Below are 110,727 nucleotides of genomic sequence, written 5' to 3' on the forward strand. Positions count from 1 at the left end.
CTTCTACAATCCGCGCCGAAGACACTCGGCCTTAGGCTGGAAAAGCCCCGTCGCTTTCGAAAGGAAAGTGGCTTAAACGAGCACTTGGAGCGGCACGAATACGTGACAGGTCCAGATGGCCCCACAAGCCTTCCGGATCGATACACCCCAATCGACGCACATCCCGGTGACAATCTCGCGCAAACGGCCAGGCTTCAGAGCTTTCGCCGAATGACATCCTGAAGCATCTCCCGGTCCAGCGTCAGGTCCGCCACAATCTTCTTCAGCCGGATGTTCTCGTCCTCAAGCCCTTTCAGCCGGCGCATCTCGTCCGGCAGAAGGCCCCCGTATTTTTTCTTCCAGTTGAAGTATGTCGCCTGGCTGATCCCGGCCTTGCGGCAGATCTCCGCGACCGGCGTTCCTTGCTCGCCCTGCTTCAGGATGAAGGCCTTCTGTGCCTCTGTGAACTTCGATGCTTTCATGCGATTCCGCTCCTCTCCCAGCCAGGGAAATTTAGCGGAAAACTCCAGCTCCGAACGATCCAGTTTTCAGGGGGCAGAGCAACGGCAGATAATGCCCAAGTTGAGGATGGTCTGAGTCCAAATTCAACCATCCCCTGAGGTATCAAAAGAACCAGTCTGCTTGAAAAGATACATCGGGCTGGACCAGGCCAGATGTCCATCTTCAGTTGTAACCCGAACCCAGATGGGGGTATCTCCCTCTGAATTCAGGGTGACCGCGCGTTCGATTGACATGCCGAAATCAGTCAAATGCTCGGGCAACCGTGTCACGGAAACTTTGCGATCCAGACCTCCGGCATCCAGGATCACTGAATCCGTTTCAAGTTCGTTCAGACCGACTTTTCCAGAAATCAGAGAGGTCACGATATTCAGACTTTCAGCGTCATCATCCAACCATATGTCAAAACCAACAAAGTTCCCGGTTGTCAGTAAATCAAACTCTACCAAGCCTTTGCCGGACCATTCCAGTTTCCTGTCATGGTTCCATGCGTTTATTGTCTTGAACTGATTGATGTTGGCGCCTGTTACCTCAACCTGACCAGTCCAAGTCGTTTGACGTCCACGGCCTCGATATTCTGCGCCATGGAAACAGATACGGTAGCGCCGTCCAAGATCACTTAGGCCATATGGCAAACAGCGTTCAAGAGTTTCAGTCCCGCGTAAGATGTCGACGGACAGTATGGGCGATTGGGTTTGAACCTGTACTGAAACCTGAGCCTGATCATCCTGCACTGCAGCAATATCACCCATCATGAGAGTGTTTGACCGGGTAAATTCAGCCCCCCCAACTCTGGGGTCACGCTCAAAAACACGGGCTGGATTGTCAAGTTCTGCCGCGACATCCAGATGCAGGCGGCCTCCGGTGGTTCCATAGTGGTGGCGGCGACGCATCGCATCAAAGATACCATCGCGGGTCAGTTCCGGCGCCAGGAAGCACGTCAAACCACCCAGGGCCCCGAAACTGGAAGCACCGGGATGGCTGGCGCCGGGGCGACCCTTGTGGCCGTCGGAATTGCATACAAGGCCATGACGGTAGCCCAGCTCAAAGCTGTCCTTCATCACCCATTCAAATGTGCCCCAGTCGGAATGTGCCTCTAGCGACGTGCGCAACCATCCGCCATCGGCCTGAGCGATATTCGCGGGCCGCCCGCCGATATGGGCATAGAGAACGCAATCCTCGTCCTTTAAGGCTTCAAACAGCGCTTTGGTCGTCGTTGCGTCCTGGTCTATATCCTCGCGGTCAATCAGCAACGCGTGGGAGGATCGGATCATTCTGCGCCCCTCGTGGCGGAAAAACACGTTGTGATCCCCGCCGGTGGGCGAATTCCCGGACCATTCGTATCCGGGGAAGGCAACGAAACTGCCGGGCTGATCAAAATCGGCTGTAACCTGGTTGATTTCGTCCCAGAACGCATTTTTGATCTGAAAGTCATTCGCTTGATGTGACATCACGTCCAGCGCGGCCAGATCCCTGCCAAACTCGAAATATTCTCGGATCGGGTTGATGCCGACAGTTTCGCCGCTTTGCCCGTGCAGATCACCCCAGTATGCCTGCAACACGCTGTTGCGCACGACCAGTGGATTGGACCGCACCAGAGCATTGCCGTCTTCATCACTGAGGGAGATGTTGATGATGCCCGGACCTGTGGCAGTCAAACCTGCTACTTTTCTGGCGCGTTGCCCGTGAGTGAACTTGACGGCCGAAGGAAGGCCGTCAACAGGTCCTTCTGCAGTCAGCCGATATGTGCCTTCCACCAGGTCAGACGGGTTGCCCCAAATATCATCTGCGCGCAGCAGCAATGAAAACTCTGTTCCCGGTGCCCGCAAGCTGGGCAGGATTGCACGCCACGTATGCGGCGCTTCAGGCAACACCATGACGGCGGGGCGCTCTGGCAGCGGTGCATAGTGGCGTGTGGCGCAGGCATCCACAAGAACGCGGAATTCATGCGCACTTTCGCAGAAGGTCTGCATCCTGAGGCCGGGCCCGCCCCCGGAGGTATCTCCGAAGGTGATTGTTATCGTCTCTCCCTCGCTCATGTGACCTTTGACAAGGGTAATACACAGTGATCGGTCCCAGGGGCGTTGGTGCCCAAGCCGTTCGACATCAAGGTCAAGGGCCGTGCCATTCGACGCCTGTGCCGTGACATAGTTCATCGCCGTCGGATCATTTGTCTGCAGCCGTCCACCATCATTGGTAAAGCGCTGGACAACTTTCAGGCCACCGGTGTCATCCAGTCCGAATTTGCCGACAGTATAGATCAGGCGAAAGGTCTGAAAGCTTCGGATACGAACAGCGTCATTGCCTTCCAGCCGCACGGAGCCATAGTCGGAGTGGTCTTGCCCCGGATGCGCATTGGGCCATACGTCCCCCATTACGCGATCAGGTATGACATGTTGATTTTGGATCATCTTATGTTTCATCTTTTTCAGCTTGTTTGGTCTACGTCTTCTGCGCGTTCTTTTCTGCGCTTGGCGGGGTAGTAGATGCCAAAGCGCCAGACAAAGAACAGGGTGAGCAGCGTGAAGGGCAGCGCGAAGGGCCGCGTGAAGAGGACGCAGATGCTGTCGTAGAGGATGATCGTCTGACGCAACGAATGCTCCAGCAGCGGACCAAGAAGGAAGCCTATGAACAGACAGACCAGCGAGTATCCTGTCTTTCTCATGAAGAAGCCGAGCAATGCGAAGGCAAACATCAGGCCAACTTTGAAAAACGAGGATGAAGGCACATAGACACCGATCACGCAAAGCACGACCACACAGGACAGAATGATTGGCTTGGGAACTCGCAGCGACAGAACCCAGATAGGGATGCCAGCGCGGCCAACAACAAGGTGAACGGCATTGGCCATCAGCATTGAAGCAAAGATACCGTAGATCAATGCACCATGCTGTTGCATCATGAACGGCCCAGGCGTTGCGCCATGGATCAGAAAAGCCCCCATGAGCAATGCCGCTGCAATGTTGCCGGGAATGCCCAATGCAATTGTAGGGATCAGGTTTGCACCCGACACAGCACTGTTTGCAGCCTCGGTCGCGGCAATGCCTTCGAGTTTGCCCTTGCCAAATTCTTCCGGGTTTTTGGAGGCGCGTTTTGCGGCGCCGTACCCAAGGAATGCCGCCAATGTGACACCAAGTCCCGGCAACATGCCCACGAAGGTCCCGATATAGGCGGACCGGAAGAGCGTCGGAATGCAGGCCTTGTATTCAGCCCAGGTCAGGTTTTGGTCAGCACGGTTGTAGGGTTTCGGTTTTATTAATTGATCCGCGGGCGTGCGCCGGCTGTCAAATAACTGGCTGAGAACAGAGCTGAGCGCCAACAGGCCGATGGCCAGAGCGTTCAGGGAAATGCCATCATAGAGGTCGATGATGCCAAAGGTCAGGCGCGGTGTCCCCTCGGCACGGTCCAGGCCGACTGTGGACAGAAACACGCCCAAAGCGGCGGCAAGCAGGCCTTTTGCAAGTGTATCGGATGACAGGCCCGCAATCAGCGTGAAGGCGAGGAACCCAACGGCCGTGATCTCTGCCGGGCCAAATCTAAGGGCGATTGCCGCAAAAGGCGCGGCCAACAGGATCAGAACCACATCTGACGCGAAATCACCGGTCACGGAGGAATATAGCGCCATCCGCATCGCCTTTTCGGGCTTTCCCTGCTGCGCCATCGGGTATCCGTCACGAGCGGTCGCAACGTTTTCAGAGCTGCCTGGCGCATTCAGCAGGATCGCCGGAATTGCGCCGCCGGACGTGCTTCCTTTCATGATCCCGATCAGGAAGGCGATTGCTGTCATCGGCTCCATGTAGAAGGTAACCGGAATCAGGAGCGTGAGGGCCGTGATCCCGCCGACACCGGGCATCACACCAAACAGAATCCCGATGGCGACGCCCAGAAAGATGAAAAGCAGGTTCCACAAGGTGAAGGCCGCGATGAAACCTTCGATCAGTTGCTCAATCATGAAACTCTCCCGCGGCTGCCTTAGAAGTTGATCAGGGGAAACTGCGGCAGGGGCACTTTCAGAACCTGCCAAAGCAGGAACTCGAGCAATGCCGGGAACGCCAAAGCGGTCACAAGAAGTGGAATGATCTTGCGGTATCCTGTGCAATACATGATCACGGCAAGGAGTATCACAGACGGAACCAGGAAACCGAGCGTCACCAGGCCGAAAACATAGATCGCTGACAGCACGACAACGACAAGCGAATCCACTACCTCGTTGCGACCAAAGGCCAGTGTTTCGTTTTCTTCGCTGTCTTCTGCGACCGCCGGAACCTGACCCAACATCACCCGAAAGGCATTCAGGGCTACAATTGTGCCCAGGGCGACCATGCTCCAGGCTGCCACCCTTGGCATGAAGCCAGGCGTTATGCCGCCATTGCTGCTGTTTGCACCAACGACAAATTCAGGAATGAGCCAGAAAACCGCCACAAGCCCCAAAAGTGCCAAGACGACACCTGACGCCAGGGTCGATTTTGTTACTGTATCAGTTGCCATGATATCCCCCCGTTTGTCGCAGCTTCTCATGAGGCTGCGACGCTGGTTTGCTGTCTTACTTGGAAGCGATATCCTGGTATTTCTCGGCCAGTTCACCGATTGTCGCAGTGACATCCGCACCGGATACGACCTCGACTTTCGATTTCAGGCGCTCTTCGACGATAGTGAGGAAGTCGGCGTCGTTCGCGGCGGCTTGCAGCGCATTCTCAAGGGCTTGAGCGACATCATCCGGAACCCCCGCCGGGGCCATCACACCAACCAGGCTGGGCATTGCCAAACCATAACCGCTTTCCTTGTAGGTCGGCGCATCGGGCGCACCGGACAGGCGTGTGTCATTCAAGGACGCCAGCACTTTGACCTGGCCATCGAAATTCGCGTGAACACCACCGCTATAGGACATGACGGCATTTCCCGCGATCAAAAGCTGCATGGCTTCCGCCCCGCTGTTCGCATTCACAATGCGCAGGTCCAGCCCCTCTTTTTCGGCAACGATATCAAGGAATGTTGCACTCATTCCACCTTGTGAAACGACTGGCAGTCCAGGATTGGCCTTGGCGTGTTCAACAAACTCGTTGAAACTTGCAAACGGCTGATCAGTTGGTGCAACAAATGCGTTCTGATAGTTGGCTAGAGCTCCAATGAAGCGAAAATCCGAGGCCTCAAAGTCTACTTCGCTTGCAATGGGATTCCATGCCGCGATCTCATCCACGCCGCCCAACAGAATGGTGTAACCATCTGGTGCGGAGTTTTTCAGAAAGCTTGCGCCAACAGAGCCGCCGCCGCCTTTGCGGTTTACAACAACGACGGGTTGGCCGAGTTCATTGCCCAAAGCATTAGCAAACACACGGCCCATCGTGTCAGTACTTCCGCCTGCGCCGTAAGGGATGATCATCGTAACGGCTTTGGATGGATAATCGGCAGCAACAGCTGGCAATGACACACTTGCTAGCCCAGCCGCTGTGGCAATCATGCCAAGCACCGAGCGGCGACCGATAGTTTTGTATGGGTTCATATTATGTTCCTCCTCTGATCCGGGAGAGATGTGCGCATCCCGAGTTTTCTCAGTGTGATTCACAATAACTACGTAGTTAAAAAAATCATTGCCAAATACAGAAGTTTAAAAATGCTGACAAAACAGTATATTATAGACTGCCTTTGGCGTATCTGGCAGAAAATTTGAAAATTAGAATTTGATATCATAGTTATTCTTGACTGGCAGGCACCCCGCAGTAGATCACGCACTGATGGCAAAGGACGACGATATGGTCATTTCTACGGGCAGATTTGGGGCAGAAAACCTCAGACGGTCTGTTCTCCTCGAGTACTATTCAAGGCTGCCGGAGAAAAAACCCAAAGCTGTTAAGACATATGAAGCATTTCTCAAGATGATTGAGGCTGGCTATTGGACGCCTGGTGATCAAATTCCTTCGGAGAAGGAACTGGTGAGGATACTACCTGTCGGATTGGCGACTGTGCAAACTGCACTCGGTCGCTTGGTTCAGGCGGGATTGCTGGAAAGGCGGCGCAAAGCCGGCAGCTTTGTAACTGAACCCGCTGCGGCAGGAAGAGAACTCACCTACTACAAATTCTTGGGCGACGATGGTTTGTTGTCGGTGAACGACGTTGAATTACGGATTTTCGATAGCCGCGAGCAAGGGCGGTGGAGTGAATTCCTCGGCTTCTCCAGCAAATACGTTTGCGTAGAACGCTTAATCGATGTTGGTGGTGAGTTTCGTATCTTCAGCCGCTTCTACCTTTCAAATCCAAAGTTCGGTTCTCTCTTGAGCATGGAAATTTCCGAACTGAAAGACATAACGTTCCGCATCATGTTCAGAGACCGTTTTGGAACACCGCCTCATGGTTTTGAGCGGAATATCTCGTTTACAAGGCTGAGTTTGGATATCGCAGAAAAACTCGAACGTTCTGCGGGCAGCACTGCAATACTGTATGAAATCTTCCAGTACACTTTGCGTGATGAAGCACTCTTTTTCATGGAAACAATCATTCCAGAAAACAACCGCACATTAGATCTCGGGTTGAGCGGTGCTTCTTTTGTTTGACAGGCACAGGGTTTGTATTTTCGACTTAGCCTGGTTTCTTCTACAAATGATGAAGCCGATGGCAGCACGAGCCATGGCGTCGGGGCAGCTAAAGTTTTAAGTAGACCATCGGACTAAACACCTAGGTATCGGACGGTGGGGCGAACAAGATGAATCCGCCTGTTTGTTCGCATTGTGGTAACTGTCGCGGTCAATTGCGATCGTCAGGTTCCTTCTAAAATCGAATATTACTATTCGGTTCGCCAATGGCGCTAAGCAGGAAGAAAACGACAGCTGTCAAATCAAGACCGCCAACCGCTGAAGCCGAGTTCCGCAAAACATGGAAAGCAACGCGGCAACACCTTATTGCCCAAGGCCAAAATTAGATTACCAGGTCCATTTGAGTGATGGATATTTGAAACCCTCATTCCTCGGACCCGGACAATCGGCCGGAAAATCATCAGACCTAAGCCCGATGTAGCGAAGCCGGGCCCGGGATATTCTGCCTCCAATACAGGATAACGCCTCGAACAGGATTGGAGACGAGAATGAATAACCGGAAAAGAACTGGTCAGCTTCTCAGCACGGTAGCGCTGGCGTCGCTGATTGTGATGACACCCTATGTGCCGGCTTTTGACGCAGACGGTCATCTGCGGTTGGAACCTGCTTACGCGTTTGCAAAGAGCGGGAAAGGGAGTGACGGCAACGGCGGGGATGATGACCATGACAGCAATTCCGGGTCGGGCAGCGGCGGTGATCGTGACGACAATTCCGGATCGGGTAAAGGTGGTCACGATGATGATGACGACGACGATGATGATGATGCCGATGGTTCGTCACGCTCGGGCCGGGGCGATAAGAAGGACCGGTCCCAGTCTGGGGGGCAGTCATCGGGGTCGGCTGGAATAACAAAGGTCGAAACAAGCGCGAGCGGCATTGAAGTACGCTATGCCGACGGTACCAAGGAAGAGATCGAAAACGGTCGATACGAAAGAAAGAATGCGCAGAACCGAACCGTCGAAGAACGACCTGCAACCGGTGCCGACGTTTCGCGCCTTCGGTCGATGGCAAACGGCATCTCAATCGATAGCGTGCGTTCGCAAGGGCAGAGCGGTGGCGCCGGAAGTCGTCCTGCAAAAATCGAGATTCAGGGCAACAATATCGAAGTCAGCTACACGAACGGCTGGAAGGAAGAGATCGAGGGCGGACGATACGAGTTGAAAGACCCGTTCAACCGGACCGTTGTTGAAAGAAACGCAACTGCAGCGGACCGCCAAAGGCTTCAGTCGGTCGCCAACTGAGCAACGAACTTTGACGAATGTGCGGGGCGGTTTCTTTTCTTGAGAGACCGCCCCGGTCATTGAGCGCCTGACCCTTAGTCGTTCTTGTTCCAGGCCTCATGCGCGATAAGAGCGGCCTCCACCCGGTTTCGCGCATGGAGCTTGGACAGGATCGCCGTCATGTAATGCTTGACGGTTTTCTCCTGTATTCCCAACTCATCGGCTATTTCCCGATTGCTCAGCCCTTTGGCGACGCGCCGAAGAATCTCCTCTTCGCGATGGGTAAGATCATCTATGGCGTCAGCTTCTTGCTGCGACCCGTTTCTGCGATTGATCTGAAGCAGCATACGCGAAGCAAGACCCGGCGAGACGAACCCTTCGCCCGAGGCGATACTGCGCAGCGAAGCTGTCAGTTCGCGCGCGGTCACACCTTTGACGATATAGCCAATGGCACCAGCCTCCAAAGCGTCTGCGACGTCACTGCTGTTTTCAGAGACCGTCAATATCGCGATGAAAGGCGGGTTCGCCATTTCAGCAATTCGACGGGTCGCGCTTATGCCGCCACCGGGCATCGACAGGTCGAGGATGGCGATGTCAGGTTGATGGGTTCGGACAAGGGAAACGGCCTCATCCGCGTTTGATCCGGCGGCAAGAACCTTGAAGCCGTCGGCCTCCTCCAATGTGCGGTGTAAACCGTCCCTGAAAATCGGGTGATCATCTGCGATAACGACTGAAGTTGTCATGATGCACTCATCTTTCTGGGAAGCAACGTCATAGCAACAGTGGTGCCCTTGCCTGGGGTTGACGTCACTTCGAACCGACCGCCAATGCTTTCGACCCGGTCACGCAAGCCGACAAGGCCCTGGCCCCCGTCCTCACGCAGAACCGTCTCGCCGGAGGGGGCGAACCCGGGGCCGTCGTCGCTGACCTGAACGGTAATGCGATCATCTTGTACGTCGCAGGTGACAGTGCACTGGGACGCGGGTGCATATCTTGCGGCATTGGAAAGCGTTTCCTGCAGGAACCGGAAAACGCACAACTTGCCCGAGATTGACAAATCAGGCGACGGATTGCCCTGAAAGGAAATACCGGGGCGAAAAGGGCTGTGCTCGGAATGGTCCTCGACAGCTCTTTTCACGACATCAACGAGCGCCAGGTTTTCGATGTCCGGCGCGAACAATCCCCGAGAAAGAGCGCGAATTTCTGCCAAAGACTTCTGCAACGACTGTTGAATTTCTTCGGCCTCGGTGGGCATCTCCGGCCTGTCGCCGAATGCGGCCTCCAGTCGAAGGGCGGCGAGCGACAGGTATTGGGCGGGGCCGTCGTGCAGCTCCGCGCCGAGTTTCCTGAGGAACCTGTCGGTTTGCGCGGCGTATCTTTCCGATGCATCAATGACACGCGACCGCAGCATGGCATTTTGCGCGGCCATCTTTTCACTTTCGGCAAGACGATCGTTCAGAAGGCGTCCTTGCCGTCGAATAGTGTTGTCGCCGATTGCGACAATGGAAAACAGAACAACCGTGCTTGCCGCAAAGGCCGAGCCAACGATCAACCAGCTTGTTCTTCGGGCTCTGGCCATGTCCAGTTCCAGCTGATCTGCCTTTTCATAAAACTCGGCGACGGCGATGATTTTCCCCGACCAGATTTCGCGAATGGGGCTGTAGACTTCCAGCAATGGAATGCCAAGCGCAGCCTCTGCCGCGCTTTCTTCGTCGTCCAACTCTTCAAATGAGCCCGAGATTTCTCCGTCCCACGCACGTTTCAGGTCATCTGTCGGCTCGAACCGGCGACCGATGATGGCGGGATCCGATGCGTAGGCAATCTCGCCCTCCTGCTTCCAGAACTTGTACGAGGCAATGCGTTCGCGCATCGGCTGGGTCATGAAGATCTCGTCCAGCGCCCGGCTGGCCTGTTCGGACAGTCGATCTCCATGCGCCAGCTCCTGGCTGAGTGGGGACAAAATGCTTTCCATGTACAATGCCGCAGAGTTGGCGGAATTTTGTACAACCGCGTTTTCGATCCGGTTCGATACCCAGTGACCTACAAACACCGTTGCAGTCCCCATGACCGCAACACTCGCCGCGAGAAAAACGCGCGACAAAGACCAGTTGCCAATTGTCAGGTCAGTAATTTTGGGTCTCATTTCGCAATTGACTATGAACGACAATTGCTTGACGCGCTACAGACCATGGTCTGATGCGCTTTTCAAATGTTCCAAACCTGATGCTTAGATCGGGACTTGGTCCTTTTGGGTGCACCCCGGCAGGTTCCCGCGTCCCGATCCCAGACCCGGTTCAACGGGTTTTCAAACACTCCGACAGGGTTTGCGCCATGTTACGAATGACTTGCGGGTACAGAGACGGCCCGGGTTCCAGTGCCGAGCCCAGTGGATCGATCACACCGGATTGCGCCGATGTTCCATCCAACACGGTTTCGACGATGCCCGGATTGAACTGTGGTTCAGACAATACGCAGTTGATGCCTTCGGCGTGAATGCGACCTTGGATAGCGGCAATACGCGCGGGGCTTGGGTCGGACGCGTCGCTCAGGGAAATCGCGCCCGATGCGGGGAAATCGAACGCGACCTCGAAATACTGGTAGGCATCGTGAAACACGACGAAGCTGCCGCCGCGAACCGGTTCAAGCAACTCTGCCACTTCTGCGGAAAGCGCGGTCATTTCTTCGCGCGCCGCTTTGGCATTTGCCAAATACGCAGCGGCGTTGTCGGGATCCGCTGACGACAGTTGATCCGCGATCAGGGTCAGCCAGGCTTTGGCATTCGTTGGCGACAGCCAGGCATGTGAGTCATGATCGTCATGATCGTCATGATCGTCATGACCTTCGTGATCGTCATGGTCTTCGTGACCCGCATCGTCCGCGTGATCATGCGCCTCAAACAATGCGTCTTCCCGGAACTCAAGAAGCGCCGTACCCTTTGCGTCCAATAGGGCAGTGGCGGTCGCGCCTTGGGCAAGAGTTTCTATCGCGCTGTCCAGCCATGGCGTCAGGTCTTCTCCTACCCAGAACACCAGATCGGCGTTTTGCAACGCGGCCGCCTCGGACGGGCGCAGATTGTATTCATGCGGTGAGGCACCCGGTGCGACGATCAGGGCAGGTGTTCCCACACCCTCCATTACACGGGCCACCAGCGAATGAACCGGGGCAATGTCCGCGGCAACGTTTGGCGCATCTGCGCGGGCCGGTCCACCCAGCAATGCAACTGTGATCGACAATGGAAGAAGAAGCGTTCTGGACATAGAGCTCTCTGTGTGATTTTATAACATTTCAAGTGGCAATACATGATATGAAATAACATGACAAGTGATGTGCACCCAGTACCTGGCAAAGACACCGCCCCGGTCGGGTTTCAGGAACATGACCACCAGAGCTGTGTCGCAACGGCCCTGGCATCTGCCGAAGCCCGGTGCAAAGAGGAAGGGCTGCGTCTGACGCCGGTTCGCCGCAAGGTTCTTGAGATGTTATTGCAAGAACATCGCGCCCTTGGTGCCTATGCAATCCTTGACCGGTTGCGCGACGAAGGGTTCGGGTCCCAGCCTCCGGTCGCTTATCGGGCGCTGGAGTTTCTTGTACAAAACGGCTTTGTCCACAAGATCGAGCGGCTGAACGCGTTTGTCGCCTGCTCTCATCCCGGCGCGGCGCATTCACCTGCTTTCATGATCTGCCGAAAATGCGACGCCGTAGCCGAGGCGCAGTCTGCCCCGTCCAAAGGTGTTCTTGGCGCTGCCGCGCGCGCGGCGGGTTTCGAGATCGAGCGAACGGTTGTAGAGGCTGAAGGTCTCTGCCCCGACTGCACCGAAAAGGCATAAAGATGGCCCTGATCACTGTCGAGAAACTCAGCGTCCGCTATGGCGCGCATACCGTGCTGCATCATGTGGATATGGTCATTGAACCGGGTGAAATCGTGACCATCGTTGGCCCGAACGGATCAGGCAAGACCAGCCTGCTGCGCGCCATTATCGGTGCGACACGGCCTTGTGCCGGTCAAGTGTCACTGAAGCCCGGATTGAAAATCGGGTATGTGCCGCAGAAGCTGCATGTCGATCCGACTTTGCCGATTTCCGTTGAACGGTTCATGCGTCTGACCGATCCTGTGTCGCGCAGGCAATGTGTCGAGGCGCTTGAATCGGCGGGTGTGCCGGATCTGTTGAAACGCCAGATGTCGCAGCTTTCCGGCGGACAGTTCCAGCGGGTGCTGCTGGCCAGAGCTTTGATCAACCGCCCGGACATATTGTTGCTGGACGAAGCGACACAGGGTTTGGACCAACGGGGATCGGCCAGCTTTTACCAGCAGATCGAGGCTGTCCGGCGCGAGACCGGATGCGCCATTCTGATGATCAGCCACGAACTGCACGTGGTCATGAGTGCGTCGGACCGGGTGATATGCCTCAATGGGCATGTCTGTTGCGAAGGATCGCCGGCTGTGGTCGCCTCGGCGCCCGAATATCGGGCCTTGTTCGGAACCGGAACAGGCGGTGCGCTTGCCCTTTATCGTCATGAACATGATCACCATCATGATCATGACCATGATGCGAGTACACAGGAAGCGGCGGAATAATGCTGGATGATTTCATGATGCGGGCAACGCTCGCCGGTATTGGCGTGGCGGTTGCCGCGGCCCCCCTTGGGTGTTTTGTCGTATGGCGTCGCATGGCGTATTTCGGCGATGCAACCGCACATGCCGCAATTTTGGGCGTGGCCCTGTCCCTGACGTTTCAGATGTCGATCTTCACGGGCGCGTTGGCTGTCGCTTTGGTCATGGCGCTGACCGTTTCGCTTTTGGCCGGTCGCGGATATGCGATGGACACGCTGCTGGGCGTTCTGGCACATTCTGCGTTGGCCTTCGGGCTGGTTGCAGTTTCATTCCTGTCCGGTGTCCGGATTGACCTTATGGCGTATCTGTTTGGGGATATTCTGGCGGTCTCCCGTTCTGATCTGATCGTGATCTGGGGCGGTGCGGCGCTTGTCGTGGCGCTGATTGTCTGGCGTTGGGCGCAACTTCTGACCGCGACATTGAACGAAGAACTGGCTTACGCCAGCGGATTCGATCCAAGACGAGAGCAACTGATCCTGACCCTGTCTCTTGCCGTGACCGTGGCGGTGGCGATCAAGGTTGTGGGTGTTTTGCTGATCGCCGCAATGCTGATCATTCCGGCGGCAGCGGCGCGTAACCTTGCGCGGTCACCAGAAACGATGGCCTTGATCGCAGCGGGAATAGGCGCGCTTTCAGCCATCACGGGGTTAAGGGCTGCGTATGTTTTCGACACTCCGGCAGGGCCTTCGATCGTCTGCGTTGCCGCGATCGTGTTTGCGTGCCTTAGCCTGATTGGATGGCGAACACAGGACAGGGCTTAATGGTTCCGTAGGTCTTCGCGGCCGTAGCATCCCGGTCATCCGGTAATGTGACCAAAGCGAAAACGCCACGAAAAAAGGCCCGCAAACCTGCGGGCCTTGATGCATTTCTACCCGCGTCGTTTACTGCGGGATATCGCCTTCCAGCCCTTCGACATAGAAGTTCATGCCAGCCAGCGTACCGTCGTCGGCCACTTCGCCCTCGGCCAGCCAGTCGCTGCCGTCCTGCTTCTTCAGCGGTCCGGTAAAGGCATGATAGCTGCCATCGGCCAGCGCCGCCTTCAGGGCCAGTGCCTCTTCTTTGATGTCCGCAGGAACTGCATCCGAAATCTCACCGATTTCTACCATGCCCGGCCCGATACCGTCCCAGGTATTGGACGAGGTCCAGGTGCCGTCCATCACAGCTCGCGTGCGCGCAATGTAATAGGGTCCCCAGTTGTCGATGATCGAGGAAACACGCGGTTTGGGGGCGTATTCGCTCATATCCGAAGCCTGACCGAAGGTGATCACGTTGCCCGCCTCTTGTGCGGCGGCCTGCGGTGCGGTCGAGTCAGTGTGCTGCAGGATCACGTCGGCGCCCTGTTCGATCAGAACCGATGCAGCGTCAGCCTCTTTCGCCGGGTCGAACCATGTATAGGCCCAGACGATCTTGAACTGTACATCCGGGTTCGCTTTCTTGGCGTGGATATAGGCCGAGTTGATACCGCGGATCACTTCGGGGATCGGGTAGGACCCGATATAGCCGATGATGTTCGATTCGGTCATTCTACCCGCGATATGCCCCTGAACCGCGCGGCCTTCGTAGAAACGCGCTGAATAGACCGAGACGTTGTCGGCGGTCTTGTAGCCGGTCGCGTGCTCGAACTTCACGTTCGGGAATTTCTTGGCCACATTGATGGTTGGATCCATATAGCCGAACGAGGTGGTAAAGATCAGATCCGCGCCTTCCAGCGCCATCTGGGTCATCACGCGCTCGGCGTCGGGGCCTTCGGGTACTGATTCAACGAATACAGTCTCGACCTTGTCGCCGAACTCTTCTTCGATCGCCAAACGGCCTTTGTTGTGTTCATAGGTCCAGCCGCCGTCGCCGACAGGGCCGACATAAACAAAACCGACCTTGGTTTTGTCTTGTGCCACTGCACCGGTCGCAAGACCAAGCGCTATCGCGGCAGTTGTCAGAAGTGATTTGAATTTCATGTAGTTACTCCCCAAGTTGGTTCAGTTGGCCCCTAGTGTGAGGCGTGGAAGGTCCGGCCCAGTGAGGCAGGTGCGCTGCTCTTGTCGGCCGAAAGGATCACAAGCACAAGGATCGTGATGAGATAGGGTGACATTGCCAGATACTCGACGGGAATGGCAACGCCCGCTGCCTGCAAATTAAGCTGTAAGACGGTAATGCCGCCGAACAAATATGCACCCAGCAGGACCCGCCATGGTTTCCAGCTGGCAAACACCACCAGCGCCAGCGCGATCCAGCCGACACCTGCGGTCATGCCCTCGGTCCATTGCGGCACACGGATCAGGCTGATGTAAGCCCCACCCAGGCCCGCGCAGGCCCCGCCGAACAGGATCGCCATGATGCGGATCTTGATGACCTTGTAGCCAAGCGCATGGGCGGCATCATGGTTTTCACCAACCGCCCGCAGGATCAACCCGACGCGGGTGTACTTCAGGACGGCCCAGACCACAGCGGTCAGCGCAATGCCCAGATAAAGGATGGGGTCGTGCCGAAACAGGATAGGGCCGATGACCGGAATATCGCTGATCAAAGGGATGTGGATATCGCCCATGCTGGGGGGTTTGACGCCCACATAGCTTTGCCCCATCAAGGCGCTGAACCCCAGTCCAAACAGGGTCAGCGCAAGGCCGCTGGCAACCTGGTTGGCCAACGCAAACTGTGTCAGCAGGACGAACAGCAGCGACAGCACGGCCCCGCCAATGGCGGCAGCAACAAAGCCCAGCCAGGGCGAGCCGGTTTCGACCGAGATCGCAAAACCGCTGATCGCTCCAACGATCATCATGCCCTCGACACCAAGGTTCAGAACGCCTGCCTTTTCCACGACAAGCTCTCCGATCGCGGCCAGCAGAAGGGGGGTTGCCGCCACCATAAGCGAGGCAACCAGAAGAACGGGATTGATTTGACCAAGGTCCATGATCACGCCACCTCGCTACGCGCCGCACGGATGCGGAAGTTTGTCAAAAGATCGAAGGCCAGCAGGAAAAACAGCAGCATTCCCTGAAACACCTGAATGGCTGCGGCAGGCAGGCCCAGCTGCGATTGTGCGATTTCGCCGCCAATATAGGTCAGCGCCATCAGGCCCCCGGCCAACAGGATACCCACCGGATGCAGGCGGCCCAGAAAGGCGACGATGATCGCGGTAAAGCCATAGCCCACATTGAAATCGATGCTGATCTGACCGGACGGGCCGGACACCTCGAACATCCCGGCCAGCCCGGCCAAGGCGCCCGAAATCCCAAGGCAGAACAGGATCAGCCGCGCCGGGTTCACACCTGCAAACTTCGCGGCGCGGGGGGCCTCACCCGTCAGACGGATATGGAAGCCCAGCATGTGACGGTTCAGCAATACATAGGCAAAGATCACCGCGATGAAGGCCGCGACAACACCCCAATGCATCCCGGAACCGGCAATCAGCTCGGCATTATGCGCGCTTTCATAGGATTGCAGGTTGCGCGATCCGGGAAAGCCGAACCCTTCGGGGTTTTTGAGAAGACCCAGCGAGACCGAGGCCAGCATCTGCTCGGCCACGTAGACCAGCATTAGCGACACAAGGATTTCGTTGGTGCCGAAACGCACCTTCAGCAAGGCCGGGATCGTTGCCCACAGCCACCCGCCAAATGCGCCTGCGACCACCATGATCGGGAAGATGTACCAGGCGTCGAGCGGATAGAAGGCCAGACCTGCGCCCGCGCCGAATATGGCGCCCATGATGTATTGTCCTTCGGCCCCGATATTCCAGATACCGGCCCGAAAACCCAGCGACAATCCGATTGCGATCAGCACTAGGGGCGCGCCTTTGACCAGCAATTGAGGGCGGTAATAGAATGCGAACTCGCCAAACAGCGGCTCCCAGAAGATGGTACCGATGGCTTCGACCGGATTTTTTCCCAAGATGGCAAACAGCAACCCGCCAAACACCATTGTCGCCAGCACCGCCACAAGGGGGGTCGCGTAAGACCAGGCCCTGGACGGCTGTGGCCGTTTCTCCAACACAATCATCTGCTCATCCCCCCAGATGTTTCATCTTTTCGCAAATACTCTCGCCGAAGGCGGCCTAGCAGATCACACATGTGCCACCTCCATGCCATGGGCGCCGCCCATCATCAGGCCAATCTCATCCACGGTCAGGCCGGTTGTCGGGCGCGGTGCGCTTAGTCTGCCTTCGTTCAAGGCTGCAAAACTGTCCGAGATTTCCATCAGCTCATCCAGATCCTGCGAGATGCAGATCACCGCTGTGCCTTTCGCCGCAAGATCGAGTATGGCTTGCCGGATCGACGCGGCCGCCGCGGCATCCACCCCCCAGGTCGGCTGGTTTACCACCAACACATCAGGGTTTTGCAGCACTTCGCGTCCAATCACGAATTTCTGCAGATTGCCGCCGGACAAGGACCGCGCTGCGTTTTCGGGCCCGGGCGTGCGAACGTCGAAGGCTTCGATGATCTTTTCGGCAAAACTCCGAGTTTCGGTCCATTTCAAGAAGCCATTTTTCTCAAGCCCTTCCCGCACAGATCCGGTCAGCAAAGCGTTTTCGGTCAGGCTCATGTCGGGTGCCGCTGCGTGGCCTAACCGTTCCTCGGGCGCGGTCAGAACGCCCAGCTTACGGCGCGCTGTCGGGCCGAGCTTGCCGATCGCCTGACCGTTGAACTTGATTGCATCCGCCGATGTCAGGATTTCCCCGGACAGCACGCCCAGCAATTCATCCTGCCCGTTTCCGGCAACACCGCCGACGCCCAGAACCTCGCCCTTGCGGACCGTCATGTGCACATTGCGCAATGCGGTGCCGAATTCCGAAGGCGAGGGGACTGACAGCCCGCTGACATCCAGCGCGACCTCGCCCAGTTCCCGGCCCGAGCGTTCGGGCGTCTGCAAGGTTGACCCGACCATCATCTCGGCCATGTCACGCGCCGAGGTTTCAGCGGGGACACATTCGCCCACGTTCTTGCCCAGACGCAGGATCGTAGCATGGTCGCATAGCGTTCGGATTTCCTCCAGTTTATGCGAGATATACAGGATCGAGGTTCCCTCGGAGCGTAGCTTGTTCAGCGTCTCAAACAGGATATCGACCTCCTGCGGGGTCAGAACCGAGGTCGGTTCGTCCATGATCAGCAGCTTGGGGTCCTGCAACAGGCAGCGGATGATCTCGACCCGCTGGCGTTCGCCTGCGGACAGGTCGCCAACCGTGCGAAACGGGTCCAGCGGAAGGCCATATGTTTCCGAAACTTCGCGAATGCGCGATGCCAGATCCCCCATCGGGGGCGGATTCTCCATCCCCAGTGCGATATTCTCGGCCACGTTCAGCGCGTCAAACAGCGAAAAATGCTGGAACACCATCGCGATCCCATCCGCACGGGCCGCGCGGGGTTCGGGCGGCGCAAACGGATTGCCGCGCAGTTTCATGGTGCCGCTGTCCGGCTTCACAAGCCCATAGATCATTTTTACCAGCGTGGATTTCCCCGCGCCGTTTTCACCCAGCAGCGCGTGTACTTCGCCTTCGCCGATGTCAAAGGACACCTGATCATTGGCCACAACACCGGGGTAGGCTTTGGTCAGCCCTTGCAAGCTCAAAAGTGGAATGGTCACGCGCTCAGGTCCTTCTTCAACTTGTTTTGCAGGGCCGGGCGCAGCAATTGTGCAGCGACGCCCACGGCGATCATATGTGGATGCTTCCCTATCGACGGGTCACCGATCGGGCAGGTGATCCGGCTTATCCGTTCAGGCGGATGTCCAAGGGCGGCCAGCCGCGACCGGAATCGCGCCCATTTCGTAGCCGAGCCAATCAGCCCCGCAAAGCCAAAATCGTGCAAAAGCAGTCTGTTGCACAGTTCAAAGTCAAGGCTATGCGAGTATGTAAGCACAAGATGTTCAGCGTCACATGGGGCATGGCGGACCAGCTCGGCCGGTTTTGCCGTCGGAACAATTGTCACGCCCGCTGGCACAGCGGCCGGAAAGCGCTGACGGCTGGTATCCACCCAGGTTATTGCAAGATCAGGAAGCGGGGACAGCACATCCACCAGCGCCCGGCCGACATGGCCCGCGCCCCAGATCCACAGATTGCGCGTGGGCTTGTGAACGGGTTCAACCATCCAGCCGTCAATCAGCTGCGGTTCGGGCGCAATCCCCTGTCCGCGCGCCGTCGCCAGCATTCGCTTGACCGACAGGGGCATCGCGCCATCCTTGGTCGGGCGCGCGATGACCGCATCGTCCAGATCATTGACGGTCTTTGCGTCGTAAACCTCGCTCAGCAACGACACGGCACCGCCGCAGCATTGCCCCAACTCGGGTCCAAGCGCATGATGCGTCAGGCGGGTTGGCGTGGTTTGCAACCGCGCGGCATTTGCTGCCTGGTATTCCAGAGTTCCGCCGCCGATTGTGCCGCTTTGCCCGCCGTCCCAGACCAGCATGGCGGCACCAACTTCGCGTGGAGACGACCCTTTGATCCCGGCGATGACCACCCGGACCACTTTGTCGTGGGTTTTGACCGCCTCCCTCAAAGCCTCAAGGTCAAATCCCATCAGATGCCTCCCTTCATCCTCTGGACGCCGCGCCAGACCTCTTCGGCGGTGGCGGGCGCGTTGAGTGCCGGATAAGTGTCCCCGCAGGCCGCCACCGCATTCGAAAGCGCCAGCCAGGCCGATATTCCCAGCATGAATGGGGGTTCCCCCACGGCTTTCGAGCGATAGATGGTGTCCTCTCGGTTCTCGCCATCCCAAAGTGCGACGTTGAATATGTCGGGCCGGTCGGAACAGGCCGGGATCTTGTAGGTTGAGGGCGCATGCGTGCGCAGGTTGCCGTTTTCGTCCCAGACCAGTTCCTCGGTCGTCAGCCAGCCCGCACCTTGCACGTAACCGCCTTCGACCTGTCCGACATCCAGCGCCGGGTTCAGCGAAGCGCCCGCGTCATGCAGGATATCTGTGCGCAGAATGCGGTTCTCGCCCGTCAATGTGTCCACAGCCACCTCGGTGACCGAAGCACCATAGGCGAAATAGTAAAACGGGCGACCGCGCCCCGCGATCCGGTCCCATTCGATCTTGGGCGTTTTATAAAAGCCGGTGGCCGACAGGCTTATGCGACCCTGATAGGCCAGTGCGGCAGCTTCGGCGAACGTGTACCGTTCTTCACCAACCGAAACGTGGCCATCCGTGAAAGTGACCGCAGAAGGGTCGGCCTGATGCCGTTCAGCCAGATAATCGGCCATCCGGTCGCGGATCGTATCGCAGGCCGCTTTCACTGCCATGCCGTTCAGATCGCTGCCCGAAGACGCCGCCGTGGCTGACGTATTCGGCACTTTGGCTGTATCCGTGGCGGTGATCTTGACCATCTCAAGCGGGATGCCAAAACGCGACGCGGCCACTTGTGCGACCTTCTGGAACAGGCCCTGACCCATCTCGGTGCCACCATGATTCAGGTGCACCGAACCATCCTGATACACATGCACCAGCGCACCGGCCTGGTTCAGATGGGTCAGTGTGAAGGAAATGCCGAACTTGACCGGAGAAAAGGCGATGCCCTTCTTGATCACGCTGTTTTCGGCATTCCATTTCTCGATGGCCGCTTTGCGCGCGGCATAGTTGCTGGACTTCATCAGCGCTTCGGTCATGCCATGCAGTTCGAAATCGCTGACCTCCATGCCGTAGGGCGTCGTGTTGCCACCAGCGGGCAGGGGGCGGACCGGGGCCGTCCCTGTTTCCACCGCGCCACGGCTGGTCAGGTCTTCGTGCGGGTCGGGATGACCCAGCGGTTTTTCGTGAGGTTGGACTTCGGCAACCTTATGCGCGGGCTCGTAATAGTTGCGACGGCGCAATTCCACCGGGTCCAGCCCAAGTTCATGCGCGGCGTGGTCCATCACACGTTCGATGGCAACCATCCCCTGCGGGCCACCAAACCCGCGATAGGCGGTGGCTGACTGCGTGTTGGTCTTCAACCGATGGCTTTCAATCCGGGCATTGGGCAACAGGTATGCATTGTCAGAATGCAGCATCGCACGGTCGGCGACGGGCAGGGACAGGTCCTGCGCCCAGCCGCAGATTGCGTATTGCAGAAAGGACACGCCCTGAATGTGACCCTGTTCGTCAAATCCCGCGCGATAGGAAATCCGGAAGGCGTGGCGTTTGCCGGTGATGATCATGTCATCATCGCGGTCATAGCGCATTTTGCAGGCTTTGCCGGTCGCCCGTGCAGCCACTGCGCAGGCAACGGCCAGCGCATTCCCCTGGCTTTCCTTGCCGCCGAACCCGCCACCCATGCGCCGGGTTTCGACGCGGATCGCATGCATGGGCAGGCCCAGAGCGTCCGCCACCTTGTGCTGTATCTCGGTCGGGTGCTGGGTCGAGCTGTGGACCAGCATGTCGCCGCCTTCATTCGGCACGGCAAGCGCAGCCTGACCTTCCAGATAGAAATGCTCCTGACCGCCGATCTCGAACGTCCCGTCGATGACGTGGGCGGCGCTTTCAATCGCGGCGTCCGCATCGCCCTTGGCATAGATGCGGGGCCCGTCTTCAAATCGGCTGTCTGCGGCCAGAGCTTCTTCAACCGTCAGGATCGGTGTTTCCTCGGCATAGTCGATCTTGCCCAACCGAACCGCCTTGCGGGCGGCCAGATGGCTGGTGGCAACCACCAGGAAAACAGGCTGGCCGATATAGTGAACCGTCCCGTCGGATAGCAAAGGCTCGTCATGGATCGAGGGCGAAACATCGTTGGCAAAGGGCAGGTCCTGTGCCGTCATGACCCTGACGACCCCGGGTGCCGCTTTCACGGCAGACAGGTCCATCGCGGTAATCGTGCCCTTGGCGATCGGGCTCAGGCCAAAGGCCAGATGCAATGTGCCCTTTGGCGTCGGGATGTCGTCCACATATCGGGCGGAACCGGATACGTGTAGCGGTGCCGCGTCATGGGGAAGGGGTTTGGTTACGCTCATGCCGATACCTCCAGCACGTTGGTCACTTGGCCCTGATCCTCAAGGAAGTACCGTTCCAGCATCGCTTTGGCGGTCTCAAGCCTGTACGTGGCCGAGGCGCGCATATCCGTAAGCGGTGAATAATCGTCGGCAAAAGCGGGTAGAGCGGCGTCAATCGCCTCGCGCGCCCACGGTTTGCCGATCAACGCGGCCTCGACATGGGTTGCCCGTTTCGGAATGCCAGCCATACCGCCAAACGCGATGCGCGCAGCCGCCACCCGTCCGTCTGAAATGGTAATGTTGAAACATCCGCACACGGCCGAGATATCCTGATCGAACCGTTTGCTCAGCTTGTAGCATTTCAACCGGTCCGCCTGACGCGGGAAGCTGACGGCTTCGACAAACTCACCCGGCGCGCGGTCCTGTTTGCCGTAATCGATGAAGAAGTCTTCCAGCAGGACTGACCGGCGTTCATCACCTTTGCGCAGGTGCAGCGTCGCACCCAATGCGATGAGCGCGGGCGGGTTGTCTCCGATTGGTGAGCCATTGGCGATGTTGCCACCCACAGTGGCCGCGTGACGGACCTGAACACTGGCATAGCGCCGGATCATTTCGGCATACGATGGGTGAATGTCCGCCAAGGCTTCGCCCATGCGGTTCATATCGACCATGGCACCGAAACGAATATCTTCGTCGGTGATCGTGATCTCTTTCAGATCGTCACAGCGGTTCAGGAAGATCACCGGATCAAGATCGCGCAGTTGCTTGGTCACCCAAAGCCCAACATCAGTTGCGCCCGCGACCAAAGTGGCATTCGGGTTCTCGGCATACACAGCAGCCAGCGCGTCGGACGAGCCCGGCAGCATGGGTGAGGCAGCGGGCGTTGCGACAGGCTTGTCTTTGACCCAGATAGGCACGGGCTGCTTCTCAGCCGCTTCAGCTGCGCGAATAATGGGAGCGTAACCCGTGCAACGGCACAGATTACCGGCAAGCTGTGTATCGTGATCCGTCGCGCCATTGGTGTGGCCGGCCACCATCGACATGACAAAACCGGGTGTGCAAAAGCCGCATTGCGACCCGTGTAAGTCAACCATGGCCTGCTGAACCGGATGGACCTCGCCATCGGGGCTGCTGGCGCCTTCGACGGTTCGAACCGCCTTGCCATGCAACTGCGGCAAGAACAGGATGCACGAGTTCAGGGCCTTTGCGCCACCCGCATCCGTCACCATGACAGTGCAGGCACCGCAATCGCCTTCGTTGCAGCCTTCCTTGGTGCCGGTCAGGCCACGATCTTCACGCAGCCAATCCAGCAGAGTGGCCGTCGGATTGATATCCGTCAGCTCCACTGTCTCTCCGTTCAGAAGAAACGTGATGTCCATTCGAGAAACCCGTCGCCTTACCCGGTTGCGCCCTGGTGGTGCCCTCCTTCGATGCGACGTAGAAAGAGTGGCGGGCGGATAGCTTGCCAATGGATGTTAGAAACAGCATGCGTGATCTGGCAAGAAAAACTGCCTGTATGATGCATCATTACAGCCAAATGGCGTGGATTTGCGCACCCTGTGTAAATATCAGTTGCTTGAAACTAAAGCGTTTTTTTGTCAGTGAAGATACCGCTTTCCGAAGCACCTTCTGGAAAATCCGAATAATCGAAAACGATTATTTTGCCAAACAACGGCGCAGGTTCCGGCTTTTGCATGCCTCGCGGCTAGGGTAGCCTGCCGTTCATGAGCAGTACCCCCCGATTCATTCACCTTCGTGTTCACACCGAATATTCCCTTCTGGAAGGGGCTGTGCGGCTGAAAAAACTGCCTGCCCTGTGCGAGAAGATGGGGATGCCTGCCGTTGCGGTGACTGACACGAATTCCATGTTTTCAGCGCTGGAATTTTCGGTGACAGCCAGTCAGGCCGGTGTCCAGCCGATCATGGGATGTCAGGTTGATCTGACTTATGTGCAGTCGCAACCGGGGGAAAAACAAAAATCGCCCGCGCCGCTTGTTCTGCTGGCACAGTCCGAGGCGGGGTACGAGAACCTGATGAAGCTGAGCACGTGCCTTTACGTGGACAAGGGCGGGCAGTTGCCGCAGGTCACGCTGGACGAGCTTGCGGACCGCGCCGACGGGCTGATCTGCCTGTCCGGAGGGCCTGACGGGCCGGTGGGCCGCCTGTTGCAACAGGGGCAACGTCCGGCGGCCGAGGCACTGGTGGATCGGCTGGCCGCGATCTTTCCGGATCGTCTGTATATCGAACTCCAGCGTCATCCGGGCGAGGACGGCCAACCAGAGGCCGAACGCCAGACCGAGCGCGGCCATATCGAGATGGCCTATGCCAAGAACCTGCCGCTGGTTGCCACCAATGACGTCTATTTCCCGACCTCGGATATGTACGAGGCCCATGATGCGCTGATCTGTATCGCCGAAGGGGCTTATGTCGACCAGCAGGAAGGTCGCCGCCGCCTGACCGCGCAGCATTATTTCAAGTCGCAGCAGGAAATGGTGACGCTGTTCGCTGATCTGCCCGAGGCCATTGAGAACACGGTCGAGATCGCGCGGCGTTGCGCCTTTATGGCTTATCGCCGCGATCCCATCCTGCCGAAATTCGCCGATGACGAGGTCGCTGAACTGCGCCGCATCGCGAATGAAGGCTTGCAGAAACGTTTGGCGGTAATCCCCCATGCGGTGACGCCCGAGGAGTATCAGGAGCGGTTGGATTTCGAACTTGGCATCATCGAAGGCATGGGCTTTCCTGGTTACTTCCTGATCGTTGCCGACTTTATCCAATGGGCCAAGGATCACGATATTCCGGTTGGACCGGGGCGGGGATCGGGTGCGGGCTCGCTGGTGGCTTATGCGCTGACAATTACCGACCTCGACCCGCTGCGTTATAGCCTGCTGTTTGAACGGTTCCTGAATCCCGAACGGGTTTCGATGCCCGACTTCGATATCGACTTCTGCATGGATCGCCGAGAAGAGGTGATCCGTTACGTGCAGCAGAAATACGGGCGCGACAAGGTGGGGCAGATCATCACTTTTGGTGCCTTGCTGTCCAAGGCCGCCGTACGCGATATCGGGCGGGTGCTGCAAATGCCTTACGGGCAGGTGGACCGTCTGTCCAAGATGATCCCTGTGGAAGGGGTAAAACCGGTTTCCATCGAAAAAGCCCTGAAGGACGAGCCGCGCCTGCGGGAAGAAGCGCGCAACGAAGAGGTGGTGGATCGTCTGCTGACATACGGCCAGCAGGTCGAAGGGCTGCTGCGCAACGCCTCGACCCACGCGGCTGGGGTTGTGATTGGCGACCGGCCTCTGGACGCGCTGGTGCCGATCTATCAGGACCCGCGATCCGACATGCCTGCGACCCAATTCAACATGAAATGGGTGGAACAGGCCGGGCTGGTAAAGTTCGACTTTCTGGGTCTGAAAACCCTGACCGTGATCCAGAACGCGATGGACCTGATCTTCAAGTCCGGACGGAAGCTGCATATCGCCGCCGATGGCACCGAGCTTTACGAACCTGCCGAGGGGGCCGAGAACCAGATCAACGCCATCCCGCTGGATGACGAGGCGACGTATAAGCTCTATTCAGCGGCCAAGACGGTCGCGGTGTTCCAGGTGGAAAGCTCGGGCATGATGGACGCGCTCAAGCGCATGAAACCCACCTGCATCGAGGATATCGTGGCCCTTGTGGCGCTCTACCGCCCCGGCCCGATGGAAAACATCCCGACCTATTGCGAGGTCAAGAACGGGCTGCGCGAGATCACATCTGTTCATCCGCTGATCGACCACATTCTTGAGGAAACTCAAGGCATTATCGTCTATCAGGAACAGGTGATGCAGATTGCGCAGGTCATGGCCGGGTATTCCCTTGGCGGCGCGGACCTGCTGCGCCGCGCGATGGGTAAAAAGATCAAAGAGGCGATGGATGCCGAACGCCCCAAGTTCGAAAAAGGCGCGGCAGAAAACGGGGTGGATGCCAAGAAAGCCAGCGAAGTCTTCGACCTGCTGGAAAAATTCGCCAATTACGGCTTTAACAAATCCCACGCCGCCGCCTATGCGGTGGTCAGCTATCAAACCGGTTGGTTGAAGGCGAACCATCCGGTCGAATTCATGGCGGGTGTCATGAATTGCGATATTCATCTGACCGACAAGCTGGCGATTTATTTCGAAGAGGTCCGAAAAGGGCTGGAACTGCCGTATATTCCACCTTGTGTGAACCGCTCTCAGGCCACGTTCGATGTTGATAACGGACATCTGGTCTATGCGCTGGGCGCGCTCAAGAATGTGGGTGTCGAGGCGATGAATCTGATCGTTGCGGGTCGCGCGGACAAGCCATTTGTCAACCTGTTCGATTTCGCCCGCCGCGTGGATTTGAAGAAAGTGGGCAAACGCCCGCTTGAGATGCTGGCCCGCGCCGGAGCCTTTGATGAGCTGGACCGGAACCGCCGCCGCGTTTTCGAAAGCCTTGATGCACTGGTGCAGTATTCGGCCGCGATCCATGAACAGAAGAATTCGAACCAGGTGTCGCTGTTTGGCGAGGCCGGAGATGACCTGCCCGAACCACGCCTGTCGCCGACCCCCGACTGGCTGCCGGCTGAACGTCTGAGCGAAGAGTTCAAGGCCATCGGCTTCTACCTCTCTGGTCATCCGCTGGATGACTATATGCCGGCCTTGAAGCGTAAACAGGTTCTGACGCTGGACGAGGTGACCGAGAAAGCCCGTTCTGGCCCGCTGATTGCCAAGATGGCCGGAGTGGTTGCCGGGCGGCAGGAACGGAAATCGGCCAAGGGCAACCGGTTCGCCTTTGCCCAGCTTTCGGACCCGACCGGCGCTTATGAGGTCACGCTGTTTTCCGACACGCTGGAGAAATGCCGCGAGTTTCTGGAAACCGGCGCTCAGGTGGTTCTGACCGTCGAGGCGACGATGGAGTCCGATCAGCTCAAGCTGCTGGGTCGTTCGGTTGGTCCAGCGGATTCTGTGGTGGCCGAAGCCGGGGCGACGGGACTGCGCATCTTTGTCGACGAAGCGCGGGCGGTGCCAACGATTGCAACGGTTCTTGAAGAAGCCGCAACCGCCGCCAAGGGTGCGGCCCGCGGCCCTATCCAACTGCTGTTGCTGGACCCAGGCCTGCCCGGCGACGTCGAAATCGACTTGGGGTGTGTGTTCCCGATCAATCCCCAGATCAAGGGCGCGATCAAATCGCTGGAAGGCGTGATGACTGTCGAAGAGATCTGACACCGCTTTGTTGCCAGACAGTTAGCGCACCGCTAGGCTGACCTTGCAAATATGTCTTCTGATCATGCCACGGGAGGGCGTTGATATGACGATTGCAGGTCTCAATTTCAGAACGATTGCATTGGGGGCGGCGGCATCGCTGGCTTTGGTTTCGGCGACAGCCACGCTTGCGGACGACAAGAAGAAAGAGAACACGATCAAAGGTGCTGTGATCGGGGCCGGGGTCGGGGCCTTGATCGGCGACGGCAAAGGCGCTGCCGCTGGGGCAATTGTTGGGGCGCTGATTGGCGCGAACTCGAAATAAGCGAGGGCGGGATGATGCGTTTGAACGCGATGAAAGTGATCACAACCGCCGCGCTGCTTACAGGGCCCGGTTTTGCCCTTGCGGACGAGGACGCCGAACAGATGGTGCAAGCGGCGCTGCCGCTCATGTATCACACATGCGCGTCGGTCATCGAAGAGGCTGACGGGAATGAAGAATACATTGTGGACGTGGTCGGCAAGATGACGGCGTTGTCACTTTATAACCGTCAGATCGACCTCGAAGCTCATGCCAGTTCGGACGAGGAAAAGGCCACGCTGCGCGAAACATTTGTGGCGGCTCTGAAAGACGGCTGCGCCGGGGATGAAAACGCCCTGCTGGGTGGCGTCGTCGACGATGCGGTGAAATCAACGCTGGGGCTGTAAGCTTTCAGTAATGTGGCGGGCGTTCGTCACCAAGGACAACGCCGCCTGACCCTTCCTGTGCGCGCTCGGCCTCGCGGTGCAGCAGCATCTCGACACGGCGGGTCAGCCGGTCAATCTCGGCCTGTTGCCGGGTGACAATCGCGTTCAGATCGTCAACCGTGCGGGTCAGATGGGCAATCTGTTCTTCCAGTTGCTGCATGGGATGCTCCTGTCTTTCAGGCTGCACATAGCGACCCTGTGACGCCTTGGCCAGAGAAAGCGCGCCTTGCCCAGATGCGGGCCATGGGATAGACCGCGCGCGGAACAGGTACACTCCCAAGGACGCCCCACATGGCCAAGCCCAAGAAACAGCCCCGCCCCAAGGCCGAAACGCCGAAAGGGTTCCGTGACTATTTCGGCGAGGAAGTCACGCAGCGCACCGAGATGCTGAGGACGATTGCGGGTGTCTATCATCGGTACGGTTTTGACGCGCTGGAAAGCAGCGCGGTGGAAACCGTCGAGGCGCTGGGCAAGTTCCTGCCCGACGTGGACCGCCCGAACGAAGGCGTCTTTGCGTGGCAGGAGTTTGACGAGGGCGGAAATGGCGACTGGATGGCCCTGCGCTATGACCTGACCGCGCCACTGGCCCGGGTTTACGCCCAGCACCGCAACGACCTGCCGACGCCTTACCGCCGCTATGCAATGGGTCCGGTCTGGCGCAACGAAAAGCCGGGGCCGGGGCGCTTTCGGCAGTTCTATCAGTGCGATGCGGATACGGTCGGAACCGCCTCGATGGCTGCTGATGCCGAGATCTGTGCAATGCTGGCTGACACGCTGGAAGAGGTTGGCATCCCGCGCGGCGACTACATCATCCGGGTGAATAACCGGAAGGTTTTGAACGGTGTGCTGGAAAGTGTGTTCGGCGAAGCAGATTTTGTTGCGGATACACTTCTACGAAGAGCAGTGAGTGGCTCGGAAAAGAAGGACGCCGTACTTCGTACGATTGATAAATTTGACAAAGTCGGCGAGGCGGGTGTTCGCGAGCTTCTGACTACTGGGCGCGAGGATGCTTCCGGCGCTTATATTAACGGTGTTGGCTTGACTGAAATGCAAGCTGAGCCCGTCATTGCCTTTCTTACCTCTAGAAGCGACGACACAGCAAAAACTCTACAAAATCTGCGATCAGCGGTAGGAGCCTCTATTGTTGGAAACCAAGGTATTAGAGAGTTGGAACAAATCGCTGAGTTGCTCGATGCAGGTCGATACGAAGCGGATCGGATCGAGATCGACCCCTCCGTCGTCCGTGGCCTGGGCTATTACACCGGTCCGGTCTACGAGGCCGAACTGACGTTCGAAATTTTCGACGAGAAAGGCCGCAAGCGGCAGTTCGGCTCGGTCGCGGGGGGCGGGCGTTATGACGATCTGGTCAAGCGGTTCACCGGGCAGGAAGTGCCCGCGACCGGCGTGTCCATCGGCGTCGATCGGTTGCTGGCCGCGCTGCGCGAAAAGGGCCGGATCAGCGCCCAGGCCAAAGGCCCCGTGGTCGTCACCGTCATGGATCGCGACCGGATGGCCGATTATCAGGCGATGGTGGCCGAGCTGCGCAACGCGGGCATCCGGGCCGAAGTGTATCTGGGCAATCCCAAGAACTTTGGCAATCAGTTGAAATACGCGGACAAGCGCAACTCTCCGGTTGCGGTGATCGAAGGCGGGGACGAAAAGGCAAAAGGCATCGTGCAGATCAAGGACCTGATCCTTGGGGCCAAGATCGCCGAAAGCGCCACGCTGGAGGAATGGAAAGAACGCCCCAGCCAGTTCGAAGTATCGCGCGCTGATCTGGTCGCGAAAGTGCGTGAAATTCTGGACAGTCAGGACTGACCCATGCCCAACCGTTCCCAGATACAGGCCCGTGCCGCGATGATGCGTGTCCGGTTCGAGGCTGCGGGCGCGCAGGTGGTGGATACGCCTCTGTTGCAACCCGCTGAAATGTTGCTGGACCTCTATGGCGAGGATATCCGCGCCCGTGCCTACGTCACCTCGGACGCGCTGCGGGGCGAGCAGATGCTGCGCCCGGATTTCACCCTGCCTGTTGTTCAGATGCACATGCGGGACGGGGCCGAGCCAGCGCGCTATACCTATTCAGGTGAGGTGTTCCGCCGTCAGGAACACGACCCGGACCGTTCGAACGAATATATTCAGGTGGGGTACGAGGTTTTTGACCGCGATGATCCCGCTGGTGCCGATGCCGAAGTGTTTTCGCTGATGGCAATGCAACTGCGCGGGCTGCCTCTGCGCGCAGCGACCGGGGATATCGGTATCCTAACCGCGGCTGTCGAAGGGCTTCGGACCACAGACCGCCGCAAGGCCGCGCTGATGCGGCACCTGTGGCGGCCGCGCCGGTTTCGTGCGCTGCTGGACCGGTTTGCAGGGCGTAAACCGGGGCCCGAAGGCCGTGACGCGCTTTTGGACGCGGACGACCCGATGGCGGTTAATGTTCCGATGATCGGCAAGCGTCGCGCGCCCGAGATTGCCGACCGGATCAAAGCCCTGCGCGAAGATCGCGCTGCGCCGCCGATCTCTGACAATGAGCTGGCCGGGTTGGAAACGCTGCTGAATGTGCGTGAAACCATGCCCTTCGCGTTGGAACAGCTGAGGGATGTGGCAGTGGATCTGCCGCAGATCACCCCGGCGCTGGACCGATTGGAGGCGCGGATCGCAGCCCTGCAAGCGCGTGGCGTCGACGTCGCCCGGCTGGATTTCGAAGCGTCTTATGGCCGGACATCGATGGAATATTACGACGGGTTTGTCTTTGGGTTCTACGCCGAAGGCCGTCCCGACCTGCCGCCTGTCGCCACCGGTGGGCGCTATGATGCGCTGACGCGCCGTTTGGGGGATGGGGCCGAAATCCCCGCGATCGGCGGAGTGATCCGCCCGGACCTGATGCTTGAAATCGAGGAGGCCGTGCTATGAGTGTGAAACTGGGCGTGCCCTCGAAGGGCCGGTTGATGGAAAAGACCGTTTCATGGTTCGAAAAACATGGCATCGTGCTGTCCCGCAACGGCTCGGACCGGGAATATGCGGGTAGGGTCGACGGGATTGACGGCGTCTCGCTGGTTCTGTTGTCGGCGGGTGAGATTCCGCGCGAACTTGCGTCGGGCCGTATTCATCTGGGCGTCACCGGCATCGATCTGGTGCAAGAAAAACTTCCGCGCTGGGAACAGCAGGTCGAAGAGATTGCGCAGCTGGGCTTTGGCAAAGCCGATCTGATCATTGCCACACCCGCCTGCTGGGTCGATGTGGACACGCTGGACGATCTCGATGCGGCGGCAGCAGCATTTCGCAACACTCACGGCCACCGGCTGCGGATCGCCACCAAATATCACCGACTGGTGCGGGAGTTCCTGACCGACGCGGGCGTGGCCGACTACACTCTGGTCGACAGCCAGGGGGCGACCGAAGGTACGGTCATGAACGAAACAGCCGAGGCAATTGCTGATATCACCTCCTCCGGTGAAACCCTGCGGGCAAACCACCTCAAGATCCTGTCGGACGGTCTGATCCTGCAATCGCAGGCCACATTGTGGCGCAGCCGGGTTGCAAAGGTCGACGCGGCGGATAAGGCGGTTCTGACGGAATTGCTGGATCGGCTGCGGTAATTACAGCACACCGATATCCGCTAGGGCGCGGTTGAGGTCATCGGGCAGGGCGTCGTCCTGCGCGCGCCCTTTCGGCAAGTCGGCTGGTGTATCTTCGGGCTTCAGGTATCGCCACCCCTGAAACGGGCGTTTCAAGGCGTTCTGGGTCCGATGTACGTTAGGGTCGAGAACGATGGCGCAGCGGCGGATACCGTCCTCGCCGGTCACCTCGTCCAGGCGCAGAATACGCTGACGGCACTGTACGACACCCTTGATGACCCAATAGATTGATCCGCCATTCAGAATCTCGGCATCACGTTTGGGCCACATGCGGGTTACGTGGCGCGGATATCCGTCCTCATAAAGCGGCATTCGGCTGTCCTGCCACGCGATCAGAGAGTCCACGCTTTCCGAACCAACCGAAAGTTTGATGAGGTTCACGTACTTATCCACAACTTTCCCACAGAGTCGTCCATTGGCTATCTATCCATTGTAGCTCAGGATTGGCTTTCATCAAGGTGTAGTGGGTGTTAGTCTGGATACCTCTTTCAGCACAGGGAATCACAGAGCGGTATGCAGTATACTGAGTCGATAACTCAAAATGATGATTTCGATAAATTGTAAAGATTGGCTCCCCGACCGGGTCGAGGAGCCAATGCAGGGGATGGCATGGTGCGGGGTGCGGCTTCCTATCCAACGCCCCGAGGGTTCGAGTCCCTCCATCTCCACCGTTTCTTGAGAGCTACGAGAGCCCTCAAGAAATTACCAATCAATTTGCCTATTGTGTGGTCTATGGTCAATTGGAATACAGCAGTTTTTTTGCTGGAATGAAGCCCTGAATATCATATATAGAGGATTTCTTACTAACTCACACTATAGATAGAGTTTCGATATGAGCCGCTTTGCCGCCCCCATCGCCGAGCAGATCTGGGACATGAAATACCGCTTCAAACAGGCGGATGGCACGCCCATCGATCAGACGGTTGAAGACAGCTGGCGACGCATCGCCCGTGACCTCGCGCGGGTCGAGGACGACCCGGATCATTGGGAAGACAGGTTCTACGAGGCACTGGAAGATTTCAAATATCTGCCCGCCGGGCGCATCACTGCTGGCGCAGGCACCGCGCGGCAGGTGACACTGTTCAACTGCTTCGTTATGGGCACCATCCCCGACAGCATGGGCGGTATCTTTGACATGCTGAAAGAGGCCGCGCTGACCATGCAGCAGGGGGGCGGGATCGGCTATGATTTCTCGACCATTCGCCCGCGCGGCGCGGATGTGAAAGGTGTGGCGGCAGATGCCTCTGGCCCGCTCAGCTTCATGGATGTGTGGGACGCAATGTGCCGCACAATCATGTCCGCGGGCTCGCGCCGGGGGGCGATGATGGCCACCATGCGCTGTGATCACCCTGATATCGAACAGTTCATCACCGCCAAATCCGACCCGGCCCGCCTGCGCATGTTCAACATGTCGGTGCTGGTGACCGATCCCTTCATGGAGGCGGTCAAGGCCGACGGCCCGTGGGAGTTGCAGTTTGACGGCAAGATCTATCATACCGTTCAGGCGCGCGATCTGTGGAACAAGATCATGCAGGCCACGTATGATTATGCCGAACCGGGCGTGATCTTCATCGACCGCATCAATCAGGCCAACAACCTGAGCTATGTTGAAACCATCGCCGCGACGAACCCCTGTGGCGAGCAACCTCTGCCGCCTTACGGGGCTTGCCTGCTGGGCTCGATCAATCTGGCGCGGCTGGTTGCCGAACCGTTCGGGGATGCCGCGCATCTGGATGAACCGGCGTTGCAGGAACTGGTCGCGACAGCCGTGCGCATGATGGATAACGTCGTGGACGCCTCGAAATTCCCGCTGGCCGAGCAAGAGGCGGAAGCGCAGGACAAGCGCCGCATCGGGCTGGGCGTGACGGGTCTTGCGGATGCGTTGCTGATGCTGGGCCTGCGCTATGGGTCCGACGAGGCGGCGCGCCAGACGGAACGCTGGTTGCACGCAATCGCCCGCGCCGCATATCTGGCCTCGGTCGATCTGGCTAAGGAAAAAGGCGCGTTCCCCCTGTTCGACGCCGAGAAATACCTGGCCAGCGGCACAATGCAGCAAATGGATGACGACGTCCGCGATGCGATCCGCGAACATGGTATCCGCAACGCTCTGCTGACCTCGATCGCACCCACGGGCACGATTTCGCTTTATGCCGGGAACGTGTCGTCGGGGATTGAACCGGTCTTTGCCTATGCCTACACCCGCAAGGTTCTGCAAAAAGACGGCTCGCGCACCGAAGAAGAGGTCGTGGATTACGCCGTTCAGATGTGGCGCGACAAGTTTGGCGACGCAGCGCTGCCGGACTATTTCGTCAATGCCCAGACTCTGACACCGTCGGATCACGTCAAGATGCAGGCGGCAGCGCAGAAATGGATCGACAGCTCGATCTCCAAGACCATCAACTGCCCCGAGGATATCAGCTTTGACGCCTTCAAGGATGTCTACATGCAGGCCTGGGATCAGGGCTGCAAAGGGTGCACGACCTATCGCCCCAATGATGTGACCGGCTCGGTTCTGACCGTTTCGGAAAGCGACGATAAGGCGCCGGGGGAAAGCGCGAATGCGCCTCATGAAATTGAAGGCGGCGACGTCATTTACATGTCCGAACCGCTGGATCGCCCGCAATCGCTGGAGGGGTCGACTTATAAGTTGAAATGGCCCGATAGCGAGCACGCGATTTATCTGACCATCAACGACATCATCATCTCGGGTCGCCGCCGCCCGTTCGAAGTGTTCATCAACTCCAAGAACATGGAACATTACGCCTGGACACTGGCGCTGACGCGGATGATCTCGGCCGTGTTCCGCCGGGGCGGAGACGTGTCCTTTGTGGTCGAAGAGCTGAAAGCCGTTTTCGACCCGCGCGGCGGGGCGTGGGTGAAAGGCAAGTATATCCCATCGATCCTGGCCGCGATCGGGGGCGTGATCGAACAGCACATGGTCGCCATCGGCTTTCTGGAAGGCGAGGGGATGGGGCTGAAATCCGACCCCCAGGCGCAGGTGGTGAACTTAGACGCGCCACGCGGCAAAGCCTGCCCGTCCTGCGGTCAGTACGACATGGTCATGATCGAAGGCTGCATGACCTGCCGCAGCTGCGGTCATTCCAAATGCGGATAGGTATGAAGCGCTGAACGAAATATATGTGGCGTGTCACGCGACATGACCTAAACGTTTCAATAGGTCATTTTGGCTGGAGATATGAGAAAACGGCCACGGATTTCTTCCGGGGTTGTCCTGTGTCGAAACGCTTCTTCAGGATAGAGGGTATGCTAACAGATGCGCAAATCCTGATCATGCGATTGCAACAGCGCCACAAGACTGCCAGACCGCGCAGCTTTCTCGGCTGTCGACCACCTGTTCCTAAAGTGTTCATACGGGCTGAACAGCGTCAACTCAGGCATTAGCATTCAACCCGAGCTGCCCACTGGGGTCTGCTCTCTAGGCGCCGCCCCGAAACAGCGAGAACCCCCATGGGGTGAATTTGAATGGCAAATGGAAGTGTTCCTCAACACGTTCGATGCCAAAGCGAAAGACCGCGGTCTCGAGGAACGAGAGATCCGGCAGCAAGCGACCAGCTTGCCGATAGTAGTCCCCGACCTCGAACTCGACCTCATAGAGGCCTGGCTGCACATCTTGGCCCGTGCTGACCGGATGGAGCAGCAGCCCGTCCGCGCCACAGACTCCGGATGCGATCTCCGTTCTCGCAGGACGCACGTGCCATAGCCGAACAGCCAGGCCGGCAGCGGGTATGCCTTCGGCAACATCCACCGCATGAATTGAAATTCCTCCAGCATCCGGACCGGTTGGATTGGTCTGAGGTGTCACGGCGCAATTCTCCTCCTTTGCGGAGCTCCATGCAGATCGCAAGCTCCATCGATATGGTTCTGTCATTTCATTATCTGCCACAGAGAAGGAAGCGCCATTTCAAAATACAGAATAGGCTGTTAGCCTAGTCGAGACTACGCCGACCGGCTTTGGCGCAAAGCGTCGTCACGTTTTCCCATGCCTCGGAGGGGGTCTCAAGAAATGGCACTTCATCTGGTTCCGCGCGCACTTCAATATCTAGAGCAGGTCGCGCAATCTGGATCAATCCAGGCGGCGTCACGGGAACTCGGTATCTCTGCATCTGCCGTCCACCGGCAGATCGTGGCGATAGAGGAGGACTTGGGAGAGGCTCTGTTTGACAGAGATCCCAAGGGCCTGACCTTGACACCCACAGGCAAGCTTGTTCTGGACCTTGCACGCGGTTGGCGCCTCGACAACGCGCGCCTGTGGTCTACTGTCCAGGAAAATCGAGGCATCGAACAGGGACATTTCAGGCTCGCCGCTATGGATAGCATGGTCAACGGTTTCGTGCTTGAAGTGGTGCGAGCCGTCGCTTTGGATTTCCCGATGGTCACCGTCGATGTCGAAATCATGAGCCCGGACGCCGCCGTCAAAGGCGTTCTCAACGGCGACTTTGATCTCGCTGCTGTTGCAAATGCACCGCCCGTCGATACGCTCGACTTTCATTGGCGACGAGAGTTTCCGCTGGGATGCATCGCCACGAGAGATCATCCGGTGGCGACCAAGTCCTCGATAAGTTTCTCGGAATTCGTGGCGAATCCCGTCGTGTTCCAGAGCTCGGCACTGTCCATCCGGAAACTTCTTGAGGTTCGTCATGGATGGCTCTTCGAGCAGGCTCGCACGCCAGTTGTCGTCAACTCCATTCAACTCATGAAGCTGCTTGTCGCGACAGGCAGGTATGTCGCTGTCACTTCGGAGATCGATGCAGGGCCGGAGATAAAGGACGGCCGGTTCGCCTTTGTCCCGATTAGCGACAAGGATGCGTTTCGTCAGAGCATCTCTCTGATATCCAACGCTCAGATGCCGATTTCAGCCCTCCGTCAGAAGATCCTCGACCTATCAGTCCGGTGTCTTGATGACCTCTCTGGAACGTCCGGTCACCCGATCTGACGTGGTGTTGAATCTCGGCGAGCCTCGAGAGAGATTTTCAGATCATTCTAAAAATGCGAATGTATCGTAAACTTTTATTCTATGGACGACAATAGTGCCTCTGCCTACGCTGTACCGTAGGGGGACGTCACATGACATCATTGGAAGACTTAAATCATGCGGACGATCAGACGGCGCTTGGCTACATCGAACCCTTGATCGAACGAGCGCCCGAGGTGGCGAAACGGGTGGTCTCGCACCGGCCTTTTCGGGATTTGGATGCGCTGACGACGGCCATTCATCGAGAACTCATTGCCCTGAGCGAAGCGGACAGAATTACCCTGTTTTGCGCGCATCCCGAACTCGCGCCCGACAATCCCCTGACCTTGACGGCGGAATCCCAAGTCGAGCAGGGGCGGTTCGATCTCACCTCTCCCAAAAGCGAATACCGAGACCGACTTGCATCGATGAATGCCGCGTACCGGCAACGCTTTGGTTTTCCATTCATTACCGCCCTGGCACGCCATGCTGATTTGGACAGCGTAATCGCTGAGTTCACTGATCGTCTAAAGGCCGATCGCGCCTCCGAAATCCGCTCTGCAATCGACCAAATCTCTGCCGTAAGCGCAGCCCGCGTGCTTGCGATCTTCAGGCAGGCCTCGAAACCAGACATGCACGGAAAAGGGGGCGCAGTGACAAGAGGGACCGGGCATGCCAGTTGATCCCGAACATTTGGACGCCGACGACCGGGTGCCGGAAGGAAGCCACGGAGCGCTCGGTTGGGGCGGCGAGATCGGAGGGTTGGCGCTCTTCAGTCTGAGTATCACCTTCATGGTCGGTGGCTGGCAGTTGGGGCTCGGGGTCCCGACCCGCCTCGGAACCGGGGCCTTCCCATTTGTCACCGGAGCCATTCTTGCGATCCTGGCTCTGATCATCTGTGTGGAAGAGCGGCGCGGCGATGGCATCGCCGAGACACCGGACTGGATTGAGCTTTTCGCGATCTGCGGGGCTCTCGCCATGTTCGCGGTCACAGCCGATTGGCTTGGACTCGTTCCCGCAGTCTTCCTGACCGTGATCGTTGCCAGCCTGCCGGACCGCACACTTTCTTGGATCGGAAAACTGATCCTCGGGGTGGTCGTGGCGCTCGGATGCTGGGCAGTCTTCATCGAACTGCTGAATCTGCCTCTCCGGCCGTTTCCGGGAGGCTGACTATGGATGTCCTAACACTCTTTTACCAAGGCCTGCTGGTGGTTCTCGAGCCGCAGAACCTGATGTACTGCTTCATCGGGGTGTTTTTTGGAACCTTCATCGGTGTTCTGCCGGGCATCGGGTCGATGGCGGCGATCGCGATGATTTTGCCGCTCACCTTCTATCTCGATCCGACACCCGCCTTGGTGATGATTGCCGGTGTCTTCTACGGCGCGGAATACGGCGGATCGACCGCTTCGATCCTGATGAACGTTCCAGGCACGCCGGCGGCCTCGATCACCGCGATCGAGGGGCACGCCCTCGCGAAGAAAGGCCGCGCAGGCGTTGCGCTCTTTTCGACAGCTACCGCTTCTTTCGGAGGCGGGATTATCGGTATGATCGTGATCGCCGTCCTGTCGCCGTCCCTGGCGCAGCTCGCGCTCAGTTTCGGACCACCTGACTATTTCTCTGTCCTTCTTCTAGGCCTGATCGCAGCCTCGGCCGTGAGCAACGGCGGTGCGTTGAAAGGAATCGCGATGGTGGTGACCGGCCTGATGCTTGGTACAATCGGCATCGACCTGACCACAGGAGACCTCAGGTTCGCCATGGGCATTCCGGAACTGCGAGATGGCGTACACATCGTAATCGTGGCGATGGGTCTCTTCGGCGTGACCGAGGTCATCGCGTCGATCCGCACGGCGACCAGCGGAAAGGCGGCTCAGACCGTCGACTACAACGATTTCTATCCCTCAAAAGAAGAATGGAAATCACTGCCTGCACCGATCTTGCGTGGCGGTGCGATCGGATCCTTCATTGGTGCTTTGCCAGGCACCGGCCAGACCATTGCTGCGGCCCTTGCCTATGCGGTCGAGAAGCGGGTGAACCGCCGGCGGAAGGATTTTGGTACCGGTGTGGTTCCTGGCGTGGCAGTTCCCGAGGCAGCGAACAACTCGGCGACTCAAACGGCCTTCATTCCCACCCTCACCCTGGGGGTGCCCGGCAGCCCGCCAATGGCGATTGTTATTGGGGCACTGATGATCTACGGGATCACGCCAGGACCCCGTCTTCTCACTGAACAGCCCGACATGTTCTGGGGTCTGGTCGCGAGCTTTCTCGTAGGCAACATTATGCTGCTGATCCTCAACGTACCCTTGATCGGCATGTGGGTTAGGCTTCTTAAAATTCCCTACAAGTATATGTACCCGACGATTATCGTTCTGATCTGCATGGGTGTCTACAGTCTGAACAACAACGTGTTCGACGTCTGGTTGACGCTGGTGATCGGTGCCGTCGGTTACGTCATGAGACTCTTCCGCTTCGAGCCTGCGCCCCTGCTCTTAGGGTTCGTTCTCGGCCCGCTCATGGAAGAACAGCTGCGACGCTCGATGCTTCTGTCTCGTGGCGACCCGATGGTGTTTCTGCAGAGACCCATCAGCGCGACGCTGATCGCAATCACTGTCGCCATTCTCGCATTTGCTCTGTTCAAGACAGAGCAGAACCGACGCCGCCGTCGCGCGGCCAAGAAAGCCAATCAGGGAGAAACACCAACATGAGAATTGACCGAAGACTACTTATGAGCACCGGAGCCGCAGCGGCCCTCTTTCTGCACGCACCTGCGGCACTGGCAGAACCCGGAGCCTGGAGCGATGAGCCGGTCAGGATCGTTGTGACGTTCCCGCCAGGCGGCACAAGCGACCTTGTCGCAAGACTGCTCGCCCAGCACCTCGATACCGATTTCGGGCAGAAGGCTGTGGTCGACAACCGTCCGGGGGCGGCAGGAACGGTTGCGGCCGACTACGTCGCGCAACAGGCTCCTGATGGCACGACGCTGATTCTGTCGAACAATGCGCCCTTCACGATCGCACCGACGCGGTTCCAATCGATTCCCTATGAACCGCTCGATGGATTCACGCATGTCGCCTATATAGGCGCGTCGGCGCCCGGCCTCTTTGTTCAGCCCTCCTCCGGGATCACCTCGCTCAACGAGTATGTTGCGTTTGTCAAAGAGACCCCGATGACTTTTGGTTCGAGCGGCGTGGGCTCGATCTCCCACATTCTGGGAGTTGCCGTCGATCAGGCGCTCGGGGTGGAGTCGATCCACGTGCCTTACCAGGGCAGCTCTCCGGCGATCCAAGATTTTCGCGCCGGCGTGCTGGACAGTTTCTATGACATGGTCGTTCAGAACAGCGAGATGATCGAAGACAACGAAGCCGTCGCGATTGCGATCGCTTCACTTGAGCGGAACAAGGAAATTCCTGACGTCCCGACCTTTAGGGAGCAGGGCTACGACATCGTGATTGAGAACTGGGTCGGCCTGTCCGGACCGGCGGGCATCGACCCGGCAACAGCCGAGACAATTCACGACACCGTCCTTGCTGTTTTTGCCAGTCCCGATGTCCAGGAACGGCTAAAGGAACTCGGGATTACGCATGCGGCGATGTCGACCGAGGACTACACAGCCTTCGTTGCGAACTCGATCGAGGTCTGGGCGCCCCTGATCGAATCGGCCGGAATCAAGGAGTAGACTGCTTTGGTTTGGTCGCCATGCTCATCTTGTATGGCGACCAGTCTCCTGCGGTTTATGCCGCGCAAGCCGATGAGACTCATCTGAGACTTTGGCCCGGCATCACCTCCCTTAGTTGCCCCGTCTGACAAGTTCAGTGGACTATGCAAAGTGAACATCAAAGTGTTTTAACGCTTCAGAACTTTGAGGAAAATCAATGTCTGGCTATCTCACGACCCATGTTCTCGACACCGCGCGCGGCCGCCCGGCAGAGGGAATGAAGATCGAACTGTTCCAGATCGAGGGCGACCGGCGCACGTATCTCAAGACGCTCACGACAAACGGCGACGGTCGTACCGATGAACAGGTGTTGCCGACAGAACGGTTTGCAAAAGGCGTCTATGAACTTGTCTTCCATGCCGGAGACTATCTGGACCTGACTGGTGTTGCTCCCGAAACGCCTCGCTTCCTGGACGTCATCCCGCTTCGGTTCATCATGTCGGAAGCGATCCACTACCATGTACCGCTCCTGCTCTCGCCATTCAGCTACGCAACCTATCGCGGCAGCTGACCGCTCTACAGGTATCATGGACGGCGAAAAAGCCGCGCCCGAAAATCGTCAACATATCAAATTGGAGGCTTCGCCTTTCCAGTCGTTAGAGTTGAAGCGGGTGAAAGGGTTCTGTCGCATATTTCGTCCCTACCTGGCAGGTCGAACGCAGTTCTGGTAGCGCGTGCTGGAACTGACAGGAGTAGGTCGTGACGACCTCAGACACGGGTGGCAACTATTCTGTGGCAGAACCGAGGGCGAACTCGGCCAAGAATACCAAACTGCTGTACATTCCCGATCATCAGGTAATCAAGAACTGCGAAACAGAACCGAGCAATGTTCGCCTGTGTTTCACAAAATTGTAGCAATGTGAATCCTGCTAGAGCATTGGTGGTTAGTTCCAATGCAAAATCGTATTCTGAGAGTGTGTTGGTTTCTTGGGACGCGCCAATTTTCCGGTATTTATTTCGCGTCTACGTCAATCGCCTTGCCCAGTGTTTTAAGCAATTCATTCAGGTTTTCGCGCTGCGTGGGTGATAACCCTCTCAAGAGCCGATGTTGTGTTTCAACGTGATCTGAAACGACATTTTCGATTTTTGAGAACCCGGCCTTGGTCAAACGTATCAAAAAACCCCGTTTATCTTCAGGATTTGGTACGCGCTCTACCAGACCTGCCTTGACGAGCTGGTCAATCCGGTTGGTCATTGTCCCGGACGTCACCATGGTCAGATCAAGCAATTCCCCGGGCGACAAGCCTTCAGGCTTTCCGGATCTGCGCAGAGTCGCCAGTACATCAAAGCTGGCGAGGTTTAGCCCGTAAACCTTCCAGGTTTTGTCCATCTCTTTTCTGAGTTGAGCCACTAGGCGGGAGAGACGCCCAATCGTTTCCATCGGTCCGACATCAAGGTCGGGTCGGGCTTTGTTCCATTGCGAAATGATGCGATCGATCTGGTCCATGGAAGCATATTGCGAAAATTTATCTTGACGTCAAGAGAGTTAAGAATATCTTGATGTCAAGATAAATGGAGATTCCTCATGAAACATCATGTCGACATCGCGCTCACTGCAATCGCGCCGCTGGTCTGGGGCAGCACGTACTACGTTACGACTGAATTCCTTCCGGCCGGGTATCCAGTCACTATGGCTGCCCTGCGGGCTTTGCCCGCTGGCCTGCTATTGCTTGTTCTTGCCCGGCAATTGCCGCAGGGTATCTGGTGGATACGCGCCTTCGTTCTCGGTGCGCTCAACTTCACCGCGTTCTGGACATTGCTATTTGTGGCGGCATACCGGCTGCCTGGCGGTGTAGCCGCAACTGTTGGGGCGGTTCAGCCTTTGATTGTCGTATTCTTGGCCGGGGTACTGATTGGTACGACGGTCAAGGTGTCTGCGGTGGTCGCGGCACTGATCGGTATCTTTGGGGTCGGACTTCTTGTTCTTGGTTCGGGGATTTCACTTGATCCGATTGGAGTGATTGCGGGCATCGGGGGCGCAGCTTCCATGGGGGCGGGCACAGTTCTGACCCGGAAGTGGCAAGCCCCTGTGCCCCTTTTGACTTTGGCGGCCTGGCAACTCACGGCAGGGGGGCTGTTGCTGGTACCTTTGGCGCTTCTGTTTGAGCCTGCGTTTCCACCATTGAATACGCAAAACATCACCGGCATCGTCTATCTCACTCTGATCGGGGCTGCGCTGACATACATCTTATGGTTCCGGGGCGTTTCCCGGATCGAACCCGGCGCTGTTTCAGCCCTTGGTTTTCTCAGCCCGCTTTCCGCAGTCATCATTGGATGGATGCTTCTTGGTCAGGCTTTGACGCCCACCCAGATCGCCGGAGCCGGGGTTGTGCTCACGGCAATCTGGCTTGGACAGCGTGCTGGGCAGATGGGCAATTCCGTACTTTCAAGAACTTCCAATTCACACCTCGTCTCAAAAGGAGAATGCTCATGAAACTTGTTGTATTTGGTGCCACTGGCGACGTCGGTTCTCGTGTCGTGACTGAGGCCATTTCGCGTGGCCATGAGGTTACTGCGGCAGTTCGAAATGAGGCGGGGCTCAAAAAACTACCCAAAGGTGCCAAGCCGGTTGTTGCAGATGTCGCAGACCCTGCAGCATTGGCCGCTGCGATGGCTGGCCAGGATTTGGCCATAAGCGCTGTGCGTACACCGGCCGGGCGTGAAGGCGAAATTGTTGCTTTGACCCGATCCATCCTGCATGTCGCATCTCTTGTCCGTCTTCGTGTAATTATTATTGGGGGTGCCGCTCGTCTGCATATGCCCGATGGCAGTCCGCACACTGTCTTATCAGATCCAGACTTTCTGCCTGAAAGCATAGTCCCAACCGCACGTGCATCAATGGCGCAGTGGGAACTCTGTTCATCGGATGCCTCAGCAAACTGGACCTATGCCAGCCCGTCCGCCTTATTGCAGCCCGGTAAACGCCTGGGCGTCTTCAGAACCGACACAGATAACCTGATTGTTGATGACGCCGGCAACTCAGAAATCTCCATGGAAGATTTTGCAGTGGCAATTGTAGATGAGGCTCAATCGCCCAAATTTCCACGCGCCGCCTTTACCGTAGGTTATTGAACCCCCAACGATCTAGTCGTTTTGGGAGAGCGCCCCGCCTGCAGTTCGCAAGCGGGGTGTTTTCTCGAATGCGGTCTCGTCACGCGACCTTACGAAAACGAACAGGCCGCGCCACGGCATCGACGGTCGCTGACGTAAGGCAGCTATGAGCCGATTCAACAGGGCGGTCCATGGCGGCTGGTGAAATACTGCAGGTGCACCAATGACCGAGAAGAGCCCTATCGCCACAGGGCAGGTTAATGTCTCACCCAGGATGGCCAGACCCGGCATCACACCGACACCGGCGCGCAGATACGCCTGGCTTGCGACGTCCATGGACCCTAGCGTGCGCACCAGTTTGAAATAGATCGGCAGGGCCACACCAGTGCACAAGGTCAAAAGAACGCTTGTTGCCGCCAATGCTGTTACATTCGGCGTCAAGGTCCATGGACGGTCCAGCAGCAGCTTAGCGCCCATCACCAAAACGCTCCGTCGGATCGCATGTCTGACTAAGGAAGTGTGACCACCACTCTCACGAGTGGGTTTTTCCATCTTGATCTCTGATCAGAAACCATTCCCTGGGTCGCCGCAGCAAGCTGATGCTCAGATAATCAGCTTGGATCAAGGCAAACACATATTTTTGATTCACTTCTGCAACATTCTTGTGAATGCTTCATTCCTGTCTCTTTTCCGCCGGATTTGGTGCTGATAAGCAATGATTGAATATCGGGATGTTAAATAGTGCGAGTGGGCAGATGAGAGCCGGAGTTAACGGTCAGGTAGCCATTTCATGGGATCAAACTGAAATTGACGGACTCGAGGACGCGCCTCTGGCGTGTCTGGCCGTCGGCGCGGCTTGGTCATGGCGCGGACAGGCGATAGTGCTGAGCGCAGAAGCCGAGAACAGCGTCGAACAGATTGGATATGCGCGGGGCGCTGCAACCCGCATACAAAACCGCTTCCCGATTGTCCGGGAAGTTTCCGGCCACGTGACCGGTGCTTTGACACTTACCAATGGGTCGCAGCGGTTTTCAGCCAACCTTGTTGCCGACACCAATGATGCAGCGCCGACCATCGTTTTCGATGGCGCTTGCCCGCCACGGGATGAAGAATTCTGGATCGTCGACGTGACCGAGGTTGTGATGGTGCACAAGGCGGGTGCTGAAGGCGGCGGGAACGTCGTTGCATTTCCAGCCTGAACGCGATCTGCATTTTTCTTTATGAAAGCGGTGTGACGGCAACCGTCGCTATGCGCGCAGGGGCCTGTGCTGCCTGCGGCGAACATATCTTTGCAGATATTCGAAACTGCGTTGAATGCCGTGTTGACTCTGCCGGCTTTGCGGATATAAGCGCGGCTTCATTGGTGTTGGTGGCCCCCGCAAGGGGAAGCCTGTCATGAGGGAAACCTCAAGAGGACAACGCCCTTCATAGTTGCCCGCTTGGGCATCGACCTAAAGAAGGAGATCAGCCGTGACCAAACGCACGTCTGCCAAGTACAAAATCGACCGCCGGATGGGCGAAAACATCTGGGGTCGTCCGAAATCCCCGGTCAACCGTCGTGAATACGGCCCCGGCCAGCACGGCCAGCGCCGCAAAGGCAAACTGTCGGACTTCGGTCTGCAGCTGCGTGCCAAGCAGAAGCTGAAAGGCTACTACGGCGACCTGACCGAAAAGCAGTTCCGCCGCATCTATGCCGAAGCCGAGCGTGTCAAAGGCGACACCGGTGAAAACCTGATCGGCCTGCTGGAGCGCCGTCTGGACGCCGTCGTCTATCGTGCCAAGTTTGTACCGACCGTCTTCGCTGCGCGTCAGTTCGTGAACCACGGCCACGTCAAAGTGAACGGCAAGCGGGTCAACATCCCCAGCTACCGTGTCAAAGAAGGCGACGTCATCGAAGTGCGTGACAAGTCCAAGCAGCTGGCTGTTGTTCTGGAAGCTGTTGCCTTGGCCGAGCGTGATGTTCCTGACTACATCGACGCCGACCACTCTAAAATGACCGCAACGTTCGTTCGCGCACCGGGCCTGAGCGATGTGCCGTACCCGGTCATGATGGAACCGAACCTGGTCGTCGAATTCTACGCGAAGAACTGATCTTCGCTTTCCGACCTGGAATTCAGAGCCGCACCTTTGGGTGCGGCTCTTTTCATTTTCAGCCCAGCAGAACGATATCTGACGCGCCTGCGCTGCGACGCAGCTCGTGAATGTCTTTTAGTTCCGGGTCGTTGATCCATCCCAGTGCAGCGTCCCGGTTGGGAAAGGAAAGCAGGGCTGCAACGTCAGGTAAGTCCGGTGTGCCGTCCAGCGCGGTTGTTTCAGCAGTCGCGTGTTCGACCTTTCCGCCATGGCGGGCCAGTGCAGGCCCGGCCTGCTCGCGATAAGCGGCCAGAGCGTCGGGATTCTTTACGGTGAGTTTTGCGTAGGCATAGATCATGGCTTTGCTCCTTGATGTGTGGGCAAAAGCTAGGGTGTGATCTGCTTTGCGAAAACGCGTGTATTTGCATCATTGGTATGCGAATTTGCATGTATGGATATTCATTGGGATGATTACCGGGCCGTACTCGCCGTGGTCCGCAGGCGTACCCTGTCCGCCGCGGCACAAGAGCTTGGCGTCAACTACACAACTGTCGCGCGCCGTATAGCCCGCGCCGAAGCGGCGACAGGCGAAGTGCTGTTCGAAAGGCTAACCGACGGGTATCGGCCGACAGAAGCAGCGCATCTTGTCGCTGCATATGCTGCCCGGATGGAAAGCGCAGAACATGCGATGCTGCGTGGTTTGTCAGGGCGGGATGCCCGGTTGGAAGGGCAACTGACCTTAACTGCGCCGCAACTCTTAATTGCCCATGTGCTGGCCCCGGCGCTGGGTGATTTTGCTCAAAGGCACCCTGCTGTGTCTTTGCAGGTGCGTGCAGCAAACGAGATTCTGGATCTTAATCGGCGCGAAGCCGACATAGCGATCCGGATCAGCCGCAACCCCGGCGATACGTTGAAAGGTCTGCGCCTGACGCAACAGCACAGCGCTTGTTTTGCCACGCCTGAATGGGCCGCGCGAATGCAGCAAGATCCGAACGCGCCCGTGGATTGGTTGCTTTATGAAAAGCAGCCGAACCTGCCGGACGGCGTCGACAATATCTATCCGAACTCGCGCATACATATGCGTTTTGATGACATGGTTGCGATGGCGGGTGCCGCACAATCAGGGTTGGGCGTTGTGCGCATGCCGGTGTTTCTGGGCCGCTCACTTCGGGGCTTGGTGCAGGTTCCGGTTCTTTCACCGCAACCCTACGCAGATATCTGGATCGTGGCGCACCCGGATGTTTGGCCTTCGGCAAAACTGGTCGCGTTCCGCGATATCATGGTGCCCTTTTTCAAACAAAAACGCCCGCTGTTTACGGCGTAATCATATCGGCAAGGGCCGACCTTCGGCGATTGCTTCCATCGCGAAATACGACGTGACGCTGTCCAGCTCGACCTTTTCGATCAGCCGTTGATACACCTTGTCGTAAGACGCCATATCCTGTGTGACGACTTTCAGCTGATAATCGTAGTCACCACCAATCCGATGAAAATCCACGACCTCGGGGATCGTCAAAACGTGGCTGCGAAAGGCCTGTAGCCACTCGGCCGAATGATGCCGCGTGCGCAGCATGACAAAGACCACAAGGCTCAGGCCCAATTTCTCGCGTGCGATGCGGGCGGTTGAACCGATCAGGACGCCATCTTCGTTCAAAGCCTTCAGCCGCCGCCAGCAGGCGTTCTGCGAAAGCCCCGCACGATCCGCTAACTCCCGTTGCGACAGGGTGGCGTCCTTCTGCAGTTCTTTCAGAATGCGTGTGTCAATTTGATCCAATTTTGATGCCATTACTGATCATATGACACAAAGATTTTAAAATCTATGCAATAATAGGTGAAGTTTTCGCGCTGACAATAAATCACATTAGTCGGACAGTTAGGAGCCAATGCAATGTCCCTGTCCAAGTTTCGTGCGGAACTCTGTTCCACCGCTCACAATTCAAACCTGCGCGATGGGCTGATCGGAGAGAATGTTCTGATCCCGGGTCTGCATGGGGACGTGCCGCTTGTCTATGCGGATTACGTCGCTTCGGGTCGCGCCTTGCGGCAGGTCGAAGACTTTGTGGCGCAACATGTGTTGCCGTTTTACGCGAACAGCCACACCGAGGCCTCTTACTGCGGATCTTACATGACACATCTGCGCCGCGAGGCGCGGGCGGAAATAGCCCGCATTGTTGGTGCCCAGGAAGAGGACGCGGTGATCTTCACCGGGTCTGGCGCCACTGCGGGGCTCAACCGGTTGGTCAGCCTGCTCGGGGTGGCAGAGGCCGACCAACCGGTTGTCTTGATTGGTCCGTACGAGCATCACTCGAACATCCTGCCGTGGCGGGAAAGCAAGGCACTTGTGGTTGAAATCCCCGAAGCCGAAGGTGGCGGTGTTGACCTGGGGGCGCTGGAAACCGCGCTGTTGACCCATGCAGGCGCAGATCTTCTGATCGGTTCCTTTTCGGCGGCGTCCAATGTAACCGGAATTGTCACGGACCCTGATCCGGTGACGCGGTTGCTCAAGGCGCACGGCGCTGTGGCGATTTGGGATTACGCCGGGGGCGGGCCTTACCTGCCGATGGATATGGGGCCGGCGGACGCGCGCAAGGATGCGATTGTCGTTTCCCCGCACAAGTTCCCGGGCGGTCCGGGGGCGTCGGGTGTTCTGATCGTAAACCGGGCTGCGGCCAAACGGAACTGCCCCAGCTGGCCGGGCGGCGGCACCGTCAGTTTCGTGTCACCGTGGCGGCATGACTACAGCGCGGACCTGTCTGCGCGGGAAGAGGCGGGAACGCCCAACGTGATCGGTGATATCCGAGCGGCGCTTGCCTTTATCGTCAAGGATGTCGTCGGCACAGAAGAAATCGCAAGACGCGAGGCGCAGTACAACCAGATGGCGCTGGACGGGTGGAAGGATAACCCGCACCTGACATTGCTTGGGGTCAATAATTCGCATCGCCTGCCGATCTTCTCTTTCCTTGTGCGCGACAACGCGGGACAGCCTGTGCATCAGCAGCTGTTTACCCGGATGCTCAGCGACGTCTACGGCATTCAGGCACGTGGCGGGTGTGCCTGCGCAGGGCCTTATGCCCACCGCCTGCTGGGGATTGACCGCGCCGCGTCCGAGGCGCTGCACGCGGCTTTGTCTGCGGGCGAAGAGATGAAGAAACCCGGCTGGGTACGCCTGAATTTCTCGTACCTGATGAGCGAGGAAACGGTTCAATTCATCATCGACAGTGTCAATGATCTGTCCCGCCGTACCGAGGAATTCGTGCCGTATTACAACGCCGACCCGGCGACTGCGCGCTTCAAGGCCGCATGATGGAATTGTCGCTTTTCTCAATCCGTTGAGACAGGTATGAGGGGCCCAATCAACGGAGCCTCTCATGACCAAGATCACCCCGCAACCCGGCATTATGGACATCGCGCTTTATCAGGGCGGCCAGTCGCATGTGGCGGGGGTTGAGCATGTGATCAAGCTGAGCTCGAACGAGAACCCGTTCGGCCCCAGCCCCAAGGCAATTGAGGCGGTGCGCGACAGCGCGGCAAATTTGCATCGGTACCCCAACACCGACCACGCCAGTTTGCGCGCGGCCATCGGCGCACGTCACGGGCTGGACCCTGCGCAGATCATCTGCGGTGTCGGCAGCGACGAGGTGCTGCAATTCATCGCTCAGGCCTATGCAGGGCCGGGGGATGAGGTGGTCTATACCGAGCACGGGTTCTCCATGTACCCGATCATTGCCCGCATGGCAGGTGCCACGCCGGTCATGGTGGCCGAGCGCGACCGCAAAGTTGATGTGGATGCCATTCTGGCCGCCGCAACCAGCCAAACGCGGATCGTGTTTGTCACCAACCCCGGTAACCCGACCTCGACCATGATCTCGAACGACGAACTGGACCGTCTGGCGCAGGATCTGCCTGATACCTGCCTGATGGTCTTGGATGGCGCCTATGCCGAATTCGTCGACGGTTTCGATGGTGGCGCGTCATTGGTGGATGCGTATGAGAACGTGATCATGACCCGCACATTCTCGAAAGTGTACGGGTTGGGCGGGATGCGGGTCGGCTGGGGGTATGCGCACCAATCGATTATCGATGTTCTGAACCGGGTGCGTCAGCCCTTCAACCTGTCTTTGACAGCCCTGGCCGCAGCCGAAGCAGCGATCAGCGACGTCGATTTCCTGACGTTCTGCCAATCTGAAAATGCGCGCCTGCGAGTGTGGCTGGCCGAGGAGCTGGACAAGATCGGCGTGCCCTCGGACCCGTCCTGCACCAATTTCATCCTCGCGCGTTTTGCCGACAGGACCGAGGCCGAGGCCTGTGACGACTATCTGAAGACGCAGGGTTTGATTGTCCGCCGGGTTGCAGGCTACAACCTGCCGAATGCCCTGCGGATCACCGTGGGCGATGAGGAAGCCTGCCGCCGCGTCGTTGCGGTGATTACAGCATTCAAAGAGGGCGCAGCATGAGCCAGATTTACGACCGGGTTGCGCTGATCGGGCTTGGCCTGATTGCCTCCTCCATGTTCTGGGCGATCAAGCGTGGAGGCCTGGCCGGGGAAGTGACCGGCTATGCCCGGTCCGAGGCGACACGTGACACGGCGCGCAGAATCGGGCTGTGCGACCGCGTCTGTGACACGGCGCGCGAAGCGGTCGAAGGTGCGGATCTTGTCGTTCTTTGCGTGCCCGTGGGGGCAATGGGGGCCGTCGCAGAAGACATCGCGCCCGTGCTCAAGCCCGGCGCGACCCTGTCGGACGTGGGGTCGGTCAAGCGGCATGTCATTCAGGCGGTTCAGCCGCATATCCCCGAAGGTGTGCATTTCATTCCCGCGCATCCTTTGGCTGGGACAGAGCATTCCGGTCCGGAATCGGGTTTCGCAAAATTGTTCGACAATCGCTGGTGCCTGCTGGTGCCTGTCGAAGGGACCGACCCGGATGCAATCGCCCGCCTTCGGGCGTTGTGGGAAGGTATGGGGTCCCATGTGGATGAGATGGACGCCGATCATCACGATCTGGTTCTGGCCGTCACGTCCCATGCGCCGCACCTGATCGCCTACACGATGGTTGGTGTGGCCGACGATCTGCGCCGGGTGACCGATAGTGAAGTGATCAAATACTCGGCTGCGGGTTTCCGGGATTTCACCCGCATTGCGGCATCTGACCCGACCATGTGGCGTGATGTGTTCCTGTCCAACAAAGATGCGACGCTGGAAATCCTGGGCCGGTTCACGGAGGAGCTGTTTGCGCTGCAACGTGCCATCCGCACCGGGGACGGGGAACATTTGTTTGACTACTTCACCCATACCCGTGCTATTCGTCGCGGCATCATCGATGCGGGGCAGGACACGGATGCTCCGGATTTCGGGCGGGGAAAGGCAGGTTCATGAGGTCATACCGGGGGCAATTTCTGATCGGGATCATGGCGTTGTGCGCCGTGGCCACACAGGCAGCCCCTCTGGAACGATCTCTGGTCCCACCTGCACGTCCGATTCTGGACCAGCAAAACGTGCAGGTTGTGTCCGCCGTTGCCCCGGTGTCCGTCGCGGTCATAACCGATCTGCGCCCCATCTCACGTCCGGTTTCACCGCAGGTCACTGCTGCACTGGCGCGACCTTCGGATTTGCCGCTGCTGGGGCCCGACACCTCGCTGATGCCTAACATGAGACCTGAATCGCTTGAACAGCAGGTGCTTTTCAAAAAACACAAACTGCGCAAAGGGTCCGTTTGCGGAGATATCGCCATTCAGGGCAAGCCCGTCGGAAGGGTCGGCAGCGAGAATTCAGCCTGTGGCGTAAAAGATGCGGTGCAGATCACCTCTGTTTCCGGTGTGGCACTCAGCCGCCCGTCGACAATGGATTGCGGCACCGCCGTTGCGCTGAACAAATGGGTCGACAAGACAGTCAAACCCACCTTCAAACGCCGCGGCCCCGTGGTCGAGTTGCAGGTGGCGGCTCATTATGCCTGCCGAACCCGCAACAACCGCAAAGGCGCGCGGATTTCCGAGCACGGCAAAGGACGGGCCATCGATATTTCAGCCTTCAAAATGGCCGATGGCGAGGTGGTGACCGTCTTGGAAGGATGGCGCAAGAACCCGTCAAAGAAGCAATTGCAGAAGATCTGGCGCGGCGCGTGTGGCCCGTTCGGCACCGTTTTGGGGCCGAACTCGGACAGCTACCATCGCGATCATTTCCATCTGGATACGGCACGCTACCGCAGCGGAGCGTATTGCCGTTAACGCAAGATCAGCCGCGGAGCAGGGCCCAGCGGCACCGGCCCCAGAGCGACAAAACCATCCCGGAAGTTTAGCCGAAGGTCCAGTGCGTTGGGGTTGCCGCCCAGCCCTGCCAGAAAGTTCAGTGCACGGGTGACAGGATCAACCGCCTGATCGGGCAGGGCGCCTGCCGCGTTTGCCATGTCGATCATATCACGCCAGTTCTCGGCTTTGACGGCGATCTCACCACTGGGAACACCCTGCGCGTCTACATCCAGTTTCCCAGCCGCAAACAGACGCAACCCACCCCATTTGATCTCGGCCAGTCGCAGGTCGATGGCCACGGGCTGCGGTCTGCTGTCCTCCAGCGCCGACCTGTCCCAGACTTTGCTGAACGTGGTGACCATGTCCAGTTCCAGCGTTTCGAAGGACTGCGGCAGCGACGCGGCCGAATTCATAAGGGCCCGCAACCGGTCGCCGGGTGTGAACCCATCCGCGCGGGCGGTAATGGCATAGGCTTCGGGCAGGGATGTTTGCGCCATGATCAGGCTCAGGGTGTCCCCGGCGGCCAGTGCAGTGGTGTTCTCGGTCACCGACCATGCCCCTGCCGTCAGCGCCAGTTTCTCAAGCACAAGCGAAACGCCGGGCTGCAACTGTAGTTCTGCAATCAATTCATCGGCGACAATCGTTGAGGTTTGATCGTAGTAAGACAGTCGTTGCGGCGTCTCGGCAAACCGCAGCACCTGCCGGCCGGGCCAGATCGCGGGGCTTTCGAATTCGATCCAGTCCGCACGCCAGGCTGTGCCATTCACCGGATCTGCAAGGGCAGGGTTGTTCAGACGAGTCACGTGATGGGTCGGATACCCTGCCGTTGCCACGTCCGAGAAATCAGCCAGCCAGCCGCGCGCCTGTTGTTGATCAAACCAGCCAGTGATTGCCGCGCGCAGACCATATCCGGCGACAAACCAATATGCGCTCCACAGGACGCCGATAAAAATGATCACTCGTATGACACGGCGCATGAGCTTTGGCCCTTTTTCCTGCCTCGGAATTGATGTTTATAGGCCCAAACGGGCAAGGACCAGTGCAATGACGATGTGGGTTTTCGGTTATGGATCGCTGCTGTGGAATCCGGGCTTTCCGGTCGCGCGCAGCGAACGCGCGACACTGCATGGCTATGCCCGGTCCTTCTGCATGAGCTCGATCCACCACCGGGGAACCGAGGAAGAACCGGGGCTGGTGCTGGCGCTGGACGAACAGGCAAACGCGACCTGCACCGGTCTGGCCCTTGCGGTTGAAACCGGTCACGAAGACCGCACCCTGCACGAACTGCGCGAGCGCGAGCTGATCTCGTCGGCCTATGTCGAACGTATGCTGGATGTGCATCTGGAAAATGGCGACATTGTCAACGCCGTGACCTATGTGATCGATGCCGACCATGTGCAGTATTGCGGCGGGATGCCGTTGGAGGATCAGGCCCGGATCATCGCCCATGCGGTTGGCGGGCGCGGCCCGAATGACGAATACCTGTACAATACCGCCGAACATCTGGCCGAGATCGGCCTGCGCGACGCCGATCTTGAGTGGTTGGCGCAACGGGTGCGCAGTATTACCGCATAAACTCTTGGCGTCACCAGTGGAATTTCGCTAGTTTCGACGCAGAGCAGGCAAATACCGGGAACCACGCGCATGGCGCAGGCACATCAGGGCGCGAGACCCCATTTCTCGCATCCAACACGGCAGATTCTGTTGATGTTGATGGCGATCGGCCTGTCCGGGCTGGGTGTGTTTCTGGCGCTGCCCTATGTGTTACCGGTGTTCTTCGCCAACCCGTACCTGAACGGCTTCATCCTGATGGTTTTTCTGATCGGCGTTCTTGCCTGTTTCTATCAGGTGACGCAACTGATCGGATCCGTACGCTGGATCGAGGCCTTCGTCGGCGGTGTTGTTCGCGAAGACGCCCGCACGCCGCAATTGCTGGCTCCTTTGGCCTCATTGCTGCGCGAACGGGGCGCGCGGTCGCAGATCAGCTCCACTTCAACCCGCTCGATTCTGGATTCCGTAGCCGAACGGGTCGAGGAAGAGCGGGAGATCACCCGCTATATCACCAACGTACTGATCTATCTGGGTCTTTTGGGCACATTCTTCGGTTTGGCGACAACCGTACCTGCCATCGTTGATACGATCCGCAGCCTTAATCCGCAAGAGGGCGAAGAAGGGCTGGCCGTGTTCAACCGCCTGATGACCGGGCTCGAGGCGCAGTTGCAGGGGATGGGCGTTGCGTTCGGATCGTCTCTGCTGGGTCTGGCCGGGTCGCTGATCGTCGGTCTGCTCGAAGTTTTCGCAGGGCACGGCCAGAACCGCTTCTATCGCGAGCTCGAGGAATGGCTGTCTTCGATCACCCGTGTAGGTTTCGCGGGTGGAGAAGAAGGCGGTGCCGAAATTGCCGTGCTCACGCCGGTGCTGGACGCTATGTCCGAACAGATGGATGCGTTGCAGGATCTGTTTTCAGCGCAGGAAAGCGAGCGCGCCGAGGTTTCCGCCAAGTTGGGTTTGCTGGTCGATGTGATCGGTGAGATGAACAACCGTCAGGCCAATACCGAAGGCGTCACCTCGGCTTTGGAACGCGTGGCGCTGGGTCAGGAAGCCCTGCTGGATCACATGCGCGATCACGGCGCGGGTGAAGGCATCGACGCCGAAAGCCGGATGCGCCTGCGCTCGATGGATGTGCAGCTGCTGCGTATCCTCGAAGAGATTTCGGCGGGCCGTCAGGAAAGCATGAACGAGTTCCGAAAGGATATAGAACTGCTGGTCAAGGCGCTGACCCTGCCGCGCGGTGCGGTGCGTACCACGCCGGAAGGAGAATAACCCATGGCGCTGTCCCGCCGCACCGGTCAACGGTTCCAGGGCTCGGTCTGGCCCGGTTTCGTCGACGCGATGACGGGGCTGTTGATGGTGCTGACCTTTGTGCTGACCATCTTCATGGTGATCCAGTTTGTGCTGCGCGAAACCATCTCGGGTCAGGAAGACGAACTGACCACATTGGCCGACGAAATCGCAGCTCTGGCGGGCGCGCTGGGGCTGGAAGAACGCGAAAACAGCCGGTTGCAGGCGCGACTTGGGGCGTTGAACACCACCCTGTCGCGGGCTGAAGACGATCTCGCGCAAGCCCAGTCACTGATCGCGTCACTGACCACCGAGCGCGACCGTCAGGCTGCCGCATTGGATCAGGCACAGACCCGGATCACCAACTTCGAAGCGCAAGTTGCCGCCCTGCTGGCCGAACAGGAACGGGCACTGGGCGATATTGCAGCGCTTGAAACGCAGCGCGCGCAACTGTTGACCGAGCAAGAGGCGCTGAACCTGGCGCTTGCCCAAAGCCGCGAGGAAATCGACGCGCAGACCGAAGCCGCCCGTTTGGCCGCTGCCCGCCGGGAAGCACTGGAAGCGCTGGTGGCGGATCTGGAGCAAGGCAGCGCCGACCGGGACGCCCAGATCACCTCCCTTGAACAGCAGCTCAGCGATGAAGAGGTCGCCCGTCTGGCCGAAGCCGCCGCCGCCGAGGCACTGCGTAACCGCCTTCAGGATGCCGATGCCGAACTGACGGCAATGACACTCGCACTCGAAGCGCAACGCAAAGAGGCTGAAGACACACTCACCCTGTTGGCCGCAGCACAGGCGGCGCGTGCCGCGTTGGAGCGTCAGTTTGGTGACGTGAATCCCGATGAACTGCGGGCCCAGCTTGAAGCCGCTTTGCAGGCGCAGACGCAAGCGCAGGCGGATGCCGATGCGCAACGCTCTCTGGCCGAGCAGCGGCAGGCCTTATTGGACCTCGCCAATGCGACGCTTTCGGATGAAAAAGAAATCTCTGCCGAGGCGCAGCGAGAGGCCGCCCTGCTGAACCAGCAGATCGCCGCCCTGCGCGGGCAATTGGGCTCTTTGCAGGCTTTGCTTGATGATTTCGAAGAACGCAACGCCGCCGCCGAGGTGCAGATTCAGACCTTAGGGCAGGACCTGAACGCCGCACTGGCCCGTGCCGCATCCGAAGAACGCAGGCGCCGACTGCTGGAAGAAGCGGAACGCCTGCGCCTTGAGGCCGAGGCCGAGGCTCTGGCCGGGCAGAACCAGGAACTGGCGGCACAGGCCGAGGACCTGCAACGCTATCGCTCGGAATTCTTTGGTCGTTTGCGGGACGTCCTTGGCGGTCAGGAAGGGGTGCGCATCGAAGGCGACCGGTTCGTGTTCTCGTCCGAGGTTCTGTTTCCGACCGGGTCCGCCGTGCTGTCCGCAGAAGGGCAGCAGGAAGTCGCCAAGGTGGCCAGCATCCTGCGCAGTGTTGCCGCTGAAATCCCGCCCGGTCTGAACTGGGTGATCCGGGTCGACGGCCACACCGACAACGTTCCTCTGGCCGGGTCGGGCAGGTATCGCGACAACTGGGAGCTCAGCCAGGGTCGCGCGCTGTCGGTTGTGCGCTATATGGTTGACGCACTGGGCATTCCGCCCAACCGTCTTGCAGCCAACGGGTTTGGTGAATTCCAGCCCGTAAACCCCGCTGACACGCCCGAGGCACACGCGCAAAACCGCCGGATCGAGTTGAAGCTGACCGAAAGGTAAGGTCACTGGCCCTTAGCAGCCACGAAAACAAACAGCCGATCCGCAACCGGTTATTGGCGATACCGACCCCAGCGACCCGAACCGTTGGAAAATCAAGGCGGTGCATGTCCGCCAGACGTTTCACACGCAGCCTAACCGAGATAGCTAACGCGCCCCCGGTTGAGCAGATAAGTCCTTGCCTGTGCTGGGCGAAACAAAAAAAACCCGCCTTGGTAGGCGGGTTTTCTGATAAATGCGGCGGGCGATCAGTCCGCCGTCAGAAGCGGAGGCTTGTCACCCGAAATGCGCGGTTGATCCGGGCCAAGGATCTCAAGATCCAGATCACCCTTCTTGACCGAGACACGGACCACACCACCTTTTGCCAGCTTGCCAAACAACAACTCTTCGGCCAGCGGTTTCTTGATGTATTCCTGAATGACGCGGCCCAGCGGGCGCGCACCCATCTTGTCGTCATACCCTTTATCCGCCAGCCATTCGGCGGCTTTGGGTGTCAGATCAATGGTCACACCACGATCCAGCAACTGCGCTTCCAGTTGCAGGACGAATTTCTCGACCACCTGCAAAATGACCTCTTTCGGCAGCGGCGCGAACGAGATCACGGCATCCAGACGGTTGCGGAATTCCGGCGTGAACATGCGTTCAATCGCGGCGGTGTCTTCGCCCTCGCGACGGTCACGACCGAACCCGATCGCGGCCTTGGCCTGCTCTTGCGCCCCCGCGTTCGAGGTCATGATCAGCACCACGTTGCGGAAGTTCACCGTACGGCCGTTGTGGTCGGTCAGTTCCCCATGGTCCATCACCTGCAACAGGATGTTGAACACGTCCGGGTGCGCCTTTTCAATCTCGTCCAGCAGCAACACACAATGTGGATGCTGGTCGACACCGTCGGTCAGCAGGCCCCCCTGATCGAACCCGACATAGCCCGGAGGTGCGCCGATCAGACGGCTGACCGCGTGTTTCTCCATGTATTCCGACATGTCGAAACGCAGCAGTTCAACGCCCAGCGTATCCGCAAGCTGCTTCGCCACCTCGGTCTTGCCTACACCGGTCGGGCCGGCAAACAGATAGTTGCCGATGGGCTTTTCGGGTTCCCGCAGGCCGGCACGGGCCAGTTTGATTGCGCTGGCCAGTGCCTCGATCGCCAGATTCTGCCCAAACACCACCCGTTTCAGCGAGGCTTCGAGATCTTTCAGCACCTCGGCATCGTCCTTGGTGACGTTCTTGGGCGGGATGCGGGCGATCTTGGCAACCACGGCCTCAATCTCTTTGACACCAATGGTCTTGCGCCGTTTGCTTTCCGCCACCAGATGCTGCGCCGCGCCAGCCTCGTCAATCACGTCGATGGCCTTGTCGGGCAGCTTGCGGTCGTTGATGTAACGTGCCGACAGCTCGACCGCGGTTTTGATCGCATCAGCGGTGTATTTGATGTCGTGATGTTTTTCGAAATAAGGCTTCAGACCGCGCAGGATCTTGACGCTGTCTTCAACCGAAGGCTCGTTCACATCGATCTTCTGGAACCGGCGCGACAGGGCTCGGTCCTTCTCGAAATGCTGGCGAAACTCTTTGTAGGTGGTCGAGCCCATGGTGCGCAGCTTGCCGCCCTGCAACGCAGGCTTCAGCAGGTTCGAGGCATCCATTGCCCCGCCCGAGGTTGCACCGGCACCGATCACGGTGTGAATTTCGTCGATGAACAGCACCGCGTCGGGGTGCTCTTCCAGCTCGGTTACAACCGCTTTCAGGCGTTCCTCGAAATCGCCGCGATAACGGGTCCCGGCCAGCAGCGCACCCATGTCCAGCGAGTAGATGGTGGTGTTTGCCAAGACATCCGGCGCCTCTCCGGCGACGATCTTGTGCGCCAGACCTTCGGCGATGGCGGTTTTGCCCACGCCCGGATCGCCCACCAGCAGCGGGTTGTTCTTGCGGCGGCGGCACAGCACCTGGATGCAGCGTTCCACCTCATCCGCCCGCCCTATCAGCGGATCGACATCACCCGCACGCGATTTCGCGTTCAGGTCAATGCAGTATTTCCCAAGCGCACTTTCCTTTTGTTCCGTGTCGCCGGAACCTGATTGAGCTTCTTCTTCCACCTGATCCGCTCCGGACACCGACCGGCTTTCGCCATACGCAGGGTCTTTGGCCACGCCATGGGCGATGAAATTGACCGCGTCATACCGGGTCATGTCCTGTTCCTGCAGGAAATAGGCGGCATTGCTTTCGCGTTCAGCGAATATCGCGACCAGCACATTGGCACCGGTCACTTCGGTCCGGCCCGAGCTTTGTACATGAATCGCGGCGCGTTGAATAACGCGCTGGAACGCTGCCGTTGGTACGGCTTCGGACCCGTCAATATCCGTGACCAGATTCGATAGGTCCTCGTCGATGAACTCAACCAGAGTGCTGCGCAACTCGTCCAGATCAACGCTGCACGCTTTCATGACGCGCACCGCATCGGGTTCTTCCAGAAGCGCCAGCAGCAAATGCTCCAGCGTTGCAAATTCGTGTCGCCGTTCATTCGCAGCCGCAAGGGCCGCGTGGATGGCTTGTTCCAGTGTGCTCGAGAATGAAGGCACGCGGGTGCTCCTCTGTCTTGGGTCAGAAGGGGGCGGGCTTTCGGCCGGAACCCCATCCCAACCATGTCCTCATACTATTAGAGTTTGGTTGATCGTGGCCCGGCTTCAAGGGTTTTCTTTCACTTGACAGTCACATTTGTTGTGACCGTGGCCGTGAAGAGGGGCAAATAAGCATCAGAACCTGTCTTTTCTACCCCGAATTTCGGCGAAAACCGCCACAGGATCGGCGTTTACCATACCAAGATGGGCCTGAATCGCCGGATCAGTGGCCCTCAGAAACGGGTTGGTGGCTTTTTCAAGCGCCAAAATCGACGGAACAGTGGCTTCGCCAGCGGCGCGGGCGCGGTCGATATCGGCAATTCGCTGTTTCAGCGCAGCGTTCTCGGGATCGACGGTAATGGCGAATTTCGCGTTGGATTGTGTATATTCATGCCCCGAACAGACAAGGGTGTCGTCCGGCAAAGCGGCCAGCTTGCTCAGCGACGCCCACATCTGCGCCGGGCTGCCTTCGAACAGACGCCCACACCCGAGGGCCATCAGGCTGTCAGCGGTAAAGACGACCGCGCTTTGCGGAAGATAAAACGCGACATGACCAACCGTGTGCCCCGAAACGTCCAGCACCTCGACCAGTTCGCCACCCACCTCAAAGCTGTCGCCTTCGGCAACCTGCTGGTCCAGCGGGGGCAGGCGGTGCGCGTCGGCGGCCGCACCGATGACCTTTGCGGGGTGATGGGTCAGAATTTCGGGCAGCCCTTCAACGTGATCCCAGTGATGATGGGTCAGCAGCACATGTGACAAGCTCCATCCCCGATCTTCCAGTGCTGCAAGAATCGGCGCGGCTTCGGGCGCATCGATCAGCGCAGTCTGGCCATTGCCGCTGTCATGGGCCAGAAAGGCGTAATTGTCGCTGAGGCACGGGATTGTAACGATTTCAAGAGGCATGGCCTTTTGCCCTTTCATTGCTAGACTGCGCCCAGCTAAGCCGATTGACCGGATGTCCGCAATGCATCTTGATGTGCAGGATCTGAGGAACTTCTACTACCGCAGCACCCTTGGGCGCGCGGCACAGGCAGCTATTCGCGGGCGGCTGACCGAGCTCTGGCCCGAAGCCAAAGGTCAGACCGTTGCCGGTTTTGGCTTTGCCGTGCCGCTATTGCGCCCTTATCTGGCCGGTGCGCGCCGGGTCATCGGGCTGATGCCCGGCCCGCAGGGCGTGATGCCCTGGCCTGCGGGGATGCCCAATGTCTCGGTGCTGACAGAAGAAACCCGGTGGCCCATTGAAACCGGTCACGTGGACAAGCTGGTGGTGATGCACGGGCTGGAAACGTCCGAGCGGCCAAACCAGCTGCTGGAGGAATGCTGGCGCGTTCTGGGCCCCGGTGGCAGGGCCGTGTTCGTTGTTCCGAACCGGGCGGGTCTGTGGTCACGTACGGACAAAACGCCATTTGGCTTTGGTCGTCCCTATTCCGCCACCCAGCTGGAAAATCAGCTCAGATCACACTACTTCCTGCCCGAGGCGCATTGCTCGGCTCTTTACATGCCGCCATCCTTCCGGCGGTTCTGGTTGAAATCGGGCAGTCTGATCGAAAAAACCGGGCAGCGCATTCCAACTGTCATGGCAGGCGGGGTGTTGATGGTCGAGGTCACAAAGAACATTCACCCGCCTCGGGGTAATGTCACTAAAGATGCCATCAGGAAGCCGATCAAGGCGCTGGACGGTCTGCTAAAGCCTGCATGACAACCGCGTGCATCCCAAAGTGACAAATTCGCGAGAAAAAAGTCACAGGAATCGCAAAAACCTGCATATTCGTAACATTTTTCAACTGCCGCAACCGGTCCAAACGGTCGCACTTGATGTAAGTGTATGTAAATTAACATTTTGTGGATAAATCCGTTACCGCTATAGCGTATTGCTTGGTTGGTTCACCTCTGCTACATCCCCGGTGATTTTGATCCCCGACCGTCTGGCCGGGGTTTCCTCACGCCCCAAGGTAGCGGCCGCTACCCAAAATCGGGGCCTCAAATATCGGAAGGGTGGACGTGTCCGAACCAGCTTCGATTTCCACAGGCATCGCCGAGCGCTATGCCACCGCGATCTTCGAGATCGCAAAAGAGAATAATGACCTTGCGGGTCTGGAATCCGGCATCAACGATCTGGCAGCAGCACTGGGCGACAGTGCCGACCTGCGTGACCTGATCGCATCGCCTTTGATTTCGCGGGCCGAGCAGGAAGGAGCAATTGCCGCTGTTGCTGACAAGATGGGGCTGAACGCCATCCTGCGCAACACGCTGGCTCTGATGGCGCAGAAACGCCGCCTGTTTGTTGTGCCGCAACTGGTGCAGGTGCTGCGTGACATGCTGGCTGATGAGCGTGGCGAAGTGACCGCCGATGTCGCCTCGGCCAAGGCGCTGACCAAGACACAACTGGAAAAACTGTCCAAGACGCTGTCCGAGCGTGTGGGCAAGACCGTAACTATCAATGCGACCGTTGATGAAAGCCTCATCGGCGGTCTTGTCGTCAAAGTGGGCTCGAAAATGATCGACAGTTCGATCCGTTCGAAGCTGAACTCCCTACAGAATGCAATGAAAGAGGTCGGATAAATGGGAATCCAAGCTGCAGAGATTTCTGCAATCCTGAAGGACCAGATCAAGAATTTTGGTCAGGAAGCCGAAGTGGCCGAGATCGGTCGCGTGCTGAGCGTCGGTGACGGGATTGCCCGTGTATATGGCCTGGACAACGTTCAAGCCGGTGAGATGGTCGAATTCCCCGGCGGTATCATGGGGATGGCGCTGAACTTGGAAAGCGACAACGTCGGTGTCGTTATCTTCGGTTCTGACCGTGACATCAAAGAAGGTGACACCGTCAAGCGCACAAACTCGATCGTGGACGTTCCAATCGGTGACGAGCTGCTGGGCCGTGTTGTTGACGGTCTGGGCAACCCGCTGGACGGCAAAGGTCCGATCAATGCCACCAAGCGCGGCGTTGCAGACGTCAAAGCACCCGGTATCATTCCGCGTAAATCGGTGCACGAACCGATGGCAACCGGCCTGAAATCGGTTGACGCGATGATCCCGATTGGCCGTGGCCAGCGCGAGCTGATCATTGGTGACCGCCAGACCGGTAAAACCGCCGTGGCTCTGGACACCATCCTGAACCAGAAAGTCTATAACGAAGCAGCGGGCGACGACGAGTCGAAGAAACTGTACTGCGTTTACGTTGCGATCGGTCAGAAGCGTTCGACCGTTGCCCAGCTGGTGAAGAAACTGGAAGAATCCGGTGCGATTGAATATTCGATCGTTGTCGCCGCAACCGCGTCCGACCCGGCACCGATGCAGTTCCTGGCACCCTATGCCGCAACCGCGATGGCAGAATATTTCCGTGACAATGGCCGTCACGCGCTGATCATCTATGATGACCTGTCGAAACAGGCCGTGTCCTATCGTCAGATGTCGCTGTTGCTGCGTCGCCCGCCGGGCCGCGAAGCCTATCCGGGTGACGTTTTCTACCTCCACTCCCGCCTGCTGGAACGTTCGGCAAAGCTGAACGAAGACTTCGGTGCTGGTTCGCTGACGGCTCTGCCGGTTATCGAGACCCAGGGTGGTGACGTTTCCGCCTTTATTCCGACCAACGTGATCTCGATCACCGACGGTCAGATCTTCCTGGAAACCGAACTGTTCTATCAGGGCATCCGTCCTGCTGTGAACACCGGTCTGTCGGTTTCGCGTGTGGGCTCGTCGGCTCAGACCGACGCGATGAAATCGGTTGCCGGTCCGGTCAAGCTGGAACTGGCTCAGTATCGCGAAATGGCGGCCTTTGCGCAGTTTGGTTCCGACCTCGACGCCGCAACCCAGCAGCTTCTGAACCGTGGTGCGCGCCTGACCGAGCTGATGAAGCAGCCGCAGTACTCGCCGCTGACCAACGCGGAAATCGTCTGCGTCATCTTCGCTGGCACCAACGGCTATCTCGACAAGATCGATGTATCTGACGTTGGCCGCTACGAGGCCGGTCTGCTGGCGCATCTGCGCGGCAAGCACGCAGACCTGCTGAAGTGGATCACCGACGAAGATCCAAAGATCAAAGGTGAAGCGTCCGACAAACTCAAAGCAGCGATCGACGAATACGCCGCGACCTTCGCTTGATAGGAGGTTCCGATGCCTAGTCTGAAGGACCTTAAAAACAGGATCGAGTCGGTCAAATCGACCCGCAAGATCACCAAGGCCATGCAGATGGTCGCGGCCGCAAAACTGCGCCGCGCCCAGGAATCTGCCGAAGCCTCGCGCCCTTATGCCGAGCGGTTCAATGCCGTGATGGCGGGGCTGGCGGCGTCGGTTGGGGGCAGCGACAGCGCCCCCAAGCTGCTCCGTGGTACGGGCAGTGATGATGTCCATCTGCTGGTTGTGTTGACAGCTGAACGCGGCCTGTGTGGCGGCTTCAACTCGAACATCGCCAAGCTGGCCCGCCAGAAGGCGGAAGAGCTGCGCGGCAAGGGCAAGACGGTCAAGATTCTGACCGTCGGCAAGAAAGGCCGCGACGCGCTCAAGCGTGATTTTGGCGATCTGTTCGTTGGGCATGTGGACCTGAGCGAGGTCAAGCGTCTGGGTTATTCCAACGCGCAGGACATCGCAAAGGACATCCTGTCCCGCTTCGACGGGGGCGAGTTCGACGTTGCCACGATCTTCTACTCGAAGTTCGTCAACGTTGTGACCCAGATCCCGACGGCACAGCAAGTCATCCCCGCCTCGTTCGAGGAATCGGAAGGTGACGACAGCGGTGCCATTTTCGACTACGAGCCCAGCGAAGAGGCCATTCTGGCCGACCTGCTGCCCAAGGGGGTTGCGACCGCGATCTTCTCGGCTCTGCTCGAAAACGGAGCGTCTGAACAGGGCGCGCGGATGTCCGCAATGGACAACGCGACACGCAACGCGGGTGAGATGATCGACAAGCTGACGATCCAGTTCAACCGCTCGCGTCAGGCCGTGATCACCAACGAGCTGATTGAAATTATTTCCGGCGCCGAGGCGCTGTAGAGACAAACCGGAGACGAAACATGGCGAATGCAAAAGGCAAAGTCACACAGATCATCGGGGCCGTCGTCGACGTGCACTTCGAAGATCAGCTGCCTGAAATTCTGAACGCGCTGGAAACCACCAACAACGGCAAGCGCCTGGTGTTGGAAGTTGCTCAGCACCTGGGTGAAAACACTGTCCGCACCATCGCGATGGACGCGACCGAAGGTCTGGTCCGTGGCGAAGTGGTCACCGACACCGGCGCACCGATCTCGGTGCCGGTCGGCAATGCTACTCTGGGCCGCATCCTGAACGTGGTCGGCGAGCCGATCGACGAAAAAGGTCCGGTTGAGGCGACCGAAGCGCGCGCGATCCACCAGCCCGCACCGACCTTTGCCGAACAGTCGACCGAGTCCGAAGTACTGGTTACCGGCATCAAGGTGGTTGACCTGCTGGCCCCTTACGCCAAAGGCGGTAAGATCGGCCTGTTCGGCGGCGCCGGCGTTGGCAAAACCGTTCTGATCATGGAACTGATCAACAACATCGCAAAAGTGCACTCGGGCTTCTCGGTGTTTGCGGGTGTTGGTGAACGGACCCGTGAAGGCAACGACCTCTACCACGAGATGATCGAATCGAACGTGATCAAGCCGGACAACCTGTCGGAAAGCCAGGTGGCCCTGGTTTACGGTCAGATGAACGAACCTCCGGGTGCGCGTGCGCGTGTTGCTCTGACCGGTCTGACCCTGGCCGAGCAGTTCCGCGACCAGTCCGGTACCGACGTTCTGTTCTTCGTCGACAACATCTTCCGCTTCACGCAGGCGGGTTCCGAGGTTTCGGCTCTGCTGGGTCGTATCCCGTCCGCTGTGGGCTACCAGCCGACACTGGCCACCGACATGGGCGCCCTGCAGGAACGCATCACCTCGACAAAGGCCGGATCGATCACTTCGGTGCAGGCGATCTACGTGCCTGCGGACGACTTGACCGACCCCGCGCCGGCAACCTCGTTTGCGCACCTCGACGCGACCACCGTTCTCAACCGTGCGATCTCGGAAAAGGGTATCTACCCTGCGGTTGACCCGCTCGACTCGACCTCGCGCCTGCTCGACCCGGCCATCGTCGGGGAAGAGCACTACAAGGTTGCGACCGACGTTCAGCAGATCCTCCAGCGCTACAAGTCGCTGCAGGACATCATCGCCATCCTCGGCATGGACGAACTGTCGGAAGAGGACAAGCTGACCGTGGCCCGTGCCCGTAAGATCGAACGCTTCCTGTCGCAACCGTTCGACGTGGCCGAGGTCTTCACCGGCTCGCCGGGTGTTCAGGTTCCTCTGGATGTCACCATCTCGTCGTTCAAGGCCGTTGTGGCTGGCGAATACGATCACCTGCCCGAGGCAGCCTTCCTGATGGTTGGCGGCATCGACGAAGTGATCGCCAAAGCCGAAAAAATGGCAGCAGCAGCCGCCTAAGGAGTATCCCTGATGGCAAACACGATGCATTTCGACCTCGTCAGCCCCGAGCGGAGCCTTGCTTCGCTCGAGGTCACCGCGGTCCAGATTCCCGGCGCGGACGGGGACATGACGGCGATGCCCGATCACGCCCCCACCATCACAACGCTGCGCCCCGGTCTGCTGAAGGTTGAGGCACCCGAAGGGTCCAGCGAATACCTGGTCACCGGCGGGTTTGCCCAGATCAACGGCGACAGCCTGTCGGTTCTGGCCGAAAAGGCGGTTCCGGTTTCGGAAATCACCCGTTCGCATATGGACCAGCTGATTGCCGAGGCGCGCGCCTCGCACGAAGCGGCAAAAGGCGGCGACGATATGTCGATCGTCGACGAAGCCGCCAAGCTGCTGGCCGACATGGAAGCGCTTGGGACGCATATGAGCCTTTAATTGGCTTAACACTGAAAAACTGGAACGGCCTCGCAATTGCGGGGCCGTTTTTTTGTCGTGCTTTTGCCAGAAAGCCGGGGTAAGTTGCGGAAATTCAAGTATAATGATGAAAACATGAAAAAATTTCTGACCCATCCCATTGGCATCGATCAGGGTGAAAGTGTTCTGTTTTCGGAATTTGCCGAAGGCGGGGACATGTGGACTGGCGAAGGCCCCCGCGAACGTCGGAAACCCATCCAATTCAAGGACACGTTTCTTAGCCCGCCCATGGTTCAGATCGGGATTTCCCTTTGGGATGTCGACACATCATCAGCCCTGCGCGCCGAGGTTCAGGCAGAAAACATCACCTCGGAAGGGTTTGAAGCGGTGTTTCGGACATGGTCCGACACGCGGATTGCCCGCATCCGGATCAGCTGGACTGCGTTTGGAGAGGTGGCACACCCGGACGACTGGAACATTTCCTGATCCGGGGCTTACAGGACAGGCGCAGGACTCAGTCGTCTTGCGCTTCGATCATATCGACCCGTGTGGCGTGGCGGCCACCTTCGAATTCGGCACCCAGAAACGCATCCACAATATCCAGCGCCTGACCTTCGCCGACAACGCGCGCGCCAATCGACAGCATGTTGGCATTGTTGTGCTGGCGGATCATCCGCGCAGAAAACGCATCCGAACAGACACCGCAGCGAATGCCGGGCACCTTGTTTGCGGCCATCATGATGCCCTGACCCGTGCCGCAGAGGATAATGCCCAATCCGCAATCCCCCGAAGCCACGGCCAGTGCCGCGGCCTTGCCGTGTTTGGGGTAATGGGTGCTTTCAGGGGTCGTCGGGCCGATATCGACCACGTCCCAGCCTTGCTGCGCGATGTGGTTGGCCACGGCCTGACGCAGCTCGATTGCCGCGTGGTCGCTGGAAAGAACAATGCGTTTGTTGCCAGTCATGGAGATCGGTCCACTTGTGTCGTTGATCGCGCACATGGGTCAGGCTTGTGCGCAATCGATGGTTCAAAAAGAAAGGGACGACACATCCCGTCGCCCCGTCCAAACTCAATCCATCTGGTACATGGATTCGTAGATCGGCGTCAGTGTCTTGTCTTCGAACAGGGATGACACGCTGGTTCCGTTCCAGATGTTCAGGATCGCCTGCGTAAAGATAGGCGCGGTCGGAACAATGCGGATGTTCTTGGCGCCCAAAATCTCTTTGGTCGGTTGGATCGTGTCGGTCAGCACCAGCGACTTCATCACCGAATTTGTCACCCGTTCCACCGCAGGGCCGCTCATGACGCCATGCGTGATGTAGGAATGAACTTCTTTCGCACCGTTATCCAGAAGCACCTGCGCCGCCTTGCACAGCGTTCCGGCGGTGTCGCACATGTCGTCGACGATCAGACAGATCTTGTCCTTCACATCCCCGATCACGGTCATCTCGGCGACTTCGCCCGCTTTCTCGCGGCGCTTGTCCACGATCGACAGAGGGGCGTTGATCCGCTTGGCCAGTTCACGCGCGCGGGCAACGCCGCCCACGTCGGGTGAAACCACCATGATTTCATCCAGATTTCCCTTGAACTGATGCTTCACATCCAGCGCAAAGATGGGCGAGGCATAAAGGTTGTCCACGGGCATATCGAAAAAGCCCTGAATCTGGGCCGCGTGCAGGTCCATTGTCAGGATCCGTTCGATCCCGGCCCCGGTCAGCATGTTGGCCACCAGCTTGGCGCTGATGGGCGTGCGGGCCTTGGTGCGACGGTCCTGACGAGCGTACCCGAAATACGGGATCACGGCAGTGATCCGCTGCGCGGACGACCGGCGCAGGGCATCTGCGATGATCAGCAGTTCCATCAGGTTGTCATTGGCCGGGTTCGAGGTCGGCTGGATAATGAACATATCCTCGCCGCGCACATTCTCGAACACCTCGACGAAAATCTCACCGTCGTTGAACCGTTCGACACGCGCATCGACCAGACCCTGATCAACGCCTCGGTACAGGCTCATGCGGCGTGCGATGGCTTGGGCAAGCGGAAGGTTGGCGTTCCCAGCGATAAGCTTGGGTTCGTGAAGTGTCGGCATCGGCTGAAGTCCCCGGGCAGCAATGGCAATGTGACAGAATCGTGATGTTGACACCGCTTAGCATGGCCTTACCGTCCCGCAAAGGTAACGCAGCGGAGAAAGTGCACATGACCCAGATTGACTACTTTTTTGCGACACTCTCGCCCTATTCCTATCTGGCAGGGATGCGGCTGGAAGAAATCGCGGCGAAACACGGCGCGACGATCAACTATAAGCCGCTGGACATTATCGCCCTGTTCGCGCGCACCGGGGGGACCCCTCCGAAAGACCGGCATATCTCTCGTATCGAGTACCGCGCACAGGAGCTGCTGCGCCAATCGAAGAATCTGGGGATGGAGTTCAATCTGAAACCCGCGCACTGGCCGACCAACATGGCCCTGTCATCTTATGCGGTTATTGCCGCGATCAAGGACGGCTCGGGCGATGTGGGTAAGCTGTGTCATAGCTTCCTTCGCGCCTGCTGGGCCGAGGAAAAGGATATCGCACAGGACGATGTCATCCGCGAATGCCTGACGCAAGCCGGGTTTGATCCCGGTCTGGCGGACAGCGGCTTGCTGGTGGGGGCAGAAACCTATGCCGCCAACCTCGAGGAAGCCGTGGACCGGGGTGTCTTCGGCGCACCGTTCTACATCACGCCCGACGACCAGCGGTTCTGGGGTCAGGACAGGCTGGACGATCTGGACCGGCATCTGGCCGAGATGAACGGGTGACGGTCAGGGCCACGATGCAATCCGTTTTCGTCAGGCACTTGGGTGAGGGGAAGCGGAAACTGCTCGCCCTCCATTGCACGATTGCGCATTCCGGTGCCTGGTCAGGTTTGGCCAGTGCGCTGAATGGCTGTGCGACATTTGTTGCCCCGGATATGCTGTCGCATGGGCGCAGCCCGGATTGGGGCGGGCAGGTTGATTTCTTTGACGCAGTGACAAGACCGGCCTTGGCTGAATTGACGAAACCCATGGATCTGATCGGGCATTCCTTTGGGGCGATGATCGCACTCAGGTTGGCGATTGAACATCCCGAGCGCGTGCGCAGCCTGATCCTGATCGAACCCGTGTTCTTTGCAGTTGCGAAACAGGATGCGCCGCTGTTGTTCGAACAGCACGAACGGGACTCCGAGCCGGTCAATGCGGCCTTCGCATCTGGTGACAAGGTTTTGGCCGCGCGCCTGTTCAACAGGGCGTGGAGCACGAAGATCAGCCCCAAATGGCCTGATTTGCCCGAACGCACGCGGGCAAATATGGTGCGTGGAATCGATGCGGTTCCGGCTGTGCAGCCTGTGCTCTACGATGATCAGGCAGGGTTGCTTGACGCCGATCAGCTTCGGCGTGCATCGATGCCGACCCTGCTGCTGAGCGGGTCAGAGACGCCGCCGGTGATCCACGCGATTTGCGCAGGGCTGAAACGGCGCCTGCCTGATGCACGCCATGAACGCATCAACGGCGCAGGGCACATGCTGCCGATTTCACACCCTGATGAAACCGGCGCTTTGCTGCGGGCGTTCTGGCAGGCCAACGCCCCGTTAGGCGTTAAAGCAGATTGAGAAACTGATCGATCTCCGCCGCTCCGATGGACCAGTCGCAAACCAGCCTGCACGCGAGGTTTTCGTTTTCATCCTCGCCGTCCAGCTCTGCCCCCCAAAGGTGATAAACCGCGCCGGCCTCATGCAGCTGCTTGTGCTTCGCGCGTGGGAATGAGGCAAAGATCATATTGGCCTGCGGTTCGTGCAGAAACGCGGCCCCCTTGGCGCGCAAACCTTCGGCCAAGCGGGCGCAGTTGTCATTGGCCTGACGTGCCATCTTCAGCCACAGGTCGTCTTCCAGATAGGCCGCCATCTGAGCGGACAGATAGCGGTGCTTGGAAAACAGATGCGCCCCGCGCTTGCGCCGCAGCTCAAACTCCCAGGCTTTGCTTTCATCAAAGAACACCACCGCCTCGACACCCATCAGACCGTTCTTGGTGCCACCAAAACTGACAGCATCCACACCTGCTTTCCACGTCATATCCGCCGGGGAACAGTTCAGCGCAACCAACGCGTTGGTAAAGCGCGCGCCGTCCAGATGTACAGGCAGGCCGTACGTCTTGGCGACCCCGCACAGGGCCTGCAACTCTGCCAGCGAATAAACCGATCCGCGCTCGGTCACTTGTGTGATCGACACGGGTCCGCGCTGCGGCCCATGTACGCCGCGTGTTTCTTCACCCAGAATTGACCCGCGCAGCGCCTCAGGGGTCATCTTGTCTCCGCCCGGAACCAGGGTCAGCTTGGCGCCGCTGTAAAACTCCGGTGCGTTGCATTCGTCCTCGTGGATATGCGCGACTGGGGAACAGAAAACCGTTTCCCAAGGCTTTGACAATGTTGCAAGGGCCAGAGAATTCGCGGCTGTCCCCGTCGCCACCAGATAGACCGCAGCACCCGGAGCCTCGAAGATGCTGCGGATACGGTCGCGCACCTCGTTCATCAGCGTATCCGCACCATAGGCCATCTGATAGCCCTGATTGACCTCGGCCAGCCTGGCCATGACCTGCGGATGAACCGGCCCGGAATTGTCAGACGCGAAATGCATCAGCTTGGCTCCTCGATTATGTAATCTTCCCACTCTTCCATGGGTGTCTCAAACTCGGACACTGTGCGCCCCTGAACCGAGACCCCGGCGGCATGCACACTGTCCGCTGTACCAGATATCAACGGGTGCCAGTCGTAAAGCGGTTTGCCTTCCCACAGCAACCGATACGCGCAGGTTTGTGGCAACCAATAGGCATGTTCGTCGATATTGTCGGGGGTCATGACGATGCATTCGGGCACGAATTGATGCCGGATGTCGTATTGTACGCAGCGGCAGCTTTCGTCATCCAACAGGCGGCACGCGACGCAGGTCAGGGCAACCTCGCCCGTGTCTTCATCTTCCAGCTTGTTCAGGCAGCATTTGCCGCAGCCATCACATAACGCCTCCCACTCGCGCTGGTTCATTTGGCGCAGGGGTTTGCGCTCCCAAAACCGGGCAGGCAGGCCCGTGCGTTCAATCGGATCAACACTCATAGGGTGGTCAATATACCGCGGGCCTGTTTGCAGTCGGCATCCATCTGCGTGATCAGACTCTCCAGCCCGTCAAATGTCATCTCGGGGCGCAGAAAGTCGATCAGACCCACCGACAGCGTCGCCCCGTACAGATCGCCCGAAAAGTCGAACAGGAAGGTTTCGATATTGGGCACCTGGCCGTTAAACATCGGACGTACCCCGATCGAGGCCGCGCCGTGATAGCTGCCTTTATGCGGCCCATCCAACACGTCCACCAATACGGCGTAGACACCGAACTTTGGCGGGTGCAGCCCTTCGATGGACATATTCGCGGTGGGAAAGCCCAACTCGCGCCCGCGCTGTTCGCCCCCGATCACTTCGCCTTCGATCCGGTGCCAGTGTCCCAGCATCGCGGCTGCGTCCCGTGGTCGGCCGTCGCTCAGCGCGGTGCGAATGGCGGTTGAGGACACAACGTTTTCCGACCGTTCCATCAAAGGCGCAATCGTCACGCCGAACCCCATGTCCCGCCCGAACCGCACCAGATCCTGCGCCGTGCCGCTGCGGCCCTTGCCAAAGCAGAAATCGGCCCCCACCACGACATGCGACAGGCCCAGCCCGTCGCAGATCACGTTGCGTGCAAACTCTTCCGGCGATAGCCCTGCCAGCGCGGCGTTGAACGGCAGTTCATACAGCTTCTCTACGCCCAGCTTTTCCAGCCGGTGCGCCCGCGCATTGCCCCGCATCAGGCGGAACGGAGGCGTGTCCGGCGCAAAATACTCCCGCGGATGCGGCTCGAAGGTCAACACACCCAGCGGCGCGTCTGGCGCAGCATTACGGGCCAGTTCGATGACCGACTGGTGCCCCAAATGAACGCCGTCGAAATTCCCGATTGCCACGCTGGCGCCGCGATCTTCTGGCTGGACGAACTGGATATCCCGGATGATGTGCATAGACGATTGCGTAGCGGCGCGAGTCAATTTGTTCAAGCGGCAGTTTGAATTCCAAGAATGCGATCCTGCGAATGAGCTTTGAACATTTCGCTTGGCCGGGAAAATGCACGAGGCCAATCCAAGTATTTCAGGTCAGGCGCCTCCAACCGCTTGATTCAAAAAAAACTCTGGGTTTAGACTGAAAATCCGGTCCCCTGGATTTAGGCGCACCGGATCAAAGCCCGGCCAGGTTCGAACGAACCCAGCACAGGAGGCAGACCCATGTACCGAATGCGACTGTTCGCGATTCGTCATGCCCGCACTTTCGAGTGGATCTATAAATGTGTCGAACGCGGCATGGTCGCGATGGACCCGCTATTTGCAAAGATCGGATATAACCGCGTCGAACGCCCCATCGCACTGGTCGAGAAGGGCGTCAAAACCCTGTTGTTCGATTGCAAGATGTGCGGGCAATGCGTGTTGTCATCCACCGGCATGTCCTGCCCGATGAACTGCCCAAAGCAATTGCGCAATGGCCCATGTGGCGGCGTACGTCCCGGCGAGTTTTGTGAGGTGAAGCCGGATATGAAATGTGTCTGGGCCCTGGCTTGGAACGGAGCCAGCCGCATGCGGAACGGAGCCGACAAGATAAAAGAAGTTCTGCCACCGGTGGAGCACACGTTGAAAGGCTCGTCATCCTGGTTGCGGGTCAGCCGCGAGATTGCAGCGCACGAGCGCGAGACCCGGGATGCTGCCCGATTGGCGCTGGCCGAGGCATTCCCCGAAGCGCGCGAGAATGAACCTTCTGCGGCACCACTGGCCGCCGAACCACCCAACGCGATAAACCGGGAACTGAAGAAATGAGTGATACCCATCGCAACGAGGTGGAGCCGATTGGCTATGTTCCGGTTCCCCAAGGATATGTGTCGCACAGCCGGTTGGAAAAGGTACTCCGTTCAGGCCGTTTCGCAGTCACAGCCGAATTGAACCCACCCGACAGTGCCGACCCTGAGGATGTTTTTCAGGCGGCCCAACCGCTTGGTGAAGTGGCTGACGCGATCAATGCAACCGATGCTTCGGGCGCGAACTGTCACATGTCCTCGATTGGGATTTGTGCCTTGCTGACGCGCGCGGGTTATTCTCCGGTCTATCAGATTTCCTGCCGCGACCGGAACCGGATTGCCATTCAGGGCGATGTTCTGGGGGCTGCGGCGTTGGGCGTCAGTAACGTGCTGTGCCTGACCGGCGACGGCGTCGGCGTCGGGGATCAGCCGGGGGCAAAACCGGTTTTCGATTTCGATTCCCTTACCCTGCTGCGGACGATCCGCACGATGCGCGATCAGGGAATGTTCCTTTCTGGTCGTAAGATCACGCGCCCGCCGCAACTGTTCCTTGGTGCTGCCGAAAACCCCTGCATACCACCTTATGACTGGCGACCTGATCGTCTGGCAAAGAAGGTTGAGGCCGGGGCCGAGTATATTCAAACCAATTACATCTACGACATTCCGCTGTTCGAGAAATTCATGGCGCGGGTGAGGGATGCGGGACTGGACAAGAAAGTGTTCATCATCGCGGGCGTCGGCCCCATCGCGTCAGCGCGTGCGGCACGCTGGATGCGCAGCAATGTTCCCGGCATTCACATCCCCGATCAGGTCATCGAGCGGATGGAGAAAGCCGAAAAGCCAGCTGACGAGGGCAAGAAGATCTGTATCGAACTGATCCAGCAGATCCGCGATATCGCGGGGGTGTCCGGCGTTCATGTGATGGCTTACAGGCGCGAACACGTGGTGTCAGAGATCATTCTGGAATCCGGTGCGTTGAAAGGGCGAAAACGCGCCCGCCCGTCCTGAAAGGCACAGGCAAAAAACAGCGTCCAAACAAAAAAGGCGCCGGTCGGGCGCCTTTTGCATGGAAGTGTTCGCCGATCAGTCGAACTTGCGCGACGGGGCCAGTACCATGGCTTCACCGATCAGAACCTTCTTGCCCTCGACCGAGCAATGGCAATCCAGTTTGACGCGACGCTTGGAAAAGTCGATGTCGATAACTTTGACCTCGGCGTAAACCATGTCACCGGGGCGCACGGGGGCCAGGAACTTCAGTGACTGCCCCATATAGACCGTGCCATGGCCCGGCAGTTGTTCGCCAATCACGGCCGAAATCAGCCCAGCTGTCAGCATCCCGTGCGCGATGCGCCCTTCGAAGATTGTATCGCGGGCATAATCATCATCCAGATGCACCGGATTCCGGTCTGTCGAGATCTGCGCAAACATCTCGATATCTTCGTCCGTCACCACTTTGCGCAGGTGGCGGGACATGCCCATTTCGATGTCTTCGATACAGATCGTTCCGCGTGGAAGATTGTCCAACATGTTGCCCTCACTCGAAATCGACCGAGAAAGAAAAAACCACTATCCGGCCTAGGTTGGCAACTTTATTACTTCGCAGTTGCAGAAAATCAAGTCTTTTCTTGCTACCTCAATCGACCGATTGTGTAGGTCGGGTTGATCTTTTCCCTTTCGATATAAGCTGTTAGGGATTCGTGATCCGGATGGTGCGACGTTTTTGTCTCAGCCGCCGCCAGCCCGCCCGAAATGAACAGGGAATCAATGCCTTCACCCATGCCCCCCAGAATGTCCGTATGGGGGCCGTCGCCGATCACCAGAATGTCGCCGTCCGGGATATCATGGCCCAGTTCCTGCAACCTGCGGCGCGCCAGATCGTAGATCGGCGGGTGCGGTTTGCCGAAATACAGGCTCTCGCCGCCCATCTCGGTATAGAGCTTTGCCAAAGCGCCGGCACACCATTCGCGCACCTCGCCGCGATCGACAACAATATCGGGGTTTGCGCATAGCAGCTTCATGCCCATCTGCTTGGCATAGAGGAAATCGGGGCGGTTCACGTCCGGGTCAGCCATCGGATCAAAGGGACCACAGCAGACGATCCCTTCGGCCTCTCTTAGCGGGACACGTTCGATATGGATCGGGTGGTGCAGCAGTTTCAGTGGCTCGAAAAAGCCCGCATCGCGCTGCCATTCCCCCATGAAGTAAACCTTGTGCCCGACAGCGCCACGGAACATCGCCGACCGCGCGGAATCGCCGCTGGTGGCAATGGTGTCATAGGCGTCTGCGGGAACATTGAACTGCACCAGTTGCTCGGCCACACCCGCGCGGGGTTTGGGCGAGTTCGTGACCAGCACGACAAGCCCCCCGTCCGCGCGATAGGCTTGAAGGGCTGCAACAGCTTCGGGATAGGCCGTGATCCCGTTGTGAACGCACCCCCACAGATCGACAAACAACGCTTTGTAGCGGGCAGAGATTTCGGAAAGCGCGTGAACGATCTGGGTCATATGTGGCCTCAAGCTGAAACTGCACGAGCCTTATGACCGATTGGCAAGGGATTGGCCACCAATCGATAGGTGGCCACCCTGTATTTCATCTGTCGGGTACAGGTCTGCCCAAGCGCAATGCCGGATGCGCAGGCCGAAGACCAATAATGCGGGGTCCGTTTTACTCAGAACGACAGACCCCGCGTGTTTCTTCAGACCTTCAGGTTCGGAATGATCTGCTTTTTACGGCTCATGATGCCCGGCAGAACCACAGCGTCGCCATCGACGGATGCGCCAAAGCTTTTCTCGGCAACGGTTTTGACCAGATCGTTGGGCACCAGCAGAGTGGCTTCCTCGTTCAGGATATCGACGACGAACAGCAGCACCTGATCGACACCGTCTTCCTTGGCGACATCCACCATCGAACCCGCCAGGCTTGCCTTGCGGTCCAGAATGACGCCCGGCGCAGTGGTTTCCAGAACCGAAACGCGGAATTTGGTGCCATCGACCTCGTATTCCTTGCTGTCCATGCGGATCAGTTCGGCATCCGAGAAGGACGAGACATCCGATTTCGCCGCAAACATGTCTGCCGCGTAAGCCGAGATATCCAGCTCCAGCTCGGCTGCCAGCCGCTCAGCAACCTCGCGGTCATGGGGCGTGGTGGTGGGCGAGCGGAATTCCAGCGTGTCCGAGAGGATGCAGGTCAGTGCCGCGCCCTTGATGGCATCGGGCATCTTGGCCGCATCGTCGCCCATCAGGTCGACCATGATGGTGGCCGTGCAGGCCAGCGGGCGCACGGTGATGTCGATCGGGCCTTTGGTTTCCAGACCACCGACCAGCTTGTGGTGGTCGATGATGGCGCGGATGTCCGCGTCATTGACATTGGCGGGCAGTTCGGCGGGGTTGTTGGTGTCGACGATGACCACCGGAGTGTCCGCGGCCAGATCGTCCAGGATGCGCGGTTTGGGCAGGTCCCAGTTGTCCAGCATGAATGCCGCTTCGGTGTTGGGTTCGCCCAACAGCACGGGCTCGGCCTGCACACCTTTGATTTCGTTAAGGTACCACGACCACAGGATCGGCGAGCCTGTGGAATCGGTGTCGGGGGATTTGTGGCCAAATACGAGCGTTGTCATGTCAGCGTCCTGCGGAATGGAAATTTGCGCGCCTTATAGGGCGGACAAACGTCCTTGTCACGCCACAGCAGCCCGTCTGCGACGCTTGGTCTGAAAACCGCTGAACCGGCTTAGAAAGCGGCGCGTGTCAGCGTGTATCCGGCCTGCCACAGCTGGTTCAGCAAACCGTGATCGTCACTCAGATGACCTGCGCCGACCGCGATCACTGCCGTCTGATCCGTGATGGCCAGAATATGCTCCATCCACAGGGCATTCCGCTGGACCAGCATCTGCTGCTCGAACCCGTTCCATTCCTCATCGAAGACGTCCCGGCTCAGCCCGGATTCCTCGAACCCCTGCAGGCGGGCAAATTGTATGATCTCGGCGTGCTTTTCTTCCAGATATCCATTGGCCATGGTGGCCAGTTGATCGTTGCTTCCCATCATCGCCCCGGACAGGCGCACCAGTGACTCGACCTGCTGTTCCAACGGGTGGCTGTCGAACATGGCGATCAGGTCGTCGATACGTTCCAGCGAGTGTTGCGGAATGCCGTTTTCTGCGGCCAGATCATTCAGGCGGGCGTCCATGCCGTAGGTCCCGTTCGGATCTTCCATCATGCAGGGCGGGATGCTCAGCATCATGCTCAAGAACCACGGTCGCATTTTGGCCGCCATCCAGCCGGGAATGCCGCGCTGGTTCAACGCGGTCGAGAATGCGGCCCAGTCTTCATCTCCCATCAGGTCGATCAGGGTCGGCCCGGATGTGATCATTACAGCGTTGAGATTATTGGCCAGGTTTTTTTCGAATGCGTCCATGTCAGTCTGGGTGACTTCGAAATAGAACGCGTCAGCCTTGCTCAGGTCCGGAGACAGGCGTTCAACCACCTTTTCCATGCGTTCGTCATACGTGTGCAGGGTGCCAATGATGTGCAGAACCGTGTCATCCTTGCGCGCAATCCAGTGGTTGCCTTCCGGAAAGGGGATGTCCGCCACCGCGCGCTGCAACTCGGCCCGCGCGTCATCCGACAGCTGCGGGCGCAGGTCCTGCCCATCGCACGCAGCCGCAGCCGTGATCGGGGCCAGTAGAAAAGCAAGAAATGTCAGCAGGCGCATGAACCCATCCGGTGTTGTGTCATCAAGGTGTTCCAGACATAGCCATGCCTGCGACCCATGTTCAAGCAACCCGTCTGGTATTCCTCAACAATCTGCGTAGCATAGGCCCATGAACCGCGAGCAGGACCTCTATCCCCCGATCAAGGCGCTCTTGGAGCGTCAGGGATACATCGTCAAAGGAGAAGTGGGCGCTGCCGACATCGTCGCGATGCGCGAAGACGAGCCGCCTGTGATTGTCGAGCTCAAGCTCAGGTTCACGCTGTCCCTGTTCCATCAGGCAATTGCCCGCCTGAAACTCACGGATCAGGTCTATATCGGGGTCAGCAAACCCACCGGGCGCACGGCCCGACGGGCGCTCAGGGACAATATTGCGCTGTGCCGCAGGCTTGGTCTGGGTCTGATCACCGTGCGTTCCGATGGCACGGTCGAGGTGCAATGCGATCCGGGCCCCTATGCGCCGCGCAAGAACAAGGCCAGGGCGGCGCGGCTGCTGCGCGAATTCGACCGGCTGGAGGGCGACCCCAATTCCGGGGGCGCGACACGTCATGGGATCGTGACGGCCTACCGCCAGGATGCGCTGAAATGCGCGGCCTTTCTGGCCGAACACGGCCCGGCCAAAGGGGGCGAGGTCGCCAGATCGGTGGGTGTTCCGGTCGCCACCCGGTTGATGCGGGAAAATCACTATGGCTGGTTCGAGAAGGTTGAAAAAGGTGTCTACGCACTTACCTCTGAGGGAACAGACGGCTTGAAACACTGGGCCTACAGCTGGGAACAGGCCGACTAGGCCGTTCTCAAAAAAATCCCAAACACCTTGTTGACTCGGCGTTTTAGACTCCCTAGCTATGCGTCGTTATCACTCACACACACCGAGTGCTAACGCCTCGTCGAATGGCGAGGGGAGGATAAACAAAACTTTGAGCCCAAGGAGCTGCAAAGATGGCATTGAAACCGCTTCATGACCGTGTGCTGGTTCGCCGTACCGAAAGCGATGAAAAAACCGCCGGCGGACTGATCATTCCTGACAGCGCAAAAGAAAAGCCCAGCGAAGGCGAAGTCGTCGCAACCGGCGAAGGCGCGCGCAAGGACAGCGGCGAGCTGATCGCAATGGCGGTCAAGGCTGGCGACAAGATCCTGTTCGGCAAATGGTCGGGCACCGAGGTCCAGGTCGACGGCGAAGAGCTGCTGATGATGAAAGAAAGCGACATCATGGGGATCATCGAGTAAGCCCGCGCTTTCTCTGATCTTCCACTCAACACATTTTCTCAAGGAGAAACGACATGGCTGCAAAGGACGTCAAGTTCGACACCGATGCCCGCAACAAGATGCTGAAAGGCGTCAACATTCTGGCGGATGCTGTCAAAGTGACCCTGGGCCCTAAAGGCCGCAACGTGGTTTTGGACAAATCCTTCGGCGCACCGCGCATCACCAAAGACGGTGTTTCGGTTGCTAAGGAAATCGAACTGGAAGACAAGTTCGAAAACATGGGCGCGCAGATGGTGAAAGAAGTCGCCAGCCGCACCAATGACGAAGCCGGTGACGGCACCACCACCGCGACCGTTTTGGCGCAGGCCATCGTAAAAGAAGGCCTGAAGCAGGTTGCAGCGGGCCTGAACCCGATGGACCTGAAGCGCGGCATCGACCTGGCAACCGCCAAAGTTGTCGAAGGCATCCGTGCTGCTTCGCGCGAAGTCAAAGACTCGGCAGAAGTTGCTCAGGTTGGCACCATCTCGGCCAACGGCGAAGCTGAAATTGGCCAGCAGATCGCGGACGCGATGCAGAAGGTTGGCAACGAAGGCGTTATCACCGTCGAAGAAAACAAAGGTCTGGAAACCGAGACCGATGTTGTCGAAGGTATGCAGTTCGACCGCGGCTATCTGTCGCCTTACTTCGTCACCAACGCAGACAAGATGGTGGCCGAGCTCGACGACTGCATGATCCTGCTGCACGAAAAGAAACTGTCCTCGCTGCAGCCGATGGTTCCGCTGCTCGAGCAGGTGATCCAGTCGCAAAAGCCGCTGCTGATCATTGCAGAAGACGTTGAAGGCGAAGCGCTGGCAACTCTGGTTGTCAACAAACTGCGCGGCGGCCTGAAAATTGCTGCTGTCAAGGCACCGGGCTTCGGCGACCGCCGCAAAGCCATGCTGCAAGACATCGCAATCCTGACCGGTGGTCAGGTGATCAGCGAAGATCTGGGCATGAAGCTTGAGAATGTCACCATGGACATGCTGGGCACCGCCAAGAAGATCGAGATCAGCAAAGACGAAACCACCATCGTCGACGGTGCTGGCGAGAAAGCCGAGATCGAAGCACGTGTTGCTCAGATCCGCACCCAGATCGAAGAAACCTCGTCGGATTACGACCGTGAAAAACTGCAGGAACGCGTTGCCAAACTGGCAGGCGGTGTTGCCGTTATCCGCGTCGGCGGCATGACCGAAGTTGAAGTGAAAGAGCGTAAGGACCGTGTGGACGATGCTCTGAACGCAACACGCGCAGCCGTTCAGGAAGGCGTCGTTGTAGGCGGTGGTGTTGCTCTGGTTCAGGCCGGTAAAGCACTGGAATCGCTGAAAGGCGCAAACGCTGATCAGGACGCAGGCATCAACATCGTGCGCAAGGCCATCGAAGCGCCGCTGCGCCAGATCGCCGAAAACGCAGGCGTTGACGGTGCGGTTGTTGCAGGCAAAGTGCGCGAATCTTCGGATCCGGCCTTTGGCTTCAATGCTCAGACCGAAGAATATGGCGACATGTTCTCGTTCGGCGTGATCGACCCGGCCAAAGTTGTCCGTACCGCTCTGGAAGATGCGGCATCGGTTGCCGGCCTGCTGGTCACCACCGAAGCGATGGTTGCAGACAAGCCGCAAAAAGATGCGCCTGCTGGTGGCGGCATGCCCGACATGGGCGGCATGGGCGGCATGATGTAAGCACGTCGAATTCGCCTAAGCGAATTCTGACGACCCCTGACAGGCGTTTGGCTGCAAGGTCAGGCTGTCGAGAGGGGAAGCAAAGTGCTAACGGACGGGGTCGCCTTTTGGCGGCCCCGTTTCATTTCCGATGGCCGCAATGCGGCCATGCCTCCGGCGGGAGTATTTTGGAAAAGATGAAGGCAGGGCCGCGTGTGCCCGAATTGTGAGTGTCCAACTCGCCACCAAGTCGGTATGTGGTTGAAATGCGACTGTTCCTTCTGACCGCCCTGACCATGTGCGCCTTTGCGGCGAACTCCATTCTGAACCGGCTGGCTATCGACAGCGCGTCCAGTGATCCTGCGGGGTTTGCCATTATCCGGGTTCTGGCGGGGGCGTTGGTTCTGGCCGCACTGATCCTGCTGCGTAGAGGACATTTGCCCCTTCGCAACCGCAGGCGGATCATCGGGGCCGGGTCGCTTTCCCTGTATATGATCGGGTTTTCAATTGCCTATCTGACGTTGGATGCGGGGCTGGGCGCACTTATCCTGTTTGCCGTTGTGCAGATTACCATGTTCGCCGCCACCGCCCTTGCCGGGGTCAAACCCACCCGACGACAGCTGGCCGGGGCAGCGATTGCACTGGGTGGTCTGGCCTGTGTCCTGTGGCCCACAGGAACAGTGCAGGTCGATCCAACCGGAACCGTTTTGATGATCGCAGCCGGGATCGGCTGGGCAGCCTATTCACTGGTCGGGCGGTCCGAGCCTGATGCGTTGCAGGGCACGGCCGCAAATTTCATCGTCGCGCTGCCGGTAACCGCGCTGGCCCTGATGGCCACAGGGGCAGAGTGGCACATGACCGGATTGGGCTATCTCCTTGCGGCCTTGTCAGGTGGCGTGACCTCGGGTCTGGGATACGCCTTGTGGTATCGCGTTCTGCCCCGGCTGGCACCTTCAACGGCGGCGGTCGTCCAGCTCAGCGTGCCGGTGATCGCGATTGTGGGCGGCGTGGTGCTGTTGGGGGAAAGCGCGGGTGTGCGGCTGCTTGTTGGTGCGGCGCTGGTTTTGGGCGGTATCGCGCTGGCTGTCCTGCGACGTCAACGTGGGAAGGGCTTTTAACGCAGGCGCACAGGCTTTATCTGGCGGGTATGAGAATTCTGATCGCCCTGCTTTGTTGCCTTTTTCCCGCCGTGGCCAGCGCGAAATGCGTTGTCCTGCTGCACGGTCTGGCCCGGACCGAGGCGTCATTCAGCGTGATGGAGCAACTGTTCAAAGCGAATGGCTATTCCGTCGTGCGCCCCGGTTACCCATCGACCGAAATCGGTATCCCCGAACTGGCCGAACAAACCATCCCGCAAGCATTTGCAGCCTGCGGCAGTGACACCGTCAATGTCGTTGCGCATTCCATGGGTGGCATCCTGTTGCGATACTGGTTGCAGGACCACAGCCCTGAAAACATGGGCCGTGTCGTCATGCTGGGGCCGCCCAATCAGGGTAGCCAGCTGGTCGATGAACTCAGCGCGTGGGAGGTGTTCGGATACCTGAACGGCCCGGCCGGACTGCAACTGGGTACGGGCCCGGATGGTATTCCCAGCCGCCTGCCGCCCGTGGATTTCGAACTGGGGGTCATCGCAGGTGATCAGTCCCTGAACCTCGTGTTTTCATCTCTGATCGACGGTCCTGACGATGGCAAGGTGTCGGTCGAATCCACCAAGGTCGAAGGCATGGCCGATCATCTCGTCTTGCCGGTGACCCACACCTTCATGATGAACAACCCGCAGGTCATGGCACAGGCTTTGCACTTCATCGAATTTGGTCGGTTTGATCCCCAGATCACTTGGCTGGATGGTGTGATGGACGTAATAGACGAGATCTGCATCGGGCAGAATTGCTCGGAACCGGGGGCGGAGCCATCAGAATGACCACATTGGAACTGACATTGACCGGTGCCGAGGTTCTGCTACCGGATGAAGGGCTGTCACGCGCGGAGCTTTCCGTTGCAGGTGGGGTCATTCAGAAAGACGCAACCGGGCGGCGGATTGACATGACCGGGTTTCTTGTTCTGCCAGGTATTGTCGACTTGCACGGCGATGGGTTCGAACGCCATATCGCCCCACGTCGCGGCGCGATGAAGCAGATGAATGAGGGCATTCTGTCGGTCGAGGCCGAACTGGCCGCCAACGGCATCACCACAGCCGTTCTGGCGCAGTTTTACAGCTGGGAAGGCGGCGTGCGCGGCCCGGACTTTGCCGCGCAGGTGTTTGCGGCCATCGCAGCGGTCAAGGGCAGCACGGTCACCGATCTGATCCCGCAATTGCGGTTCGAGACCAATATGCTCGCGGATTACGACGGGCTGGCCCGTCGCATCGCCGATTGGCAGGTGCCATACGTGGTCTTCAATGATCACCTGCCGCATGATCGTTTGGCACAGGGCAAGAAACCACCGCGCCTGACCGGGCAGGCATTGAAGGCCGGACGCAACCCAGAGGCGCATTTTGCGATGCTGCTCGACATGCACGCCCGCAAGGCTGAGGTTCCGGCCGCGCTAAAAGCGCTCTGTTCGGACCTTGCGGACATGGGCGTGCGTCTGGGCAGCCACGATGACGCAACTGCCGAGGCGCGCGCTTGGTGGCGCAGCCAAGGGGTGCGTATTGCCGAGTTTCCCGAAACGCTTGAAGCCGCCGAGGCGGCGCGCGCTGCCGGGGATCACGTCATTCTCGGCTCGCCCAATGTGGTCCGCGGCGGCTCGCATAAGGGTAACGCCAGCGCGGTAGAGCTGATTGCGATGGGGCTCTGTGATGCGCTGGCCTCGGATTACCATTATCCCAGTCCACGCCGCGCGGCGCTGATGCTGGCCAAAACCGGGCTGCTGGATCTGGCCGGTGCCTGGGCGCTGATCTCATCCGGCCCCGCGCGGGTGCTGGACTTGCAGGACCGGGGCACGCTTGCCGCGGGCAAACGCGCCGATCTGGTAATCCTTGATGCAACCACTCATCGGGTCGCCGCGACATTGGCGGGCGGGCGCGTCAGCTATATGTCTGGGGATATCGCAACCCGCTTTGTGGGGTAAAACCAGACCAGCTTCACCTTTTTCCAAATCCTCTCGCCGAAGGCATCGCGCCGTAGCGCGATATTCTACCGCTTGATCCGGTTGAAATGTCCCATCTTGCGACCGGCCTTGACCTCGGCCTTGCCGTAAAGATGCAGCGCGACGTCCCGTTCGCGCGCCAGCTCGGGCACGCGGTCCATATCGTCGCCGATCAGGTTCTCCATCACCACATCCGAGTGGCGCTGCCCGTCGCCCAACGGCCAACCCGCCACCGCGCGGATGTGCTGTTCGAACTGATCCACGGCGCAGCCATTCTGCGTCCAGTGGCCCGAGTTATGCACGCGCGGCGCGATCTCGTTCACGATCAGTCCGCCGGGTGTTACGAACAGCTCAACCCCCATGACACCGACATATTCCAGAGCGTTCAGGATATTGGCCGCCAGCAGGATGGCATCGGTGCGCTGGGCGGGGGACAGTCGGGCAGGGATGGTGGTGGTGTGCAGGATGCCATCGCGATGCACATTCTCACCCGGGTCGAAACAGGCCACCTGACCGTCCAGCCCCCGCGCAGCAATGATCGAAACTTCGTGCGAAAAATCAACGAACCCCTCCAGAAGGGCAGGCGCACCAGCCATATCGGCCAGCGCGGCCTCGGCATCCCGGGGGGTGCGCAATCTGGCTTGTCCTTTGCCGTCATAGCCAAAGCGGCGGGTCTTCAGGATGGCGGGCGTGCCGATTTCTTCGATGGCCGCATTCAGGCTGTCCAGATCGGTGATATCCGCAAACGGAGCCGTTTTCAGGCCAAGCCCCTGCAGGAACGTCTTCTCGGTCAGGCGGTCCTGACTGACCCTCAATGCCTCACGCCCGGGACGAATGGGGCGATGGGCTTCCAGAATATCCAATGCCTCGGTCGGGATGTTCTCGAACTCATAGGTGATGACGTCCACCGCATCGGCGAAGGCCGTCAAGGCGTCGATATCGTCGTAGGCCGCTGTCGTAACCCGATCCGCAACCTGCCCGGCAGGCGGGTTTGCGCCCGGCTCGTAGATGTGGCTGACAAACCCCAGCCGAGAGGCTGCCACCGACAGCATCCGGCCCAGCTGGCCGCCACCCAGAATCCCGATCACTGCACCTTGGGCGAGCATCTCCGCCATCGTCAATTCTCCAAACGTTTTCCAATTGCGCCAAGCGCCGCTCTCAGCGCCTCATGCGCGCCCTGTTCGATCAGGGTGCCCGTCATTTGCAGGCTCAAAGTACCTTCGGTCGCCAAAGCGTCGCGCTCCTGTGCCAACCGCCCGGCTGTGCCTTTTTCCATCGCGGCGAGAAAACCCGCCATCAACTGCGTGGTATAGAACTCGGCCCCGTCCGCATCGCCGGTTACGTCACCCAGCCATTCGGCCCCGGTGGCCATCAGATCCAGAATGCCGGGAACCATGGCACAAATGGCAAAATGCGCGTTCAGCGCCACCTCATCCGCAACCTTGACCACGGGGTTTTCCGGCTCAAACAGCTCGGCCAGCAAGCGGTCATTGCCGAACGCCGCCATCGGACAGCCACCGGACTGCAAGAACCCCAGTGGGATGGTTTGGACGAAATCCGACGCAGGGGCGCAAAGCTTGGCCAAATCCTCGGCGGAAACGGCCGCCATAACTGACACGACCTGCTGATCGGCACGAAAGGTAAGGGGGGCCAGAACCTCGGCCGCAATATGCGGGCGCAGGCACAGGAACACGATGTCCGAGGCGTCAATCACCGCTTGCGGCGGCGCGATAGTCACGCCCAGTTCGGCCTTCAGGGCGGCCGAGACCTCGGCGTTGCGTTCTGTCACGCTGATCTCATGCCCTTTGGCGGCCATCAGCCGCGCAATCGGCGCGGCGATATGCCCGGTGCCGATAAACCCGATCCGGCTCATCCCTGCGGTTCCTCGGGGATCGAGGCGGACAACGCGTCACGCCAGGCATCCAGCCGCGCGGCCAGGGCTTCATCCTGCAAGGCCAGAATGCCCGCTGCCATCAGGCCCGCATTGGCTCCGCCAGCCGACCCGATTGCCATGGTCGCCACCGGAAAGCCCTTGGGCATCTGCACAATGGAATACAGCGAATCCACCCCCGACAGGGCCCGCGTCTGCACAGGCACGCCAATCACCGGTACGCGTGTTTTCGAGGCCATCATACCCGGCAGATGTGCCGCTCCGCCAGCGCCCGCGATGATCACCTGCAACCCGCGTGATACGGCGGTCTTGCCATAGTCCCACAACCGGTCCGGGGTGCGATGGGCCGAAACGATACGCGCCTCATAAGCGATGCCCAGTTCATCCAGAATATCTGCGGCTTCCTTCATCGTGGGCCAGTCCGACTGGCTGCCCATGATGATCCCCACTGTCACATCGCTCATCCGCTTACGTCCCCGCGCTCAGAAAGAGCGCGCACTATAGCCAAATCCGCTTTTGTGGCAATGCGGTACAGGGCGTTCAGGCAATGATATCGGGGGTCAGGCGGTCTTCGATCAGGCGGATGAAGTCTTTCAGGCGCAGTTTTTCCTTTTTCAGACGCCGAAGGGTCAACTGATCAGCCGTTCCTTTTTCGTGCAGCGCCTCGATCGCCTCATCAAGGTCGCGGTGCTGGCGGCGAAAAACCTCCAACTCAACCCGCAGAACTTCTTCGGTTTTCATCGAAAGGTCGGTGGGCGCGTTCATTGGCGACTCGGGCTTGTTGTGGTGCTTGCCCAACAAGATAGTGTGTCAGACGTTATCGCGCCAGACCTTGTGGACATCCTGTTTTCTTCCCATATTCTATAACAAGCGGTTGCCGGAACGGGACCGCGCACCACGTCGCTTTGACAATAAAGGACGAAAATACGTGTCGAAACTTACTCTTGGCTCATACCCGCATCTTTTGGGGTTCGAGCAGCTGGAACGCCTTCTGGAACGGTCTGCAAAGGCCGGTAATGAAGGATACCCGCCCTATAACATCGAACAGACCTCGGACTTTTCCTACCGCATCACCCTTGCGGTGGCCGGGTTCGCCGAAGAGGATCTGTCGATCACCATCGAGGATCGCCAACTGGTGATCCGGGGCCGTCAGCGCGACGACAGCGAGGGGCGCATCTTCCTGCACCGTGGTATCGCGGCGCGTCAGTTTCAGCGCATGTTCGTGCTGGCTGACGGGGTCGAGGTGGGAGAGGCGATCATGGAAAACGGTCTGCTGCATGTGGATCTGACCCGCGCCGTGCCGGAAACCGTGGTTCAGACAATCAACATACGGAAGGGGTAAGAGCAATGAATACACCGATTGAAATCAACACCGAAGGCGATCGTATCGTCTATGTGAAAACAGTCGACGTTGCCGATCTGCCGCGTGATCTGCGCGATCAGGCAGGTGATCTGGATCACCTTTATGCCGTGCACGATTCCGATGGGCAGCAACTGGCGCTTGTGGCCGACCGCAAGCTGGCCTTCGTTCTGGCCCGTCAGCACGACCTGTCACCTGTGGCCGTTCACTGAACGGCCCCTTTGTCCGGTGGGGCTGAAACGTTGCCCGCAACACACGCGCATCGGCGAAACTGCCGCTTTTAACCTGTAACGGAGCCGACTGCATGAGCTGGTTTGAATTCGACTGGGTAGACGCCTTCACCAATCGTGCATTCGGCGGCAACGGTTGTGCCGTGGTCCACGGCGGCGCGGGTCTCTCGGCCGAGGTCTGCATGGCCTATGTGCGCGAAACCTCTCTGGTCGAATGCACATTCACCGGCCCGTCCGACGTGGCCGACATCCGCGTCCGTTATTTTCTGGCCAGCCGTGAAATTCCCTTTGCCGGTCATCCGACGATTGCCACCGTAGCGGCGATGCGGTCGCGCGGCATGATCTCCGGTGATAACCTAACGCTGGAAACCGGCGCTGGTATCGTTTCGATCGGTTTGCAGGGCGAACAGATTGAGATGACGCAGGTCGCACCGCAATTTGGTGCGCATGTGCCAGCCGATCTGGTGGCAAAGGCGATCAGCCTGCCGCAAGAAGCCATCATCTCGCCACCCCGGATGGTTTCAACCGGCTTGCCCTTCTGTATTACCGTTCTGCGCGATCATGACGCTTTGCGCGCGGCCCGCCTGTCCGAGGACGCGCTGCGCAAAGTGGCTGCGACGGCAGGGTATTCCGGCTCGGACATGGCCGAGCCTTTCCTCGTGACGCTCCAAGGGGCCACCGACGCGGGCGATACGTTCTCGCGCCTGCTCATGGCCCCGCCCAGCCCGCCCGAGGATCCGTTTACCGGGTCCGCCACCGGGGCCATGGCGGCCTATCTGTGGAAATATGGGCTGATGACCAAAGACAGTTTCGTTGCGGAACAGGGTCACGATATGGGTCGCCCCGGTCAGGCTGTTGTCACGCGCGTTGGCCCCACCGACGTGATGACGGGAATCAAGGTAGCCGGTCAGGGGCATATCCTGATGCGCGGGCAGGTGGATCTGCCAGAAGCCACTCAGTAGCCGAACCGTTCCCGTCCCCAGGGACTGCCCGGAACGCCTCAGCCCATAAAAACAAAAAAACGGCCCCCGAAAACCGGAGGCCGCTGCATTCATTCATCTGGTTCAGCCTGCTGCGATCAGGCCCATGCTTTCCAGCTTCAGCAGCACCTGATGAGCGCAGTTGTCGACCTCGACATTCTCGGTCTCGACACGCAATTCAGGGTTCTGAGGCACGTCATACGGGTCCGAGATACCGGTAAATTCCTTGATCTTGCCCTCGCGCGCCAGCTTGTACAGACCCTTGCGGTCGCGCCGCTCACACTCTTCGATGGTGGTCGCGACATGCACTTCGCAGAAGGCACCGAACTGCTCGATCTCTTCGCGTACCGCGCGGCGCGTGGTGGCATAAGGTGCGATCGGCGCGCAGATGGCGATGCCACCGTTCTTGGTGATCTCGGATGCCACATAGCCGATCCGTCGGATGTTCAGGTCGCGATGCTCTTTCGAGAAACCCAGTTCGGATGACAGGTTTTTCCGCACGATGTCGCCATCCAGCAACGTGACCGGACGGCCCCCCATCTCCATCAGCTTGACCATAAGCGCGTTGGCGATGGTGGACTTGCCCGAGCCCGAGAAGCCGGTGAAGAACACGGTAAAGCCCTGCTGGCTGCGTGGCGGCTTGGTCTTGCGCAGCTCGGCCACCACTTCGGGAAAGCTGAACCATTCGGGGATTTCCAGACCCTCGGCCAGACGGCGGCGCAGCTCGGTGCCCGAGATGTTCAGGATCGTGACATTGTCCTTGTCCAGAATCTCGTCATTCGGCTCGTATTGCGCGCGCTCCTGCACATAGACCATGTGCTTGAAATCGACCATCTCGACGCCGATCTCGTCCTGGAACTGGCGGAACAGATCCTGCGCGTCATAGGGGCCATAGAAATCTTCCCCGGCCGAGTTCTTGCCCGGACCCGCGTGATCGCGACCCACGATGAAATGGGTGCAGCCATGGTTGGCGCGGATTAGCCCGTGCCAGACCGCCTCGCGCGGGCCAGCCATGCGCATCGCCAGATTCAGCAGGCTCATCGAGGTGGTGGACGCGGGATACTTGTCCAGCACCGCCTCATAGCAGCGCACGCGGGTAAAGTGGTCTACGTCGCCCGGCTTGGTCATGCCCACGACCGGGTGGATCAGCAGGTTGGCCTGCGCTTCCTTGGCGGCGCGGAAAGTCAGTTCCTGATGCGCACGGTGCAGCGGGTTGCGGGTCTGGAAGGCCACGATCCGGCGCCAGCCCAGCTTGCGGAAATAGGCGCGCAGCTCGTTTGGTGTATCGCGGCGACCGCGGAAGTCATAGTGAACGGGCTGCTGGATGCCAACAATAGGGCCACCCAGATAGACCTTGCCCGCCACATTGTGCAGATAATTCACCGCCGGGTGGGCATCGTCATCGGCACCAAAAACCTTCTCGGCCTCGCGGGCCTTGTTCGGGGTCCAGCGGTCAGTGACCGTCATGGTGCCCAGAATCACGCCTTCCTGATCGCGCAGCGCGATATCCTGACCCAGTTCGATCTTGTCCGCAAAGTCTTCACTGACGTCCAGCGTGATGGGCATCGGCCACAGGGTGCCGTCAGCCAGACGCATGTTTTCGACGACATTGTCGTAATCGGCTTCGCTCAGAAAGCCTTTAAGCGGGTTGAAACCGCCATTCATCAGCAGTTCCAGATCACAGATCTGGCGCGGGCTCAGATCCCAACTGGTCAGGTCGGCGGCTTCAACCTTCAGTTTCTGGGCCGAGTCATACGACACATAAAGTTCGGGAATGGGGGCCAGATTGCTTAACATCGTCATCTGAATACTCTTATCGCAGTGTTGTGTTGCCAATGATTCAAGGGCGTTTTCGGGGCATTTGCACCGACTGTTGGGCGAAGTCCACTGGCGTCAATGAAACAAAGGACGATATGCGCTGATTTCTCGCGGATTGGAAGGAATTTCCAACTCTGAAATCAAAATGATGATCTCGTTCCTTGGGGCGTATATATTCCGATCATGCAAGGTATGACTGTTCCTGTTTTCGCGTGTGCGGCGCAAGCCCGGACGCGCGGGTGACTGGCAGGGCGGGAATCGGATCGGCAACGCCGCGCAGCTGGAACATCCGGATACCCTCCGGCGGCAGGTTCATACCCGCAGCCTTCAACACCTCTTGCGAGACCAGCAACTCGACCCCCAAGGCCTTGGTTTCGCTTTCCAGTCGGCTGGCCACATTGACGGCGTCGCCGATGATCGTTCTCGCGGCATGTCCCTGCGCGCCAATCTCACCCAGCACCAGATCACCAAGGTGTAAGCCCATTCCGATGCGAATGCCGGGGCTGCCTTCGGCCTCAAGCTGCTCGTTGAACCGGTCAAGGGCATGGCTGATATCTATCGCAGCCTTCAACCCCGCGCTGGCGGATGCGGCCGCATCGGGTTTCTCGAAAACCGCCAGCAACCCGTCGCCCATATACTTGTCCACGACACCGCCGTCCTTGGTGATGGCAGGTACGACGGCGTCGAAGAACCGGTTCAGCAGGAACACGATATCATAGGGCAGCTGACCCGTCGTGCGGGCGGTAAATCCGCGCATGTCCAGAAACAGCACGGCCAGTTTCCGTTCCTGCCCCTGACTGGCATGCCCGCGAACGCGCCCGCCATCCGGTTGAAAAACGCGGAAAACAGTGGTCGGTTCCGTCGGGCGGATCTGGCAGGCCAGCCGTGTCTGCGGTGAGGCGCCAACAGCGGCGAGGCTGCGGGCCTCGACATCGCCGGGCGGGGGTAGGGCGTTAGCGCCTTCCTCGATGATGACGCGGCATGTGGTGCAGCGTCCCTTCCCGCCGCACAAGGCCGTATGGGGCACACTATGTGCCTGCGAAATCTCAAGCAGTGTCATGCCCTTTTCGGCATCCACCTCGGGCCCGTTGCTGTAACTTACCCGCACCGAATGCCTGCGCCGCCACAGCTTGCGCCCGATATACACAAGACCCGTGGCCGCCAAGGCGAGCCAGAACGCCAAAAGGGCATTATCCTTGACGGTGAACATGGTCTGGAACGCCTCGGGCGAGGGCCAGTTGTAATGCTCGATATATTGTTCCCGCAGAAACTCATCCGCGAATTCCAACCAAATGCGGCGGCCCTCGGTCAGCAGACCGGCCAAGGCGAACATGGGGATGAAGACGGCAACACCGATCAGATAGGGTACGGCGCTGGACCACCATTTCGTCAGCCGTAACCACATATGCAGCCCGATACAGCCATGCACCCAGACGATCAGCAACAGTGCGCTTTGCATCCAAATCACGGTGCTGGGCCACATCAGGATGATGATATACCCCATCTCGTCATTGACGTCATAGATCTCGTGCGCGACCCGCGTCTGGATGACATGCGAGATCAGCTGCAAAGGTATCAGCAGACCCAGAACAATCTGCAACGCCGTGCTGAACGGCATGCGCAGGGTCCGGCGTTGTGCGATCGAAGCTAGCGCCAGACCGGCATGAGTGAACAACGCCGCATAAAGCAGCAGGCTCATAAAACTGTGCCGCGTCACCGCTGTTCGACCGTCCTGCATCCCGTGCAGATAATCGGTGTGAAACAGGCCCAGTCCGATGTTGATGAAATGGAAGAAAGCGAAAGCAAACAGAACCAACCCGCTGCCGATCCGAAGCCGGGCTGCCCAACCGCCACGCCACAAAGCGCTCTTCAAGAATACCACCTGTATCGCTGTTCGCCGTGGTTGGACTTTGCGAGGACGTTCGCGGTCAGGTCAAGGCTTCGGGTGCAAATCTAGGCCTGCCAATGGGTGGCGGGGTGTTGGGATTGAATTGATATCTTGTCCGCACAAAACAGCACCAGATGGCTGAGGTCAGGGCGCGAGCGCGAGCTGTAGATCAAGCCGTCCGCCCCCAGTGCCCGCGCTTTATCTGAAAAAGACCATGTCGGGGAAGGGGCCCCCGTCGCGCGAATATCCTGCCAGATCACCGAGACAGCCGTCTGCCCGCGGTAGTCCACCAATCGCGCGTTTTCCACCAGAAACCTTTGAACCACCCGGTCGGGATCATCACCCGAGATGTAGCGGCGGATGGCGACCGAAGCGCCCTCGGCGCTGAGCGAGGCATAAAGCGCGAATTGTCCGGAATGATGAAAGCGCCCCTCGGGCGCGCGGGCAGGCAGCAATGGGGCTGCTGCCTGCGACGCAAACAGAATTCTCCAGACAGGGCCAGAGAATTCAAGCATGTGTCAGTCCTGTTCGGCCAGGAACCGTTCGGCATCCAGTGCCGCCATACAGCCCATCCCGGCGCTTGTTACTGCCTGACGATAGACATGGTCGGTCAGATCGCCTGCCGCGAACACGCCGGGGATTGAGGTTTCGGTGCTTCCCGGTTTGGTGACGACATAGCCACCCATATGGGTTTCCAGCGTGTCTTTGACCAACTCGTTCGCAGGGGCGTGGCCGATGGCGACAAAGACGCCCTTGCACGGAATCTCGGTAATCTCGCCGGTTTTGACATGTTTGACCCGAACACCTTCAACGCCCAAAGGCGCGTCGGTGCCGATCACTTCTTCCAACTGGTGGAACCACAGCGGTTCGATCTTTTCATTCTTCAACAGGCGATCCTGAAGGATCTTTTCCGCCCGCAACTCATCGCGGCGGTGGATCAGGGTCACCTTGCTGGCAAAATTGGTCAGGAACAGGGCCTCTTCCACGGCTGTGTTGCCGCCGCCAATCACCACGATTTCCTGCCCGCGATAGAAGAACCCGTCACAGGTGGCGCAGGCCGAGACGCCAAAGCCCTTGAACTTCTCTTCCGACGGCAGACCCAGCCATTTCGCACGCGCGCCGGTGGCCAGAATGACAGCGTCCGCCGTGTATGTGGTGCCGCTGTCGCCCTTGGCGGTGAAGGGGCGTTTGCTGAGGTCCAGATCGCTGATGATGTCGCCGATCACCTCACATCCCATGGCCTTGGCATGGTCCTGCATCCGCACCATCAGGTCCGGGCCCTGCACCTCCGTGTCGCCGGGCCAGTTTTCGACTTCGGTGGTCGTTGTCAGCTGACCACCGGGTTCGATGCCCTGTACCAGAATGGGTTCCAGCATGGCGCGGCTTGCATATACGCCTGCGGTGTATCCTGCGGGTCCTGACCCGATGATCAGAACCTTGGTGTGTCTTGTGTCGGCCATGGTGCCCCCGCTCGAATTGCCTGAATTGGGCCCGCGGCCCGTCGCCCCGATATAGCGACCGACCGGCCCGGCTTAAAGCCCCTTACTGTTCAGGTCCCCTCGGGACGGGGTGCCCTGGGTTTACCGGGAGAAGGCGAAAAGGAAACAAAGAAAATTGCGCATCTGCGAAACATTATTGCGCGCGTGTAGGGTGCTGATATAAGAACCGAAAAAATCAGGAGCATTTGATGGTCACGACTCGGCTGGATGATATTGATCGCAAGATTCTGGCGGAACTGCAGGCGGACGGTCGTATGACCAATGTCGAGCTGGCAAAACGGGTCGGAATCTCGGCCCCGCCCTGTCTGCGCCGGGTGCGCACACTCGAAGAATCCGGCTTCATCACCGGCTATCACGCCGAGGTCAACTCACGCGAGTTGGGGTTCGAGGTTCAGGTATTTGCCATGGTCGGTCTGGACAGCCAGGCCGAAGTCGAACTGCGCGCGTTCGAAGGCCGCTGCCGCGAATGGCCATTGGTCCGCGAATGCCACATGCTGAACGGCGAAGTGGACTTCATCCTGAAATGTGTCGCACCTGACCTGAGCAGCTTTCAGCAGTTTCTGACGGGCGAGTTGCTGACCACGCCAAACGTGGCCAGCGTCAAGACATCGCTCGTTATTCGCGGCGCAAAAGACGAGCCAGGCGTACCGTTCGACGTTCTGGAAGAACGTATGAACCGGACGGCGTAACGCCAACACGTTTTGGTTGCGCGGTGATTGGTGGCAACAGTGCTGCCACCGCAAGGGATAGAACCCAACTTATTACCAGCTGCATGATGCCCCCCATAATGCAGTAATCACAATCATGCTCAGGCCGTCATCGCGTCGATCTCACCATCTCCGGCGCGCGGCATCAGCAGCGGGCCGAAATCGTTCAGCGACTCGATATGCGCGAACAGGTTCAGATAGATCGACCGAAGCGAGTGGCTGATCATGCGAACCGCATTCACACCTGGATGATATGTTTCGAACTGTAATCCATCTACGCGAATAACGGAATGGCGTTTTAAACAAATGTGAAACAGTTCAACGGGGGTGGGCGGCATTGTTTCAATGACACCCATCCCGTCCTGAAATTCGGACACGGGTGTAAGAATCGGCTGCCCCCCATGCAGGTGCCGCAAATGCGCAGGTGTTCCCACGATTCGCGCCGCCGGGCCAGCAATGACACCCGACATTGGCTTTTGCATCCCGAACGTATCCGCCATGATCCGCGTCAGCGGTCGCGTCCGGCCACGTGAATCCGCGCGTCCGGGGATCAACGTGACAGATCCCTTCCACAACACGGTTTCCGATGCGCCATCCTGCGTCAGGACCGTATCCCCAGGCATCAGATCCTCGATTGCCATCGGTCCATGTTCCGTTTCTACCAAAGATCCACGTGTGAAGGCGCAAAACGCGTCTTCAAACATCGGCAGGGCAGGTGCGATGTGGCGGGTCTGAACCACATCTCCGTTCTTCAACAGGCTGCTGACCTCATAGCGGCGCAGCTGGGCTTTTGGCTTGGAAACCGGCCGCGGCGCGTCCCGCAGCATAACAGACGTTTCGATAGCATTTCTGGCCGCGCGGGCCAGTGAATTAGGAATAGTCATTAATATTCCGTCCCCTCAAAATGTTCGGTCAGGCGCGGCGTACCCCCGTACAGACGCGCCCGGCGAACTGGTTCTTTGCCTTGAAACAAATGGGTGACCCTCGGGCGGCAACCGGTACGGTCCCGCGACGCGACTAAATCTCGCTTTCCAATGGTCAACACATTGACCCCCCAGACAAACTCGTACTTCACGGGCGAAATTGCCCGCACACACACAACTCCTAAAAAGTCACGAACCCCTCGCTCGTGACGCGCGATACATCAGGCCGGAGCGAACCTGATACGCGTTGACCCAAATAAGACCGGCAGCTTGGTCTCTGGGTTTTCTGTCTCAGCGTCGTGCCGCGATGCGACTGGCGACCCTGACAGAATTGCTTGTTACCCGCTTCCACGGCATTTCCAGGTTCTGGTCCCGAGTGGCCTCGACCATGGCTTTCAGAAAGCGTGATTTGGTCTTCATTTTTTGGTCCTGCTCTGAACGGGGTGTATTTCCCCACATCCTCTGTAAACCTTTTGTGACGCGGGTTTGCGGCAGGGATAAGGCTTATCCGGGATGATTTGCGGACAGAAAAATGAAGTCAGACGGACCTCCCACTCAACACGCCAGCGCCCGATTTTCGAACGTCAGATACCGATCTGATTACTGGCAAAAACTCGTTACGATTCTGATGCCCAATCAACACAACAAATGTGGCGGAAAAGTGGCGGGGCACCTAAATCTGGACGAAGATCACAATCTTATGACAGAAATCAGCCGCCCGTAATCGACCTCGTTCGCGTGTGTTGACCGGCGATAGGAATAGAACCTGTCGGGGTCGGAATATGTGCAGTGCCGGGTCCACTCGGCCTGTCCGATTCCCGCCTGCCGCAGCCGGTGCAGCCCGAAGGCGGGCAGATCAAATTGCAGGCGGTCACTTTCACCATTGGCAAAAAAGCGGCTGTTGTCCGGCGAATCCGCAAGGAACGCGTCCAGAAACTCTGGCCCCACCTCGTACGCGCGCTGGGAAATACTGGGTCCGATCACGGCGCAGATATTGCTGCGGTCGGCTCCCAGCGCCTCCATCGCGTCCAGCGTCGCTTCCAGAACACCGTCCAGCGCGCCGCGCCACCCGGCATGGGCCGCACCGATCACATGCGCGTCGGGATCGGCGAACAGAACCGGCTGGCAATCGGCCGTCAGGATCGTCAGGGCCAGACCGGGTGTTGCTGTGACAATGGCGTCCGCTTTGGGTTTTTCACCGTCAACCGGGGCTTGGACTGTCAGAACCGTTGGGGAATGAACCTGATGCACCGCGACCATTGCCTCGGGGTCCACCTCCATCGCGTCGGCCACCCGCCGCCGGTTCAGCGCGACAATCTCGGTTTGATCCGAGGACCCCTGACCGCAGTTCAACCCGCTGAAAATTCCTGAAGACGCGCCGCCGCGACGGGTAAAGAACCCATGGCGAAATGGCGACAGCAGATCCGAGGTCAGAATTTCCAGCGTCATGGTTCCAATCCTGGTGGTGGGGCTGCATAGGCCGGGAAAAGGCCCATCACCTTGAACAGATTTCCCATTTCATCAGGATGCGTCAACCGCCGATGCGCGGCAATCAGCGCATCCAGCTCGGAACCGCTCAGTGCCTTGGACAGGGCTTGCGCGCGGGCGGTGATCCCCAGCCGTTCAAGGAAGACGCCCTGCGGTGTCAAGCGCGTATGCCTGCACCCACAGGCGCGGGTCGCAACGGCCAAAGGCTCAAAATCCACATGCGCGGTCAAATCGGCCTGACCGGGCGATGCCAGAGGATCGGAATGTTCGTGGTTTTGCAGAGCCTGCAAGGTATCGCCCAGCGAATGCCAGTCGCCATAATCCACAATCAATGCCGCGCCGCCATGGCTGGCGACCCGCCCCGCGATTACGGTCAGAATGGGAATTGCAGCAGCACACAGTTCGACCAGATCACCGTCCTTGGTGTCCGACAGCCTATCATTCAACGCCACCTGCGGCCCGTTCGGACCGAGCCCGAACATCAACGCGCCGTCGCGTTCGCCCACCAGACGCTCGCGCCAACCCGTACCGTCACGCTGGAACTGGCGGATGGGCAGGGCATCAAAGAACTCGTTAGCAACCAGCAACAGCGGCTGGTCGGGCAGGTAGGCGATCGTGTCGATCCAGACCGCCTCGTAATCCTTCAGCGTTGCCGCCTGCACCTGTTTCAATACAGGCGATGCTTCAACCAGTACAACCTGCGCTGCCTCGTGAAATCCGGGTACAGCCCGTGTGGCGCGCAGAATATCGGCCATCAATGTACCGCGCCCCGGCCCCAGCTCGCACAGGGTAAACGGTGCAGGCCGTCCCTGATCCATCCAGCTTTGCGCCAGAGACAGCCCGACCAGCTCCCCGAACATCTGGCTGATTTCCGGCGCTGTGGTGAAATCCCCCGCTGCTCCCAGCGGATCACGGGTCGTGTAATAGCCCAGCGTCGGATGCAGCAGGCATTCGCCCATAAAATCCGCCACGCTCAGCGGTCCATCCTGCCGGATGCGGGCGATCAGGTGATCGGTCAGGCTCATGCCGCCCGCCGCCGCGCCCGCAGGGCAAACCACAGACCAAGCGCGATCATCGGCAGCGACAGGAACTGCCCCATGGTCAGCCCGTACCCGCCCACATGCCAGGCCAGCCCCAGTGGATTGCCGGGCGATACGAACTGCGCATCCGGCTGGCGAAAGAACTCGACGATAAAGCGCGACGCGCCGTAGCCCGCCAGGAACGTCCCCATGACAAGGCCCGGTGTGCGAAAACCGCCGCGCCGATAGACCAGCCACAGCAATACCGCCCCCAGCAAAACACCCTCCAGCGCGGCCTCATACAGCTGCGACGGGTGCCGGGCGCACATGCCTGCGACCACGTCGGGGCAATCCTGCGCAGCAAATCCTGGAAAAATGACAGCCCAGGGCAGCTCGCTCGGGCGGCCCCACAGCTCGGCGTTGACGAAATTGGCCAGCCGCCCCAGCAGCAATCCGGGCGGAACGGTGTAGGCAACCAGATCCCCCAGCGACAGGGCAGGGATACGGTGCCGTCGTGCAAACAGGTACGACGCAAGGATCACGCCCAGCAGGCCGCCATGAAACGCCATGCCGCCTTGCCAGACCTTCACGATCTCCAGCGGGTGCGACAGGTAATAACTCGGCTGATAAAACAGCACAAAGCCCAGCCGCCCGCCCAGAATCACGCCCAGAATGATCCAGGTAACCAGATCCTCTAGCTGTTCGGGCTTCATCGGCGGGCCATCCGCAGGCCAGAGCGCCGGGCGGCGCAACGCCACAACAGCCAGCCGCCACGCGATCAGGATGCCCGCGATATAGGCCAGCGCATACCACCTTAACGCGAACTCCATCCCGAACAGCGGGATCGAGAACAGTTCGGGCGACAGATCGGGGAAATTCAGAACAGCCTGCATGTGCGTCTCATTGCCCGGGGTTTGCAGGTCAAGTCAACCTTGAGCCCGCGCCATTCTTTGCCCATATACAGGTAAACCGCGAGATCGGAGAACAGATATGCAGACCCGCAACAAAATCCTGGATGACGTGTCCCAGCTGATGACCAACGCCATGGGCGTGGCACAGGGCGCGCGGGAAGAGGCTGAAAACGCGATGAAGTCGATGATCGACCGCTGGCTGGCCGACCGCGATTTCGTCACCCGCGAAGAATTCGACGCCGTGCGCGCCATGGCTCAGAAGGCGCGCGAAGAAAACGCGGCACTCGAAGCCCGCATCGCCGCGCTCGAGGCGAAACTGGACAAATAACGCCCCGGCGTTCCCTGTTCCCACAATTTTCGGACAAAGCATTCCGCCGCGCAATCCAGCCCGGATTGTGCGGTGCTGTGTATTTTGACGTGTCGCAGAATTTATTCAAGACAAAGCTGACTCTGGCGCCAATATTTTGATCGCCGTTGCCTTCTGTCCACAACTTATTGCTGTTATCCCCAATAATTAGGGTTGCCAGAACTTACGCCACATCGCACCATATTTAGTACAGGCCTATGGGGGAAGCCCGGTTTGTAGAGCAGGCAACTAGCGCTGGGGCGCTGCCAGCCCCGAAATGCTAGAGATTAGTGAGGTGGCATTATGGCCCTTTCCGAGCAGTATCTCGAAGAAGACATTCATCCGATCGACATTGTTGAGCATCTGGCCGAACATCACGACTGGGATTTTGATCGCATTGGGGACGATCAGATTGCCATGGCCGTTGAAGGGCAGTGGCGCACCTACTCGATCACGCTGGCCTGGTCCAACTATGACGAAACGCTGCGCATGGTGTGCAGCTTCGAAATGGAACCACCGGCCGAGCGTGAAATGCAGCTCTATGAGCTGCTCAACAAGATGAACGACCAGTGCTGGGCAGGCGCGTTTACCTATTGGGCAAACCAGAAGCTGATGGTCTATCGCTATGGTCTGGTCCTTGCAGGCGGGCAAACAGCCAGCGCTGACCAGATCGACACGATGATCAACGCCGCCGTCATGAGCGCCGAGCGGTACTACCCCGCGATCCAATTGGTGACCTGGGGCAACAGAGGGCCAGAAGAAGCCATGCAAGTGGCCATTGCAGAGGCCTACGGCCGCGCGTAAACCTTTGCCCCGAACCGATATGTAAAGCGGGAGGGGCAAATGGACATGACGCGAGTGGCCGAACAGGGGCTTGTGCTTCTGGGGTGCGGAAAGATGGGGTCCGCAATGCTGGCGGGATGGCTGGAACACGGTCTTCCGCCAGCTTCCGTTTGGGTCATCGATCCCTACCCGTCAGATTGGCTGAAGGCGCAGGGCGTCAATATCAACGCACCGTTGCCCGAATCCCCCGCCGTGGTGCTGGTTGCGGTCAAACCGCAGATGATGGGCGAAGCCCTGCCTGCCCTTCAGGCGCTGGGCGGTGGGTCCAGCCTGTTCATTTCCGTTGCGGCTGGTACCTCGATTGCCACCTTCGAATCCGTTCTGGGCCAAGACACCCCGATCATTCGCGCAATGCCCAACACACCCGCCGCTATCCGTCAGGGCATCACGGCACTGATCGGCAACGCACACGCCTCCGAGACCGATATGGAACAGGCCGAAAACCTGCTGGCGGCAGTGGGCCAGACCGTTCGCCTAGAGGATGAGGCACAGATGGACGCCGTCACCGGGCTCAGCGGGTCCGGCCCGGCCTATGTGTTCCATCTGATCGAAACCCTGGCCGCTGCGGGCGCGGCGCATGGCCTGCCTGCCGAGCTTGCGATGAAACTGGCCAAGTCCACTGTGGCCGGTGCCGGGGCACTGGCCATGGCGTCCGACGAAGACCCCGCGCAGCTGCGCATCAACGTGACCTCTCCGAACGGTACCACACAGGCCGCGCTTGAGGTGCTGATGCATCAGGAAACCGGCTTTCCTGACCTGCTGCACCGTGCCGTCAAGGCCGCAACCGACCGATCCAAGGAGCTCTCGCGTGAGTGAAATTTCGTTCGACGACTTTCTCAAGGTCGATATTCGCGTGGGCGAGGTGATCCGCGCCGAGCCCTATCCCGAGGCCCGCAAACCCGCGATCAAGATGTGGATCGACTTTGGTGACGAGATCGGCGAGCGCAAGACCTCGGCCCAGATCACCGCGCATTACGATCCGGCCACTCTGGTTGGCAAACAGGTCATGGCTGTCGTCAACTTCCCTCCGCGCCAGATCGGCAAGTTCATGTCCGAAGTTCTGGTGCTGGGTCTTCCCGATGACAGCGGCGAGATCGTTCTGATCGGCCCCGACGGCAAGGTTCCTACAGGCGGGCGGATGCACTGATGAAACTGCTGATCACGCGCCCGATGACCCCGGCAGTCGAATCGCGCGCCCGCGCCGATTTCGATGTGACCATCCGGGAAAACACCCTGCCCATGTCACGGCAGGAGATGCTGGCCGCTCTGGCCGATTACGACGTGGTCGTCCCGACGCTGGGTGATCAGTTTTCGTCGCAGATTTTTGCAGAAGCCGGTCCACCGCGCTGCAAGCTGCTGGCCAATTTCGGTGTTGGCTTCAACCATATCGACGTGGATGCGGCACGCGCGGCCGGGATTGACGTAACCAATACCCCCGGCGCCGTCACCGATGCCACGGCTGATATCGCCATGACCCTGCTGCTGACCACAGCCCGGCGCGCCGGTGAGGGTGAGCGGCTGGTGCGGTCGGGTCAGTGGCAGGGCTGGCACCCGACGCAGATGCTGGGCCATCACGTGACCGGCAAGCGCGTGGGCATCGTCGGCATGGGCCGCATCGGGCAGGCCATCGCGCGCCGCTGTCATTTCGGGTTTGCCATGCAGGTGGCCTATCAATCCCGCAATCCAAAAGATCTGGATTTCCCGGCAGAATTCACACCTGACCTTGAAACACTCGCCGCTTCGGTCGATTTCCTTGTGCTTGCGGTTCCCGGTGGTGCGGAAACCCGCCACCTGATCAATGCGCAGGTTCTTGAGGCGATGAACCCCTCGGCTATTCTGGTCAACATCGCCCGTGGCGAGGTGGTGGACGAGGCCGCGCTGATCACGGCGCTGCAAACCGGTCAGATCGCGGGGGCGGGGCTGGACGTCTACGAGTTCGAACCCAAAGTGCCGCAATCCCTGTGCGATATGGAAAACGTCACCCTGCTGCCCCATCTGGGCACCGCCACCGAAGAGGTGCGCAGCAGCATGGGGCACATGGCGCTGGATAACGTGGCGGCCTTTGTCGCGGGCAGGGCGCTGCCCAACCCGGTCTAGTCGCCCACCGCCTCGCGCCAGTGTTTGCGGCAGAGCGAGACATACGTCTCGTTCCCGCCGATCTGTACCTGCGCCCCTTCAGTGATGGCCTTGCCGGTCTCGTCGCGACGAATCACCATCGTGGCCTTGCGGCCGCATTCACAGATCGTGCGCACCTCGCGCATTTCGTCGGCAAGGGCCAGCAGGGCGGCAGAACCGGGGAACAGCTTGCCCTGAAAATCCACGCGCAGCCCATAGGCCAGCACCGGCACATCCAGATCGTCCACCGCACGGGCCAGTTGCCAGACCTGCGCCTCGGACAGGAACTGCGCCTCATCAATGAAAACGCAGGCCACGGAACCTTTGTCCAGCCGGGACCGGATCATGGCGAAGACATCATCTTCGGGTGTGAACGTGTCAGCCTGCTCCGATATGCCGATGCGCGATGCAATCCGCCCCGCACCCGCCCGCCCGTCAAGGGCGGCGGTCATCAGATAGGTCTGCATCCCGCGCTCGCGATAGTTGTGCGACGCCTGTAGCAACACGGTCGACTTGCCCGCGTTCATGGTGGAATAGTTGAAATACAGCTTTGCCATGGCGTGGGTCTAAAACGCCCGGCCAAAAGGAACAAGAGAGCAAAGGGATGTAAGAAGCGACGTCGCCATTGCGTGTGCAGAGGCCGAGCTGGGCTCGTAGGGGATGGAACCCCCGCGTCTGCAACAGCGACGCCGTCGGCCAACATGTGGCCAAAACAAAGCAAGGCCCAACAATACCGCCCCGCAATCACTCTTTACCGGCTTGAACTGCCGCCACTCACTCACAAAATCCCCCGCTTATCTGAGGGATAGTCAATGTATGACATTTCAATTATGACTCAGGTATGGGAAATTTCCCGACGCTTTCCCCGGTTTGGACACCGGGCGGGCGTTTGCAGGTAATAAAGGTAAATCAATGGCAGATATCGGGGCCTATCTGAAGAAACACACAGAAGCGCTGGTCAAAGATGTCGGAATAGAAGCTGCTTGTGAAATCACCGGAAAATCCAAGGCGACCCTGGGCCGGTATTATTCGGACAATGCCGAACACGCGGACAGGTTCATGCCCGTGGATGCGGTGGCCCGGCTTGAAAACGCAGCAACTTATCCGCATGTGACATCCGCGCTGGCGGATCTGAAAAACATCACCTTGTCCTACAGCGAACGCAACACCGAGGATCCTCGCACAGGCGGGGTGAATTCGGATGTCATCGCGCTCAGCCAGCGGTTTGCAATGTTGATGACTGAATATCAGTCCGCTATCGAAGATGGCATCATCACGGTGAACGAAGCCAAAAGGCTGCTGAAAGAAACCAGTTTGCTTCAGCAGGTCCTGATAGAAATGAAACTGCACCTGGAAGAAGAAAGCGTCAGCTAGGCTTGGTGGCGGCCAGCTATCGGCCAAAAACCGCCTGCCCGGATCGCCGCAGATGTCGTGCGCTTTGTGGCATGATCATCAACCGGACTCTGCGCCTCAATTCAGTCACGTCTTTCAGATAAGCTGTGGCGCAGGCAAGATCGTCAAGGGCAGTAAACCATGCAGAAAATGCAGGGAAATTACAGCATTCTCGCAGACCGTATGGTTTGGCGGTCGTTCCTGTTTGTCTATGCGCTCTTTCTGGCCACGGTGCTGTTTGGCGCTTATCAGGAAGGCCCTGATGACGCGATGCGCTGGGTCATGGTACAGGACCTGCTGGCGGGACAGGGCTGGTTTGACGCCTATCAGCATCGGCTGGGCCCCGGTGACGGCACGCTGATGCACTGGTCCCGGCTTGTCGATGCACCGATTGCCGGGATCTACGCGCTGTCCGCGATGGTCGTGCCGCCCGACACCGCCTTGCAAGTGACCGCGTTTGTGTGGCCGGTGCTTCTGGCGGGGCTGACCCTGTGGGCCTTTGCTGTCACCGGCGCAGCGTTGGGCGGGCGAAATGGCGCGATTTCGGCACTGGTGGTCGGTGCGCTGACGCTCGAACATTATCGGAAGTTCGACTATTTCTCGTTTGACCACCACAATGTTCAGATTCTGCTGTTTGCAGCGGCCCTCATGTTCTTTGTCCTGCGCAAGGCCAAACCCTCTGCTGCGGGATGGCTGGGTGTCTGTCTGGCCCTTTCGGTGTCCATCGGAACCGAATCGATCGTGCAGGTCGCGATTATCGCGGTGTTCTTCACGATTGACTGGATCGTGACCGGCACAGCCGCCCGCCGCCGCACCATAGTGTTTGGAACCGGGCTGGCGCTGACCCTGTTGTTGGCCAGCGTTGCAACAACGGGGCGTCAGGGTTTTCTGTTCCCAAGCTGCGATGCCCTGACGATCAGTGTGGCCCTGCCGGCCGGGATCGCGGCCCTGTGCCTGTGTGCAGCAGCCTGGGTCGGGTCGGGCTGGTCCTATTGGGGGCGCATCGGCGCGTGTCTTGCGACAGGCGCTGTAACACTTGGCTGCGCTTACGCATTTGCACCGCATTGCCTTGAAAACCCGATTGCGGACCTGCCTCAGGACATGCGCGACTTCTGGCTCAGCCAGGTTGCCGAAGCACAGAATATAACCGTCGTGCTGGAACGACATCGGGGCGAGGCTGCGGCCCTGATCGCCATGTCCGTCATCACGGCGGTTGCAGCCTTGTTCTTTGCCCGCCAGTCGCAAGACAAACTGGATTACCTTCTGTTTCTGGCGCTGATTGTGACCGGGTTTTCCATGTTTCTGTACCAGTCCCGGATGATGACGTTTCTGGGCGTGTCTCTTGTGGCTGTTCAGGCTCAGGTGCTGCGGACCCTTTACGTCAGTTACAGAACCCATGGCCGCACGCTCTCCGGCTTGGCTATGATAGGCTTTATCGTCTGCGTCTCGCCAAAGATTGGTAGCAGCGTGGAAAAACAGTTGGAACGGTTTGCGCGCCCCTCCCTTGCGGCACCCGTCGCCGAGGTTGTGCAGGATTCGCAAAACATCGGCGCCCCCTGCAAAGCGCCCGAGGCCTACGCGGCCCTGAAAAACCTGCCAGCCGGAATGGTTCTGGTCGATTTCGATTATGCGGCAGAGGTGCTGCGCTATACCGATCATTCGGTTCTGGCGGGGAATTATCACCGCAACCGGGCCGGAATTCAGGCGCAGATCGCGGTTTTGCGTATGGACGCGCCTCAGGCCGGTCCGCGTCTTGCTGCGCTGGGTGTAAGCTATGTGCTGCTCTGCACCGCCGCACCCCGTGCCGAATTCTGGGATTGGGCATCTCAGGGGCGCGGTCTGCAATCCCAGCTAGCCAAGGGTGAAACCCCCGCCTATCTCAGCCGGATTGATGGTGGGGAAGGGGCCGCGTTTCAGGTTTTTCAGCTCGCGGCCGATCTCTAGTCCGTAAGCGCTTTGCGGAATGCCGATCAGGCGTGACGCTTCACGATCACCGATCCAACCGAATACCCGGCCCCAAAAGAACAGATCAGGCCCAGATCGCCCTCTTGCAGATCGTCAGAGTATTTCGAAAACGCAATGATCGACCCTGCGGATGAGGTGTTCGCATAATCCTGAAGGATATTGGGTTGCTCGCCCGCCTCGGGTTCACGGCCCAGAACCTTCTTACCGATGAAGTCGTTCATCGTCTTGTTGGCCTGATGCAGCCACAGGCGTTTGAGGTCGGTATTGCTGACCCCTTCGGCCTCCATATGGTCGCTGATATGCTTGCTGACCATCGGCAACACTTCCTTGAACACCTTCCGGCCGTTCTGCATGAACTGCATGTCGCGGCGGTCAATCACACCATCGGGGCGCGACCGGCGCAGGAAACCGTTATTGTTGCGGATATTGTTGGAAAAGGCGGTGGCACAGCGGGTCGACAGGATTTCGAAATGCGGGCCTTTTGCGTCTTCGATCCGCTCGATCAGCGTTGCCGTTGCCACATCGCCAAAGATAAAGTGACAATCCCGGTCGCGCCATTCCAGATGGCCCGAGCAGATTTCAGGGTTCACCACCAACGCCGAGCGCACCGAACCGGACCGCACCATATCCGCCGCCGCCTGAATGCCGAACGTGGCCGAAGAACAGGCGACATTCATGTCAAAGCCGAACCCGTCGATACCCAGTTCCTGCTGAATCTCGATTGCAATCGCCGGATAGGCGCGCTCGTGGTTCGAGGCCGCACAGATCACCAGATCGACATCCGCCGCCGTGCGCCCCGCCTGCGCCAGCGCCTTCTTGCAGGCATCCACTGCCATCTCGGTCATGATCCCGGGCTCGTCATCGTTGCGCTGGCGCAGCGTCGGGTGCATCACGTCCGGGTTCAGCACCCCGGCCTTGTCCATCACGTAGCGGTTCTGAATGCCCGACGCCTTGACGATGAACTCTTCCGAGGAATGCTGCATCGCCTCCATCTGCCCGGCTGCGATGGCCTCGGCATTCTTCGCGTTCTGCTTGTCGGCATAGGCGTTGAACGCTTCAACAAGCTCCGCGTTGGTGATGACGTTTTCCGGGGTGAAGACACCGGTACCGGTGATGGCGGGGGTATACATGGCGGGTCCTGAATGTTTCGGATTCGCCCAAAATGCAGTCATGGCGTGATTTGATCAAGATATGTTGACCTAAGGGAATTCGTTCCGGGGCGCAGTTTCATATCTTGAATAGTTCAGAAATTGAAGTATATCGCCCCGTAACCCGCGCGGAGACCCCCCAATGCCAGACGATATCAGCGCCAGACTGGGCCGCCTCAGCCCCGAGATTCAGGCGATCATGGGCGTCTATGCCCTGTACTGGAAACTGGAAGAGACCTTCGACTGTATCGAAACAGACCTGAACCACCCGGAATGCCACATGCTGATCAAACTGGATCAGCCCAAGCGCATGGGCGTTCTGGCCGCTGATATGTTAAGCGTCCCGTCAACGATCACCGCCACAGCCGATGCCCTTGAAAAAACGGGCTACCTGACGCGGCGGCGTGACCCCGAAGACCGCCGGGCCTGGTTGCTGGTGCTGACAGAGCAGGGCGAAGAGGCCCGCAACATGCTGGTCGCCGCCGCCGGGGACCTGTTTCACAGGGCCTCGGGCCTAAACGAACAAGAAACTGCCGAATTCGCGCGACTGGCGCGCAAAATCCGCGACAACGTATTGAAAACGGGAATTCCCGAGGGATTGAAGAAATGAAACTCCTGACCTCTCTGGGCCTTGCACTGGCCATTCTGGCAACCCCGATTGCCGCTCAAGATACCCCGAAACCGGTGAAACTCATGCAGGTGCGCGAAACCGCGCCGGGTTTCACGCGGCAGTTCTTTGGCCGCGTCGCCGCGCGCCAGACCGTTGATCTTGCCTTTCAGGTTGCCGGCCAGATTGTCGAGATGCCCATCAACGAAGGCTTCATGATTCCCAAGGATGGTCTGATTGCCCGCCTGGATCAGGAACCGTTCGAGCTGCGCCTTGATCGGGCGCGGCTGCAAAAGGAACAGGCCGACCGCACCGTCGCCCGCCTGTCGCGCCTGCGCGGTACAACCGCCAGCCAGGTGGCCGTGGACGACGCCGAGACCGAGGCGCAGCTGGCCGCAATCGCCCTGCGCGACGCGGAATATGAACTGGAACACGCCACGTTGACCGCGCCGTTTGACGCGCTGGTCTCAAGCCGCTCGGTCGAGGCGTTTACGACCGTCTCGGCGGGCACCCCCATCGTCCGCATTCACGACATGTCGGAACTTCGCATCGTGGTCGATGTGCCCGAGATCCTGTTTCAACGCTCCGGCCAGAATGACGACTTCTTCATCACCGCGAAATTCCCGGTCAGTGACGAAGTCTTCCCGCTGGAAATCCGTGAATTCGACGCGGAAACCTCCAGCGTCGGTCAAACTTTCCGCATCCAGTTTGGCCTGACCCCGCCAAAGGGGCTGCAAATCTTTCCCGGTTCTTCCGTTACCGTCAACGTTCAGGTGCAGGACAACCGCACAGGCATCGTCGTCCCGGCGACCGCCGTAGTCGCTGACGCAAACGGCGCGCTGAACGTCGTGGTGTTTTCCCCGGTCGGGGCGGATGAGGGCACCGTGCGCCGCGTCCCAGTGACCATCGAGCCCACGCAAACCGGCGAAGTCCGGGTGCTGACGGGCCTGTCTGACGGGGATGAGGTCGTCGTGGCCGGGGGCGCTGTGCTGACGGATGGTCAGACGGTGCGCCGGTTTGCCGGTTTCGCGAACTGAGGGGCTGACAGATGAATATCGCCCGCGCCTCAATCGACCGGCCGCTTTACACATGGCTGGTCATCCTCATTGCCCTCATTGGGGGCATCTGGGGATTCACATCGCTTGGCCGTCTGGAAGACCCGGCCTTTACAATCAAGAACGCGGTTATCATCACGCAATACCCCGGTGCCACCGCCGAGCAGGTGGCGCTGGAAGTATCGGAACCGCTGGAATCCGCCATACAGCAGATGGGCGAGGTGGATGTCATCACCTCGGTCAATCAACCCGGACGGTCCCTGATCGAGGTCGAGATCAAGTCGACATACGACGGCACCGAACTGCCTGCCATCTGGACCCGGCTCAGGGCCAAGGTGCGCGACGCCGCGCGCGGCCTGCCATCGGGCGTCGGCCAACCGTTTGTGAATGACGGGTTTGGCGATGTGTTCGGCCTGTTCTATGCGGTGACCGCCCAAGGGTTCTCGGACGCTGAAAAACACGAACTGGCAACGTTCCTGCGGCGGGAACTGCTCACCGTGGACGGGGTTGCAGATGTCGAGGTTCAGGGCCTGCCGGACGAGGCGATCTTTGTCGAACCCGATCTGGCGATTTCGGTGAACCAGAATGTCCCGCTGCAAGCAATCAACCAGGCCATCGCCAACGCGGATTCGGTCAATTCCTCAGGGTCCTTGCGCTCTGATAATGACCGGACCACCATCCTGACGGCCGAAGGGTCAGACAGCGTGTCGGCCATTGCGGGCCTGTCTGTTGGTTCACAAGGGCAGGTGATCAACCTCTTTGACATGTCCGATGTCTATCGCGCCCGTCAGAACGACCCCGACATCATCATCCGCTACAACGGGACCGAGGCCTTCACCTTGGGTATCGCGGGTCTGGCCACGGAAAACATTGTCGAGGTTGGCAAACGCGCTGACGCCAAATTCGCGGAGTTGAACACAAGCATTCCCTTCGGTGTCGAAATCCTGCCGATCTATCAGCAACATGTGGTGGTCGAACAGGCCTCGAACGACTTTCTCGTGAACCTTGCCATGTCGGTGGCCATCGTGGTCGCCGTCCTGGGCATCTTCATGGGCTGGCGCGCGGCCATTGTTGTCGGCTCGACCCTGCTGCTGACAGTTGTCGGCACGCTTCTGTTCATGTCGCTCTTCTCAATCGAGATGGAACGAATCTCACTGGGTGCCCTGATCATCGCCATGGGGATGCTGGTGGACAACGCCATCGTTGTGGCCGAAGGAATGCAGATATCCATGCTGCGCGGCCAGTCCTCGCGCGATGCGGCCGAGGATGTGGCGTCAAAAACCCAGATCCCGCTGCTGGGTGCGACCGTGATTGGCATCATGGCCTTTGCGGGCATTGGCCTCAGCCCTGACGCAACCGGAGAATTCCTGTTCTCTCTGTTCGCCGTGATCGGCATTTCACTGTTGCTCAGCTGGGTATTGGCGATCACCGTCACGCCGCTTTTGGGGCATTACTTCTTCAAACAGGGCAAAGCAGGCGAGATCGACGCATACGGCGGCCTCCTGTTCCGCACCTATGGTGCGATCCTGCGCTTTGCGCTGCGCTTCCGCTGGCTGGTTGTTGCTTGTCTCGTCGGCGTTACCGTGGTGTGTTATGCCGGGTTTGGGCTGATGAAACAGCAGTTCTTCCCCAACTCCAACACGCCTTTGTTCTTTGTGCACTACAAACTGCCGCAGGGCACACCGATTGCACGAACCGCCGAAGACATGGCGGTGTTCGAAGAGTGGTTGGCAGCCCGCGACGACGTGGTCTCGGTCACGACCTTTGTCGGCCAGGGGGCTACTCGTTTCATGCTGACTTATTCAGCCGAAAAGCCGAACCCCAGCTATGGGCATATGGTCATCCGCACAGCAAGCCTGGACGACATCCCGGCGCTGCAAGCGGATCTTGAGGCGTTTGGGTCCGTCCAATTCCCCGAAGGTGAGTTCGGCACTAAGCGCCTGGTTTTTGGCCCCGGCGGTGGTGATCCGATTCAGGCTCGGTTCTCGGGCAGCGATCCGGTCGTGCTGCGCCAGCTTGCTGATGAGGCGGTGCAGCGCATGGCAGCCGCATCCCCGAACGCGCTGTTGGTTCATCACGACTGGCGCGAACAGGAACTGGCTCTGCAACCGATCTATGCCACCGAACGGGCGCAGACAGCCGGTGTCACACGCGAAGACATCGCCGCCACCCTGCAATTCTCGACCGACGGCATTACGGGTGGTGTGTTCCGCGAGCGCGACCGCCTGATCCCGATCATCCTGCGCCGACCCGCGGACGGAGATTACTCGATCGTTGATCAGGTCGTGTACTCGGACCAGTCGGAAAAGTTTGTACCAATTGAACAAATGGTGGATGGATTCGAGTACAAAACGCTCAATACGCTGGTTCACCGTCGTGATCGGGTTCTGACCATCACCGTCGGCGCGGACATCCCGCCCGACCTGACTGCGGCGCAGGTCCACGCCGAAGTTCGGGACGCCATCGAGGCCATCGAATTGCCGCCCGGGTACAAGATGGAGTGGGGCGGTGAGTTCGAAAATTCGCGCGACGCGCAGGCAAGCCTGGGCAGACAATTGCCGCTGAGCCTGCTGATCATGGTGTTGATTTCGGTCCTGTTGTTCAACGCAATCCGCCAGCCGATCATCATCTGGCTGCTGGTGCCGATGTCCGTGAACGGCGTGGTAATCGGCCTGCTGGGAACAGGGTTGCCCTTCACCTTTACGGCACTTCTGGGCCTGCTCAGCCTGTCGGGCATGCTGATCAAGAACGGCATTGTTCTGGTTGAGGAAATCGATCTGGTCCGCGCTACCGGCAAGCCCCTGCGCGAGGCAATCATCGAAGCATCCGTGTCGCGTTTGCGGCCCGTCATGCTGGCGGCTGTCACGACCATTCTGGGCATGGCGCCACTGCTGACGGATGCGTTCTTTGTCTCGATGGCAGTGACGATCATGGGCGGTCTGGCATTTGCCACCGTGCTGACAATGGTCGCGGCACCGGTGTTTTACCTGCTGTTCTTCGCCCGTGACGAACGAAAGAAAACGATGGAAATACCTGCGTAAAATATTGAAAATAAGGAAAAGCCCCAGAGTTTCCTCTGGGGCTTTTCTGTTTGGTTCATGGGTCTTTACCCCTGTAGCGATTTCACCTCAACGTCGCCCTCAGCTTGTGCCTTGATCGCCAGTGCTGCGGCATTGGCCCCTGCAGCGGTGGTGAAATACGGGATCTTGTCATACAGCGCGATCGAGCGGATGGCCTTGCTGTCCTCAACCGCCTGCGCACCTTCGGTGGTGTTCATCACCAGCTGCACCTGACCGTCTTTCAGCATGTCCACAACATCCGGGCGGCCTTCGTACACCTTGTTCACCACGTCACAGGCAACACCCTGTTCGTCCAGCCAGCTTTGGGTACCGCGTGTGGCCACAAGCGTGAAACCCTGATCAACCAGAACTTGTGCCGCTTCCAGCATGGCTTTGCCCTTGTCGGCATCCTTGATCGAAATGAACGCACGGCCAGAGGACGGCAGCACCATGCCCGCGCCCATCTG

The 110,727-nt window shown here is 58.9% G+C and carries 110 protein-coding genes and 1 pseudogene (1 of these 111 only partly in view); 61 read left to right on the forward strand and 50 right to left on the reverse strand.

The genetic code is table 11. The features are described 5' to 3' along the window. Positions 1 to 114 precede the first annotated feature (114 nt). From ACR0BZ_RS00005 to ACR0BZ_RS00025, 5 genes and pseudogenes are all read right to left on the reverse strand, one after another. Positions 115 to 461: pseudogene (locus ACR0BZ_RS00005) on the reverse strand (transposase); the annotation flags it as partial. 123 nt (positions 462 to 584) lie between these two features. Then, positions 585 to 2,909 (reverse strand): DUF3604 domain-containing protein, encoded by a 2,325-nt coding sequence (locus tag ACR0BZ_RS00010; RefSeq protein ID WP_480919118.1) that lies wholly within the window; start codon positions 2,907 to 2,909, stop codon positions 585 to 587. Positions 2,910 to 2,926: 17 nt separating this feature from the next. Beyond that, complete coding sequence (locus ACR0BZ_RS00015; protein WP_480919119.1) at positions 2,927 to 4,450, reverse strand: tripartite tricarboxylate transporter permease; 1,524 nt, start codon at positions 4,448 to 4,450, stop codon at positions 2,927 to 2,929. Positions 4,451 to 4,470: 20 nt separating this feature from the next. Next, on the reverse strand, positions 4,471 to 4,986 hold the full coding sequence (locus ACR0BZ_RS00020; protein ID WP_480919120.1) for a tripartite tricarboxylate transporter TctB family protein: 516 nt from the start codon (positions 4,984 to 4,986) through the stop codon (positions 4,471 to 4,473). 55 nt (positions 4,987 to 5,041) lie between these two features. Then, on the reverse strand, positions 5,042 to 5,998 hold the full coding sequence (locus ACR0BZ_RS00025; RefSeq protein ID WP_480919121.1) for a Bug family tripartite tricarboxylate transporter substrate binding protein: 957 nt from the start codon (positions 5,996 to 5,998) through the stop codon (positions 5,042 to 5,044). Between the two features lie 232 nt (positions 5,999 to 6,230). On the opposite strand from ACR0BZ_RS00025, the gene ACR0BZ_RS00030 reads away from it, so the two are divergent. After that, positions 6,231 to 7,046 (forward strand): GntR family transcriptional regulator, encoded by an 816-nt coding sequence (locus tag ACR0BZ_RS00030; protein ID WP_480919122.1) that lies wholly within the window; start codon positions 6,231 to 6,233, stop codon positions 7,044 to 7,046. Positions 7,047 to 7,573: 527 nt separating this feature from the next. Beyond that, a complete protein-coding gene (locus ACR0BZ_RS00035; RefSeq protein ID WP_480919123.1) occupies positions 7,574 to 8,326 on the forward strand; it encodes a hypothetical protein in 753 nt (250 codons plus the stop codon). A gap of 74 nt (positions 8,327 to 8,400) precedes the next feature. On the opposite strand, the gene ACR0BZ_RS00040 is transcribed toward ACR0BZ_RS00035, so the two are convergent. The 3 genes from ACR0BZ_RS00040 to ACR0BZ_RS00050 form a co-directional block, all read right to left on the reverse strand. Further along, on the reverse strand, positions 8,401 to 9,048 hold the full coding sequence (locus ACR0BZ_RS00040; protein ID WP_480505849.1) for a response regulator: 648 nt from the start codon (positions 9,046 to 9,048) through the stop codon (positions 8,401 to 8,403). After that, positions 9,045 to 10,370, reverse strand: coding sequence for a sensor histidine kinase (locus ACR0BZ_RS00045; protein WP_480919124.1), 1,326 nt, complete (start codon positions 10,368 to 10,370; stop codon positions 9,045 to 9,047). The genes ACR0BZ_RS00040 and ACR0BZ_RS00045 overlap by 4 nt, the downstream gene beginning before the upstream one ends. Positions 10,371 to 10,599: 229 nt before the next feature. Further along, entirely contained in the window at positions 10,600 to 11,562 is a 963-nt protein-coding gene (locus tag ACR0BZ_RS00050; protein WP_480919125.1) for a zinc ABC transporter substrate-binding protein, read from the reverse strand. 57 nt (positions 11,563 to 11,619) lie between these two features. Here ACR0BZ_RS00050 and ACR0BZ_RS00055 point away from each other — a divergent pair, with 57 nt between their 5' ends. Genes ACR0BZ_RS00055 through ACR0BZ_RS00065 form a run of 3 tightly spaced genes read left to right on the forward strand, consistent with a single transcriptional unit; the run spans position 11,620 to position 13,678 of the window. Next, positions 11,620 to 12,132 (forward strand): Fur family transcriptional regulator, encoded by a 513-nt coding sequence (locus ACR0BZ_RS00055; RefSeq protein ID WP_480475370.1) that lies wholly within the window; start codon positions 11,620 to 11,622, stop codon positions 12,130 to 12,132. A 2-nt stretch (positions 12,133 to 12,134) separates the two neighbouring features. Then, entirely contained in the window at positions 12,135 to 12,881 is a 747-nt protein-coding gene (locus ACR0BZ_RS00060) for a metal ABC transporter ATP-binding protein (RefSeq protein WP_480484830.1), read from the forward strand. Continuing rightward, positions 12,881 to 13,678 (forward strand): metal ABC transporter permease, encoded by a 798-nt coding sequence (locus tag ACR0BZ_RS00065; RefSeq protein WP_480919126.1) that lies wholly within the window; start codon positions 12,881 to 12,883, stop codon positions 13,676 to 13,678. Before ACR0BZ_RS00060 ends, ACR0BZ_RS00065 begins: the two co-directional genes overlap by 1 nt. Positions 13,679 to 13,798: 120 nt before the next feature. Here the strand turns inward: ACR0BZ_RS00065 and ACR0BZ_RS00070 are convergent, their stop codons facing one another. The 7 genes from ACR0BZ_RS00070 to xdhA all read right to left on the reverse strand — a co-directional run bounded on the left by ACR0BZ_RS00070 (position 13,799) and on the right by xdhA (position 23,183). Further along, positions 13,799 to 14,872: a BMP family ABC transporter substrate-binding protein gene (locus ACR0BZ_RS00070; protein ID WP_480488997.1), complete on the reverse strand. Its 1,074-nt coding sequence runs from the start codon at positions 14,870 to 14,872 to the stop codon at positions 13,799 to 13,801. Positions 14,873 to 14,904: 32 nt separating this feature from the next. Next, a complete protein-coding gene (locus ACR0BZ_RS00075; RefSeq protein WP_209598075.1) occupies positions 14,905 to 15,825 on the reverse strand; it encodes an ABC transporter permease in 921 nt (306 codons plus the stop codon). A gap of 2 nt (positions 15,826 to 15,827) precedes the next feature. Beyond that, positions 15,828 to 16,910 (reverse strand): ABC transporter permease, encoded by a 1,083-nt coding sequence (locus tag ACR0BZ_RS00080; RefSeq protein ID WP_267363631.1) that lies wholly within the window; start codon positions 16,908 to 16,910, stop codon positions 15,828 to 15,830. Between the two features lie 63 nt (positions 16,911 to 16,973). Then, positions 16,974 to 18,491 (reverse strand): ABC transporter ATP-binding protein, encoded by a 1,518-nt coding sequence (locus ACR0BZ_RS00085; RefSeq protein ID WP_480919127.1) that lies wholly within the window; start codon positions 18,489 to 18,491, stop codon positions 16,974 to 16,976. Then, positions 18,488 to 19,423 carry a xanthine dehydrogenase accessory protein XdhC gene (gene xdhC / locus ACR0BZ_RS00090; protein ID WP_480919128.1) on the reverse strand — a complete coding sequence of 312 codons (936 nt, stop codon included), beginning with the start codon at positions 19,421 to 19,423 and terminating at the stop codon, positions 18,488 to 18,490. Before xdhC ends, ACR0BZ_RS00085 begins: the two co-directional genes overlap by 4 nt. After that, positions 19,423 to 21,825 carry a xanthine dehydrogenase molybdopterin binding subunit gene (gene xdhB, locus ACR0BZ_RS00095; protein ID WP_480919129.1) on the reverse strand — a complete coding sequence of 801 codons (2,403 nt, stop codon included), beginning with the start codon at positions 21,823 to 21,825 and terminating at the stop codon, positions 19,423 to 19,425. Before xdhB ends, xdhC begins: the two co-directional genes overlap by 1 nt. Next, positions 21,822 to 23,183 (reverse strand): xanthine dehydrogenase small subunit, encoded by a 1,362-nt coding sequence (xdhA, locus tag ACR0BZ_RS00100; RefSeq protein WP_480919130.1) that lies wholly within the window; start codon positions 23,181 to 23,183, stop codon positions 21,822 to 21,824. The genes xdhB and xdhA overlap by 4 nt, the downstream gene beginning before the upstream one ends. Positions 23,184 to 23,528: 345 nt before the next feature. Between xdhA and dnaE the strand changes: the two genes are divergently transcribed. The 3 genes from dnaE to ACR0BZ_RS00115 all read left to right on the forward strand — a co-directional run bounded on the left by dnaE (position 23,529) and on the right by ACR0BZ_RS00115 (position 27,716). Continuing rightward, positions 23,529 to 27,029, forward strand: coding sequence for a DNA polymerase III subunit alpha (gene dnaE / locus ACR0BZ_RS00105; RefSeq protein ID WP_480919131.1), 3,501 nt, complete (start codon positions 23,529 to 23,531; stop codon positions 27,027 to 27,029). 85 nt (positions 27,030 to 27,114) lie between these two features. Then, a complete protein-coding gene (locus ACR0BZ_RS00110) occupies positions 27,115 to 27,333 on the forward strand; it encodes a hypothetical protein (protein ID WP_209504828.1) in 219 nt (72 codons plus the stop codon). Between the two features lie 11 nt (positions 27,334 to 27,344). Then, the gene (locus ACR0BZ_RS00115) at positions 27,345 to 27,716 is read left to right on the forward strand and encodes a hypothetical protein (RefSeq protein ID WP_480919132.1); all 372 of its coding nucleotides are present in this window, start codon (positions 27,345 to 27,347) and stop codon (positions 27,714 to 27,716) included. Positions 27,717 to 27,720: 4 nt separating this feature from the next. Here the strand turns inward: ACR0BZ_RS00115 and ACR0BZ_RS00120 are convergent, their stop codons facing one another. After that, a complete protein-coding gene (locus tag ACR0BZ_RS00120) occupies positions 27,721 to 27,915 on the reverse strand; it encodes a SlyX family protein (protein WP_480919133.1) in 195 nt (64 codons plus the stop codon). Between the two features lie 131 nt (positions 27,916 to 28,046). Between ACR0BZ_RS00120 and hisS the strand changes: the two genes are divergently transcribed. Genes hisS through hisG form a run of 3 tightly spaced genes read left to right on the forward strand, consistent with a single transcriptional unit; the run spans position 28,047 to position 31,351 of the window. Next, a complete protein-coding gene (gene hisS, locus ACR0BZ_RS00125) occupies positions 28,047 to 29,573 on the forward strand; it encodes a histidine--tRNA ligase (protein WP_480919134.1) in 1,527 nt (508 codons plus the stop codon). A 3-nt stretch (positions 29,574 to 29,576) separates the two neighbouring features. Then, on the forward strand, positions 29,577 to 30,665 hold the full coding sequence (locus ACR0BZ_RS00130; protein ID WP_480919135.1) for an ATP phosphoribosyltransferase regulatory subunit: 1,089 nt from the start codon (positions 29,577 to 29,579) through the stop codon (positions 30,663 to 30,665). Then, positions 30,662 to 31,351, forward strand: coding sequence for an ATP phosphoribosyltransferase (gene hisG, locus ACR0BZ_RS00135; protein ID WP_267363646.1), 690 nt, complete (start codon positions 30,662 to 30,664; stop codon positions 31,349 to 31,351). The genes ACR0BZ_RS00130 and hisG overlap by 4 nt, the downstream gene beginning before the upstream one ends. On the opposite strand, the gene ACR0BZ_RS00140 is transcribed toward hisG, so the two are convergent. Then, positions 31,352 to 31,783, reverse strand: coding sequence for a DUF1489 family protein (locus tag ACR0BZ_RS00140; RefSeq protein WP_480912257.1), 432 nt, complete (start codon positions 31,781 to 31,783; stop codon positions 31,352 to 31,354). A gap of 439 nt (positions 31,784 to 32,222) precedes the next feature. On the opposite strand from ACR0BZ_RS00140, the gene ACR0BZ_RS00145 reads away from it, so the two are divergent. Next, positions 32,223 to 34,505: an adenosylcobalamin-dependent ribonucleoside-diphosphate reductase gene (locus ACR0BZ_RS00145; protein ID WP_480919136.1), complete on the forward strand. Its 2,283-nt coding sequence runs from the start codon at positions 32,223 to 32,225 to the stop codon at positions 34,503 to 34,505. A 321-nt stretch (positions 34,506 to 34,826) separates the two neighbouring features. Here ACR0BZ_RS00145 and ACR0BZ_RS00150 read toward each other — a convergent pair whose 3' ends face one another. Further along, on the reverse strand, positions 34,827 to 35,213 hold the full coding sequence (locus ACR0BZ_RS00150) for a hydroxyisourate hydrolase (RefSeq protein WP_480919137.1): 387 nt from the start codon (positions 35,211 to 35,213) through the stop codon (positions 34,827 to 34,829). Positions 35,214 to 35,414: 201 nt separating this feature from the next. On the opposite strand from ACR0BZ_RS00150, the gene ACR0BZ_RS00155 reads away from it, so the two are divergent. From ACR0BZ_RS00155 to uraH, 6 genes are all read left to right on the forward strand, one after another. Next, positions 35,415 to 36,344: a LysR family transcriptional regulator gene (locus tag ACR0BZ_RS00155; RefSeq protein WP_480919138.1), complete on the forward strand. Its 930-nt coding sequence runs from the start codon at positions 35,415 to 35,417 to the stop codon at positions 36,342 to 36,344. A gap of 131 nt (positions 36,345 to 36,475) precedes the next feature. After that, positions 36,476 to 37,045 carry a 2-oxo-4-hydroxy-4-carboxy-5-ureidoimidazoline decarboxylase gene (locus ACR0BZ_RS00160; protein ID WP_480919139.1) on the forward strand — a complete coding sequence of 190 codons (570 nt, stop codon included), beginning with the start codon at positions 36,476 to 36,478 and terminating at the stop codon, positions 37,043 to 37,045. After that, the gene (locus ACR0BZ_RS00165; RefSeq protein ID WP_480831264.1) at positions 37,035 to 37,532 is read left to right on the forward strand and encodes a tripartite tricarboxylate transporter TctB family protein; all 498 of its coding nucleotides are present in this window, start codon (positions 37,035 to 37,037) and stop codon (positions 37,530 to 37,532) included. The genes ACR0BZ_RS00160 and ACR0BZ_RS00165 overlap by 11 nt, the downstream gene beginning before the upstream one ends. Positions 37,533 to 37,534: 2 nt before the next feature. After that, entirely contained in the window at positions 37,535 to 39,064 is a 1,530-nt protein-coding gene (locus ACR0BZ_RS00170) for a tripartite tricarboxylate transporter permease (protein ID WP_480919140.1), read from the forward strand. A 20-nt stretch (positions 39,065 to 39,084) separates the two neighbouring features. After that, positions 39,085 to 40,035 carry a Bug family tripartite tricarboxylate transporter substrate binding protein gene (locus ACR0BZ_RS00175; protein WP_480919141.1) on the forward strand — a complete coding sequence of 317 codons (951 nt, stop codon included), beginning with the start codon at positions 39,085 to 39,087 and terminating at the stop codon, positions 40,033 to 40,035. Between the two features lie 196 nt (positions 40,036 to 40,231). After that, entirely contained in the window at positions 40,232 to 40,585 is a 354-nt protein-coding gene (uraH, locus tag ACR0BZ_RS00180; RefSeq protein ID WP_480919142.1) for a hydroxyisourate hydrolase, read from the forward strand. A 441-nt stretch (positions 40,586 to 41,026) separates the two neighbouring features. On the opposite strand, the gene ACR0BZ_RS00185 is transcribed toward uraH, so the two are convergent. Then, positions 41,027 to 41,521 (reverse strand): MarR family winged helix-turn-helix transcriptional regulator, encoded by a 495-nt coding sequence (locus ACR0BZ_RS00185; RefSeq protein WP_480919143.1) that lies wholly within the window; start codon positions 41,519 to 41,521, stop codon positions 41,027 to 41,029. A gap of 78 nt (positions 41,522 to 41,599) precedes the next feature. On the opposite strand from ACR0BZ_RS00185, the gene ACR0BZ_RS00190 reads away from it, so the two are divergent. Together ACR0BZ_RS00190 and ACR0BZ_RS00195 are read left to right on the forward strand one after the other, a co-directional pair. Next, positions 41,600 to 42,508, forward strand: coding sequence for an EamA family transporter (locus ACR0BZ_RS00190; RefSeq protein WP_480919144.1), 909 nt, complete (start codon positions 41,600 to 41,602; stop codon positions 42,506 to 42,508). Next, positions 42,499 to 43,146 (forward strand): NAD(P)-dependent oxidoreductase, encoded by a 648-nt coding sequence (locus ACR0BZ_RS00195; RefSeq protein ID WP_480919145.1) that lies wholly within the window; start codon positions 42,499 to 42,501, stop codon positions 43,144 to 43,146. Before ACR0BZ_RS00190 ends, ACR0BZ_RS00195 begins: the two co-directional genes overlap by 10 nt. Before the next feature lie 12 nt (positions 43,147 to 43,158). Here the strand turns inward: ACR0BZ_RS00195 and ACR0BZ_RS00200 are convergent, their stop codons facing one another. Further along, on the reverse strand, positions 43,159 to 43,602 hold the full coding sequence (locus ACR0BZ_RS00200; protein ID WP_480919146.1) for a hypothetical protein: 444 nt from the start codon (positions 43,600 to 43,602) through the stop codon (positions 43,159 to 43,161). A gap of 278 nt (positions 43,603 to 43,880) precedes the next feature. Between ACR0BZ_RS00200 and ACR0BZ_RS00205 the strand changes: the two genes are divergently transcribed. Further along, positions 43,881 to 44,324 carry a hypothetical protein gene (locus ACR0BZ_RS00205; protein WP_480919147.1) on the forward strand — a complete coding sequence of 148 codons (444 nt, stop codon included), beginning with the start codon at positions 43,881 to 43,883 and terminating at the stop codon, positions 44,322 to 44,324. A 271-nt stretch (positions 44,325 to 44,595) separates the two neighbouring features. Further along, positions 44,596 to 45,216 (forward strand): 30S ribosomal protein S4, encoded by a 621-nt coding sequence (rpsD, locus tag ACR0BZ_RS00210; protein ID WP_170374584.1) that lies wholly within the window; start codon positions 44,596 to 44,598, stop codon positions 45,214 to 45,216. Between the two features lie 58 nt (positions 45,217 to 45,274). Here rpsD and ACR0BZ_RS00215 read toward each other — a convergent pair whose 3' ends face one another. Beyond that, on the reverse strand, positions 45,275 to 45,556 hold the full coding sequence (locus tag ACR0BZ_RS00215; RefSeq protein ID WP_480546152.1) for a DUF1330 domain-containing protein: 282 nt from the start codon (positions 45,554 to 45,556) through the stop codon (positions 45,275 to 45,277). A gap of 93 nt (positions 45,557 to 45,649) precedes the next feature. Here ACR0BZ_RS00215 and ACR0BZ_RS00220 point away from each other — a divergent pair, with 93 nt between their 5' ends. Then, a complete protein-coding gene (locus ACR0BZ_RS00220) occupies positions 45,650 to 46,522 on the forward strand; it encodes a LysR family transcriptional regulator (protein ID WP_480919148.1) in 873 nt (290 codons plus the stop codon). On the opposite strand, the gene ACR0BZ_RS00225 is transcribed toward ACR0BZ_RS00220, so the two are convergent. Beyond that, positions 46,523 to 46,984, reverse strand: a complete 462-nt coding sequence (locus ACR0BZ_RS00225; protein ID WP_267365621.1) for an Lrp/AsnC family transcriptional regulator — start codon at positions 46,982 to 46,984, stop codon at positions 46,523 to 46,525. Between the two features lie 102 nt (positions 46,985 to 47,086). On the opposite strand from ACR0BZ_RS00225, the gene ACR0BZ_RS00230 reads away from it, so the two are divergent. From ACR0BZ_RS00230 to ACR0BZ_RS00245, 4 genes are all read left to right on the forward strand, one after another. Further along, the gene (locus tag ACR0BZ_RS00230; RefSeq protein WP_480919149.1) at positions 47,087 to 48,502 is read left to right on the forward strand and encodes an aminotransferase class V-fold PLP-dependent enzyme; all 1,416 of its coding nucleotides are present in this window, start codon (positions 47,087 to 47,089) and stop codon (positions 48,500 to 48,502) included. Between the two features lie 64 nt (positions 48,503 to 48,566). After that, positions 48,567 to 49,652: a histidinol-phosphate transaminase gene (hisC, locus tag ACR0BZ_RS00235; RefSeq protein ID WP_480870041.1), complete on the forward strand. Its 1,086-nt coding sequence runs from the start codon at positions 48,567 to 48,569 to the stop codon at positions 49,650 to 49,652. Next, a complete protein-coding gene (locus ACR0BZ_RS00240) occupies positions 49,649 to 50,569 on the forward strand; it encodes a prephenate/arogenate dehydrogenase family protein (RefSeq protein WP_267365625.1) in 921 nt (306 codons plus the stop codon). Before hisC ends, ACR0BZ_RS00240 begins: the two co-directional genes overlap by 4 nt. Then, positions 50,566 to 51,417, forward strand: coding sequence for an extensin-like domain-containing protein (locus tag ACR0BZ_RS00245; protein ID WP_480919150.1), 852 nt, complete (start codon positions 50,566 to 50,568; stop codon positions 51,415 to 51,417). The genes ACR0BZ_RS00240 and ACR0BZ_RS00245 overlap by 4 nt, the downstream gene beginning before the upstream one ends. On the opposite strand, the gene ACR0BZ_RS00250 is transcribed toward ACR0BZ_RS00245, so the two are convergent. Continuing rightward, positions 51,414 to 52,415 carry a DUF2125 domain-containing protein gene (locus tag ACR0BZ_RS00250; protein ID WP_480919151.1) on the reverse strand — a complete coding sequence of 334 codons (1,002 nt, stop codon included), beginning with the start codon at positions 52,413 to 52,415 and terminating at the stop codon, positions 51,414 to 51,416. The two genes, ACR0BZ_RS00245 and ACR0BZ_RS00250, sit on opposite strands and share 4 nt — an antisense overlap. Before the next feature lie 67 nt (positions 52,416 to 52,482). Here ACR0BZ_RS00250 and ACR0BZ_RS00255 point away from each other — a divergent pair, with 67 nt between their 5' ends. The 3 genes from ACR0BZ_RS00255 (at position 52,483) to ACR0BZ_RS00265 (ending at position 56,007) form a co-directional block, all read left to right on the forward strand. Next, a complete protein-coding gene (locus tag ACR0BZ_RS00255; RefSeq protein ID WP_480487542.1) occupies positions 52,483 to 53,013 on the forward strand; it encodes a gamma-glutamylcyclotransferase in 531 nt (176 codons plus the stop codon). A gap of 69 nt (positions 53,014 to 53,082) precedes the next feature. Beyond that, positions 53,083 to 54,261 (forward strand): biopolymer transporter ExbB, encoded by a 1,179-nt coding sequence (locus tag ACR0BZ_RS00260; protein WP_209504810.1) that lies wholly within the window; start codon positions 53,083 to 53,085, stop codon positions 54,259 to 54,261. 3 nt (positions 54,262 to 54,264) lie between these two features. Then, positions 54,265 to 56,007, forward strand: a complete 1,743-nt coding sequence (locus tag ACR0BZ_RS00265) for a peptidoglycan -binding protein (protein ID WP_480919152.1) — start codon at positions 54,265 to 54,267, stop codon at positions 56,005 to 56,007. A 245-nt stretch (positions 56,008 to 56,252) separates the two neighbouring features. Here the strand turns inward: ACR0BZ_RS00265 and clpA are convergent, their stop codons facing one another. Both clpA and gloB read right to left on the reverse strand, forming a co-directional pair. Continuing rightward, positions 56,253 to 58,577, reverse strand: coding sequence for an ATP-dependent Clp protease ATP-binding subunit ClpA (clpA, locus tag ACR0BZ_RS00270; protein WP_267363009.1), 2,325 nt, complete (start codon positions 58,575 to 58,577; stop codon positions 56,253 to 56,255). A 174-nt stretch (positions 58,578 to 58,751) separates the two neighbouring features. Beyond that, the gene (gene gloB, locus ACR0BZ_RS00275) at positions 58,752 to 59,519 is read right to left on the reverse strand and encodes a hydroxyacylglutathione hydrolase (protein ID WP_480919153.1); all 768 of its coding nucleotides are present in this window, start codon (positions 59,517 to 59,519) and stop codon (positions 58,752 to 58,754) included. 61 nt (positions 59,520 to 59,580) lie between these two features. Here gloB and ACR0BZ_RS00280 point away from each other — a divergent pair, with 61 nt between their 5' ends. From ACR0BZ_RS00280 to ACR0BZ_RS00310, 7 genes are all read left to right on the forward strand, one after another. Then, positions 59,581 to 60,315, forward strand: a complete 735-nt coding sequence (locus ACR0BZ_RS00280) for a class I SAM-dependent methyltransferase (RefSeq protein WP_480919452.1) — start codon at positions 59,581 to 59,583, stop codon at positions 60,313 to 60,315. Between the two features lie 302 nt (positions 60,316 to 60,617). After that, on the forward strand, positions 60,618 to 61,178 hold the full coding sequence (locus tag ACR0BZ_RS00285) for a F0F1 ATP synthase subunit delta (RefSeq protein WP_209598051.1): 561 nt from the start codon (positions 60,618 to 60,620) through the stop codon (positions 61,176 to 61,178). Next, positions 61,179 to 62,717 (forward strand): F0F1 ATP synthase subunit alpha, encoded by a 1,539-nt coding sequence (gene atpA, locus ACR0BZ_RS00290; RefSeq protein WP_480475432.1) that lies wholly within the window; start codon positions 61,179 to 61,181, stop codon positions 62,715 to 62,717. It abuts the gene before it with no gap. 12 nt (positions 62,718 to 62,729) lie between these two features. Continuing rightward, positions 62,730 to 63,605: a F0F1 ATP synthase subunit gamma gene (locus tag ACR0BZ_RS00295; RefSeq protein ID WP_480482282.1), complete on the forward strand. Its 876-nt coding sequence runs from the start codon at positions 62,730 to 62,732 to the stop codon at positions 63,603 to 63,605. A 20-nt stretch (positions 63,606 to 63,625) separates the two neighbouring features. Then, the gene (gene atpD, locus ACR0BZ_RS00300) at positions 63,626 to 65,050 is read left to right on the forward strand and encodes a F0F1 ATP synthase subunit beta (protein WP_209504802.1); all 1,425 of its coding nucleotides are present in this window, start codon (positions 63,626 to 63,628) and stop codon (positions 65,048 to 65,050) included. Between the two features lie 12 nt (positions 65,051 to 65,062). Beyond that, the gene (locus ACR0BZ_RS00305; protein ID WP_480565317.1) at positions 65,063 to 65,473 is read left to right on the forward strand and encodes a F0F1 ATP synthase subunit epsilon; all 411 of its coding nucleotides are present in this window, start codon (positions 65,063 to 65,065) and stop codon (positions 65,471 to 65,473) included. A gap of 114 nt (positions 65,474 to 65,587) precedes the next feature. After that, complete coding sequence (locus tag ACR0BZ_RS00310; RefSeq protein ID WP_209504800.1) at positions 65,588 to 65,938, forward strand: H-type lectin domain-containing protein; 351 nt, start codon at positions 65,588 to 65,590, stop codon at positions 65,936 to 65,938. A 28-nt stretch (positions 65,939 to 65,966) separates the two neighbouring features. Here ACR0BZ_RS00310 and rpiB read toward each other — a convergent pair whose 3' ends face one another. Together rpiB and ACR0BZ_RS00320 are read right to left on the reverse strand one after the other, a co-directional pair. Continuing rightward, positions 65,967 to 66,416: a ribose 5-phosphate isomerase B gene (rpiB, locus tag ACR0BZ_RS00315; protein WP_480487551.1), complete on the reverse strand. Its 450-nt coding sequence runs from the start codon at positions 66,414 to 66,416 to the stop codon at positions 65,967 to 65,969. A 105-nt stretch (positions 66,417 to 66,521) separates the two neighbouring features. Beyond that, the gene (locus tag ACR0BZ_RS00320; protein ID WP_209504798.1) at positions 66,522 to 67,541 is read right to left on the reverse strand and encodes a ribose-phosphate pyrophosphokinase; all 1,020 of its coding nucleotides are present in this window, start codon (positions 67,539 to 67,541) and stop codon (positions 66,522 to 66,524) included. Between the two features lie 107 nt (positions 67,542 to 67,648). On the opposite strand from ACR0BZ_RS00320, the gene ACR0BZ_RS00325 reads away from it, so the two are divergent. Next, entirely contained in the window at positions 67,649 to 68,251 is a 603-nt protein-coding gene (locus ACR0BZ_RS00325; protein ID WP_480919154.1) for a DsbA family protein, read from the forward strand. Positions 68,252 to 68,265: 14 nt separating this feature from the next. Further along, the gene (locus tag ACR0BZ_RS00330; RefSeq protein ID WP_480919155.1) at positions 68,266 to 69,081 is read left to right on the forward strand and encodes an alpha/beta fold hydrolase; all 816 of its coding nucleotides are present in this window, start codon (positions 68,266 to 68,268) and stop codon (positions 69,079 to 69,081) included. On the opposite strand, the gene ACR0BZ_RS00335 is transcribed toward ACR0BZ_RS00330, so the two are convergent. Genes ACR0BZ_RS00335 through ACR0BZ_RS00345 form a run of 3 tightly spaced genes read right to left on the reverse strand, consistent with a single transcriptional unit; the run spans position 69,068 to position 71,504 of the window. After that, entirely contained in the window at positions 69,068 to 70,102 is a 1,035-nt protein-coding gene (locus ACR0BZ_RS00335; protein WP_480482272.1) for a threonine aldolase family protein, read from the reverse strand. The genes ACR0BZ_RS00330 and ACR0BZ_RS00335 overlap by 14 nt on opposite strands. Beyond that, positions 70,102 to 70,575, reverse strand: coding sequence for a YcgN family cysteine cluster protein (locus ACR0BZ_RS00340; protein WP_209504795.1), 474 nt, complete (start codon positions 70,573 to 70,575; stop codon positions 70,102 to 70,104). The genes ACR0BZ_RS00335 and ACR0BZ_RS00340 overlap by 1 nt, the downstream gene beginning before the upstream one ends. Next, positions 70,572 to 71,504 carry a bifunctional riboflavin kinase/FAD synthetase gene (locus ACR0BZ_RS00345; RefSeq protein WP_480475451.1) on the reverse strand — a complete coding sequence of 311 codons (933 nt, stop codon included), beginning with the start codon at positions 71,502 to 71,504 and terminating at the stop codon, positions 70,572 to 70,574. The genes ACR0BZ_RS00340 and ACR0BZ_RS00345 overlap by 4 nt, the downstream gene beginning before the upstream one ends. 261 nt (positions 71,505 to 71,765) lie before the next feature. Here ACR0BZ_RS00345 and ACR0BZ_RS00350 point away from each other — a divergent pair, with 261 nt between their 5' ends. Both ACR0BZ_RS00350 and ACR0BZ_RS00355 read left to right on the forward strand, forming a co-directional pair. Further along, positions 71,766 to 72,347, forward strand: a complete 582-nt coding sequence (locus tag ACR0BZ_RS00350; RefSeq protein WP_480487559.1) for a methylenetetrahydrofolate reductase C-terminal domain-containing protein — start codon at positions 71,766 to 71,768, stop codon at positions 72,345 to 72,347. Further along, the gene (locus tag ACR0BZ_RS00355) at positions 72,344 to 73,333 is read left to right on the forward strand and encodes a methylenetetrahydrofolate reductase (protein WP_480475455.1); all 990 of its coding nucleotides are present in this window, start codon (positions 72,344 to 72,346) and stop codon (positions 73,331 to 73,333) included. The genes ACR0BZ_RS00350 and ACR0BZ_RS00355 overlap by 4 nt, the downstream gene beginning before the upstream one ends. A gap of 75 nt (positions 73,334 to 73,408) precedes the next feature. On the opposite strand, the gene ACR0BZ_RS00360 is transcribed toward ACR0BZ_RS00355, so the two are convergent. From ACR0BZ_RS00360 to ACR0BZ_RS00375, 4 genes are all read right to left on the reverse strand, one after another. Then, entirely contained in the window at positions 73,409 to 73,852 is a 444-nt protein-coding gene (locus tag ACR0BZ_RS00360; RefSeq protein WP_267362989.1) for a MaoC family dehydratase, read from the reverse strand. A gap of 101 nt (positions 73,853 to 73,953) precedes the next feature. Next, the gene (locus tag ACR0BZ_RS00365) at positions 73,954 to 74,829 is read right to left on the reverse strand and encodes a TIGR01459 family HAD-type hydrolase (protein ID WP_480565326.1); all 876 of its coding nucleotides are present in this window, start codon (positions 74,827 to 74,829) and stop codon (positions 73,954 to 73,956) included. Positions 74,830 to 75,020: 191 nt separating this feature from the next. Beyond that, complete coding sequence (locus ACR0BZ_RS00370; protein WP_480475459.1) at positions 75,021 to 75,941, reverse strand: manganese-dependent inorganic pyrophosphatase; 921 nt, start codon at positions 75,939 to 75,941, stop codon at positions 75,021 to 75,023. Between the two features lie 110 nt (positions 75,942 to 76,051). Beyond that, positions 76,052 to 77,032 carry a TraB/GumN family protein gene (locus ACR0BZ_RS00375; protein WP_480773769.1) on the reverse strand — a complete coding sequence of 327 codons (981 nt, stop codon included), beginning with the start codon at positions 77,030 to 77,032 and terminating at the stop codon, positions 76,052 to 76,054. Between the two features lie 109 nt (positions 77,033 to 77,141). On the opposite strand from ACR0BZ_RS00375, the gene ACR0BZ_RS00380 reads away from it, so the two are divergent. The 6 genes from ACR0BZ_RS00380 to ACR0BZ_RS00405 all read left to right on the forward strand — a co-directional run bounded on the left by ACR0BZ_RS00380 (position 77,142) and on the right by ACR0BZ_RS00405 (position 82,998). Beyond that, positions 77,142 to 77,816 carry a DUF2161 domain-containing phosphodiesterase gene (locus ACR0BZ_RS00380; protein ID WP_480487567.1) on the forward strand — a complete coding sequence of 225 codons (675 nt, stop codon included), beginning with the start codon at positions 77,142 to 77,144 and terminating at the stop codon, positions 77,814 to 77,816. Positions 77,817 to 77,968: 152 nt separating this feature from the next. Beyond that, complete coding sequence (gene groES / locus ACR0BZ_RS00385) at positions 77,969 to 78,256, forward strand: co-chaperone GroES (protein ID WP_170536247.1); 288 nt, start codon at positions 77,969 to 77,971, stop codon at positions 78,254 to 78,256. 53 nt (positions 78,257 to 78,309) lie between these two features. Further along, positions 78,310 to 79,950 (forward strand): chaperonin GroEL, encoded by a 1,641-nt coding sequence (gene groL / locus ACR0BZ_RS00390; protein ID WP_480919156.1) that lies wholly within the window; start codon positions 78,310 to 78,312, stop codon positions 79,948 to 79,950. A gap of 245 nt (positions 79,951 to 80,195) precedes the next feature. Continuing rightward, on the forward strand, positions 80,196 to 81,047 hold the full coding sequence (locus ACR0BZ_RS00395; RefSeq protein WP_480919157.1) for a DMT family transporter: 852 nt from the start codon (positions 80,196 to 80,198) through the stop codon (positions 81,045 to 81,047). A gap of 29 nt (positions 81,048 to 81,076) precedes the next feature. Continuing rightward, positions 81,077 to 81,850, forward strand: coding sequence for an alpha/beta fold hydrolase (locus ACR0BZ_RS00400; protein WP_480546141.1), 774 nt, complete (start codon positions 81,077 to 81,079; stop codon positions 81,848 to 81,850). Then, positions 81,847 to 82,998: an alpha-D-ribose 1-methylphosphonate 5-triphosphate diphosphatase gene (locus ACR0BZ_RS00405; protein WP_480919158.1), complete on the forward strand. Its 1,152-nt coding sequence runs from the start codon at positions 81,847 to 81,849 to the stop codon at positions 82,996 to 82,998. Before ACR0BZ_RS00400 ends, ACR0BZ_RS00405 begins: the two co-directional genes overlap by 4 nt. Positions 82,999 to 83,063: 65 nt before the next feature. On the opposite strand, the gene ACR0BZ_RS00410 is transcribed toward ACR0BZ_RS00405, so the two are convergent. The 4 genes from ACR0BZ_RS00410 to ACR0BZ_RS00425 form a co-directional block, all read right to left on the reverse strand. After that, positions 83,064 to 84,131: a 5-(carboxyamino)imidazole ribonucleotide synthase gene (locus ACR0BZ_RS00410; RefSeq protein ID WP_480919159.1), complete on the reverse strand. Its 1,068-nt coding sequence runs from the start codon at positions 84,129 to 84,131 to the stop codon at positions 83,064 to 83,066. Between the two features lie 2 nt (positions 84,132 to 84,133). After that, a complete protein-coding gene (locus ACR0BZ_RS00415; RefSeq protein WP_480487573.1) occupies positions 84,134 to 84,889 on the reverse strand; it encodes an NAD(P)-binding domain-containing protein in 756 nt (251 codons plus the stop codon). After that, positions 84,886 to 85,371, reverse strand: coding sequence for a 5-(carboxyamino)imidazole ribonucleotide mutase (gene purE / locus ACR0BZ_RS00420; protein WP_267362974.1), 486 nt, complete (start codon positions 85,369 to 85,371; stop codon positions 84,886 to 84,888). The genes ACR0BZ_RS00415 and purE overlap by 4 nt, the downstream gene beginning before the upstream one ends. A gap of 76 nt (positions 85,372 to 85,447) precedes the next feature. After that, positions 85,448 to 85,672 (reverse strand): YdcH family protein, encoded by a 225-nt coding sequence (locus tag ACR0BZ_RS00425; protein ID WP_267362973.1) that lies wholly within the window; start codon positions 85,670 to 85,672, stop codon positions 85,448 to 85,450. A gap of 163 nt (positions 85,673 to 85,835) precedes the next feature. On the opposite strand from ACR0BZ_RS00425, the gene ACR0BZ_RS00430 reads away from it, so the two are divergent. From ACR0BZ_RS00430 to ACR0BZ_RS00440, 3 genes are all read left to right on the forward strand, one after another. Next, on the forward strand, positions 85,836 to 86,249 hold the full coding sequence (locus ACR0BZ_RS00430) for an Hsp20 family protein (RefSeq protein ID WP_058275530.1): 414 nt from the start codon (positions 85,836 to 85,838) through the stop codon (positions 86,247 to 86,249). 5 nt (positions 86,250 to 86,254) lie between these two features. Beyond that, positions 86,255 to 86,479: a DUF1150 family protein gene (locus ACR0BZ_RS00435; RefSeq protein ID WP_209504776.1), complete on the forward strand. Its 225-nt coding sequence runs from the start codon at positions 86,255 to 86,257 to the stop codon at positions 86,477 to 86,479. A 92-nt stretch (positions 86,480 to 86,571) separates the two neighbouring features. Then, a complete protein-coding gene (locus ACR0BZ_RS00440) occupies positions 86,572 to 87,459 on the forward strand; it encodes a PhzF family phenazine biosynthesis protein (RefSeq protein WP_480919160.1) in 888 nt (295 codons plus the stop codon). 102 nt (positions 87,460 to 87,561) lie between these two features. Here ACR0BZ_RS00440 and ACR0BZ_RS00445 read toward each other — a convergent pair whose 3' ends face one another. The 4 genes from ACR0BZ_RS00445 to trxB form a co-directional block, all read right to left on the reverse strand. Continuing rightward, positions 87,562 to 89,280, reverse strand: a complete 1,719-nt coding sequence (locus tag ACR0BZ_RS00445; RefSeq protein ID WP_480519148.1) for a bifunctional sulfate adenylyltransferase/adenylylsulfate kinase — start codon at positions 89,278 to 89,280, stop codon at positions 87,562 to 87,564. 196 nt (positions 89,281 to 89,476) lie between these two features. Next, positions 89,477 to 91,168: an adenylate/guanylate cyclase domain-containing protein gene (locus ACR0BZ_RS00450; protein ID WP_480539321.1), complete on the reverse strand. Its 1,692-nt coding sequence runs from the start codon at positions 91,166 to 91,168 to the stop codon at positions 89,477 to 89,479. A gap of 80 nt (positions 91,169 to 91,248) precedes the next feature. Continuing rightward, positions 91,249 to 91,698 carry an RES family NAD+ phosphorylase gene (locus tag ACR0BZ_RS00455; RefSeq protein WP_480919161.1) on the reverse strand — a complete coding sequence of 150 codons (450 nt, stop codon included), beginning with the start codon at positions 91,696 to 91,698 and terminating at the stop codon, positions 91,249 to 91,251. A 3-nt stretch (positions 91,699 to 91,701) separates the two neighbouring features. Then, positions 91,702 to 92,643 (reverse strand): thioredoxin-disulfide reductase, encoded by a 942-nt coding sequence (gene trxB / locus ACR0BZ_RS00460; RefSeq protein ID WP_267362965.1) that lies wholly within the window; start codon positions 92,641 to 92,643, stop codon positions 91,702 to 91,704. A gap of 227 nt (positions 92,644 to 92,870) precedes the next feature. Here trxB and ACR0BZ_RS00465 point away from each other — a divergent pair, with 227 nt between their 5' ends. Beyond that, positions 92,871 to 93,371: an Lrp/AsnC family transcriptional regulator gene (locus ACR0BZ_RS00465; protein WP_209504770.1), complete on the forward strand. Its 501-nt coding sequence runs from the start codon at positions 92,871 to 92,873 to the stop codon at positions 93,369 to 93,371. Positions 93,372 to 93,490: 119 nt separating this feature from the next. Here the strand turns inward: ACR0BZ_RS00465 and ACR0BZ_RS00470 are convergent, their stop codons facing one another. From ACR0BZ_RS00470 to lgt, 5 genes are all read right to left on the reverse strand, one after another. Then, a complete protein-coding gene (locus ACR0BZ_RS00470) occupies positions 93,491 to 94,273 on the reverse strand; it encodes a Hint domain-containing protein (RefSeq protein WP_267362963.1) in 783 nt (260 codons plus the stop codon). Between the two features lie 330 nt (positions 94,274 to 94,603). Continuing rightward, positions 94,604 to 94,732, reverse strand: a complete 129-nt coding sequence (locus ACR0BZ_RS00475; protein ID WP_267362961.1) for a hypothetical protein — start codon at positions 94,730 to 94,732, stop codon at positions 94,604 to 94,606. A gap of 270 nt (positions 94,733 to 95,002) precedes the next feature. Then, positions 95,003 to 95,761, reverse strand: a complete 759-nt coding sequence (gene pgeF, locus ACR0BZ_RS00480) for a peptidoglycan editing factor PgeF (protein ID WP_267362960.1) — start codon at positions 95,759 to 95,761, stop codon at positions 95,003 to 95,005. Beyond that, positions 95,758 to 96,825, reverse strand: a complete 1,068-nt coding sequence (locus ACR0BZ_RS00485; RefSeq protein ID WP_480919162.1) for a class I SAM-dependent methyltransferase — start codon at positions 96,823 to 96,825, stop codon at positions 95,758 to 95,760. The genes pgeF and ACR0BZ_RS00485 overlap by 4 nt, the downstream gene beginning before the upstream one ends. Then, positions 96,822 to 97,712 (reverse strand): prolipoprotein diacylglyceryl transferase, encoded by an 891-nt coding sequence (lgt, locus tag ACR0BZ_RS00490; protein ID WP_480919163.1) that lies wholly within the window; start codon positions 97,710 to 97,712, stop codon positions 96,822 to 96,824. The genes ACR0BZ_RS00485 and lgt overlap by 4 nt, the downstream gene beginning before the upstream one ends. A gap of 97 nt (positions 97,713 to 97,809) precedes the next feature. Between lgt and ACR0BZ_RS00495 the strand changes: the two genes are divergently transcribed. From ACR0BZ_RS00495 to ACR0BZ_RS00515, 5 genes are all read left to right on the forward strand, one after another. Beyond that, complete coding sequence (locus ACR0BZ_RS00495) at positions 97,810 to 98,058, forward strand: accessory factor UbiK family protein (RefSeq protein ID WP_050604795.1); 249 nt, start codon at positions 97,810 to 97,812, stop codon at positions 98,056 to 98,058. 321 nt (positions 98,059 to 98,379) lie between these two features. Further along, a complete protein-coding gene (locus ACR0BZ_RS00500; protein ID WP_209598027.1) occupies positions 98,380 to 98,880 on the forward strand; it encodes a type III secretion system chaperone family protein in 501 nt (166 codons plus the stop codon). Between the two features lie 39 nt (positions 98,881 to 98,919). Next, entirely contained in the window at positions 98,920 to 99,735 is an 816-nt protein-coding gene (gene proC, locus ACR0BZ_RS00505; protein WP_480919164.1) for a pyrroline-5-carboxylate reductase, read from the forward strand. Beyond that, positions 99,728 to 100,066 carry a tRNA-binding protein gene (locus ACR0BZ_RS00510; RefSeq protein WP_267362951.1) on the forward strand — a complete coding sequence of 113 codons (339 nt, stop codon included), beginning with the start codon at positions 99,728 to 99,730 and terminating at the stop codon, positions 100,064 to 100,066. The genes proC and ACR0BZ_RS00510 overlap by 8 nt, the downstream gene beginning before the upstream one ends. Continuing rightward, entirely contained in the window at positions 100,066 to 101,016 is a 951-nt protein-coding gene (locus ACR0BZ_RS00515; protein ID WP_480831309.1) for a 2-hydroxyacid dehydrogenase, read from the forward strand. The genes ACR0BZ_RS00510 and ACR0BZ_RS00515 overlap by 1 nt, the downstream gene beginning before the upstream one ends. Here ACR0BZ_RS00515 and ACR0BZ_RS00520 read toward each other — a convergent pair. Beyond that, positions 101,013 to 101,591: a thymidine kinase gene (locus ACR0BZ_RS00520; protein WP_480475503.1), complete on the reverse strand. Its 579-nt coding sequence runs from the start codon at positions 101,589 to 101,591 to the stop codon at positions 101,013 to 101,015. The genes ACR0BZ_RS00515 and ACR0BZ_RS00520 overlap by 4 nt on opposite strands. Positions 101,592 to 101,946: 355 nt before the next feature. On the opposite strand from ACR0BZ_RS00520, the gene ACR0BZ_RS00525 reads away from it, so the two are divergent. Both ACR0BZ_RS00525 and ACR0BZ_RS00530 read left to right on the forward strand, forming a co-directional pair. Beyond that, entirely contained in the window at positions 101,947 to 102,408 is a 462-nt protein-coding gene (locus ACR0BZ_RS00525; protein ID WP_480475505.1) for a hypothetical protein, read from the forward strand. A 159-nt stretch (positions 102,409 to 102,567) separates the two neighbouring features. Beyond that, complete coding sequence (locus ACR0BZ_RS00530) at positions 102,568 to 104,370, forward strand: hypothetical protein (RefSeq protein WP_480565357.1); 1,803 nt, start codon at positions 102,568 to 102,570, stop codon at positions 104,368 to 104,370. A 26-nt stretch (positions 104,371 to 104,396) separates the two neighbouring features. Here ACR0BZ_RS00530 and ACR0BZ_RS00535 read toward each other — a convergent pair whose 3' ends face one another. Beyond that, on the reverse strand, positions 104,397 to 105,521 hold the full coding sequence (locus ACR0BZ_RS00535) for a beta-ketoacyl-ACP synthase III (RefSeq protein WP_480919165.1): 1,125 nt from the start codon (positions 105,519 to 105,521) through the stop codon (positions 104,397 to 104,399). Positions 105,522 to 105,681: 160 nt separating this feature from the next. Here ACR0BZ_RS00535 and ACR0BZ_RS00540 point away from each other — a divergent pair, with 160 nt between their 5' ends. The 3 genes from ACR0BZ_RS00540 to ACR0BZ_RS00550 are packed head-to-tail and all read left to right on the forward strand — an operon-like array spanning position 105,682 to position 110,242. Continuing rightward, positions 105,682 to 106,149: a MarR family winged helix-turn-helix transcriptional regulator gene (locus ACR0BZ_RS00540; RefSeq protein WP_480493635.1), complete on the forward strand. Its 468-nt coding sequence runs from the start codon at positions 105,682 to 105,684 to the stop codon at positions 106,147 to 106,149. Further along, a complete protein-coding gene (locus ACR0BZ_RS00545; RefSeq protein ID WP_480493636.1) occupies positions 106,146 to 107,183 on the forward strand; it encodes an efflux RND transporter periplasmic adaptor subunit in 1,038 nt (345 codons plus the stop codon). The genes ACR0BZ_RS00540 and ACR0BZ_RS00545 overlap by 4 nt, the downstream gene beginning before the upstream one ends. Positions 107,184 to 107,194: 11 nt before the next feature. Beyond that, complete coding sequence (locus tag ACR0BZ_RS00550) at positions 107,195 to 110,242, forward strand: efflux RND transporter permease subunit (protein WP_480919166.1); 3,048 nt, start codon at positions 107,195 to 107,197, stop codon at positions 110,240 to 110,242. 65 nt (positions 110,243 to 110,307) lie between these two features. Here ACR0BZ_RS00550 and carB read toward each other — a convergent pair whose 3' ends face one another. Then, positions 110,308 to 110,727: the 3' portion of a carbamoyl-phosphate synthase large subunit gene (gene carB, locus ACR0BZ_RS00555; protein ID WP_480919167.1), read on the reverse strand. It continues 2,934 nt past the right edge of the window; 420 of the gene's 3,354 nt are visible here — the last part of the coding sequence; the start codon falls outside the window, past its right edge — the gene reads right to left on this strand; it ends in the stop codon at positions 110,308 to 110,310.

The sequence above is a fragment of the Ruegeria sp. P8 genome (assembly GCF_056534665.1).

Excerpts from the sequence above, each read along its gene's own strand:
- ACR0BZ_RS00325 (WP_480919154.1), top strand. The coding sequence starts at position 67,649 with ATGACCCAGATTGACTACTTTTTTGCGACACTCTCGCCCTATTCCTAT.
- ACR0BZ_RS00190 (WP_480919144.1), top strand. The coding sequence starts at position 41,600 with ATGAAACATCATGTCGACATCGCGCTCACTGCAATCGCGCCGCTGGTC.
- dnaE (WP_480919131.1), top strand. The coding sequence starts at position 23,529 with ATGAGCAGTACCCCCCGATTCATTCACCTTCGTGTTCACACCGAATAT.
- ACR0BZ_RS00070 (WP_480488997.1), bottom strand. The coding sequence starts at position 14,872 with ATGAAATTCAAATCACTTCTGACAACTGCCGCGATAGCGCTTGGTCTT.
- ACR0BZ_RS00425 (WP_267362973.1), bottom strand. The coding sequence starts at position 85,672 with ATGAACGCGCCCACCGACCTTTCGATGAAAACCGAAGAAGTTCTGCGG.
- ACR0BZ_RS00175 (WP_480919141.1), top strand. The coding sequence starts at position 39,085 with ATGAGCACCGGAGCCGCAGCGGCCCTCTTTCTGCACGCACCTGCGGCA.
- ACR0BZ_RS00060 (WP_480484830.1), top strand. The coding sequence starts at position 12,135 with ATGGCCCTGATCACTGTCGAGAAACTCAGCGTCCGCTATGGCGCGCAT.
- purE (WP_267362974.1), bottom strand. The coding sequence starts at position 85,371 with ATGAGCGATGTGACAGTGGGGATCATCATGGGCAGCCAGTCGGACTGG.
- xdhC (WP_480919128.1), bottom strand. The coding sequence starts at position 19,423 with ATGGGATTTGACCTTGAGGCTTTGAGGGAGGCGGTCAAAACCCACGAC.
- ACR0BZ_RS00335 (WP_480482272.1), bottom strand. The coding sequence starts at position 70,102 with ATGCATTTCGCGTCTGACAATTCCGGGCCGGTTCATCCGCAGGTCATG.
- ACR0BZ_RS00170 (WP_480919140.1), top strand. The coding sequence starts at position 37,535 with ATGGATGTCCTAACACTCTTTTACCAAGGCCTGCTGGTGGTTCTCGAG.
- ACR0BZ_RS00280 (WP_480919452.1), top strand. The coding sequence starts at position 59,581 with ATGCATCTTGATGTGCAGGATCTGAGGAACTTCTACTACCGCAGCACC.
- ACR0BZ_RS00130 (WP_480919135.1), top strand. The coding sequence starts at position 29,577 with ATGCCCAACCGTTCCCAGATACAGGCCCGTGCCGCGATGATGCGTGTC.
- ACR0BZ_RS00500 (WP_209598027.1), top strand. The coding sequence starts at position 98,380 with ATGGCCCTTTCCGAGCAGTATCTCGAAGAAGACATTCATCCGATCGAC.
- hisS (WP_480919134.1), top strand. The coding sequence starts at position 28,047 with ATGGCCAAGCCCAAGAAACAGCCCCGCCCCAAGGCCGAAACGCCGAAA.
- lgt (WP_480919163.1), bottom strand. The coding sequence starts at position 97,712 with ATGCAGGCTGTTCTGAATTTCCCCGATCTGTCGCCCGAACTGTTCTCG.
- trxB (WP_267362965.1), bottom strand. The coding sequence starts at position 92,643 with ATGGCCGACACAAGACACACCAAGGTTCTGATCATCGGGTCAGGACCC.
- ACR0BZ_RS00345 (WP_480475451.1), bottom strand. The coding sequence starts at position 71,504 with ATGCACATCATCCGGGATATCCAGTTCGTCCAGCCAGAAGATCGCGGC.
- ACR0BZ_RS00400 (WP_480546141.1), top strand. The coding sequence starts at position 81,077 with ATGAGAATTCTGATCGCCCTGCTTTGTTGCCTTTTTCCCGCCGTGGCC.
- ACR0BZ_RS00525 (WP_480475505.1), top strand. The coding sequence starts at position 101,947 with ATGGCAGATATCGGGGCCTATCTGAAGAAACACACAGAAGCGCTGGTC.
- ACR0BZ_RS00200 (WP_480919146.1), bottom strand. The coding sequence starts at position 43,602 with ATGGGCGCTAAGCTGCTGCTGGACCGTCCATGGACCTTGACGCCGAAT.
- ACR0BZ_RS00065 (WP_480919126.1), top strand. The coding sequence starts at position 12,881 with ATGCTGGATGATTTCATGATGCGGGCAACGCTCGCCGGTATTGGCGTG.
- ACR0BZ_RS00410 (WP_480919159.1), bottom strand. The coding sequence starts at position 84,131 with ATGGCGGAGATGCTCGCCCAAGGTGCAGTGATCGGGATTCTGGGTGGC.
- ACR0BZ_RS00080 (WP_267363631.1), bottom strand. The coding sequence starts at position 16,910 with ATGATTGTGTTGGAGAAACGGCCACAGCCGTCCAGGGCCTGGTCTTAC.
- ACR0BZ_RS00435 (WP_209504776.1), top strand. The coding sequence starts at position 86,255 with ATGAATACACCGATTGAAATCAACACCGAAGGCGATCGTATCGTCTAT.
- ACR0BZ_RS00445 (WP_480519148.1), bottom strand. The coding sequence starts at position 89,280 with ATGACGATGTTAAGCAATCTGGCCCCCATTCCCGAACTTTATGTGTCG.
- pgeF (WP_267362960.1), bottom strand. The coding sequence starts at position 95,761 with ATGACGCTGGAAATTCTGACCTCGGATCTGCTGTCGCCATTTCGCCAT.
- ACR0BZ_RS00550 (WP_480919166.1), top strand. The coding sequence starts at position 107,195 with ATGAATATCGCCCGCGCCTCAATCGACCGGCCGCTTTACACATGGCTG.
- ACR0BZ_RS00015 (WP_480919119.1), bottom strand. The coding sequence starts at position 4,450 with ATGATTGAGCAACTGATCGAAGGTTTCATCGCGGCCTTCACCTTGTGG.
- ACR0BZ_RS00120 (WP_480919133.1), bottom strand. The coding sequence starts at position 27,915 with ATGCAGCAACTGGAAGAACAGATTGCCCATCTGACCCGCACGGTTGAC.
- ACR0BZ_RS00455 (WP_480919161.1), bottom strand. The coding sequence starts at position 91,698 with ATGCTTGAATTCTCTGGCCCTGTCTGGAGAATTCTGTTTGCGTCGCAG.
- ACR0BZ_RS00075 (WP_209598075.1), bottom strand. The coding sequence starts at position 15,825 with ATGGACCTTGGTCAAATCAATCCCGTTCTTCTGGTTGCCTCGCTTATG.
- ACR0BZ_RS00205 (WP_480919147.1), top strand. The coding sequence starts at position 43,881 with ATGAGAGCCGGAGTTAACGGTCAGGTAGCCATTTCATGGGATCAAACT.
- ACR0BZ_RS00245 (WP_480919150.1), top strand. The coding sequence starts at position 50,566 with ATGAGGTCATACCGGGGGCAATTTCTGATCGGGATCATGGCGTTGTGC.
- ACR0BZ_RS00225 (WP_267365621.1), bottom strand. The coding sequence starts at position 46,984 with ATGGCATCAAAATTGGATCAAATTGACACACGCATTCTGAAAGAACTG.
- ACR0BZ_RS00010 (WP_480919118.1), bottom strand. The coding sequence starts at position 2,909 with ATGATCCAAAATCAACATGTCATACCTGATCGCGTAATGGGGGACGTA.
- hisG (WP_267363646.1), top strand. The coding sequence starts at position 30,662 with ATGAGTGTGAAACTGGGCGTGCCCTCGAAGGGCCGGTTGATGGAAAAG.
- ACR0BZ_RS00030 (WP_480919122.1), top strand. The coding sequence starts at position 6,231 with ATGGCAAAGGACGACGATATGGTCATTTCTACGGGCAGATTTGGGGCA.
- ACR0BZ_RS00265 (WP_480919152.1), top strand. The coding sequence starts at position 54,265 with ATGGCGCTGTCCCGCCGCACCGGTCAACGGTTCCAGGGCTCGGTCTGG.
- ACR0BZ_RS00415 (WP_480487573.1), bottom strand. The coding sequence starts at position 84,889 with ATGAGCCGGATCGGGTTTATCGGCACCGGGCATATCGCCGCGCCGATT.
- ACR0BZ_RS00515 (WP_480831309.1), top strand. The coding sequence starts at position 100,066 with ATGAAACTGCTGATCACGCGCCCGATGACCCCGGCAGTCGAATCGCGC.
- ACR0BZ_RS00530 (WP_480565357.1), top strand. The coding sequence starts at position 102,568 with ATGCAGAAAATGCAGGGAAATTACAGCATTCTCGCAGACCGTATGGTT.
- ACR0BZ_RS00440 (WP_480919160.1), top strand. The coding sequence starts at position 86,572 with ATGAGCTGGTTTGAATTCGACTGGGTAGACGCCTTCACCAATCGTGCA.
- ACR0BZ_RS00055 (WP_480475370.1), top strand. The coding sequence starts at position 11,620 with ATGACAAGTGATGTGCACCCAGTACCTGGCAAAGACACCGCCCCGGTC.
- ACR0BZ_RS00240 (WP_267365625.1), top strand. The coding sequence starts at position 49,649 with ATGAGCCAGATTTACGACCGGGTTGCGCTGATCGGGCTTGGCCTGATT.
- ACR0BZ_RS00465 (WP_209504770.1), top strand. The coding sequence starts at position 92,871 with ATGGTCACGACTCGGCTGGATGATATTGATCGCAAGATTCTGGCGGAA.
- ACR0BZ_RS00340 (WP_209504795.1), bottom strand. The coding sequence starts at position 70,575 with ATGAGTGTTGATCCGATTGAACGCACGGGCCTGCCTGCCCGGTTTTGG.
- ACR0BZ_RS00305 (WP_480565317.1), top strand. The coding sequence starts at position 65,063 with ATGGCAAACACGATGCATTTCGACCTCGTCAGCCCCGAGCGGAGCCTT.
- ACR0BZ_RS00250 (WP_480919151.1), bottom strand. The coding sequence starts at position 52,415 with ATGCGCCGTGTCATACGAGTGATCATTTTTATCGGCGTCCTGTGGAGC.
- ACR0BZ_RS00165 (WP_480831264.1), top strand. The coding sequence starts at position 37,035 with ATGCCAGTTGATCCCGAACATTTGGACGCCGACGACCGGGTGCCGGAA.
- ACR0BZ_RS00475 (WP_267362961.1), bottom strand. The coding sequence starts at position 94,732 with ATGAAGACCAAATCACGCTTTCTGAAAGCCATGGTCGAGGCCACTCGG.
- ACR0BZ_RS00050 (WP_480919125.1), bottom strand. The coding sequence starts at position 11,562 with ATGTCCAGAACGCTTCTTCTTCCATTGTCGATCACAGTTGCATTGCTG.
- groL (WP_480919156.1), top strand. The coding sequence starts at position 78,310 with ATGGCTGCAAAGGACGTCAAGTTCGACACCGATGCCCGCAACAAGATG.
- uraH (WP_480919142.1), top strand. The coding sequence starts at position 40,232 with ATGTCTGGCTATCTCACGACCCATGTTCTCGACACCGCGCGCGGCCGC.
- ACR0BZ_RS00255 (WP_480487542.1), top strand. The coding sequence starts at position 52,483 with ATGACGATGTGGGTTTTCGGTTATGGATCGCTGCTGTGGAATCCGGGC.
- ACR0BZ_RS00350 (WP_480487559.1), top strand. The coding sequence starts at position 71,766 with ATGTACCGAATGCGACTGTTCGCGATTCGTCATGCCCGCACTTTCGAG.
- atpD (WP_209504802.1), top strand. The coding sequence starts at position 63,626 with ATGGCGAATGCAAAAGGCAAAGTCACACAGATCATCGGGGCCGTCGTC.
- ACR0BZ_RS00220 (WP_480919148.1), top strand. The coding sequence starts at position 45,650 with ATGGATATTCATTGGGATGATTACCGGGCCGTACTCGCCGTGGTCCGC.
- ACR0BZ_RS00405 (WP_480919158.1), top strand. The coding sequence starts at position 81,847 with ATGACCACATTGGAACTGACATTGACCGGTGCCGAGGTTCTGCTACCG.
- ACR0BZ_RS00035 (WP_480919123.1), top strand. The coding sequence starts at position 7,574 with ATGAATAACCGGAAAAGAACTGGTCAGCTTCTCAGCACGGTAGCGCTG.
- ACR0BZ_RS00185 (WP_480919143.1), bottom strand. The coding sequence starts at position 41,521 with ATGGACCAGATCGATCGCATCATTTCGCAATGGAACAAAGCCCGACCC.
- xdhA (WP_480919130.1), bottom strand. The coding sequence starts at position 23,183 with ATGGACATCACGTTTCTTCTGAACGGAGAGACAGTGGAGCTGACGGAT.
- ACR0BZ_RS00355 (WP_480475455.1), top strand. The coding sequence starts at position 72,344 with ATGAGTGATACCCATCGCAACGAGGTGGAGCCGATTGGCTATGTTCCG.
- ACR0BZ_RS00330 (WP_480919155.1), top strand. The coding sequence starts at position 68,266 with ATGCAATCCGTTTTCGTCAGGCACTTGGGTGAGGGGAAGCGGAAACTG.
- atpA (WP_480475432.1), top strand. The coding sequence starts at position 61,179 with ATGGGAATCCAAGCTGCAGAGATTTCTGCAATCCTGAAGGACCAGATC.
- groES (WP_170536247.1), top strand. The coding sequence starts at position 77,969 with ATGGCATTGAAACCGCTTCATGACCGTGTGCTGGTTCGCCGTACCGAA.
- proC (WP_480919164.1), top strand. The coding sequence starts at position 98,920 with ATGGACATGACGCGAGTGGCCGAACAGGGGCTTGTGCTTCTGGGGTGC.
- ACR0BZ_RS00395 (WP_480919157.1), top strand. The coding sequence starts at position 80,196 with ATGCGACTGTTCCTTCTGACCGCCCTGACCATGTGCGCCTTTGCGGCG.
- ACR0BZ_RS00320 (WP_209504798.1), bottom strand. The coding sequence starts at position 67,541 with ATGCCGACACTTCACGAACCCAAGCTTATCGCTGGGAACGCCAACCTT.
- ACR0BZ_RS00495 (WP_050604795.1), top strand. The coding sequence starts at position 97,810 with ATGCAGACCCGCAACAAAATCCTGGATGACGTGTCCCAGCTGATGACC.
- ACR0BZ_RS00045 (WP_480919124.1), bottom strand. The coding sequence starts at position 10,370 with ATGGGGACTGCAACGGTGTTTGTAGGTCACTGGGTATCGAACCGGATC.
- ACR0BZ_RS00545 (WP_480493636.1), top strand. The coding sequence starts at position 106,146 with ATGAAACTCCTGACCTCTCTGGGCCTTGCACTGGCCATTCTGGCAACC.
- ACR0BZ_RS00375 (WP_480773769.1), bottom strand. The coding sequence starts at position 77,032 with ATGCGCCTGCTGACATTTCTTGCTTTTCTACTGGCCCCGATCACGGCT.
- ACR0BZ_RS00380 (WP_480487567.1), top strand. The coding sequence starts at position 77,142 with ATGAACCGCGAGCAGGACCTCTATCCCCCGATCAAGGCGCTCTTGGAG.
- xdhB (WP_480919129.1), bottom strand. The coding sequence starts at position 21,825 with ATGAGCGTAACCAAACCCCTTCCCCATGACGCGGCACCGCTACACGTA.
- ACR0BZ_RS00040 (WP_480505849.1), bottom strand. The coding sequence starts at position 9,048 with ATGACAACTTCAGTCGTTATCGCAGATGATCACCCGATTTTCAGGGAC.
- ACR0BZ_RS00145 (WP_480919136.1), top strand. The coding sequence starts at position 32,223 with ATGAGCCGCTTTGCCGCCCCCATCGCCGAGCAGATCTGGGACATGAAA.
- ACR0BZ_RS00360 (WP_267362989.1), bottom strand. The coding sequence starts at position 73,852 with ATGTTGGACAATCTTCCACGCGGAACGATCTGTATCGAAGACATCGAA.
- ACR0BZ_RS00115 (WP_480919132.1), top strand. The coding sequence starts at position 27,345 with ATGATGCGTTTGAACGCGATGAAAGTGATCACAACCGCCGCGCTGCTT.
- hisC (WP_480870041.1), top strand. The coding sequence starts at position 48,567 with ATGACCAAGATCACCCCGCAACCCGGCATTATGGACATCGCGCTTTAT.
- ACR0BZ_RS00535 (WP_480919165.1), bottom strand. The coding sequence starts at position 105,521 with ATGTATACCCCCGCCATCACCGGTACCGGTGTCTTCACCCCGGAAAAC.
- ACR0BZ_RS00215 (WP_480546152.1), bottom strand. The coding sequence starts at position 45,556 with ATGATCTATGCCTACGCAAAACTCACCGTAAAGAATCCCGACGCTCTG.
- ACR0BZ_RS00195 (WP_480919145.1), top strand. The coding sequence starts at position 42,499 with ATGCTCATGAAACTTGTTGTATTTGGTGCCACTGGCGACGTCGGTTCT.
- ACR0BZ_RS00230 (WP_480919149.1), top strand. The coding sequence starts at position 47,087 with ATGTCCCTGTCCAAGTTTCGTGCGGAACTCTGTTCCACCGCTCACAAT.
- rpiB (WP_480487551.1), bottom strand. The coding sequence starts at position 66,416 with ATGACTGGCAACAAACGCATTGTTCTTTCCAGCGACCACGCGGCAATC.
- ACR0BZ_RS00520 (WP_480475503.1), bottom strand. The coding sequence starts at position 101,591 with ATGGCAAAGCTGTATTTCAACTATTCCACCATGAACGCGGGCAAGTCG.
- ACR0BZ_RS00485 (WP_480919162.1), bottom strand. The coding sequence starts at position 96,825 with ATGAGCCTGACCGATCACCTGATCGCCCGCATCCGGCAGGATGGACCG.
- ACR0BZ_RS00370 (WP_480475459.1), bottom strand. The coding sequence starts at position 75,941 with ATGACAACGCTCGTATTTGGCCACAAATCCCCCGACACCGATTCCACA.
- ACR0BZ_RS00540 (WP_480493635.1), top strand. The coding sequence starts at position 105,682 with ATGCCAGACGATATCAGCGCCAGACTGGGCCGCCTCAGCCCCGAGATT.
- ACR0BZ_RS00025 (WP_480919121.1), bottom strand. The coding sequence starts at position 5,998 with ATGAACCCATACAAAACTATCGGTCGCCGCTCGGTGCTTGGCATGATT.
- ACR0BZ_RS00365 (WP_480565326.1), bottom strand. The coding sequence starts at position 74,829 with ATGACCCAGATCGTTCACGCGCTTTCCGAAATCTCTGCCCGCTACAAA.
- ACR0BZ_RS00260 (WP_209504810.1), top strand. The coding sequence starts at position 53,083 with ATGGCGCAGGCACATCAGGGCGCGAGACCCCATTTCTCGCATCCAACA.
- ACR0BZ_RS00310 (WP_209504800.1), top strand. The coding sequence starts at position 65,588 with ATGAAAAAATTTCTGACCCATCCCATTGGCATCGATCAGGGTGAAAGT.
- ACR0BZ_RS00110 (WP_209504828.1), top strand. The coding sequence starts at position 27,115 with ATGACGATTGCAGGTCTCAATTTCAGAACGATTGCATTGGGGGCGGCG.
- ACR0BZ_RS00295 (WP_480482282.1), top strand. The coding sequence starts at position 62,730 with ATGCCTAGTCTGAAGGACCTTAAAAACAGGATCGAGTCGGTCAAATCG.
- gloB (WP_480919153.1), bottom strand. The coding sequence starts at position 59,519 with ATGCCTCTTGAAATCGTTACAATCCCGTGCCTCAGCGACAATTACGCC.
- ACR0BZ_RS00470 (WP_267362963.1), bottom strand. The coding sequence starts at position 94,273 with ATGACTATTCCTAATTCACTGGCCCGCGCGGCCAGAAATGCTATCGAA.
- ACR0BZ_RS00155 (WP_480919138.1), top strand. The coding sequence starts at position 35,415 with ATGGCACTTCATCTGGTTCCGCGCGCACTTCAATATCTAGAGCAGGTC.
- ACR0BZ_RS00020 (WP_480919120.1), bottom strand. The coding sequence starts at position 4,986 with ATGGCAACTGATACAGTAACAAAATCGACCCTGGCGTCAGGTGTCGTC.
- ACR0BZ_RS00160 (WP_480919139.1), top strand. The coding sequence starts at position 36,476 with ATGACATCATTGGAAGACTTAAATCATGCGGACGATCAGACGGCGCTT.